This is a genomic window from Gordonia sp. IITR100 (assembly GCF_002009645.1).
GTDB classification, from domain to species: Bacteria; Actinomycetota; Actinomycetes; order Mycobacteriales; family Mycobacteriaceae; genus Gordonia; species Gordonia hongkongensis.
This window is the reverse complement of the sequence record NZ_MVKV01000010.1, coordinates 57,672-173,014: the sequence shown is the minus strand read 5'-3', so window position 1 is coordinate 173,014 and position 115,343 is coordinate 57,672. Positions and strand designations below refer to the sequence as shown.

Annotated in this window: 100 protein-coding genes, 1 tRNA gene and 2 pseudogenes (2 of these 103 cut by a window edge); 60 read left to right on the top strand and 43 right to left on the bottom strand. The window is 67.1% G+C overall.

Annotated features, from left to right (window positions below):
• The 3 genes from eutC to B1818_RS15380 all read right to left on the bottom strand — a co-directional run.
• Positions 1-12 carry the 5' portion of an ethanolamine ammonia-lyase subunit EutC gene (gene eutC / locus B1818_RS15390; RefSeq protein WP_078113216.1) on the bottom strand. The gene continues 798 nt to the left of window position 1, outside the view, so only the first 12 of its 810 coding nucleotides appear in the window; its start codon is at positions 10-12; the stop codon falls past the left edge of the window.
• On the bottom strand, positions 9-1,418 hold the full coding sequence (locus tag B1818_RS15385; RefSeq protein ID WP_058251780.1) for an ethanolamine ammonia-lyase subunit EutB: 1,410 nt from the start codon (positions 1,416-1,418) through the stop codon (positions 9-11). Before B1818_RS15385 ends, eutC begins: the two co-directional genes overlap by 4 nt.
• A 92-nt stretch (positions 1,419-1,510) precedes the next feature.
• On the bottom strand, positions 1,511-2,116 hold the full coding sequence (locus tag B1818_RS15380; RefSeq protein ID WP_058251781.1) for a TetR/AcrR family transcriptional regulator: 606 nt from the start codon (positions 2,114-2,116) through the stop codon (positions 1,511-1,513).
• A 75-nt stretch (positions 2,117-2,191) separates the two neighbouring features.
• Between B1818_RS15380 and B1818_RS15375 the strand changes: the two genes are divergently transcribed.
• Positions 2,192-3,082, top strand: coding sequence for an alpha/beta fold hydrolase (locus B1818_RS15375; RefSeq protein ID WP_078113215.1), 891 nt, complete (start codon positions 2,192-2,194; stop codon positions 3,080-3,082).
• Between the two features lie 29 nt (positions 3,083-3,111).
• On the opposite strand, the gene B1818_RS15370 is transcribed toward B1818_RS15375, so the two are convergent.
• A complete protein-coding gene (locus tag B1818_RS15370; RefSeq protein ID WP_058251782.1) occupies positions 3,112-3,336 on the bottom strand; it encodes a dodecin in 225 nt (74 codons plus the stop codon).
• 94 nt (positions 3,337-3,430) lie between these two features.
• On the opposite strand from B1818_RS15370, the gene B1818_RS15365 reads away from it, so the two are divergent.
• On the top strand, positions 3,431-3,838 hold the full coding sequence (locus B1818_RS15365; RefSeq protein WP_058251783.1) for a YchJ family protein: 408 nt from the start codon (positions 3,431-3,433) through the stop codon (positions 3,836-3,838).
• 20 nt (positions 3,839-3,858) lie between these two features.
• Here the strand turns inward: B1818_RS15365 and B1818_RS15360 are convergent, their stop codons facing one another.
• The 4 genes from B1818_RS15360 to B1818_RS15345 form a co-directional block, all read right to left on the bottom strand.
• Positions 3,859-4,791: an antibiotic biosynthesis monooxygenase gene (locus tag B1818_RS15360; RefSeq protein WP_078113214.1), complete on the bottom strand. Its 933-nt coding sequence runs from the start codon at positions 4,789-4,791 to the stop codon at positions 3,859-3,861.
• A gap of 79 nt (positions 4,792-4,870) precedes the next feature.
• A complete protein-coding gene (locus tag B1818_RS15355; protein WP_058251785.1) occupies positions 4,871-6,268 on the bottom strand; it encodes an amidohydrolase family protein in 1,398 nt (465 codons plus the stop codon).
• Positions 6,269-6,461: 193 nt separating this feature from the next.
• On the bottom strand, positions 6,462-7,097 hold the full coding sequence (locus tag B1818_RS15350; RefSeq protein WP_078113213.1) for a DUF2461 domain-containing protein: 636 nt from the start codon (positions 7,095-7,097) through the stop codon (positions 6,462-6,464).
• A 2-nt stretch (positions 7,098-7,099) separates the two neighbouring features.
• The gene (locus B1818_RS15345) at positions 7,100-7,693 is read right to left on the bottom strand and encodes a CHAP domain-containing protein (protein WP_058251867.1); all 594 of its coding nucleotides are present in this window, start codon (positions 7,691-7,693) and stop codon (positions 7,100-7,102) included.
• 194 nt (positions 7,694-7,887) lie between these two features.
• Between B1818_RS15345 and B1818_RS15340 the strand changes: the two genes are divergently transcribed.
• The gene (locus tag B1818_RS15340; RefSeq protein WP_058251787.1) at positions 7,888-9,372 is read left to right on the top strand and encodes a phospholipase D-like domain-containing protein; all 1,485 of its coding nucleotides are present in this window, start codon (positions 7,888-7,890) and stop codon (positions 9,370-9,372) included.
• Between the two features lie 2 nt (positions 9,373-9,374).
• Here the strand turns inward: B1818_RS15340 and B1818_RS15335 are convergent, their stop codons facing one another.
• From B1818_RS15335 to B1818_RS15305, 7 genes and pseudogenes are all read right to left on the bottom strand, one after another.
• Positions 9,375-9,977, bottom strand: a complete 603-nt coding sequence (locus B1818_RS15335; protein ID WP_058251788.1) for a TetR family transcriptional regulator — start codon at positions 9,975-9,977, stop codon at positions 9,375-9,377.
• Positions 9,974-11,179, bottom strand: a complete 1,206-nt coding sequence (locus B1818_RS15330; protein WP_058251789.1) for an NAD(P)/FAD-dependent oxidoreductase — start codon at positions 11,177-11,179, stop codon at positions 9,974-9,976. The genes B1818_RS15335 and B1818_RS15330 overlap by 4 nt, the downstream gene beginning before the upstream one ends.
• Positions 11,176-11,355, bottom strand: a complete 180-nt coding sequence (locus tag B1818_RS15325; protein ID WP_058251790.1) for a rubredoxin — start codon at positions 11,353-11,355, stop codon at positions 11,176-11,178. The genes B1818_RS15330 and B1818_RS15325 overlap by 4 nt, the downstream gene beginning before the upstream one ends.
• Before the next feature lie 95 nt (positions 11,356-11,450).
• Positions 11,451-11,600 (bottom strand): annotated as a pseudogene (locus B1818_RS24750) (rubredoxin); the annotation flags it as partial.
• Entirely contained in the window at positions 11,597-12,832 is a 1,236-nt protein-coding gene (locus B1818_RS15315; RefSeq protein ID WP_068971948.1) for an alkane 1-monooxygenase, read from the bottom strand. The gene B1818_RS15315 and the pseudogene B1818_RS24750, both read right to left, overlap by 4 nt.
• A gap of 647 nt (positions 12,833-13,479) precedes the next feature.
• Positions 13,480-14,739 carry an HNH endonuclease signature motif containing protein gene (locus B1818_RS15310; RefSeq protein ID WP_078113212.1) on the bottom strand — a complete coding sequence of 420 codons (1,260 nt, stop codon included), beginning with the start codon at positions 14,737-14,739 and terminating at the stop codon, positions 13,480-13,482.
• A 1,291-nt stretch (positions 14,740-16,030) separates the two neighbouring features.
• Entirely contained in the window at positions 16,031-16,630 is a 600-nt protein-coding gene (locus B1818_RS15305) for a hypothetical protein (RefSeq protein ID WP_078113211.1), read from the bottom strand.
• A 414-nt stretch (positions 16,631-17,044) separates the two neighbouring features.
• On the opposite strand from B1818_RS15305, the gene B1818_RS15300 reads away from it, so the two are divergent.
• The 4 genes from B1818_RS15300 to B1818_RS15285 all read left to right on the top strand — a co-directional run bounded on the left by B1818_RS15300 (position 17,045) and on the right by B1818_RS15285 (position 21,938).
• A complete protein-coding gene (locus B1818_RS15300) occupies positions 17,045-18,655 on the top strand; it encodes an aldehyde dehydrogenase (NADP(+)) (RefSeq protein WP_058251796.1) in 1,611 nt (536 codons plus the stop codon).
• A gap of 24 nt (positions 18,656-18,679) precedes the next feature.
• On the top strand, positions 18,680-19,612 hold the full coding sequence (locus B1818_RS15295; RefSeq protein ID WP_058251797.1) for a 5-dehydro-4-deoxyglucarate dehydratase: 933 nt from the start codon (positions 18,680-18,682) through the stop codon (positions 19,610-19,612).
• 18 nt (positions 19,613-19,630) lie between these two features.
• Positions 19,631-20,956, top strand: a complete 1,326-nt coding sequence (locus tag B1818_RS15290; RefSeq protein WP_058251868.1) for a glucarate dehydratase family protein — start codon at positions 19,631-19,633, stop codon at positions 20,954-20,956.
• 88 nt (positions 20,957-21,044) lie between these two features.
• Positions 21,045-21,938 (top strand): LysR substrate-binding domain-containing protein, encoded by an 894-nt coding sequence (locus tag B1818_RS15285; RefSeq protein ID WP_058251798.1) that lies wholly within the window; start codon positions 21,045-21,047, stop codon positions 21,936-21,938.
• 139 nt (positions 21,939-22,077) lie between these two features.
• Here B1818_RS15285 and B1818_RS15280 read toward each other — a convergent pair whose 3' ends face one another.
• Together B1818_RS15280 and B1818_RS15275 are read right to left on the bottom strand one after the other, a co-directional pair.
• Positions 22,078-22,473 carry a universal stress protein gene (locus B1818_RS15280; RefSeq protein WP_058251799.1) on the bottom strand — a complete coding sequence of 132 codons (396 nt, stop codon included), beginning with the start codon at positions 22,471-22,473 and terminating at the stop codon, positions 22,078-22,080.
• Positions 22,473-23,513 carry a 2-hydroxyacid dehydrogenase gene (locus tag B1818_RS15275; protein WP_058251800.1) on the bottom strand — a complete coding sequence of 347 codons (1,041 nt, stop codon included), beginning with the start codon at positions 23,511-23,513 and terminating at the stop codon, positions 22,473-22,475. The genes B1818_RS15280 and B1818_RS15275 overlap by 1 nt, the downstream gene beginning before the upstream one ends.
• Before the next feature lie 370 nt (positions 23,514-23,883).
• Here B1818_RS15275 and B1818_RS15270 point away from each other — a divergent pair, with 370 nt between their 5' ends.
• The 8 genes from B1818_RS15270 to B1818_RS15235 are packed head-to-tail and all read left to right on the top strand — an operon-like array spanning position 23,884 to position 32,645.
• A complete protein-coding gene (locus B1818_RS15270; RefSeq protein ID WP_058251801.1) occupies positions 23,884-25,458 on the top strand; it encodes an ABC transporter substrate-binding protein in 1,575 nt (524 codons plus the stop codon).
• 17 nt (positions 25,459-25,475) lie between these two features.
• Entirely contained in the window at positions 25,476-26,402 is a 927-nt protein-coding gene (locus tag B1818_RS15265; RefSeq protein ID WP_058251802.1) for an ABC transporter permease, read from the top strand.
• Between the two features lie 29 nt (positions 26,403-26,431).
• The gene (locus tag B1818_RS15260; protein WP_058251803.1) at positions 26,432-27,430 is read left to right on the top strand and encodes an ABC transporter permease; all 999 of its coding nucleotides are present in this window, start codon (positions 26,432-26,434) and stop codon (positions 27,428-27,430) included.
• Positions 27,427-28,446 carry an ABC transporter ATP-binding protein gene (locus B1818_RS15255; protein WP_058251804.1) on the top strand — a complete coding sequence of 340 codons (1,020 nt, stop codon included), beginning with the start codon at positions 27,427-27,429 and terminating at the stop codon, positions 28,444-28,446. Before B1818_RS15260 ends, B1818_RS15255 begins: the two co-directional genes overlap by 4 nt.
• Entirely contained in the window at positions 28,439-29,515 is a 1,077-nt protein-coding gene (locus B1818_RS15250; protein WP_078113210.1) for an ABC transporter ATP-binding protein, read from the top strand. Before B1818_RS15255 ends, B1818_RS15250 begins: the two co-directional genes overlap by 8 nt.
• Positions 29,516-29,546: 31 nt before the next feature.
• Positions 29,547-30,266 (top strand): sulfite exporter TauE/SafE family protein, encoded by a 720-nt coding sequence (locus B1818_RS15245; RefSeq protein ID WP_078113209.1) that lies wholly within the window; start codon positions 29,547-29,549, stop codon positions 30,264-30,266.
• A 20-nt stretch (positions 30,267-30,286) separates the two neighbouring features.
• On the top strand, positions 30,287-31,639 hold the full coding sequence (locus tag B1818_RS15240; protein WP_078113208.1) for an enolase C-terminal domain-like protein: 1,353 nt from the start codon (positions 30,287-30,289) through the stop codon (positions 31,637-31,639).
• Between the two features lie 4 nt (positions 31,640-31,643).
• On the top strand, positions 31,644-32,645 hold the full coding sequence (locus B1818_RS15235) for a 2-hydroxyacid dehydrogenase (RefSeq protein ID WP_078113207.1): 1,002 nt from the start codon (positions 31,644-31,646) through the stop codon (positions 32,643-32,645).
• A gap of 330 nt (positions 32,646-32,975) precedes the next feature.
• Here B1818_RS15235 and aqpZ read toward each other — a convergent pair whose 3' ends face one another.
• Both aqpZ and B1818_RS15225 read right to left on the bottom strand, forming a co-directional pair.
• Positions 32,976-33,755, bottom strand: coding sequence for an aquaporin Z (aqpZ, locus tag B1818_RS15230; protein ID WP_078113206.1), 780 nt, complete (start codon positions 33,753-33,755; stop codon positions 32,976-32,978).
• Between the two features lie 148 nt (positions 33,756-33,903).
• The gene (locus B1818_RS15225; protein WP_078113205.1) at positions 33,904-34,770 is read right to left on the bottom strand and encodes an alpha/beta fold hydrolase; all 867 of its coding nucleotides are present in this window, start codon (positions 34,768-34,770) and stop codon (positions 33,904-33,906) included.
• A gap of 84 nt (positions 34,771-34,854) precedes the next feature.
• On the opposite strand from B1818_RS15225, the gene B1818_RS15220 reads away from it, so the two are divergent.
• A complete protein-coding gene (locus B1818_RS15220) occupies positions 34,855-35,454 on the top strand; it encodes a TetR/AcrR family transcriptional regulator (RefSeq protein ID WP_078113204.1) in 600 nt (199 codons plus the stop codon).
• 81 nt (positions 35,455-35,535) lie between these two features.
• On the opposite strand, the gene B1818_RS15215 is transcribed toward B1818_RS15220, so the two are convergent.
• Both B1818_RS15215 and B1818_RS15210 read right to left on the bottom strand, forming a co-directional pair.
• Entirely contained in the window at positions 35,536-36,303 is a 768-nt protein-coding gene (locus B1818_RS15215) for a pirin family protein (RefSeq protein WP_078113203.1), read from the bottom strand.
• An 86-nt stretch (positions 36,304-36,389) separates the two neighbouring features.
• The gene (locus tag B1818_RS15210; protein WP_078113202.1) at positions 36,390-37,064 is read right to left on the bottom strand and encodes a DUF1345 domain-containing protein; all 675 of its coding nucleotides are present in this window, start codon (positions 37,062-37,064) and stop codon (positions 36,390-36,392) included.
• Positions 37,065-37,170: 106 nt separating this feature from the next.
• Between B1818_RS15210 and B1818_RS15205 the strand changes: the two genes are divergently transcribed.
• Genes B1818_RS15205 through B1818_RS15190 form a run of 4 tightly spaced genes read left to right on the top strand, consistent with a single transcriptional unit; the run spans position 37,171 to position 41,038 of the window.
• Positions 37,171-37,464, top strand: coding sequence for a hypothetical protein (locus B1818_RS15205; protein WP_078113201.1), 294 nt, complete (start codon positions 37,171-37,173; stop codon positions 37,462-37,464).
• Complete coding sequence (locus B1818_RS15200; protein WP_078113200.1) at positions 37,461-38,285, top strand: hypothetical protein; 825 nt, start codon at positions 37,461-37,463, stop codon at positions 38,283-38,285. Before B1818_RS15205 ends, B1818_RS15200 begins: the two co-directional genes overlap by 4 nt.
• A gap of 58 nt (positions 38,286-38,343) precedes the next feature.
• Positions 38,344-40,290 (top strand): fumarate reductase/succinate dehydrogenase flavoprotein subunit, encoded by a 1,947-nt coding sequence (locus tag B1818_RS15195; protein ID WP_078113199.1) that lies wholly within the window; start codon positions 38,344-38,346, stop codon positions 40,288-40,290.
• Between the two features lies 1 nt (position 40,291).
• The gene (locus B1818_RS15190; protein ID WP_065632377.1) at positions 40,292-41,038 is read left to right on the top strand and encodes a succinate dehydrogenase/fumarate reductase iron-sulfur subunit; all 747 of its coding nucleotides are present in this window, start codon (positions 40,292-40,294) and stop codon (positions 41,036-41,038) included.
• 15 nt (positions 41,039-41,053) lie between these two features.
• Here the strand turns inward: B1818_RS15190 and B1818_RS15185 are convergent, their stop codons facing one another.
• Entirely contained in the window at positions 41,054-41,848 is a 795-nt protein-coding gene (locus tag B1818_RS15185; protein ID WP_078113198.1) for an IclR family transcriptional regulator, read from the bottom strand.
• A 248-nt stretch (positions 41,849-42,096) separates the two neighbouring features.
• Here B1818_RS15185 and B1818_RS15180 point away from each other — a divergent pair, with 248 nt between their 5' ends.
• The 15 genes from B1818_RS15180 (at position 42,097) to B1818_RS15110 (ending at position 58,911) form a co-directional block, all read left to right on the top strand.
• The gene (locus tag B1818_RS15180) at positions 42,097-42,609 is read left to right on the top strand and encodes a hypothetical protein (RefSeq protein WP_078113197.1); all 513 of its coding nucleotides are present in this window, start codon (positions 42,097-42,099) and stop codon (positions 42,607-42,609) included.
• Positions 42,606-44,153: an FGGY-family carbohydrate kinase gene (locus tag B1818_RS15175; protein ID WP_078113196.1), complete on the top strand. Its 1,548-nt coding sequence runs from the start codon at positions 42,606-42,608 to the stop codon at positions 44,151-44,153. Before B1818_RS15180 ends, B1818_RS15175 begins: the two co-directional genes overlap by 4 nt.
• Before the next feature lie 38 nt (positions 44,154-44,191).
• Positions 44,192-45,115, top strand: coding sequence for a phosphotriesterase (locus B1818_RS15170; RefSeq protein ID WP_078113195.1), 924 nt, complete (start codon positions 44,192-44,194; stop codon positions 45,113-45,115).
• Positions 45,112-45,813, top strand: a complete 702-nt coding sequence (locus tag B1818_RS15165; RefSeq protein ID WP_078113194.1) for an HAD family hydrolase — start codon at positions 45,112-45,114, stop codon at positions 45,811-45,813. The genes B1818_RS15170 and B1818_RS15165 overlap by 4 nt, the downstream gene beginning before the upstream one ends.
• 132 nt (positions 45,814-45,945) lie before the next feature.
• On the top strand, positions 45,946-47,382 hold the full coding sequence (locus B1818_RS15160; protein WP_058251871.1) for an MFS transporter: 1,437 nt from the start codon (positions 45,946-45,948) through the stop codon (positions 47,380-47,382).
• Positions 47,379-48,176, top strand: a complete 798-nt coding sequence (locus tag B1818_RS15155) for an SDR family NAD(P)-dependent oxidoreductase (RefSeq protein WP_058251820.1) — start codon at positions 47,379-47,381, stop codon at positions 48,174-48,176. Before B1818_RS15160 ends, B1818_RS15155 begins: the two co-directional genes overlap by 4 nt.
• A 3-nt stretch (positions 48,177-48,179) precedes the next feature.
• Positions 48,180-49,022, top strand: coding sequence for a transketolase (locus tag B1818_RS15150; RefSeq protein WP_078113193.1), 843 nt, complete (start codon positions 48,180-48,182; stop codon positions 49,020-49,022).
• A complete protein-coding gene (locus tag B1818_RS15145) occupies positions 49,015-50,004 on the top strand; it encodes a transketolase family protein (protein WP_058251822.1) in 990 nt (329 codons plus the stop codon). The genes B1818_RS15150 and B1818_RS15145 overlap by 8 nt, the downstream gene beginning before the upstream one ends.
• Complete coding sequence (locus B1818_RS15140) at positions 50,001-51,128, top strand: glycerol dehydrogenase (RefSeq protein ID WP_058251823.1); 1,128 nt, start codon at positions 50,001-50,003, stop codon at positions 51,126-51,128. The genes B1818_RS15145 and B1818_RS15140 overlap by 4 nt, the downstream gene beginning before the upstream one ends.
• Positions 51,118-52,728, top strand: a complete 1,611-nt coding sequence (locus tag B1818_RS15135; protein ID WP_139363027.1) for an AMP-binding protein — start codon at positions 51,118-51,120, stop codon at positions 52,726-52,728. Before B1818_RS15140 ends, B1818_RS15135 begins: the two co-directional genes overlap by 11 nt.
• A gap of 93 nt (positions 52,729-52,821) precedes the next feature.
• Complete coding sequence (locus tag B1818_RS15130; protein WP_078113192.1) at positions 52,822-53,964, top strand: acyl-CoA dehydrogenase family protein; 1,143 nt, start codon at positions 52,822-52,824, stop codon at positions 53,962-53,964.
• A gap of 216 nt (positions 53,965-54,180) precedes the next feature.
• Positions 54,181-55,125 carry a WcbI family polysaccharide biosynthesis putative acetyltransferase gene (locus tag B1818_RS15125; protein ID WP_078113191.1) on the top strand — a complete coding sequence of 315 codons (945 nt, stop codon included), beginning with the start codon at positions 54,181-54,183 and terminating at the stop codon, positions 55,123-55,125.
• A complete protein-coding gene (locus B1818_RS15120; RefSeq protein ID WP_078113190.1) occupies positions 55,122-56,132 on the top strand; it encodes a hypothetical protein in 1,011 nt (336 codons plus the stop codon). Before B1818_RS15125 ends, B1818_RS15120 begins: the two co-directional genes overlap by 4 nt.
• The gene (locus B1818_RS15115; RefSeq protein WP_058251873.1) at positions 56,129-57,520 is read left to right on the top strand and encodes a glycosyltransferase family 2 protein; all 1,392 of its coding nucleotides are present in this window, start codon (positions 56,129-56,131) and stop codon (positions 57,518-57,520) included. The genes B1818_RS15120 and B1818_RS15115 overlap by 4 nt, the downstream gene beginning before the upstream one ends.
• Positions 57,521-58,023: 503 nt before the next feature.
• Complete coding sequence (locus B1818_RS15110; protein ID WP_078113189.1) at positions 58,024-58,911, top strand: universal stress protein; 888 nt, start codon at positions 58,024-58,026, stop codon at positions 58,909-58,911.
• A 14-nt stretch (positions 58,912-58,925) separates the two neighbouring features.
• Here the strand turns inward: B1818_RS15110 and B1818_RS15105 are convergent, their stop codons facing one another.
• Positions 58,926-59,942 carry a zinc-binding alcohol dehydrogenase family protein gene (locus B1818_RS15105; RefSeq protein WP_078113222.1) on the bottom strand — a complete coding sequence of 339 codons (1,017 nt, stop codon included), beginning with the start codon at positions 59,940-59,942 and terminating at the stop codon, positions 58,926-58,928.
• Positions 59,943-60,199: 257 nt separating this feature from the next.
• Between B1818_RS15105 and B1818_RS15100 the strand changes: the two genes are divergently transcribed.
• The gene (locus B1818_RS15100) at positions 60,200-61,078 is read left to right on the top strand and encodes a universal stress protein (protein WP_176455930.1); all 879 of its coding nucleotides are present in this window, start codon (positions 60,200-60,202) and stop codon (positions 61,076-61,078) included.
• A gap of 29 nt (positions 61,079-61,107) precedes the next feature.
• Here B1818_RS15100 and B1818_RS15095 read toward each other — a convergent pair whose 3' ends face one another.
• Together B1818_RS15095 and B1818_RS15090 are read right to left on the bottom strand one after the other, a co-directional pair.
• Complete coding sequence (locus tag B1818_RS15095) at positions 61,108-63,417, bottom strand: heavy metal translocating P-type ATPase (protein WP_254859699.1); 2,310 nt, start codon at positions 63,415-63,417, stop codon at positions 61,108-61,110.
• 26 nt (positions 63,418-63,443) lie between these two features.
• Complete coding sequence (locus B1818_RS15090; protein ID WP_078113221.1) at positions 63,444-63,866, bottom strand: Hsp20/alpha crystallin family protein; 423 nt, start codon at positions 63,864-63,866, stop codon at positions 63,444-63,446.
• Between the two features lie 164 nt (positions 63,867-64,030).
• On the opposite strand from B1818_RS15090, the gene B1818_RS15085 reads away from it, so the two are divergent.
• Positions 64,031-64,918: a slipin family protein gene (locus tag B1818_RS15085; RefSeq protein WP_078113186.1), complete on the top strand. Its 888-nt coding sequence runs from the start codon at positions 64,031-64,033 to the stop codon at positions 64,916-64,918.
• Complete coding sequence (locus tag B1818_RS15080) at positions 64,915-65,448, top strand: flavodoxin domain-containing protein (RefSeq protein WP_231742374.1); 534 nt, start codon at positions 64,915-64,917, stop codon at positions 65,446-65,448. Before B1818_RS15085 ends, B1818_RS15080 begins: the two co-directional genes overlap by 4 nt.
• Positions 65,449-65,488: 40 nt before the next feature.
• Here B1818_RS15080 and B1818_RS24680 read toward each other — a convergent pair whose 3' ends face one another.
• From B1818_RS24680 to B1818_RS15055, 6 genes and pseudogenes are all read right to left on the bottom strand, one after another.
• On the bottom strand, positions 65,489-65,611 hold the full coding sequence (locus B1818_RS24680) for a hypothetical protein (RefSeq protein ID WP_265966745.1): 123 nt from the start codon (positions 65,609-65,611) through the stop codon (positions 65,489-65,491).
• 20 nt (positions 65,612-65,631) lie between these two features.
• Positions 65,632-67,000 (bottom strand): annotated as a pseudogene (locus tag B1818_RS15075) (erythromycin esterase family protein); the annotation flags it as partial.
• Positions 67,001-67,022: 22 nt separating this feature from the next.
• Positions 67,023-67,268, bottom strand: a complete 246-nt coding sequence (locus tag B1818_RS15070; RefSeq protein WP_058251833.1) for an acyl carrier protein — start codon at positions 67,266-67,268, stop codon at positions 67,023-67,025.
• 9 nt (positions 67,269-67,277) lie between these two features.
• Positions 67,278-68,180 (bottom strand): dihydrolipoamide acetyltransferase family protein, encoded by a 903-nt coding sequence (locus tag B1818_RS15065; RefSeq protein ID WP_254859704.1) that lies wholly within the window; start codon positions 68,178-68,180, stop codon positions 67,278-67,280.
• A gap of 170 nt (positions 68,181-68,350) precedes the next feature.
• On the bottom strand, positions 68,351-68,566 hold the full coding sequence (locus B1818_RS15060; RefSeq protein ID WP_078113184.1) for a hypothetical protein: 216 nt from the start codon (positions 68,564-68,566) through the stop codon (positions 68,351-68,353).
• Positions 68,567-68,729: 163 nt separating this feature from the next.
• Positions 68,730-69,164 carry a hypothetical protein gene (locus B1818_RS15055; RefSeq protein ID WP_139363026.1) on the bottom strand — a complete coding sequence of 145 codons (435 nt, stop codon included), beginning with the start codon at positions 69,162-69,164 and terminating at the stop codon, positions 68,730-68,732.
• 329 nt (positions 69,165-69,493) lie between these two features.
• Between B1818_RS15055 and B1818_RS15050 the strand changes: the two genes are divergently transcribed.
• Together B1818_RS15050 and B1818_RS15045 are read left to right on the top strand one after the other, a co-directional pair.
• Positions 69,494-69,967: a hypothetical protein gene (locus B1818_RS15050; protein WP_058251837.1), complete on the top strand. Its 474-nt coding sequence runs from the start codon at positions 69,494-69,496 to the stop codon at positions 69,965-69,967.
• Between the two features lie 9 nt (positions 69,968-69,976).
• Complete coding sequence (locus tag B1818_RS15045) at positions 69,977-70,486, top strand: crosslink repair DNA glycosylase YcaQ family protein (protein WP_176455929.1); 510 nt, start codon at positions 69,977-69,979, stop codon at positions 70,484-70,486.
• Positions 70,487-70,688: 202 nt separating this feature from the next.
• Here B1818_RS15045 and B1818_RS15040 read toward each other — a convergent pair.
• A tRNA-Leu gene (locus tag B1818_RS15040) sits at positions 70,689-70,762 on the bottom strand.
• A 111-nt stretch (positions 70,763-70,873) separates the two neighbouring features.
• Here B1818_RS15040 and B1818_RS15035 point away from each other — a divergent pair.
• Both B1818_RS15035 and B1818_RS15030 read left to right on the top strand, forming a co-directional pair.
• Positions 70,874-71,497, top strand: a complete 624-nt coding sequence (locus tag B1818_RS15035; protein ID WP_065632411.1) for an ANTAR domain-containing response regulator — start codon at positions 70,874-70,876, stop codon at positions 71,495-71,497.
• 194 nt (positions 71,498-71,691) lie between these two features.
• Positions 71,692-73,056 carry an ABC transporter substrate-binding protein gene (locus B1818_RS15030; RefSeq protein ID WP_078113181.1) on the top strand — a complete coding sequence of 455 codons (1,365 nt, stop codon included), beginning with the start codon at positions 71,692-71,694 and terminating at the stop codon, positions 73,054-73,056.
• 93 nt (positions 73,057-73,149) lie between these two features.
• Here the strand turns inward: B1818_RS15030 and B1818_RS15025 are convergent, their stop codons facing one another.
• The 4 genes from B1818_RS15025 to B1818_RS15010 are packed head-to-tail and all read right to left on the bottom strand — an operon-like array spanning position 73,150 to position 77,274.
• Positions 73,150-73,962 (bottom strand): ABC transporter ATP-binding protein, encoded by an 813-nt coding sequence (locus tag B1818_RS15025; RefSeq protein WP_078113180.1) that lies wholly within the window; start codon positions 73,960-73,962, stop codon positions 73,150-73,152.
• A complete protein-coding gene (locus tag B1818_RS15020) occupies positions 73,959-75,014 on the bottom strand; it encodes an ABC transporter ATP-binding protein (protein WP_078113179.1) in 1,056 nt (351 codons plus the stop codon). Before B1818_RS15020 ends, B1818_RS15025 begins: the two co-directional genes overlap by 4 nt.
• Positions 75,007-75,996, bottom strand: a complete 990-nt coding sequence (locus tag B1818_RS15015; RefSeq protein WP_078113178.1) for a branched-chain amino acid ABC transporter permease — start codon at positions 75,994-75,996, stop codon at positions 75,007-75,009. Before B1818_RS15015 ends, B1818_RS15020 begins: the two co-directional genes overlap by 8 nt.
• 3 nt (positions 75,997-75,999) lie before the next feature.
• Positions 76,000-77,274, bottom strand: a complete 1,275-nt coding sequence (locus B1818_RS15010; RefSeq protein WP_254859703.1) for a branched-chain amino acid ABC transporter permease — start codon at positions 77,272-77,274, stop codon at positions 76,000-76,002.
• A 239-nt stretch (positions 77,275-77,513) separates the two neighbouring features.
• On the opposite strand from B1818_RS15010, the gene B1818_RS15005 reads away from it, so the two are divergent.
• From B1818_RS15005 to B1818_RS14980, 6 genes are all read left to right on the top strand, one after another.
• Positions 77,514-78,086: a GNAT family N-acetyltransferase gene (locus tag B1818_RS15005; protein ID WP_078113177.1), complete on the top strand. Its 573-nt coding sequence runs from the start codon at positions 77,514-77,516 to the stop codon at positions 78,084-78,086.
• Between the two features lie 60 nt (positions 78,087-78,146).
• Positions 78,147-80,927, top strand: a complete 2,781-nt coding sequence (polA, locus tag B1818_RS15000; RefSeq protein ID WP_078113176.1) for a DNA polymerase I — start codon at positions 78,147-78,149, stop codon at positions 80,925-80,927.
• Positions 80,927-82,012 carry an isocitrate/isopropylmalate dehydrogenase family protein gene (locus B1818_RS14995; RefSeq protein WP_078113175.1) on the top strand — a complete coding sequence of 362 codons (1,086 nt, stop codon included), beginning with the start codon at positions 80,927-80,929 and terminating at the stop codon, positions 82,010-82,012. The genes polA and B1818_RS14995 overlap by 1 nt, the downstream gene beginning before the upstream one ends.
• 355 nt (positions 82,013-82,367) lie before the next feature.
• Entirely contained in the window at positions 82,368-83,267 is a 900-nt protein-coding gene (locus B1818_RS14990; protein WP_078113174.1) for an ABC transporter substrate-binding protein, read from the top strand.
• A gap of 1 nt (position 83,268) precedes the next feature.
• Entirely contained in the window at positions 83,269-84,231 is a 963-nt protein-coding gene (locus tag B1818_RS14985; protein WP_078113173.1) for an amino acid ABC transporter permease, read from the top strand.
• On the top strand, positions 84,228-85,034 hold the full coding sequence (locus tag B1818_RS14980) for an amino acid ABC transporter ATP-binding protein (RefSeq protein WP_303048502.1): 807 nt from the start codon (positions 84,228-84,230) through the stop codon (positions 85,032-85,034). The genes B1818_RS14985 and B1818_RS14980 overlap by 4 nt, the downstream gene beginning before the upstream one ends.
• Before the next feature lie 6 nt (positions 85,035-85,040).
• Here the strand turns inward: B1818_RS14980 and B1818_RS14975 are convergent, their stop codons facing one another.
• A complete protein-coding gene (locus B1818_RS14975; RefSeq protein WP_078113172.1) occupies positions 85,041-85,904 on the bottom strand; it encodes a class I SAM-dependent methyltransferase in 864 nt (287 codons plus the stop codon).
• A 44-nt stretch (positions 85,905-85,948) separates the two neighbouring features.
• On the opposite strand from B1818_RS14975, the gene B1818_RS14970 reads away from it, so the two are divergent.
• Positions 85,949-88,936 carry a BTAD domain-containing putative transcriptional regulator gene (locus tag B1818_RS14970; protein WP_254859697.1) on the top strand — a complete coding sequence of 996 codons (2,988 nt, stop codon included), beginning with the start codon at positions 85,949-85,951 and terminating at the stop codon, positions 88,934-88,936.
• On the opposite strand, the gene B1818_RS14965 is transcribed toward B1818_RS14970, so the two are convergent.
• Positions 88,886-89,983: a trans-aconitate 2-methyltransferase gene (locus B1818_RS14965; protein WP_078113171.1), complete on the bottom strand. Its 1,098-nt coding sequence runs from the start codon at positions 89,981-89,983 to the stop codon at positions 88,886-88,888. The genes B1818_RS14970 and B1818_RS14965 overlap by 51 nt on opposite strands.
• Before the next feature lie 17 nt (positions 89,984-90,000).
• Here B1818_RS14965 and B1818_RS24200 point away from each other — a divergent pair, with 17 nt between their 5' ends.
• Entirely contained in the window at positions 90,001-90,138 is a 138-nt protein-coding gene (locus tag B1818_RS24200; RefSeq protein WP_176455928.1) for a hypothetical protein, read from the top strand.
• 197 nt (positions 90,139-90,335) lie between these two features.
• On the opposite strand, the gene B1818_RS14960 is transcribed toward B1818_RS24200, so the two are convergent.
• Positions 90,336-90,914 carry a 2'-5' RNA ligase family protein gene (locus B1818_RS14960; protein ID WP_078113170.1) on the bottom strand — a complete coding sequence of 193 codons (579 nt, stop codon included), beginning with the start codon at positions 90,912-90,914 and terminating at the stop codon, positions 90,336-90,338.
• Between the two features lie 225 nt (positions 90,915-91,139).
• Here B1818_RS14960 and rpsA point away from each other — a divergent pair, with 225 nt between their 5' ends.
• Positions 91,140-92,618, top strand: coding sequence for a 30S ribosomal protein S1 (gene rpsA / locus B1818_RS14955; RefSeq protein ID WP_058251851.1), 1,479 nt, complete (start codon positions 91,140-91,142; stop codon positions 92,616-92,618).
• Positions 92,619-92,694: 76 nt separating this feature from the next.
• On the opposite strand, the gene B1818_RS14950 is transcribed toward rpsA, so the two are convergent.
• Entirely contained in the window at positions 92,695-93,294 is a 600-nt protein-coding gene (locus tag B1818_RS14950; protein WP_078113169.1) for an SWIM zinc finger family protein, read from the bottom strand.
• Positions 93,291-94,751, bottom strand: coding sequence for a DEAD/DEAH box helicase (locus tag B1818_RS14945; RefSeq protein ID WP_323055847.1), 1,461 nt, complete (start codon positions 94,749-94,751; stop codon positions 93,291-93,293). The genes B1818_RS14950 and B1818_RS14945 overlap by 4 nt, the downstream gene beginning before the upstream one ends.
• A gap of 369 nt (positions 94,752-95,120) precedes the next feature.
• On the opposite strand from B1818_RS14945, the gene B1818_RS14935 reads away from it, so the two are divergent.
• The 4 genes from B1818_RS14935 to B1818_RS14920 all read left to right on the top strand — a co-directional run bounded on the left by B1818_RS14935 (position 95,121) and on the right by B1818_RS14920 (position 98,824).
• Entirely contained in the window at positions 95,121-95,867 is a 747-nt protein-coding gene (locus tag B1818_RS14935) for a TetR/AcrR family transcriptional regulator (RefSeq protein ID WP_058251855.1), read from the top strand.
• Positions 95,868-95,958: 91 nt separating this feature from the next.
• Positions 95,959-97,191, top strand: a complete 1,233-nt coding sequence (gene aztD / locus B1818_RS14930; RefSeq protein WP_078113218.1) for a zinc metallochaperone AztD — start codon at positions 95,959-95,961, stop codon at positions 97,189-97,191.
• Positions 97,192-97,319: 128 nt separating this feature from the next.
• Complete coding sequence (coaE, locus tag B1818_RS14925; RefSeq protein ID WP_058251879.1) at positions 97,320-98,216, top strand: dephospho-CoA kinase; 897 nt, start codon at positions 97,320-97,322, stop codon at positions 98,214-98,216.
• Positions 98,217-98,353: 137 nt separating this feature from the next.
• Positions 98,354-98,824: a hypothetical protein gene (locus B1818_RS14920; RefSeq protein WP_058251880.1), complete on the top strand. Its 471-nt coding sequence runs from the start codon at positions 98,354-98,356 to the stop codon at positions 98,822-98,824.
• 1 nt (position 98,825) lies between these two features.
• On the opposite strand, the gene B1818_RS14915 is transcribed toward B1818_RS14920, so the two are convergent.
• A complete protein-coding gene (locus B1818_RS14915; protein WP_058251856.1) occupies positions 98,826-99,425 on the bottom strand; it encodes a DUF402 domain-containing protein in 600 nt (199 codons plus the stop codon).
• A gap of 94 nt (positions 99,426-99,519) precedes the next feature.
• Here B1818_RS14915 and B1818_RS14910 point away from each other — a divergent pair, with 94 nt between their 5' ends.
• The 3 genes from B1818_RS14910 (at position 99,520) to B1818_RS14900 (ending at position 102,973) form a co-directional block, all read left to right on the top strand.
• Entirely contained in the window at positions 99,520-100,185 is a 666-nt protein-coding gene (locus B1818_RS14910; protein ID WP_058251881.1) for a hypothetical protein, read from the top strand.
• A 20-nt stretch (positions 100,186-100,205) separates the two neighbouring features.
• A complete protein-coding gene (uvrB, locus tag B1818_RS14905; protein WP_058251857.1) occupies positions 100,206-102,362 on the top strand; it encodes an excinuclease ABC subunit UvrB in 2,157 nt (718 codons plus the stop codon).
• A 167-nt stretch (positions 102,363-102,529) separates the two neighbouring features.
• A complete protein-coding gene (locus B1818_RS14900) occupies positions 102,530-102,973 on the top strand; it encodes a universal stress protein (protein ID WP_058251858.1) in 444 nt (147 codons plus the stop codon).
• 47 nt (positions 102,974-103,020) lie between these two features.
• Here the strand turns inward: B1818_RS14900 and B1818_RS14895 are convergent, their stop codons facing one another.
• A complete protein-coding gene (locus B1818_RS14895) occupies positions 103,021-103,938 on the bottom strand; it encodes a hydroxymethylglutaryl-CoA lyase (protein ID WP_058251859.1) in 918 nt (305 codons plus the stop codon).
• Between the two features lie 493 nt (positions 103,939-104,431).
• Between B1818_RS14895 and B1818_RS14890 the strand changes: the two genes are divergently transcribed.
• Positions 104,432-112,738 carry an amino acid adenylation domain-containing protein gene (locus tag B1818_RS14890; protein WP_078113167.1) on the top strand — a complete coding sequence of 2,769 codons (8,307 nt, stop codon included), beginning with the start codon at positions 104,432-104,434 and terminating at the stop codon, positions 112,736-112,738.
• Positions 112,735-115,343, top strand: partial view of a non-ribosomal peptide synthetase gene (locus B1818_RS14885; protein WP_078113166.1) — the 5' end (the start) only. Its footprint extends 23,746 nt past the window's final position; 2,609 of the gene's 26,355 nt are visible here — the first part of the coding sequence; its start codon is at positions 112,735-112,737; its stop codon lies beyond the right edge, outside the window. Before B1818_RS14890 ends, B1818_RS14885 begins: the two co-directional genes overlap by 4 nt.

Here is a 115,343-nt window from a genome sequence, read left to right as displayed (position 1 = left end):
GGCCTCCGTCATCGGCCGGCCGTCAATGACAGGAGCGGAGACTCGCCCGGATCCACCGGCAGGATGCGCCCGGCGCCGTCGGTCATGCCTAGTCGCACCAGCCAGGACTCGAACTCGGGGGCCGGTCGGAGTCCGAGTGCTTCCCGGACGTAGAGCGCGTCGTGGAACGACAGGCTCTGGTACCCGAGCATCACATCATCCGCTCCGGGAACGGCGATGACGAACGCGGCACCGGCGACGCCGAGCAGGGTGAGGAGCGTGTCCATGTCGTCCTGGTCGGCCTCGGCGTGATTGGTGTAGCAGACGTCGACGCCCATCGGGAGCCCGAGCAGCTTGCCGCAGAAGTGATCCTCGAGACCGGCGCGAATGATCTGCTTGCCGTCGTAGAGGTACTCGGGCCCGATGAAACCGACGACGGTGTTGATCAGCAGGGGATTCAGTTCTCGCGCGACCGCGTAGGCACGCGCCTCCAGGGTCTGCTGATCGACGGGCTTGCCGCCGGTTCCCAGATGCGCGCCGGCCGAAAGTGCCGATCCCTGACCGGTTTCGAGGTACATCACGTTGTCGCCGACGGTCCCTCGGTGCAGCGACCGACCCGCCTCGTCGGCCTCGCGCAGGATGTCCAGCGTCACCCCGAATCCCTTGTTGGCTCCCTCGGTGCCTGCGATCGACTGGAACACGAGGTCGACCGGCACACCCTGCTCGATGAGGTCGACGGTGGTCGTCACATGCGACAGAACACACGACTGCATGGGGATCTCGTAACGCTGCCGGATGTCGTCGAGCATGTGCAGGAGATCCGCGGTCGCCCGTGGTGAGTCCGACGCCGGGTTGATGCCGATGACCGCGTCGCCACACCCCATGAGCAGGCCGTCGAGGGTCGCCGCGGCGATGCCTCGCGGGTCGTCGGTGGGATGGTTCGGCTGTAGCCGTGTCGCGATCCGGCCGGGCAGGCCGATGGTCGTACGGAACGCCGACGTGACCCGCGCCGCCGCGGCCACCAGGATCAGGTCCTGGTTTCGCATGATCTTCGACGCGGCCGCCACCATCTCGGGAGTGAGGCCGGGGCCGACGCGGGCGAGTCGCTCTCCTGCGTCGGAACGAATGGCGATCTCCAGCAGCCAGTCCCGGAACCCGCCGACCGTCAGGTGGGCGATCTCGGCGAACGCGGTTCGGTCATGGGTGTCGACGATCAGCCGGGTCACTTCGTCGGACTCGTACGGCACCAACGGTTCATCGACGAACCTGCTCAACGGCACGTCGGCGAGTTGCCAAGCGGCAGCGGCTCGTTCGGCATCGGAACCCGCGGCGCAACCGGCGAGCTCGTCACCGGACCGGCGTGGGGTGGCCTTCGCCATGAGTTCGACGAGGCCGTCGAACTCGTGTGTGGTGCCGGCGATCGTCTGGGTGTACCTCATCGGGAACCCGGGCCGGGATGGGAATGGTTGCGCGTCATGGTCCTCCGAAGTCTAGGTTCGGTGTCGGGGAGGCGCATGCCGAACGAGCAGCGTCAGGTGGGGGCGCCGGTGGTGGACTCCGTGTCGGCTGTCAGCGATCGCGCGTACGCGCCCATCGCCCGGCCGGCAGCGACGATCGGGGCCGTGGACCGCTGTGTGCGGGCGAGGATGAAGGCCCCTTCGAGGGAGGCCACCACGGCGAGGATCAGGGCTCGCGCGTCCGGTTCGGCGAGTCCACGGGTTCGATACAGTGCCGTGCCCTTCTCGACCCACGCGTCGATCACCTCCGCAGCCGCCGTCCGGAGTGCCGGCTCGGTGTCCGCGATCTCGCCTGCGACGGTGGCGACGGGACACATGTTGAGCCATTCGTTCTCGGCGATGGTCTCAGCGGCCGAGCCGAAGGCCGCCTCGATACCCGCCGCGATGTCGTCGTAGGGGGCGAGCAGCATCCCGACGAGTTCCCCGTACGCGGCGCCGGACTGACGCAGCGCGGCCTCGGCGACGTCTCGCTTGCCGCCGCTGAAGTGGTGGTAAATGGACCCGATGGGCGCGTCGGCGGCGTCTACGACCTGCTTGATCCCGGTCGCGGCGTATCCCTGCCTACGGAGCAGCTCGGTCATCGCGACCACGATGCGTTCGTCCGTCTTCACCCTGGTCATTCTAGAGCATCTGTTCTAGAGTGATCGTTCTAAAGACCGGCGTCTGTTCGAACAGTTCCTCTGGAGGAGATCGGTATGAGTCAGGACGGCTACGCGACGAGTGAGTATCGGCCGACGGCGATGAAACGCCTCGACACTCCGGCCGGTGTCGTCGAGTACGCCGATGACGGTGCCGGCCCGCCGGTTGTGTTCCTCCACGGTCTGCTGATGGACCATGAGGTGTGGAATGCGGTGATCCCGTTGTTGCCCAGTGGTTTTCGATATATCCGGCCGGTTCTGCCACTGGGATCGCACCGAATTCCCCTCGATGTGACTGCCGACCTGTCGATGGACGGCATGGTCAGACTCGTCGCCGACGTCCTCGACGCACTCGACCTCGACGATGTGACGCTTGTCCACTCCGATTGGGGCGGTTCGCTTTTCCTGACCGCACTCGGCCTCGACCGGCGAGTCGGCCGGATGGTCATCCTCCCGTGTGAGGCGTTCGACAACTTCCCACCGGGTCTACCGGGCAAGATGGCCACCCTTGCTGTGCGCCTGCCGGGTGGAATCACCCTGGCGGCGCGGCAATTGCGGATCGGATGGCTTCGTCGCCTGCCCATGCTGTGGGGCTGGATGGTCAACGGTCCGGTCGACCCCGCGCAAATGCGGCGGTGGACCGATCCGGTCTTGACCGATCCCCGGATTCGCCGCGACGTCACCAAGTATGCGACGACCGATTTCGACGCCGGCGAACTCATCCGTCGTACCGAGGCGCTCGCCGACTTCGACGGAAACGTGCTCGTGCTGTGGTCGCCAGACAACCGCGTGATGCCGCCGGCCCACGGACCGCGACTCGCCGAACTCCTACCCCGTGGCCGCTACGTGCCGATTCCGGGCGCCGCGGTCCTGCCCATGCTCGACGATCCGGAGACCGTCGCCGCACGGATCGGCGCGTTCCTCACGGCCTCGAGATCCGAGGCATGAGGAACGCGCCGAGACAATCGCAGGTCCGACTACGTGGTGTCGCCGGATCCCTCGATCTTGAAACCGACCTTCAATGTGACCTGGAAGTGCGCGATCTGGCCGTCTTCGATGTGGCCACGGGTCTCGGTGACCTCGAACCAGTCGAGGTGATTGACGGTCGACGAGGCGCGAGCGATCGCGTTGCGGATGGCGTCGTCGGTGCCGGAGGTCGAGGACCCGACCACTTCGATTACTCGATACACGTTGTCCGACAAGGGAATCGCTCCAATCGTGAGAACCTTCGGGTATGGCTGCGGCGGCTCCGGTGCTCGGCCGCCCGCTCTTCCTGTGTACCCCTAAGATCGAAAGGTGACCAGTGAATCGGTAAACCGAGACGTCTCCGAGAGATGCCCGTGTCTGTCGGGTCTCGTCCTCGGCGACTGCTGCGGGCCGGTACTTGCCGGTGAGCGCGCCGCCCCGACGGCGGAGGCGTTGATGCGTTCGCGTTTCACCGCTTTCGCGCTGGGGGATCGGAATCATCTGCTCGCCAGTTGGCACCCCGACACCCGCCCGGCCACCCTCGAGCTGGACGAGTCGATGCGCTGGTACCGCCTCGACATCGAGTCGAGGAGGGGAGGTTCACCGTTCGATACCGAGGGCGAGGTCACCTTCACCGCCCACTACCGAGCCGGCGCGGAGCGGGGCTCACTGCATGAGCGCAGCCGGTTCATCCGGTCGAAGGGCCACTGGTTGTATGTCGACGGGATCGTCGGGTGACCCCGGCAGGGGAGCCGACGTCATGCGTCGGCGTAATCCCACCACTGCAGCCACGTCACGTTGGCGAACACGGTCAGGCACAGCAGGTAGACGAGCAGAACTGCTACCGCCCCCGCGACATTGCTGCGCCAGTTGCTCCCCTCGACCGGGTCGAGCCATCGCCGGAACGGGCGTGATGCCCACGGCATCAGCCACCACTGCATCAGGGTGACGCTGACGACCTGGCTGAGCCACAACGCGAGCCATGGCTGCGCGCCGAGCCGATCGAGCGTAGGGCCGAGAAACCGCGACAGGGTCATCACCGTCGGATAGAGCACGAGCAGCACGATCATCGCCGACTTCCAGTTCGGCGTCTTCAGGATTCGGCCGCGGTCGGTGCGCACGGTGGTACCGAACGCGGTGGTGCTCGCCATCGTCTCGAAGTCGTGGGTGAGACTCGAGCGCAACCCGGCGAGCGCTTCGCTGCGCCGGCTCGACGACACCCAGGCCGCGAGCTGCCGGTCGGTGCGGAACCGCAACACGGACAGCGATGTCTCGCGCTGCTCGTCGACGAACAGGGCGGTTCCCTCGTACCCGCCGAATTCGCTTGCCGCCTGGACCAAAACGTGCTGCGCGGCGACGAAGTCGCCGACCGCGCCCGCGACGATGTCGTGACGGAAGGCGCCGACTCCCGGCGGTGGCGACCGGCCGTCGACGAGTTCGAGCACGGGCGTCGCCGGTAGCCAACCGTGCGCTCGTCCGGCATCGAGCGCCGCGCGGTGACCCGAGCTGTCGAGCCAACGGTCCAGGGCGTCCTCGTCGACGAAGGTGGTGGCGACCGCCGGATCGAAATGTCCGTCGGTCACCGCCGAGATCGCTACACCCAGACAGCCGTCGGAGTCGGTGGCCGATGCGGCGAGCGTCGCGGCCCACTCCGCGAAATCGCCGGTTTCGGGGGCGTGGAAGACCGACACCGCGATGATCGCGGTGCTTGTGGCGTCGTGGGTGGTGACGATCGTCGTATCCTGCCGGTCGTCGGCGTCGGGCCGTCGGTCAGACGGTGACCCGACGCCCCTGGACGTAGACCTCGGCGATGGACGATTCGCGGAGGCCCATCAGCAGGCCGAACAGGGTCTGGTCGCGGGCGAGATCGGCATCGTCGGACCGGACGGCGTTCTCCAGCGTGGACTTCAAGGCGTCCATGGGTTCGATGACCAGGAAGTCGGCTTCCTTGCCCTCATCGAAGTTGCCGAAACGGTTCTCCATGTCGAGTGCCCGGGCCCCGCCGACGGTCCCGATGAACAGCATTTCGGCCGGGTGCATCGACACCCCGGCGTCTCCGGGCTCGGTGATGTGCTGTTTGAAGGCATCTCCGAGTACGCGCGGGACGAGCCATTCGTCGCCGCCGCCGAAATCGGTTCCGGCGGAGATGTTTACACCCGCCGCCACGGTGCGCTTCCACGGCATCGTGCCGGATCCGAGGAACAACTGCGACACCGGACAATGCGAGATCGAGGTACCGGTCTCGGCCATGCGCGCGAGTTCGGCGTCCTGGCAGTGCACGCAGTGCGCGAGGATGGTCCGCGGACCGAGCAGGCTCTTGCCGCCGACCTGCGATCCGGGCAGGAACTTCCCGTCATAGGTGTCGAGGTAGGAGTCGACCTGGTAGACCTCCTTGGTGGTGTCCACCTCTCCGGTGCCGGGACGGTTGTTCTCGTTGAGGTGGCTGTGGACGTAGACGCCCTGCTCGCGGTATTCGTCGTACAGGTCGCCGAGGTTCTTCAGCGTCTCGGTGGTCACCGACAGCGAGAACCGCGGCACGATCGCGACGTGCAGCAACGCGGTCCGGTAGTCGCCGGTGTCGGCGGCATGCCACTTGTCGATCTCGGCCCGGGTGAGGCGGATGGCCTCCTCCTCCGAGGTCAGCAGCGGCTTGGCGGTGTCACCGCCGACGGTCTGGATGCCGCGGCCGGCCACGATACGCAGCCCGGCCTTCTGGGTCTCGGTGAACAGGGAATCCTGGGCGTGGGGGAAGGCGGAACCGAACACCATCATCGCCGTCGTACCCGCGGCGACCCGTCGCCGGGTGAACTCGACCGCAGCGGCCTGGGCGAATTCGGGGTCGGCGAACTTGGATTCGGACGGGAAGATGCACAGATTGAGCCATTCGAGCAGTTGCCCGCCGCCGTAGGAGTCGCCGGCGTAGGTCTGCGGGAAGTGGATGTGGGTGTCGACGAAGCCCGGGATGAGATACCCGCTCGGGTGCTCGTGCGCCTCCGCGCTCGCGAATTCGGAAGGGAGCTCGGATCTCTCGCCGGCGAACTTGATCGTGCCGTCGTCGCCTACCACCAGAGCTCCGTCGGGTATCGATACCAGCGCGTCCACCGCCTCGGTGATCGCGGGACTGCCGGCGAGATGGAAGATGTGCCCGTAGTGGACGGTGTCGGTCATCGGTGCTCCTCGGGCATCGGGGTCACAAACTCGGATCGTCATCGGAGGTCCACCCGGGTGCCTGTGATCGTCCTCGGATCTCGGACGCGGTCGGCGACCAGTATCACCCGCCTCCCGTCGCACGCGCGCGCCAACCGTCGAAGTCGCCGTCTGATCGTTTCCATGTGTCGCGCGGACCGGTCGGTGCGGGCTCTCAGCTACCGGTGTGGACCGCGATCCATTCGACGAGCGGGACCGTCGCCCGCCAGTCCCGCCGCACCCGATCGACGAGTTCCGCGGAATGGATGATCTGGTCGAATCCGTAGTCCCGCCCCACCGACAGCGATCGGTGGCGAAGTAGTTCGATCCGCGGGTGAGCGACGTCGTACCCGCGAGGTGCGGTCTTCAGCCGGTCCCCGGCGATCTCCCAGCCGTCCCCCGTGAGCCGCCGGAGCAGGCTCTCGAGCTCGGGTCCGCTGCGGTCGTGGTCGATGGACTTCCGAATCTCGGCGAGCCGGGCCGGGGTGGCCTCGTAGAAGCCCGCGCCGACGCGAACACCCGGTGCGCCGATCTGCACGTAGTACCCGGTGGCCGGGGCCACGGCGACGAATGCGCCCTGGTGGGTCTTGTACGGCGTCTTGTCCTTCGAGAATCGGACGTCGCGATACGGCCGGAAGATCTTGGCCGGGCCGAACTCGTCGGCCAGCGCGTCGGTGAGGGCTCGCATGGGCTCGGCGACCGCGGAACGATAGACGTCCTTGTGGTCTTCCCAGAACGCCTTGGAGTTGTCGATCTCCAGGTCGTCGTAGAAGTCGAGTGCGGCTTCGGTGAATCCCGTGAAGTCTGTCATCGTCACTCCGGCAGGACGCGTCCGAAGCCGAGGACACCGCCGTCGGATTGCCAGTCCAGCGAGTGGATGCGGATGCGGCCCATCTCGTTGCCGCCCACCGTGACCGCGGTGTCGCCGTCGACTGCGACGACAATGTTGGTGTGCTGGCCGAATCGGGAGGACCGGTCGTAGAGCACGACGTCGCCCACCCGGGGCGTGTAGTCACCGACGGCCTCGAAACGGTTGTCTGCCTCGTAGTACTCCTGCAGTGTGTACACGCCGGGAATGCGCCAGTGGCCGGAGTTGGGGTTGACCAGCGGGCGACCCGCCGAACGCATGATCCAGCTCACGAAGTTCGCGCACCACGGCTCGTCGACACCCTCGGAGTAGAACGTCCCCGGGCGCTGAACGGCGTGTTCGTGGCGAACCGCTTCGACGATCCGCAGCTGATCCGGAGTCAGCTCGGACGCGTCGACCTGCGGGAACTCGGCGGTGTCCCAGGGCAACCACCGTTCGGGTACGGCCCGCCACGCGACGAGACCGACGCCCGCGACGACGATCACGACCAGCGCCGCGGCGATCACCGTCCGCCGACCACGTCGACGCACCGGGCGCATGCCCGCACCGTCTGCGGGTCGGTCGGCAGTCGTGTCGGCGCTCACCTCGACGAGTGTAGGCATCGGCGCCGTGGCCGCGCCTCGTTCCTCGTCCCCGCCGGCGTTCGCCCGGCGCCTCGCCCGCGCGGGCGACATGCGCGCTTGGCACAATGGGCGCCGGTCGGGGGGCCAAGGCGATTCAAGGAGCGAACGCGGTGGACGAGTCAGATCACGAGCCGATCCTGCGTGCCGGGGACACGTGCCGGGAGATCGCGACCGCCGACCGCGTCGCATGCATCGTCGACGCGGCGGACTACTTCCTGCACGCCAAGTCGGCGTTGCTGCAGGCCCGGCGCCGCATCGTCCTCATCGGTTGGGACGTGGACACCCGGATCCGGCTCGATCCGCGGACCGCCGACGACGAGGTCCCCGACGTGCTCGGGAACTTCCTGCGGTGGCTCATCGACAACCGTCCGGAACTGGAGATCTACGTCCTGCGCTGGAGCACCGGCGCGTTCACCGGCATCCTGCGCGGAGTCGCGCCGCCCTTCGTCCAGGATCTGCTCACCGGCCGTCGTCTGCACTACCGGATCGACGCCGCCCACCCGGTCTCCGCCGCGCATCATCAGAAGATCGCGGTGATCGACGACCAGTTCGCGTTCTGTGGCGGCATCGACATGACGGTGAACCGGTGGGACACTTCGGAACATCTGTCGCACAACGAGTTCCGCCGGGACCCCGATGGCCGACCGCATGGGCCCTGGCATGACGCCACGGTCGCCCTCGACGGCGACGCCGCGCGCGTGGTCGCGTCCGTCGCTCTCGACCGGTGGGAGGCCGCCACCGGCGAGAGCCTCAAACCCCTCGTCGACACCGACGGCCCCGACATCTGGCCGACGGATCTCGACGTCACGTTCACCGACTGCGACGTCGCGGTGGCCCGGACGATTCCGCAGTACGACGACCGGCCCCAGGTCGAGGAGATCCGGCGCCTGTACCGTGCGGCCTTCGCCGCGGCCCGCCGCACGATCTACATAGAGAGCCAGTACCTGGCGGCGCGCGAGGTCGCGGACGCGCTGGCGGAACGGCTCGCCGAGCCCGACGGGCCCGAGATCGTCCTGGTGCTGCCGAGGCATGCGGACAGTCCAATGGAACGGCTCGCCATGGACGGTGCGCGGCACAGGCTCCTGCAACTCCTGTGGCGCGCTGACAAGTACGACAGATTCCGTGCCTTCTACCCGGTGACCGCCGAGGGGGACCCGATCTACGTGCACGCCAAGGTGCTCATCGTCGACGACGTCCTCCTGCGCATCGGGTCCTCGAACCTCAACAACCGGTCGCTCGGATTCGACAGCGAGTGTGACGTCGCCATCGAGGCCGATCCGAACGACCCTGCCGACGGCGACCTGCGCGAGACGATCCTGTCCATGCGCACGCGGTTGTTGTCCGAGCATCTGGGCGTCGACCACGAGGTGTTCGACGATGCCGTGGCACAGGAGAATTCGCTCGTCGGGGCGGTCGATCGGCTGACCGGCCCGGGCCGGACAGTCGAGGCATTCGATCACGAGACGATCGACGGCGAGGAGTCTGTCATCGCGGAGAACGAACTCGTGGACCCGGAGGACGCGCGGATCGGCACGATCGACCGCATCTACCGCGCGGTGATCCGTCGAGGCACGCGGAACCTGCTGCGGCGCTGACGTCACATCCGCGTGCGGGCCGCCTCGATGGCGGGGGCGATGACCTCGGCGAGGTCGGATGCGACGTCGCGATCGCCCTCCGGGGGCATCGCGATGTAACTCAGCGCCATCCTGGTGATCGCGCGCGAGATCCGCACGACGTCGGACTCCGGCATCGACAGCCACTCGGACTCGCGGAAGGCCTCGGCCAGCCGGTCGGCGGCCGTGGTGATGATCGGTGCCGCATCAGTGGTGATCAGCTTCATCAGATCGGGTTTGGCCTCGCCGGACAGCAGCGAGGCGATCAGCGGGTCGGTGGCGACCCCGGCGAAGAATTCACCGAAACCCTTGTGCAGGGCCTCGGTGACGTCGCCGACCGAATTCGCCAGTGAGTCTGCGACATGGCCGGCGAAACGGCCCGCCAACCGCACCGCGTAGCCCTGCGCGAGGCCGTAACGGGAGCCGAACTCGTTGTAGACGGTCTGGCGGCTGACCCCCGTCGCGGCGGCGACATCGGACATGCGCACCGCCGCCCAGTCCCGGTCCAGCAGCAGGTCGTGCAGTCCGTCGAGCAGCGACTTGTGCAGCAGGGCTTTGCTGTCCTGCGCATAGTTGCGAGTCGTCATCCGTGCGCACCGACCGGCTGGAGAGATGACTCGATCTCGGCGCGCAGGGATCGTCCCGAGCCGCCCCTGCCCAGGCAGACCGCGCCAACGAGACGACTTCCGGCGAAAGCCCGCACGACAGAGCAGGAGTCGTCCAGGTCGACCTCCACACGATCTCCCGATGTCGGCCACCCGACGATCTGGATGTTGGTCGTGTACTGCATCGTCCAGGCCAGTGGCACACGCGGTACCGCAGTGCTGATGCCGGTGTCCAGCCCGAGGTCGGCGGCGATCGTCATGGCGACCAGTCTGCCGTGCTCGGTCGCGGTGAGCCACTGCTCGGCACGCATCGGTGCGCCCGTCAACGGATGGGGCCGCGCTGCGACGTCGCCAGCCGCGTAGACGCCGGGGACTCGGGTTCGCAGCAAATCGTCGACGACGATCCCGGCCGCATCGACGGGAATCCCTGCGCTGTGCGGTAATTCGAGATCGGGCTCCATTCCGATCGCGCTGATCACCGTTCCGGTCAACGTCCGCCCGTCCGCCAACGTCACGGACTCGGCGGTGATCGTGGTGGGCACCACGCCGGTGAGGATCTGCACCCCGCGTTCCCGGTGCAGGGTCGCCACCGCCTCGGCCACCGTTGCCGGAACGATCCGCGACAACAGCGACGTCTCGCGCTCGATGACGGTGACGCGCGAACCGTCTCCGGTCGACGCCACGGCTGCGGCGATCTCCAGTCCGATCAGTCCGCCGCCGAGAACGATCACCGGCCCGTCCTGGATCGCGTGCCGGAGCTCCGCCGCGTCGTGCCGGGTGCGCAGGGCGAGCGGGGACGACGTCGTGCCGGGGAGTCGCCGGGCACGCCCTCCGGTGGCCAGGACCAGCGCGTCGTAATCCACTTGGGAGGAGTCGGCGAGGCAGACCCGCCGCGACGAGGCGTCGACGTCGGCGACGCGCGTCGAGGTCACGATCTCGATGCCCCGATCCGACCAGTACCCGGGCGGACGGAGCGTGATCTTGGCGTCCGTCAGGTCGCCGTCGACGAGGTTCTTGCTCAGCGCCGTTCGACGGTAGGGGAGTTGTGGCTCGTCCCCGAACACGGTGATTGTTCCGTCGAAACCGTTGGAACGCAGCGACTCCGCAGCCGTGATGCCAGCTACGCCGGTGCCGACGATCACCACCGAACCGCCCCGGGTGGTGCCGGTGCGAACGGCGCTCACGGACGGGCTACCTCGACCATCTCGAAATCGGCCTTGGCCGCACCGCAGTCCGGGCAGCTCCAGTCGTCGGGGATGTCGGCCCAGCGGGTGCCCGGCTCGATGCCGTCCTCCGGCCAACCTAGTTCTTCGTCGTACTCGAAACCGCAGACCTCACAACGGAAGAGCTTGAAGTTCATCGCACAGAGTTCCCTTCGCTGATTTCATCCGGCCCGCTCGCTTCGCTCCCGGCGCCGAGATCATCCGGCCCGCTCGCTTCGCTCCCGGCGCCGAGGAAGTCGATCTTCTCCCGCACGCCGCAGTCGGGGCACGGCCAGTCGTCGGGAATGGTGGCCCAGGGGGTGCCGGGCGGGAAGCCCTCCCGGGGAGCGCCGACGGTCTCGTCGTAGACGTAATCGCAGACCGGACAACGGAAGGTGCTCATCGCGGCGACACCCCGTGCTCGGCCAGGACGCGTTCGCGGCGGTGCGGTGCGATGTTGATCCGTTCGACGTCTCCGTCGTAGTGGTCGAGCACCCGGTTGTCCATCACCCGACGCCAGATGGGCGGGAAATAGGCGAGGGTGATCATGCTCGCGTACCCGCTCGGCAGGTTCGGTGCGCCGTCGAAGCTGCGCAGGGTCTGGTATCGGCGGGTGGGATTCGCGTGATGGTCGCTGTGTCGCTGCAGGTGGTACAGGAAGATGTTCGTGCAGATGTGATCGGAGTTCCAGCTGTGTTCGGGCGTGCACCGTTCGTATCGCCCGGTCTTCGTCTTCTGGCGGAGCAGGCCGTAGTGCTCGAGGTAGTTCACCGTTTCCAGCAGCGAGAAGCCGTAGACGGCCTGGATCACGAGGAAAGGCAGGATCTCCCAGCCGAAGATCGCGGTGAGCGCCCCCCACAGCACGATCGACATCGCCCATGCGTTGAGGACGTCGTTGCTCGGATGCCAGAAGGGCTTGCCCGCCCGCTCGAGGCGTTTGCGCTCGAGTTCGACGGAGGACGTGAGGCTTCCCCAGACGCTACGGGGGAGGAAGCGCCAGAACGACTCTCCGAAACGGGAGCTGGCCGGATCTTCGGGCGTCGCGACCCGCACGTGGTGCCCACGGTTGTGCTCGATGTAAAAGTGACCGTAAAACGTCTGGGCGAGAGTGATCTTCGACAACCAGCGTTCCAGATCGTCCTTCTTGTGCCCCAGTTCGTGAGCGGTGTTGATTCCGATCCCGCCCATCGCGCCGATCGACAGCGCCAGCCCGATCTTCGACGCGAGCCCGAGCCCGCCGTCGATGCCGAGCCAACTGAGGTCGTCGGCCGTCCACAGGTAGCAGGCCATCACGAGACTCGCGAGCTGGAACGGGATGTACACGTACGTGCAGTAGCGGTAGTACTTGTCGTTCTCCAGCTGCTCCATCAGCTCTTCGGGCGGATTCGATCCGTCGGGCCCGAAGAACACGTCGAGGATCGGGAGCAGAACGTAGACGAGTAGCGGTCCGATCCACCACCACACCGGCGACACGACGTCGAAACCGTGGCCGATCGCATTGAAGCCGGCGACGAGACCCATTGCGAGAAAGATCGACGTCGGCGGGATCAGGCCGAGCAGCCAGAGATGGCGTTTGCGGTCCTTCCACTCGGCGGCGGAGTCGTCCGCGGTGAACGGGGTCGGTGCGGTACTCATACGCGCTCCTGTCTGCACGGGCTGTGATGTACAGCACTGGACATTAACCGAGACAATGTCCGTTGTCTAGACATTTACGTCGATTTGTAAAAAAGCATCGGTGTGGCGCGTCCGATGAGGACTGTGCGGCAGGAAGGTCGCTCGCCGACGCGTGCGGCAGTTCTTGCGTTCTGGAGTTCGGCGCGGTTTCGCGCAGGCCCGCCGTGGTCAACGAACCGCGCGGCGAGGCTCTTGCAGGTGCGACTGCGTCGGAGGGTGAAGCGACTGTTCACCCCACCGAGACTTGGCGCGGACGGCCGGGGCTGTCGAGACCACCCTGTCCTTCATCTCGGTCGTCGAGTCGACCCCCGTCGGGTTCGCACCTTGGTGAACACGAGCACTTTGAGCTGGTTTATGACGACGGTCGGGGTCTTGCCCATCACGGCTCCGCACCGGCGGTGCGCTGCTCGCCGTCGTGGTGCTGATCCGAGGCCTGTTCCTGCCTGCGTTCGCCGCCGAGTTCGGGTTCGGCTCCCGGAACCCGATCCCGCTCGAAAGGTCGAGTGGGATCGGGTCGGTCGTGTTCCGCTGTGGAGTTGTCAAAGTACAGATGCGGTCCCGGGTTTGGCCCGGGTGCGGCGCGTGAGGTGTGTGTCGGAAGGGTGGAGTCAGGCGGCGTCGTCGAGGCGCATGGTGCGTCGGTTGTAGGCGGGTAACGGTCGGCGGTGTGGGTCAATACTGGGGGGTGGGACGAGCCAAGGGTGTCGGTCGAAACCCATCACGATGTCCCAGCCGTGGTGGTGGACCTGCGTATGGCAGCGTTGGCAGAGCAGGCAGCCGTTGTCGAGGTCGGTGGGTCCGCCGTCGGCCCACGGCTTGATGTGGTGGACCTGGGTATGTGACGGTGGCGCACCGCATTTGATGCAGCAGGCGTCGCGGACGATCATTGCTTTGCGCAGGTGCGCCGGGAACAAGCGGTGGGTGTGGCCCATCTGCAGCGGCACGCCTTCGCCATTGAGGATGATCTCGGTCAAGGATCCGTCACATGAGACCTGTCGGGCTGTAGCTTGGCTGACGGTTCCGGTCCACGGCAGTGTTGCGAGGTCTCCGGTCGCGGGGATCGTCAGCATCAATTGGGTGCGTGGGCTTCCGACGGTGTCGATGCTCGCGCCGATCGCTGCTTGGTCGAGGATCAACTCGAAAGCGTCGGCGCGACGCTGCTCTGCGGTGCGTCGATCCTCAGCGCCGTCGGGTTCGGGCCGCGGACAGGACCGTTCGTCGATCATGGCTAAGAACTTCTCGCCCACGACCTGGGTGAGGTCGGCACGAACTTCGACGCGGCCGTCGTCGGTGGTGTGGGCGTTCACCGAGTTCAAGCGTGCATCGTCCGACGCTGGGGTTCCGGCGTCAGAAGCATCGGCGAGGGCGTTGCCGATGGCGTGAGCATGCTTGCGCACTTCAGTCGGTGTTGCACCGGATAGTGCTTGGGCGATGAGTTCGACCTCATACCGGGAGCGTTCCCCCTCGGGAAGGGCGCCACCACACCGTTTTTCGATCTCGTTCATGCCGCGGACGATGGCATAGACGACCTCGCCGGACAGCCGTCCATCGGCGGCATGACGAGACAGCGCGGGCAGGTTGGGCAGGGCGTCGACACTGCGCATGGTGCGGAGGGCGGCGGCCGGCGCATGTCCTGACTCGATCAGCAGCTTCTTGGTGGTGCTTCCGGCCTTCTGTGCGACACCGAGGGCGTCGAGTTGCGCTGCGTGCGTGGCGATCTGATGGTCAGCAAGGTTGCGGATCAGACGCCACGTGTCGAGGGAGTCGAATGTTGCTCTGCCGGTTGGGTCGTCGGCGGGCGGGGTGGTCTCGATGAGCTGATCGAGGAGAGTGGCGAGCTCTGGCATGACTCCACAGTACAGGAACATCCGTTCGATTTCGAGGAAATTCCACAAGCCGAGAACCGTGAATTCATCTACTGTGCAGCATATTTCGTTCACTGTGCGTCTGATGGCGTTGACTGTGCGCTTCTCGTGGTCAGTGGCCGGTTCAAGTCACTCCAGTTTTCGAGTACGCCCGGACGGGCGCGCATTTCTTGCTGGTGGAGCAGTCTCGACGTCCCAGGAGGCGACCGGACTGGCGTGGCCGGCGTGCGGAAGGTAACGGCGATATGTGTTGGGGGCCGAAGGGTATCGTCCGGCTCAGCGCTCAGCGATTTCAGATGCCGCTGAGTATGCGGGAATGGCTGTCGCCGAGACACTGACTGGGTCGTCGAAACGGTCGCCTCGATGGTGCAGGCATACGTAGGACCGGGGGAGCCGTCGTGCCGCCTACCCGGGCCGAAAGTCGGCAGGGTTCGAGGTGGAACAGCTGTGTCACCGTGACGTCGCCTACCGCAACTGTTGCGTCGGTGACGCCCTTTTCAGGTACCGATGTGGGCGCGTTGGCTGTTGAGGGCGTGTCCCTCGGGTGTGGCCGGCCGGCGGGTCTCGGCCTGCTCCGGTGAGGCTCTCTTGTGGCGCCCCACGGGTAAGTGCGCGGCGGGGCTACGACCCGGTGTTCTCCGGTCGCGGTGACCCGCCGGGTCCTGGGTGGTGAGGTCGTGGTCGGACAGGTATCCGGCGGTCTCCGTCCGATCCGATGCCGGAGGTCGTCGACGGGTTCGGGTCGGTTGAAGTCGATAGACGTCGGGTCAATGTCCAGTCGTCCGGGCAAACCCCGTCTCGCGGTGCGCCGAACTCGGTTCGCGGAAAGTTCTTTTCGGCGACGAATTGTCGGCGGGAGCACGTGGGTCGAGAGAGCCCGCACCGACCTCCACCAGTGTGCGCGGCGGTGAACTCGTTGACGGAACGAGCCGTGACGTACATCGACCAACCCATCATCGGGCCCGGGCCGGTCAGGTTCGGCGGGTCATCGAGGGGCTCGGCGACGTGAGAACTCATTGGTTTGCTGCATCTCAGCGGCCAGGTAGCGACGTCGCCACCGGACTGGACACGCGCTCCGCATTGTCGAGAAGCGCGCTTGACCGGGTCGGGCGTTCGGCGCCGATTGCCGACACGGTCACTGGCGGCCGCCGACTTCTACGGCACGGTGCATGCCGGGCCCACCGCTGAACGCGCGTCCGCAAGCCGGAAGAAGCAGAAAATCCCCAACCCCGCACGCGGAGTTGGGGATTCTGCAGCATCTGGGACCCGAGTAGCGAGGCCCTGCTCGCTGGTCTTACGGAGTGTTGATCCAGTTCAGGATCGACTGCCCGGCGCGGGGGTCGCCGTTGTTGATGCCGATGACCGCTCCGATGGCCGCGCCGACGCCCGCACCCCAGACACAGCCGACGATGATGATGCAGCCGATGATGAGGCCGGCGAGAGCGCCGATGGCGGTGGTGACGTTGCCGCCGCGGTTCCACCCGTTGGTGATGTGCCAGATCATCTGCTGGTAGGCGCGGTCCTTCTTGGCCGAGGCCGGGCGGACGCCGGCGGCGATCGCCGCGCGGGCTTCGGGGGTGAGGATCGGGGTGAACGTCGCCTGGGTGCGGTCGGCGGAGACCTTCGCCCGCATCGGGACAGCGGCGCCGTCGAACGGCAGCACCAGTCCGATCCGCTCGATGGTCCGTCCGTGTGAGTCGACGACCCGGAGTTCCTGCTCGCCTGCGACGAACGTCGCGTTGCGGAGCTGGGAGGTGATGGAGGTCCCGTCGGCGGATGCGCTGGAGAGGTGGGACGGCGCGGCGGGCGCGGGAGCGCCGTGTGCGGTGCCGTAGGAGACGGTGAGTGCCGTGATGGCCAGGGCCATGACGGCGAGGAGGCGAATGCGCTTCATCGGTTCTGGATTCCGCTTTCGTCGAATGGGTGGTGTGCCCGCTCCGGCAGCCGGCGCTCGCCGTGGCTTGGCGCTGTGCGGTATGTCGGATTCGGCGCAGTGATTGTCCCACTGTCGACTGCTGTTGGTCTGGTACGCGGTCCGGCGTGGGCCGGCCGGATGGCGTATCGGCTGACGAGCGAGCGCGTCCCGACTGAACCGGTCACCTGGCTCGATTCACTCCGAGCATTAAAGACGTCCATATTTGACTTGGACATGTATGGATCGTGGGTTCTACGGTCGGGACAAGGCCGAGCTCACCGCACAGCCGCGCCGACGGCGACCCGCCATCGAGAGCAGATGACACCTCTCACGTGGCGCCGCCGCTGCCGGGCCACCTCGGCGGAATGCCAACGCACAACGGATGGGATCACGATGACCATTGCGCAGCAGCCCGCACCGTCGACGACGCAAGACCTCACCGGACAGCTGATCATCGCGGGTGAACGGGTGACGGGCTCAGGAGGCGCCGTATACGGCATCGACCCCACGACGGACGCGCGGCTGTTGCCCGCCTACGCACACGGCACCGTGGCCGATGTGGTCCGAGCCACCGCGGCTGCAGCGGCCGCCTTCGGACCGTACCGAGCCACCTCCTCCGAAGGCCGGGCGCACTTCCTCTCGACGATCGCCGACAACCTCGACGCCGCGACCGAGGTCCTCGTGGAGCGCGCCGTCGCAGAGACCGGACTCCCGGCCGCACGTATCACCGGCGAGGTCGGTCGCACATCCGGTCAACTCCGTCTGTTCGCGTCTGTACTCCGCGAAGGCAGCTGGCACGGGGCGCGCATTGACCCCGCGCGCCCGGACCGCACTCCGCTGCCGCGCGCCGACATCCGGCAACGCAAAGTTCCTCTCGGCCCCGTGGCCGTGTTCGGCGCCAGCAACTTCCCGCTCGCGTTCTCCGTCGCCGGCGGAGACACCGCGTCGGCGCTCGCCGCCGGGTGTCCGGTGGTGGTCAAGGCGCACGACGCACACCCTGGTACCTCGGAACTGGTCGGCCAGCTGATCACTGACGCGATCGTCGCCACCGGTATGCCCGCGGGTACGTTCTCGTTGCTGTACGGCACCGGTCGTGAGATCGGCATCGCACTTGTCACCGACCCACGCATCAAGGCGGTCGGCTTCACCGGATCTCGTTCGGGTGGAACAGCTCTCGTTGCCGCAGCCGCATCGCGACCCGAGCCCATCCCGGTGTATGCGGAGATGAGTTCGATCAACCCGGTCTTCCCGCTCGAAGGTGCGCTGCGAGACGACGCGGCAGCCCTTGGCCGTGCGTTCGTGGGCTCGCTGACGATGGGGTCGGGCCAGTTCTGCACCAACCCCGGCCTCGTCATCGCCGTCGACGGCCCAGGCCTCGACGCCTTTGTCGCCGCAGCTTCCGAAGCGATCTCCGCGTCGAACCCCACGCCGATGCTGACCCCGGGGATCGCCGCGAGCTACGCGACGGGGGTGGACGAATTCGTGTCCGCCGCCGATGTTCTGGCTCGGTCCACGGATGCGGCCGGGCCGAATGAATGCCGGGCCGCGCTCTTCGGTACGGACGCCGAGACCTTCCTCGCGTCGAAGACGTTGCAGCAGGAGATCTTCGGGTCGTCGAGCCTTGTCGTGCGCTGCCGGGACCTGAAGCAGGTGCGCGAGGTTGCTGCCGAGCTCGAAGGTCAGCTGACAGCGACCATCCATGCCGCGACCTCCGACCACGACGACGCCCGCGACCTGCTCGAGGAGCTCGAGCTCAAGGCCGGTCGGATTCTGTTCAACGGGTGGCCCACCGGTGTCGAGGTCGGCCACGCAATGGTCCACGGCGGCCCGTATCCGTCCACCTCCGACAGCCGTTCCACCAGCGTCGGGTCGCTCGCCATCGAGCGGTTCCTGCGACCGGTGGCGTACCAGGACGTCCCAGCGGCACTGCTGCCACAGCCGATTGCCGACGGAAACCCCGAACACATCTGGCGCCGCGTCGACGGCGAACTCATCCGCGACTGAACCACACCCATCCAAGGAGTCCCAATGCTCAACGGCGTCTTGTTCTTCCCCGTCACACCTTTCGACAGCACCGGAGAGGTCGACTACCGGCGCCTCGCCGAACACATCGACCGCGGGGTGGCAGCCGGCCCCGGCGGCGTGTTCATCGCCTGCGGCACCGGCGAGTTCCACGCACTCGGACTCGAGGAGTTCGGCCGGATCGTCCGCTGCGCGGTCGAGACCGTCGCGGGCCGTGTCCCGGTGTTCGCCGGCGCCGGTGGTTCCCTGGTCCAGGCCAAGGAGTTCGCGGTGAGCGCGAAAGCCAATGGTGCCGACGGTGTCCTGCTGCTGCCCCCGTATCTGGTGACGATGCCGCCCGCCGGCCTCGCCGAGTACACACGATCCGTCGCGGCGGCCACCGATCTGCCGCTCATCGTCTACAACCGCGGCAATGCGGTGTTCGACGAGGTGTCGGCGGTCGAGGTCGCCGAGCTGCCGACCGTCATCGGGTTCAAGGACGGCACGGGTGACCTCGACAACGTGTCGCGCATCGTCATCGCGGTGAAGGAGGCGCTCGGTGACACGAAGGAGTTCCTGTTCTTCAACGGTCTGCCCACCGCCGAGATCACACAGCAGGCCTACCGCGCCATCGGCGTCACCCTGTATTCGTCGGCGACGTTCGCCTTCGCTCCCGAGCTGGCCCTCGCCTTCTACAACTCGCTGGAGAACGGCGACGTCGAGCTGACCGAGGCGCTGCTGCGGGACTTCTTCCATCCGTTGGTCCGTCTGCGCAACAAGGTGCCGGGATATGCCGTCGCCCTCGTGAAGCACGGCGTGACGATGGAGGGCATCGAGGCTGGCCCCGTACGGGCGCCCCTGGTCCAGCCGACTCCCGAGCACAAGGCCGAACTCGAGCGGATCACCGCCGCGGGCCGGGCAGTCCTGGCGAGCACGCTCGCCGTTCAAGCAGCGGTCTGAGAAGCCATGACGACCAACATGATCGACACGCCCCGGGTCGGACACCCCTCGGTCGCCGGCCACCGGACCGACACCACGATCACGAAGGTGACCGTCACTCCGGTCGCCTTCGTCGACCCGCCGCTCCTCAACACCGTTGGCGTTCATCAGCCCTACGCGCTTCGGGCGATCATCGTGATCGACACCGCCGACGGTGTGCGCGGGCTCGGTGAAACTTACGCGGACACCGCCCATCTCGCGCGTATGGAGGCGGCTGCCAAGGCGATCATCGGCCTCGACGTCTTCGCCCTACACCGCCTCCGGGAGGCCATCGACGCCCGGATCTCGACACTGGCCGTCACCGGTGGTGACGGGGTGGCCGGGATGATCACCACCGCCAGCACCACCGACCGCGTCTTCTCACCATTCGAGGTGGCCTGCCTGGACATCCAGGGGAAGACTCTCGGCCGGCCGGTCAGCGACCTGCTGGGCGGAAGCGTGCGCGACCGGGTTCCGTTCAGCGCTTATCTGTTCTACAAATGGGCGGCCCACCCCGGTGCCGTCGGAGCCAACGGTCTGCCGGACGAATGGGGTGAGGCGATCGACCCGAGCGGGTTGATCCGGCAGGCACACCGCATGATCGACCGCTACGGGTTCACCGCGATCAAGCTCAAGGGCGGGGTGTTCGACCCCGACGAGGAGATCGCCGCGATCAAGGCGCTGCACGCCGAATTCCCCGGTGTGCCCTTGCGCCTCGACCCCAATGCCGCCTGGACCGTCGAGACCTCGGTGCGAGTCGCAGCAGAACTCGAGGGGATCGTCGAGTATCTGGAGGACCCGACCCCGGGCCTCGACGGTATGGCACGGGTTGCCGAGCAGGCGAGGATGCCGCTCGCGACCAACATGTGCGTCGTGGCCTTCGATCACCTCGAACCCGCGGTGCGACAGAGGTCGGTCTCGGTCGTGTTGTCCGACCATCACTACTGGGGTGGCCTGCAACGCTCACGGCTGCTCGGTGGCATCTGCGAGACCTTCGGGCTGGCGCTGTCGATGCACTCCAACTCGCACCTGGGTATCAGCCTCGCCGCGATGGTGCATCTGGCGTCTGCGACGCCCAACCTCACGTATGCCTGCGACACACACTGGCCCTGGAAGACCGAGGACGTGGTGAAGCCCGGTGTGCTGGACATCGTCGACGGTGCGGTGACGGTCCCGACCGGCCCGGGTCTGGGCGTCGAACTCGACGACGAGGCGCTGGAGGCCCTGCACCAGCAATACCTCGACTGCGGCATCCGGGATCGCGACGACACCGGCTACATGCAGTCCATCGATCCGGGCTTCCGGAACACCAGCCCGCGGTGGTGAACGAACCCTCGACCGACAGCCGAGAAGTGGTCTAGCGTCATCCACACCACCCCGCAGATTGCCGGGTTACGATGCCGAAAGTGGATCGATGTTCTCTCTGTCGCGCCTGTCCTGCTTCATCGCGGTCGCCGAGGAGCTGCATTTCGGCCGAGCGGCCGAGCGGTTGCACATGACCCAGCCGCCGTTGAGTCGCCAGATCCAGCAGCTCGAACACGAACTCGGAGTTCAGCTCATCGAGCGCAGCAGTCGTGCGGTGTCGCTGACGGCGGCCGGGGCGGCCTTCCTGCCTGACGCGCGGCGGATCGTCGCGCTCGCCGAGGGGGCGGCCCTGACCGTGCGTCGGGTGCCTGCGGGCGACCTGGGCACCGTGAACATCGGTTTCACGGGTGCCTCGGCGCGGGCGGTGTTGCCCCGGCTCATGCAGACCGCCCGTGAGAGACTGCCGGACGTGCGCCTCGTGCTGCGGGAGATGGTGACCGTCGCCCAGGTCGAGGCCTTGGTCCGCGGCGACCTCGACCTCGGTATCGTGCGGCCGCCGATCTCGCGGCCGGGCGTGAATTCCCGTCCGCTGCATCATGAGCGGCTCGTCGCGGCACTGCCTGCCGATCACGAGTTCGCCGGCGTCGAGCACCTGGCGATCGAGGACTTCGACGGCCAGGCGGTCATCATGTACTCGCCCACGGACGCGCGCTACTTCAACGAACTGCTGATCAGCACATTCACTGCGGTGGGGGCCTCGCCACGCTACGTCCAGTACGTGACGCAGGTGCACACGATGCTGGTCCTCGTGCATTCCGGGCTGGGGATGGCGCTGGTGCCGGAATCGGCGATGACGATGCATCCCGACGGGGTGGTGTTCAAAGAGGTGACCGCGATCCGCGATCGTCCGGTGCAGATGAACGTCGCCTGGCGCGCGGACAACACCAACCCGGCACTCGCGCGGTTGATGAGAGATGTTCTACCCGAACGTGAATGGATCTGACGGCGACCTCGATCGAGTTCGTCGGCTGTGCACCTGAACTCGTCGACGACCTCACCTCGGTGGCCTCGACGGGCGCGGCGGACTCGCTTCGCTCGTTCGACGCTGCTCGACCAGCAGTGGTTGCGGTGGAAAAGCCCGATCAGACCGCGGCGCGCACGGGCGGTTTGACCGCGACCACCGGGCACTGTGCGTCGAGCAGCACACGCTGGACGACGCTGCCGGTCAGCAGTTTTCCGACCGGTGAACGCCTGCGCTGGCCGATCACCAGGAGCTCCGCTGCGTCGTCGTACGATGCGTCGATGAGTTGGTCGGCGTGCGAGAGGCCCGGATCGTTCTCGGCGACACGGTAGTCGACGTCACCGGCCTGAGCCACCTCGCGCGCGTTCTCCAGGTCGACCAGGAACTCCGGCGACGAGGCGTTGTCACCATCGGCGACGATCACGACGCCGGTGCCGCGCATGCGGGCCTCGGCGAAGCCGAACGGGAGTGCGCCGCGCCCCTCGGGTGTCGGTAGGTAGCTGAGGACGACAGACATCAGATGTCCTTTCGCAGAGCGTGATTCGGTGCGACGACCGGTGTCGACAGGTCACCGGTACGCAGGAAGGTCTCGAGGTTGGCGAGGGTGAGTTCCTCCATGGCGGCACGTGTCTCGACCGTTCCGCTCGCGAGGTGGGGGAGAAGTACGACGTTGTCCATGGCCAGCAGCGCCTCGGGCACCTCCGGCTCGTGCGCGAACACGTCGAGCCCGGCGCCGGCCAGTCGGCCGCGCCGCAGCACGTCGACGAGGGCGTCCTCGTCGACGACGCTGCCGCGCGCCACATTGATGAGGAAGCCGTCGGCGCCCAGCGACTCGAGGACGTCCCGGTTGACGAGATGGCGCGTGTCGGCACCGCCGGCGGCGGCCACGATCAGTACGTCGACGCGGGTGGCGAGCTCGGCCGGCGACGCCGCGTAGCGATACGGTGAGCCGTCGATGGGACGGCGGTTGTGGTAGGCGATCCGGCACCCGAAGGCGGTCAGGCGGTGGGCGATCGCCGAGCCGATACGGCCCAGCCCGAGGATGCCGACGTCGGTGCCGGAGACCTTCCGGGTGAGCGGAACGTTGCCTTCCACGGGCCAGCGGCCGGCCCGGACGAACCGATCGGCCGCGGCGAGTCCGCGCATCGTGTCGAGGAGTAGTCCGACTGCGGTGTCGGCGACGCAGTCGGTGAGGACGTCCGGGGTGTTGCTGACGCCGATGCCGAGCTCGGCGGCACGGGTGACGTCGGTGGTGTCGTAACCGACGCCGAAATGGACGATGGCGCCGAGGTTCGGGAGCTCGGCCATCAAGCCGGCGTCCACCCCGGTTCGTCCCGAGGTCACGACCGCGGTCACTGCGTCGGCGTTGCGCGCGAGGAAGGCCTTCCGCGCCTCTCGGTCATCGGGCAGTCGCGGGGCGCCGTAGGTACCTTCGAGACGCTCCTCGAGCGAGGGCTTCAGCGGGCCGACGCGGAGAACAGAGCCGTGGAACGACGAAAGGTCCTTCAGTCCAATGGTTTCCGTTGCCGTCGCGGTGCCGGCCGTACTGCTCGTCATGCTTGACCTCCAGGAGTGCAGGACACAGACCGGTCCTTCGGTGGATGACTCCACGCTAGAAGCGCTCACGGATACCTGTCCAACACGCAAATAACATGGATCGATACTCAAACAGTATGGATGCGGCGTCGTCGATTCGGTGTCTGGCACGTCGGTCAGGAGAACCGTCAGGTCAGCGGCTGTTTCTGGTCTCGCACGCGCTCCGCCTGGCACTCCCCGGACGGAGCCAAAACCCGTCGAAACGGCCTTTTGCTGGGCTTTTGTGCTGTTGACGCCGTCATCGCGACGCTCATAGCGTGTGTCTACCGTCACAAACGCGGTCGAGCCCACCGCGAGATCACTCGCAGTCTTTCTCTCATCGGAGGTCCCCATGCAGATCGCACATCTGCGATCCCGGAAGCGCCCCGCCGGGTGTCTGCTGGTCCTGTCCGCGGTGGCCGCGCTCGCGGCCAGTGGTTGCAGCGTCGCCAACACGACAGCCGGCGAGAGCGCTTCCCCGGACACCCTGCGCATAGTCCTGCCCCAAGAGCCGCCCACGCTGGAACCCTGCGATGCCTCGCTGACGGCGACCGGCGTCGTCGTGCGGTCCAACATCACCGAGCCGCTCATCGAACGGAACCCCGACAGTGGTGCGCTCGAGCCGAGTCTCGCGACCGAATGGACCCAGGTCGAACCGAACGTATGGCGCTTCACCACGGCCACGGGTATCCGGTTCAGCAACGGGCAGCCGTTCGACGCCGAGGATGCCGCGTTCTCGATTCGCCGCACGTTCAACGGCGCGATCGGCTGTGACGTCAACGGCTACGTCTTCGACGACACCACCCGCGAGGTGACTGTGGTCGACCCCGACACCATCGAGGTCCGCACGGAGACACCCGACCCGATCCTTCCGCTGCGTCTCTCCTTCATCGAGATCGTCCCGCGTACCACCGTCGCCGACGACAAGGTGCGGGTGCCGATCGGAACCGGCCCTTACATGGTGGACTTCTGGGATTCCGGACAGCGGGTCGCGCTCAAGGCGAATCCGAACTATCACGGCGATGCGCCGGAGTTCACCCGCGCCGTGTACCAGTGGCGCGCCGAGGGCAGCGTCCGTGCCGCGATGGTGACCAACGACGAGGCGGACGTCGCCACGTCACTGGGGCCGGAAGACGGCGCAGGCGAATTGGGTATCGCCTACACCAACAACGAGACGACCGCGCTGCGGATGCAGGCCACCGATGCCCCGCTGAACGACTATCGGGTGCGCGAGGCCATCGACCTCTCCGTCAATCGCGCCGGCATCGTCGACGCGCTGTTCCAGGGCCTCGGCACGCCGGCAGCGCAGTTGGTCGGCAAAGGCATCGTCGGCTACAACGATCAGCTCACCCCGACGCCGTACGACCTCGACCGTGCGAAAGGGTTGGTCGACGAAGCACGGGCGGATGGTGTCCCGGTCGACCGAACCATCCGCCTCATCGGCCGAACCGGTCAGTTCCCCAAGATCAACGAGACCATCGAGAACCTGCAGTTCACGCTCAGCAAGATCGGGCTGGACGTCAAGATCGAGATGATGGACACATCAGGTCAGATGCAGTATCAGACAAGGCCTTTCGTACCCGGGTCGGGGCCTGTGCTGCTGATGATCATGCACGGCAACCAGGCCGGTGACACCCAATTCACCCTCGACCAGTACATGCTGTCCGACGGCTACCAGAGCACTTACGGCACAGCCGCCTACGACGAACAGATCCGCGCCGCCGAGGCCCTCACCGGCCCGGCCCGTCAGAACGCACTCGCCGCGGTGCTGGCCACCGAGCCGCGCGAGATCCGCCAGTACGCGTATATCGCACACATGCAAGCAGTTCTCGCGAAAGCGAATCGTGTTGCCTACCGGCCCAATTCGGCCACCGGTGACGAGATGCGTCTCGCCGAGATGACCCACGCGCCAGCCCAGAACGACTGAAACAGAGGCGATGACCGATGCTCACCTTCCTCCGGCGCCGGATGTTCACCAGCCTGATCCCGCTGATCATCGTCTTGTTCGGCGTGTTCTTCATGGCCCGGCTCACCGGCGACCCCACCAATCTCTACCTCCCGGTCTCCGCGACCCCGGAGCAGCGCGCCGAGTTCGCCGCCGCGAACGGGCTCGACAAACCGATCTGGCAACAGATGACCGACTACCTCGCCGGCGTCTTCCACCTCGACTTCGGTGAGTCACTGAAGACCGGTCAGCAGGCGGCGAGCATGGCGCTCGCAGCGTTCCCGGCGACTCTGCAGCTCGCCTTCGTCACGCTCGTGCTGTCCGTCCTCGGCTCGATCGTCATCGGTTGCTGGGCGGCCTACCGACCGAACTCGCTCGCCGACCGCTTCTCGAGCCTGCTGTCGATGACCGCGGCCAGCGTCCCCGACTTCTGGTTCGCGATCACCGGGATCTGGATCTTCGCGGTCGTCTTCGGCTGGCTGCCGACATCGGGCACCGGCGGAACCCTGGCCTGGGTACTGCCCATCGCGACCCTGATGATCCGACCGCTCGGCGTGCTCACCCAGGTGGTGCGCGGGGCCATGGTCTCCGCGCTGGCGGCCCCGTATGTCAAGGTCGCACGCAGCAAGGGCGCCGGGGATCTGCGGATCGTCACCCATCACGCCCTGCGCAACGCGGCCGCACCCGCCCTCACCGTCGCGGGCGATCTCGCGGTCGGCCTGATCAACGGTGCGGTCATCGTCGAGGCCATCTTCGGATGGCCCGGCATCGGCAAGCTGATGATCGATTCGATCCTGCAACGCGACTTCGCGGTCCTGCAGGCGGCGGTGCTCCTCACCGCCATCAGCATCTTCATCCTGAACATCGTCATCGACGCCGGTCTCGCCCTGCTTGACCCCCGCGTTCGTGACAAGGCCACGGTCTAGTCGCCGGCGACCAGAGGAGTACCGACACCATGTCCATAGTCACCGATCCCGTCGACACGACGAGTCCCGTCGCCTCGACCGACATCACCGGCGACTCCGTCGCCACCAAGAAGGTGCCCGCCGGTCAGATGCCGCTGTGGCGGTTGCTGTTCCGTGACAAGTTCGCGACCGTCGCGGCCGGTATCCTTGCGTTCATCCTGCTGACCGCGATCTTCGGTCCATGGCTCGTCGGCGACGCCGCGACCGACCAGAATCTCGACGAGTCGAATCTCCCGCCGTTCAACCTCGACACCGGGTGGATGAACGTCCTGGGCACCGACCCGCTCGGGCGCAGCATGCTTGCCCGGCTCATCGTCGCCTGTCAGACCACGCTCATGGTCTCCCTTCCTGCGGTGATCATCTCGTGCGTCGTCGGCTCGGCGATCGGCATGTGGGCGGGATATCACCGCGGCTGGCGGGAGACCACCGCGATGCGCATCGCCGACGTCATCATGAGCTTCCCGTCTCTGCTGCTCGCCGTCGTTATCCTGTACGTGTTCTCGCCGAGCGCCGCGAACATCATCGCCGTCCTGGCGATCACCCGCATCCCGATCTACCTGCGGACCGCACGCGCGGAGTCGGCCGAGCTCCAGAGCCGCGTGTTCGTCGACGCGGCACGGACATTCGGTGCGAGTAGCGGCGCCATCCTCCGCGGGCACGTGTTGCCGATCCTGCTGCCCACGCTGCTTACGGTGGCCACGCTCGACTTCTGTTACGTGATGCTCGCCGAGTCGTCCCTGTCGTTCCTCGGCATCGGAATCCAGCCGCCCGACATCAGCTGGGGACTGATGGTGTCGCAGGGCCGGACCTACCTGCAGACCGCATGGTGGCTGTCGTTCTTCCCGGGCCTGGCGATCGTCATCACAACCGTGTCGGCCACGATGCTGGCCGCGTGGGCGCGCATCGCGACCGATCCCGGCCAGCGGTGGCGGCTGACCACCCCCAACGCCCGCAAGCGGTTCTTCTCCTCACGAAAGGCGCTGCGATGAGTGCTCCTGCCCTCGACCGGCCCGACGCCGGCACCGACGACCGGGTCGCACTCGACGTCGTCGACCTGACCGTCGATCTGCGGACGCCCACCGGTACCGTGCGGGCGGTCGACCACGTCTCCTTCCGGGCCCGCCGCGGCGAAACCCTGGCCCTGCTCGGCGAATCCGGGTGTGGCAAGTCGATGACCGCACAGGCGCTCGTCGGGTTGCTCGACCCGATCGCCTCGGTCTCGGACGGATCGATCGTCCTCGACTCCGTCGACCTCGTCTCCGCTCCCGCGTCGAAGCGGCGCGAGATGGCCGGCACCGAACTCGCGATCGTGTTCCAGGACGCGCTGACCGCCCTCAACCCGGTGTACCCGGTCGGGACCCAGCTCGCCGAACCGTTCCGCATCCATCGCGGGATGTCGAAGAAGAAGGCCCGCCTCGAGGCGATCGAACTGATGCGGCACGTGGGCATCCCGGAACCGGAGTCGCGCGTCGACTCCTACCCGCACCAGTTCTCCGGTGGGATGCGGCAACGTCTGCTCATCGCGATGGCGGTGGCGTTGAGCCCCAAGGTGCTGCTCGCCGACGAACCCACCACCGCTCTCGACGTGACAGTGCAGGCCCAGATCATGGCTCTGCTGGGGCGCCTCCGGGCCGAACACGACATGGCGGTCGTCCTGATCACCCACGACCTCGCGCTCGTCGCCGAGCAGGCCGACCGCGTCGCGATCATGTACGCGGGCAACGTCGTCGAGACCGGACCGGTGGCCGAGGTGTTCGGCAGTCCGAAGCATCCGTACACCAAGGGACTGCTCGATTCCGTTCCCGTCAGCGCCGAACGGGGGGCCGATCTCAAGTCGATCGGCGGTACGCCGCCCGACCTGCACTCGATCCCGACTGGCTGTGTGTACCAGGCGCGGTGTCCGCTGGCCCGCGCGCAGTGCGTGCAGCAACGGCCGACGCTGACGACCACCGGCACCAACCGGGCCGCTGCCTGCCACTTCTCGGAGGAGATCGACAATGCCTGAGACGACCAGCCTCGACAAGACGCCCGGCCTCGACAAGGCGCGCGGTGCCGCGGCCCCGCTCGACTCGAGCCGGGTCCTCGAAGTACGCGACGTCGGAAAGACCTTCGCGGTGTCCGGCAAGGGCGGCCGCAAACAACTCCGGGCGCTCGACGGGATCGATCTCGATCTCCGCCGCGGCGAGACACTCGGTCTGGTCGGCGAATCCGGCTGCGGCAAGTCCACTCTCGCCCGAACGCTGATGATGCTCGAGCGGCCCGACACCGGCACCGTTCGCTGGGACGGCACCGACCCCTACCGGCTCAAGGGCAAGGACCTGCTCGCCCTGCGCCGCAAGGTGCAGATGGTCTTTCAGGATCCGTATGCCTCGCTGAACAATCGGATGACCGCGGCCGAGATCATCGGCGAGCCGTGGCGTACCCACAAGGACCTGTACCCGCGCAAGCGTGACCGGGCCGCCCGCGTCCGTGAACTGCTGCATCTCGTCGGGTTGCGGCCGAGCGACGAACACCGCAGCCCGCAGGAGTTCTCGGGCGGTCAGCGCCAGCGCCTGGGAATCGCCCGTGCGCTCGCGCTCGATCCCGAGGTGATCATCTGCGACGAGCCGGTGTCGGCGCTGGACCTCTCGGTACAGGCGCAGGTGCTGAACCTGCTGAACGAACTCCAGCAGGAGCTCGACATCTCCTACATCTTCATCTCGCACGATCTGTCGGTGGTGCGTCATGTGGCCGACCGGGTCGCGGTGATGTACCTGGGCCGGATCGTCGAAACAGGCAGTACCGAAGCCGTGTTCGACCATCCTGCGCACCCGTACACCGAGGCGCTGATGTCCGCGGCACCGACGCTCGACGCCGACAACCGCCGCGAGCGATTCCTGTTGAGCGGCGAGGTGCCCTCGCCTCTCAACCCACCGTCGGGCTGCCGGTTCCGGACGCGCTGCGCACACGCCACCGACGTCTGCGCGGCCGCGCTGCCGCCGGCCGTCACCGATCGGCAGGAGGCCGGACACATCGCCGAGTGCTATCACCCCCGCGGACGGGTCGGCCTGGGCATGCCCGCGTCGGCGGCGTGAACACGCCCGGCGGTACGAAGGCCGTACTGGCGTGAGCGTCGTGGCATGCGTGACCATCGCGGTGGCCGTGTTCCTCGCGTCCTGCATGCAGGCATCCATCGGTTTCGGGATGGGCATGCTCGCCGCGCCGGTGGTCGCCCTGGTGGCGCCGACACTGCTTCCCGGCATGCTGATCGCTTCAGCGACGACAGTCACGCTGCTGGTGGTGATCCGCGAGCGGGGAAGCCTGGACTTCCGCGGTACCGGGTGGGCTCTGGCCGGTCGGGTCCCCGGGACCGTCGCCGGCGCCCTGCTGCTGGTCTGGTTGCCCACCCGCGGTCTGTCACTGCTGTTGGCGGCGGTCGTGCTCGGCGGCGTCGTGATCGCCTCCGTCGGCTGGCGGCCGGCACCGGTACGCCGCAACCTGGCCACCGCGGGCGCGGCCTCCGGATTGCTCGGCACGGCCACGTCGATCGGCGGCCCCCCGATGGCGCTGGTGTACTCCGGCGAGGAGAACGCGCACGTGCGTAGCAACATGAGTGCGTTCTTCCTCGTCGGCAGCCTGATGTCGATGGCAGCGCTCGCCGCGACCGGCAGCGTGAGCGCCGAGATCCTCTGGGCGTTCCTCGCCCTGACACCGGTCGTCGTCCTCGGCTTCATCGCCTCCCGCGCCGTCAACCGGGTACTCGACCGAGATCGGCTCCGCACCGTGTCGATCACGGTGTCGGCCGTCGGCGCGGCACTGCTCATCGGCCAGCAGATCTTCTTCTGACACTTCTGAAAGGAATCACCATGACGACAGCCACATCGACGTCCACGACGACCCCGGTGGTCACCGAGATGCGGGTGATCCCCGTCGCGGGACGAGACAGCATGCTGCTCAACCTGTCCGGCGCACACGCCCCGTTCTTCACGCGGAACCTGGTCGTGCTGACCGACTCCGAAGGCAACCAGGGGGTCGGTGAGGTCCCGGGCGGCGAACCGATCCGCACCACGCTCGACGATGCGCGACCGATCGTCGAAGGTCGCGGTATCGGCGAGTACAACGCGGTCCTGCAAGACATCCGGCGTACGTTCGCCGATCGTGACCGTGGTGGCCGAGGCGACCAGACCTTTGATCAGCGCATCACGATCCACGCGGTCACCGCCGTCGAATCGGCACTGTTGGATCTCCTCGGCCAGCACCTCCGTGTGCCGGTGGCGGCGCTGCTCGGCGAGGGACAGCAACGCGATCGGGTTGCCGCGCTCGGCTACCTCTTCTTCGTGGGGGATCGCACCAGGACAACGCTGGACTACGCCGACGGTGCCGGTGAGACCGACGACTGGATGCGCTTACGCCATCAGGAGGCCCTCGATGCCGACGGCGTGGTCGCGCTCGCCGAGGCGGCCCAGAAGCGGTACGGCTTCGCCGATTTCAAGCTGAAGGGCGGAGTGTTGTCGCCCGACGAGGAGGCCGACGTCGTCACCGCGCTGGCCGAACGCTTCCCGACGGCCCGGGTGACGCTCGATCCCAACGGCGGCTGGTTGCTCGAGGAGGCGATCCGGATCGGCGGACGCTTGCGCGATGTGGTCGCCTACGCCGAGGACCCGGTGGGACCGGAGGGTCGGTTCTCGGGCCGTGAGGTGATGGCCGAATTCAAGCGTGCGACCGGACTGCCGACCGCGACCAACATGATCGCGACCGACTGGCGCGAGTTGGGGCACACGATCCGCACGAATGCGGTCGACATCCCGCTGGCCGATCCGCACTTCTGGACCATGGCCGGCTCGGTGCGCGTCGCGCAGCTGTGTGATGCCTGGGGGCTCACCTGGGGATCGCACTCCAACAACCACTTCGACGTGTCACTGGCCATGTTCACGCACGTCGCGGCCGCCGCGCCGGGCGAGATCACCGCGATCGACACCCACTGGATCTGGCAGGACGGACAACGCCTCACCACCGAGCCGTACGAGATCGTCGACGGTCACCTCACGGTTCCCGACCGGCCGGGTCTCGGCGTCGAACTCGACATGGAGCAGGTGGAAGCCGCTCATCAGCTGTACCGCTCCGAAGGGCTCGGGGCGCGGGACGACGCGATCGGAATGCAGTTCCTCATCCCGGACTGGACCTTCGACAGCAAACGACCCGCGCTCGTGCGGAGCTGAGGTCGTGGCGGAAACGCGCGGCGACGACCTGAAAGTCGTGGTGGGTGAACGGAACTTCGTGCCGCACCGCGAGTTGTTCGAGAGCCTGTTGCCCGCGGGTGTGGACACGTCCTGGCACGCGGCCTTCGACGAGGCCGCGCTCGTGGCCGATCTGGCCGACGCCGACGTCTACGTCGGCGGTAGGGTGACCCCGGCGATGGCTCGCGCGGGATCCGGTCTGCGGCTGGTGCTGACCGGTGGCGCCGGCACCGACAAGGTCAGTTTCGGTGACCTCGCGGCGAACACCGAGGTGGCCAACACCTTTCACCACGAGGATTCGATCGCCGAGTACATCGCCGCCGCGGTGGTCACGGTGCGCCGAGGTCTCCTCGGCCAGGACGCCGCGCTACGCCAAGGGTTGTGGGCCTCGGCGGTGTACCGCGACGGGGTGGAACAGCCGCGGACTCTGCGTGGCGCGATGATCGGCTACGTGGGTTTCGGCCACATCGGTCGACGAACCGCGGACCTGATGGGTGCCTTCGGCGCACGGGCCTGTGCGGTGACCGGGTCCGGCCGGGTCGCCGACGATACCGGGCTCGAATGGTACGGCGACACCATTGATCTCGATCGTCTAATGGACGAATCCGATGTCGTGGTGGTCTCCGCGCCGCTGACAGCGAGTACCACCGGGATGATCGACGCCGGCCACCTGCGGCGGCTCGGGCCCGGGGGTGTGCTGGTCAATGTGGGCCGCGGCCCGCTCGTCGTCGAGGAGGATCTGTACGAGTCCCTCCGGGACGGGTTGGTCGGCGGAGCAGCGCTCGACGTCTGGTATCGCTATCCGACGGGCAGCGATCGAGCGGACCCGTCGGGCCTGCCGTTCGGCGAACTGCCCAACGTGCTGATGACCCCGCACATCTCGGGCGTCACCCGTGACACGTTCGTCGGGCGGGTGCGCGACATCACCGACAACATCTCCCGGCTGCACTCGGGGCGAGAGGCCCTGCGGGTGGTCGCGCCGTCCTGAATCGAGGGCCTACTGGGCCTCCCTTCGCTCCCTGAGGTGTGCGGAGCGCAAGCCGCCGGGCCGAGCGAGCGACGAAGGAGCGCGTCGAGGTCGACGACCGGCCCCTGCTCCCTGATCTGAAAGGACGCCCTGCCCCCTGCTCCCTGAGGAGCGCCCGGAGCTTGCAGGAGGCGCGTCACGAAGGGTCTTCGCAACCCGACTCACCAGCCCCCTTCGTGACGGCCTCCGCAAGCTCCGGCCTCCTCAGGGAGCAGTAGTTGGGCCCGCTCCGAGCATTCGGGTTCATCAGTCGCACGGCAGGGGCGTCCTCGAACCGGCCCATCGCCACGATCAGGCGTCGGCGGTCTCGGTCCGTGTTGGTTCGGCTGCCGCGCGCTTCCCGTTCTGGAACAGCAGCGGGTAGAGGAGACCGCCGATCAGTCCGCCGATCAGCGGCGCCAGCCAGAAGGCCCACAACTGACCGGGTGCGCCGTTGCCGTTGAAGAAGGCGACCGCCGTCGAACGCGCCGGGTTGACCGACGTGTTGCTGATCGGGATCGAGATCAGGTGGATGAGCGTGAGGCACAGGCCGATGGCCAGCGGGCCGAAGCCCGCGGGAGCGCGTCGGTCGGTCGCGCCGAGGACCACGATGAGGAAGAACGCCGTCAGCAGGATCTCCGCGATGAGGACCGCGGTGAGCGAGTAGTTGCTGGGGGAGTGTTCGCCGAACCCGTTGGCGGCCATGTTGCCCTCGGCCTCGAACCCGGGTTGGCCCTTGGCGATGAGGAACAGCATGAGGCCGGCCAACAGGCCACCCACGACCTGCGCCACCCAATAGGTGGGCAGCTCTTTCCAGGAGAGCCGGCCGCTGACGGCGGCGCCCAGCGTAATCGCGGGATTGAAGTGTGCGCCGGAGACGTGCCCCACCGCGTAGGCCATCGTCACGACGGTGAGACCGAAAGCCAGAGAGACACCGAGGAACCCGATTCCGACCTGGAAGGTGTCCTGGCCGTCCTCGGACTGGGCGATCTGCTTGGCGGCGTAGATCGCGCTGCCGCATCCGCCGAAGACCAACCAGAATGTTCCGAAGAACTCAGCCGCGAGTCGTGCTGCGGGCGACGGGGAAGGCATGAACGTCCTTTCGCTCGGTGACCTGGCCGGCGAGGCGCGCACAGTACCTCGCCCTTCGAGTGGCTCACACAGTAGCCGTGCCGCCGGAAACCGGCAGCGTTATGGCAAATCCTGTGCAGTTCAACGAAGAAACGGTCGCCGAAGCTCGTCACCGATCGCGGAATCGCGCGGCGATTGCCGCGCTCATCGTCTCGGGAGCGTCTTCGGACACGAAGTGCTTGGCGTCCGGGAGCTCGACGACCTCCAGGTCGGAGAAGGCCGCGCGAATCTTCGGGAGGCAGTGTCGCGGCCGGAAAACGATGTCCCCCATCCCCCATACGGCGAGTGCCGGCCTATCGCCCAGACGGAGTGGGACATCCGCGGCCAACTGCTCGAGGAGTGGTCTCGCCGAGCGGATCTCGCCGGGCATGACCGAGAGTCCATACCGGGCGTCGGGACTCGGTTGCACCCGGCGATAGTGCTCGCCCTCCGCGTTGGTCAAGGTCGGCCCGAACCTGCCGAGCAGTACGCCTTCGACGAGCAGATTCTGTTCGAGGATGCACTGTCGCAACGGACGACTGCTCATGACCGCGCTGAACAATCGATTCGGTAGCGGATCGATCGGCCAGAATGCAGTGTTCGCGAGAACGATCCCGCCCACGCGTTCGGCGCGGGGGACTGCCGCACCGAGTCCGATGGGTCCACCCCAGTCGTGACCCACCAGGACGAAGTCGTCCAAGGCGAGGTGGTCGATCAGCTCGCCGAGGACAACTGTCAGCTCGGCGATGGTGTAGCCGAACCCGTCGGGGCGAGTGGACAGCCCGAAGCCGGGGAGGTCCAGGGCGACGCAGCGAAAACGATCGCGCAGCCCGGTCACGATGTGCCGATAGAGAAAGCTCCAGGTGGGGGACCCGTGACACATCAGGACAGCTCGCCCGACGCCTTCGTCGATGTAATGAAGCCGTCCGACCGACGATTCGAACCATCGTGACTCGAAGGGATACAGCGTTGGGTCGGGTACGAAATCGATTTCCACTGGCGTCTCCGTCCACCGCGATGCATCGGGCTCTACACATGTAGAGACTACGGGACGATCCGCTACATCTGTAGTATCTCGCGCATGTCTGCGGATTCGACCAGTGGAGGCGGGCGTCGGGATGTCATCGCCGATGCCGGCATCCGAATCATCGCCCGCGACGGTGTCCGCGCACTCACCCATCGGGCTGTCGATCGGGAGGCGCGGTTGCCGCTGGGGTCGACCTCCTACCATGCGAGGACCCGGATCGCGCTGATCGAGCTCATCGTCGACGCACTGGCGGCCCGTACCCGGATCGACACCGAGGCATTGGTGATGACGGGTGAAGGGGTTGACCACGACGGACGGGTTCCGGTCGACGAACTGGCCGGATCGCTGTCGGAACTGGTCGACACCCTCGCTGCCAGACACGACGACATGCGCGCCCGTTACGCGCTCATCCTCGAGCTCGACGATCTGCCGGCCATTCGCCGAAGGTTGACCGGTCGGTCCGACGTCGAGGACGTGGCACGACTGGTGGCGATGCGTTCGCTCGCCGGTGCCGGCCTGCCGAATACGGGCGTCGAGGTCGAAGATCTGCTCGCGATCACGGATTCACTGGTGTTCTACCGCACCGCCATCAACCCGGCAGTCGACATCCGGCGCATTCTGGACCAGTACCTTCGGGGCGCCATCGTCCGGTGATTGCGCATTCGCAGTCGCCGTGTCATCTCAGGGAACGAACATCGCGTTCCCTTTCCGCGTCCAGTTCGGCCCGACGGGTGGTCAGAGGTCACGGTTGAACGTCGTGTGCATCTCCCAGAACAGGATCTCGGCCTCGGACGTCGCGGTGACACTGACCGCGCCCTCATCGATGGTGCGCAGCGCATCACCCTCGACGAGTCGCATGCCGTCGTCCAACTCGACACCGCCTCGCGCCACGTAGAGATGTCCATACGGTGCCGGGGGAAGAGTGACCGACTGCCCGAAACCGATCCGGGCCACGTGCAGTGCCGCGAACGGGTTGCCGATCGAGATCGCATCTGTGCCCGCGTGTTCGGGCCTGCCGGAGACCACCGTGACCAGCCCGCCGGTCGCGAGATCGGCGCTGAAGTCGCGTTCGGCGTAGCCGGGTTCACCTCCGCCGTGCTCGGGCGCCACCCACATCTGCACGACGCGCAGGTCCCGGTTCTCGCTGCGCCGTGAAGCATTCGCCTCAGTGTGGGTGATCCCGCGGCCCGCGCTCATCCGCTGCGCGACGCCCGGCGTGATCACGCCGGTGTTGCCGAACGAATCACGATGAGTGACAGCACCTTCGAGTACCCACGTGACGATTTCGGCGTCCCGGTGGAAGTGGGCGTCGAAACCTTCACCGGCGTCGACGCGATCGTCGTTGTGCACCAGCAGGACTCCGTGGGCGTTCGCCGCGAGATCGAAGTTGCCCGTGGCGGGGAAGGACTGGCGGGAATCGAGCCACTCGCTTCGGAAGATGTGCCGCTCGGTACCCGGGATGACCTGCCGCGACGGCACGGTTCCGATAGATGGCTCGCTCATCGTGACTCCGATCTGGTCCTCCGGACCCCGCCGGCACAACCGTCATGTCGCCGACCCTATTCCGGTGTGCGAGCGTGCCGCGGTCGTCAATCGAGGAGGTTGACCGCGTTGGCCACCACCAGGCTGAGGATGACGATCGACAACAGCGACTGTGACGCCATCGCCAGCTTCGCACGACGCGACAGCGGCATCACGTCGGTGGGGCTGAAGGCAGTCGCGTTGGTCAGGGCCAGATAGAGGTAGTCGAAGAACACCGGCCGCCATCCCGATGGTGCCAGCCGTGGCTCGAGGTGTTGCGGAAAGGCGAGGTCCGGGTATGCGGCCGGACGCAGGTGCCGGTTCACCGGACCGCCGCCGTCGAGCTCCCAGTAGAGGAATGAGAACGCGATGACGGTCTGCAGCCAGACGAGAGCCCCGGCGACCAGCAACTGGTTCGCCGCCGCGGTCTGCGGATCTCCGTGCAGCAGGTCCCACACGAGTCGTCCCGCTCCCCACGCCGCACCTGCGGCGATGGCGACGACCAGCCCCACGGAGAGGCTGCGGACCCACCGGCCGGGCCGGTCGATGCGACCGGGGTCGACCACGATCAGTGTCAGCAGGACCAGCCCCTCGATCGCGGGTAGCAGCCAAGCGGTACCGGCGGCGTAACGCGCGGGCAAGAGGAACGGGATCGCCATCGCGACCAGTACGAACGCCGATGCGGTCCAACGCTGCTCAGCTCGGGGCAGGTTCTGCGCGGGAACGTGGTCGTCGTCGTTCATTTGGCGGCCTCCGGTCGGGGGAGCCGACACGTTCCGCCAACATCGTTGACTCAGCGGGCCCGGCCGGTACTGTGTTCTTCATCACATAGGCAGGAAGGGATGTGCCATGATACCGACCGAGATGAAGGAGCTGCATCGGAGTATAGGTGCGCTACGGCATCACATGACCACGCTGCAGACGCAGTACGGCGATGTAGACGCGGTTCGGCGAATGTCCAACGATCTGGATCGGCTGGAGATCGACCTTCACGACTTCGAGCACGCACCGCCACCGCTGCTGCAGACGAAAGTCGGGCGAGACCAGGTTATCTATGTGCCTGACTGCAAGTCGGACGAGTCGGCCTGGCTGGGTGCGCAAGACGAAGGGCTGGGCTTTCATTCGCGTGAGCGCACGAAGTGAGCGCCCCCGCGACTGAGCGGGACACAGTCGGGGTCTTCTCTCCGGGCCGCGCGCGAATCCTGGCCCGAACTCTCCGCCAGGACAGGTGGTGGCTGTCGCCGCTGCTGACAGTCGTGGGTCTCGCGGCCTTCGTCATCTACGCGACGATCCGGTCTTTCGTGCGCACCGCCTATTACGCCGCGGACTATCACTACCTCTCGCCGTTCTATTCGCCGTGCCTCAGCGAGTCGTGCGTGCCCGGGGCGAGTCATTTCGGTACCCCCTTCCCCGAACTCCCGATGTGGATTCCGCTGGCTTTCCTCTCCCTGCCGTTCCTGCTCGGGTTCCGACTGACCTGCTACTACTACCGCAAGGCCTATTACCGGTCGGTCTGGCTGTCGCCGCCTGCCTGCGCCGTCGCCGAACCCCACAGTCGTTACACCGGCGAGACGCGACTGCCGCTCATCATCCAGAATTCGCACCGGTACTTCTTCTACGTGGCCGTGATCATCTCGGTGATCAACACCTACGACGCGATTGTCGCCTTCCACGGTGAAGGCGGCGGTTTCGGCTTCGGGCTGGGCAACGTCATCCTCGTCGTGAACGTGCTCCTGCTGTGGACCTACACGGTGTCGTGCCACTCGTGTCGCCACGTGACCGGCGGTCGGCTCAAGCACTTCTCGAAACATCCGGTGCGGTACTGGGTCTGGAGTCAGGTGTCCAAGCTCAACACCCGGCATATGCAATTCGCCTGGATCACGCTCGGGACTTTGGTGCTCACCGACTTCTACATCATGCTGGTCGCCAGCAACACCATCTCGGACCTGAGGTTCGTGGGTTGACCGAGTGACAACACAACGCCTGTGGTGCAGCCGTTCTCAACGTTGGGAGTCCCGATAGATGACCGAGCCGGAACGCTACGAGTACGACGTCGTTGTCATCGGTGCGGGCGGTGCCGGGTTGCGGGCGGTCATCGAGGCCCGCGAGCGCGGCTACTCGGTGGCCGTGGTGTGCAAGTCGCTGTTCGGCAAGGCCCACACGGTCATGGCCGAAGGCGGATGTGCCGCCTCGATGGGCAACGCCAACTCGAAAGACAACTGGCAGACGCACTTCCAGGACACGATGCGGGGCGGCAAGTTCCTGAACAACTGGCGCATGGCCGAGTTGCACGCCAAGGAGGCCCCGGATCGCGTCTGGGAACTCGAAACCTATGGCGCCCTGTTCGATCGAACCGCGGACGGGCGGATTTCGCAGCGCAACTTCGGCGGCCACACCTATCCTCGACTCGCTCATGTCGGCGACCGCACCGGGCTGGAGCTCATCCGGACGATGCAACAGAAGATCGTCTCGCTGCAGCAGGAGGACTACGCCGCCACCGGTGACTACGAGTCGCGCATCAAGGTGTTCGCCGAATGCACGATCACCGAACTGCTGAAGGACGGCGACGCGATCGCCGGTGCGTTCGGGTATTGGCGCGAGTCCGGCCGCTTCATCGTGTTCGAGGCGCCCGCGGTGGTCGTCGCCACCGGCGGGATCGGCAAGTCGTTCAAGGTGACGTCGAATTCGTGGGAATACACCGGCGACGGGCACGCTTTGGCACTGCGAGCCGGCGCGAGCCTGATCAACATGGAGTTCGTCCAGTTCCATCCGACCGGGATGGTGTGGCCGCCCAGCGTCAAGGGCATCCTCGTGACCGAGGGCGTTCGCGGCGACGGTGGAGTTCTCAAGAACACCGAGGGCAAGCGCTTCATGTTCGATTACATCCCACCGGTCTTCAAAGGTCAGTACGCCGAGACCGAAGAGGAAGCCGACAAATGGCTGGCGGACAACGACAGCGCCCGGCGAACACCGGACCTGCTGCCGCGGGATGAGGTCGCGCGGGCGATCAACGAGGAGGTCAAGGCCGGACGCGGCACCGAGCACGGCGGCGTCTACCTCGACATCGCGTCCCGCATGCCCGCCGAGGAGATCATGCGCAGGCTGCCGTCGATGCACCACCAGTTCAAGGAACTCGCCGACGTCGACATCACCGCCGAACCGATGGAGGTGGGGCCGACCTGTCACTACGTGATGGGCGGGATCGAGGTGGATCCGGACACGGCCGCGTCACGGGTTCCGGGCCTGTTCGCGGCCGGCGAGTGTTCCGGCGGGATGCACGGTTCGAACCGGTTGGGCGGCAACTCGTTGTCGGACCTGCTGGTCTTCGGGCGTCGTGCCGGCCTCGGGGCGGCGGCGTACGTCGAATCGCTGGCGACCCGTCCCGCGGTCTCCGCCGAGGACATCGACCGGGCGGCGGCGTCCGTGCTGGCGCCCTTCGATTCGCCGGCCGAGGGCAAACCGGAGAACCCCTACACCCTGCACACCGACCTCCAGCAGGCCATGAACGATCTGGTCGGGATCATCCGGAAAGAGGACGAGATGCAGGAGGCGATCGGCGTGCTCGCGGACCTGCGAAAGCGCCTGGGCGGCATGCAGGTCGAGGGACATCGTCAGTTCAATCCGGGCTGGCATCTCGCAGTCGACCTACGCAACATGCTGCTGGTCTGCGAGTGCGTCGCGAAGGCCGCACTCATGCGCACCGAGAGCCGCGGTGGTCACACCCGCGACGACCATCCGTCCATGGACTCGAACTGGCGCAATGCGCTGCTGGTGTGCACCGCGGACCTCGACGGGGACGACGCCGCGGTGCCGGAGGTCAGCGTCGTGCGTACGGAACAGACGCCGATGCGGCCGGACCTCCTGGAGCTGTTCGAGTTCCCCGAGATCGAGAAGTACTACACGGCGGCCGAGATAGCCGGTCATCCCGGCGCCGGTGGCGAGCGAGCCGAGGGGCATTCGGAGGACTGACATGGGATACGACGCGAAGTTCCGGATCTGGCGCGGCGACACCGACGCCGGCGGTCTCGAGGACTACACGGTGACCGTCAACGAGGGCGAGGTGGTGCTGGACATCATCCACCGCCTACAGGCGACGCAGGCCCCGGATCTCGCGGTGCGCTGGAACTGCAAGGCGGGTAAGTGCGGATCGTGTTCGGCGGAGGTGAACGGGCGTCCCAAACTGCTGTGCATGACCAGGATGTCGACGTTCACCGAGGACGAGGTCGTGACGGTGACCCCGATGCGCACGTTCCCGGTGATCCGCGACCTGGTCACCGATGTCTCGTTCAACTACGCCAAAGCCCGTGAAGTGCAATCGTTCACACCGCCGCCTGGCCTGGCGCCGGGGGAGTACCGGATGAAGCAGGTCGACGTGCAGCGTTCGCAGGAGTTCCGCAAGTGCATCGAGTGCTTCCTGTGCCAGGACACCTGCCATGTCGTGCGCGATCACGAGGACAACAAACAGAACTTCTCCGGGCCGCGTTTCCTGATGCGCGTCGCCGAACTCGACATGCACCCCCTGGACGTGGCCGAACGCCGCGACTCGGCGCGCACCGAGCACGGACTGGGCCTCTGCAACATCACCAAGTGCTGTACCGACGTCTGTCCCGAGCAGATCAAGATCACCGACAACGCGTTGATCCCCATGAAGGAGCGAGTCGTCGACCGCACCTACGACCCGCTGGTGTGGTTGGGCAACAAGCTCTTCCGACGGTGACGGACACTGTCACGATCAGCCGGCGTACCCCAGGCGGCGCGAAACGGTGAGCGCACCCTCCATGAGGGCGGCGGCCATCTCGTCCTGACGCTCGTCCGACATGTCCGCGGAAAGTCCGCCGATACTCAACGCCGCGACCACATTTCCTTTTCGGTCGCGGATGCAGGCACCCAGGGCGGCGACACCGGGCGTCACGTCCCCGACGCTGATCGAGTAGCCCCGCCGGCGGGTCTCGTCGAGCCGGTCGCGCAGTTCCTCCTCGGTGATCTCGTCACCGGCCGGCGTGAACATCGGACCTGAGTCCAGCACCTGGGGTAGGGCGGTGTCCTCGAGTTCGGCCAGCATCGCGACGGGTGCCCCGCCCAGGTACAGCGGCAGCGACCGGCCGACGGTCAGGACCATCACCCGGATCGGCTGGCTGCTCTCGATCATGTCGAGGCACACGGCACGGGCACCATCCGGGACGAGGAGGTACACGTGCTCGTCGAACCGCGCCGCCAGTTCCGACATCACATGGCTGGCCTCGGTTCGTAGGTCGAAGCTGCCCAGGACCGCCGATGCGAGTTCGAAGACGCGGAGGGTGAGTCGGTAATCCGCGGATCGGGTTCGTTCGATCCAGCCAGCGACTTCCAGGGTGCTGAGGATTCGATACATCGTCGTTCGGCTGTACCCGCACTTCTTCATCAGATCCGCCAGCGACAGCTCGGCACGGTCACCTTTGAAGGCCTCGAGGACATCGACCGCCTTGATGATGGATGCGATGTGATTCTTCGGGTCGATCTCGGCCGACCGGTCGCGCTGTGTTGTCATGCTGATCTCCTCGCGAATGATTATGTGGGACTGATCAATTCGGTTCTAGTGGTGGCGGGTATCGCATCTGGGTTCCTGGTCGGAACGACTCTTCCGAGCCATGAGACACATGTGGACCATGATGTGATGGTTGACACAAATACTTAGCCGTGCAATCGTTCCGTATGGCGCACACGCTATCCGGATTCCGGACACCGAGTCAAGGCTCGGAGGTCCTTGTAAATGACACGAATTCTCCCGACGCTCTGGTGACCTTGGCCGCCGGCCAGCCGGCTCGTGTGGTGGTGCGGGGTTCAAACGGATCGGTCGAGACCCTAGCGAGTCCCGGCTGGGACCTGCTGGACTCCTTCGTGGAGCGGTTCGCGCCCGACGTGGCCGCCGACCTGACGACCCGGTTCGCCGAGACGGTGGCCGAGTGGGAGGCGACCCCGACCCGCGTCACCTACGCGGCTGTCGACGGCCGCGACGTCCTGGTCGGCCTGTCGTATCAGACCTCGCCCGAGGAGGTGCTCGGTGCAGTCTGGCGCGGCCTGTGTACATCGTTGGTTCGTATCCTGGCCGGTGCTGGTCGCGAACTGCAGATTCGGATCGAGTCGGACCATCCCGGGGCGCAGGTACTGGCCCACCGCCTACAAGCCTCCGGGGTGCGAGTGATCGAAGCTGCGGGGGAACAGGTTCGACACACGGCAACTGATCAGCTGCTCGAAGTTGACCGCCTCGCGCTCCGCGTGGCGGCTGTCGCCGCAGGGGTGTCCCGATGAGTCGCTCAGTCGTGATCGGTGTCGACAAGGGGACGAGTTCGCTGAAGTCGATTGCCGTCGACCTGGCCACGGGCGAGCTCGTCGCCGAATGCGGTGCGCGCACGCCCAGTTTCTACCCGACCGCCGGGCGTCACGAGGAGGACCCGGAGAAGACCTGGGCGACAGTGGCTTCCACGATCAGGGCCGTGGTCGGAGAACTCGAACCGTCGACCTCGATCGTGGCGATCGGCGTCACCGGGCACATGGGCGGTCTCTGGGCCCTGGGTGCCGACGGCGAACCCGTGGGCCGTGCGATCTGCTGGCCCGATGCCCGCGCCGCGGGCATCCTCGACGAAGCCGGTGACCGAGGGCATCTCGACGCGCTCTTCGCGATCAGCGGGAACGCGTTGATCCCGGGAACCCCATACCCGCTGCTGGCCTGGATGAAGCGCGCCGAACCGGACCGTTACCACGCCATCCGCCACTTCTTCATGGCCAAGGACTACGTGAACTATCGGCTCACCGGCGTGGTGGCCACCGAAGAGTCCGATCTCTCGTTCGCGCCCTGCGACTTCCGTGGCCGGCGCAAGTCCGAGGAGTTCTTCACCGCCTTCGGCATCGAAGAGATGTCGACCCGCTTGCCGACGGTCGGGGTCAGCGACGGGCTTCTCGGCACCGTGTCCCCCGAAGCGTCCGCCGAGACCGGTCTCCCGGTCGGGACACCGGTGTGTGCCGGCACCGGCGACGCGACGGCGAACATGATCGGAATCGGTGCGGCGCACGACGGTCAGGCCGTCACGACCATCGGCACAAGCCTGATGAACGGCACGTCCACCGATCACCCGCTGCTCGAACCGGCAGGAGTCGGGTTTGGCTTCCTCATGCCCGAGAACCGCTGGCAGCGCCAGATCACCAATTCCGGGGGCGGGACGCTGTGCCTGGACTGGGTGATCAACACGTTCTGTCCGGCCGAGGTCGATCGCATCACCCGCGGTGCGACGACCCTCGGGGACGTGGTGCGGGACTTCGCCCGTACCGCCGAACCGGGGTGCCGTGGACTGGTGTTCCACCCATACCTCAACACAGCCGGCGCCACGGCCCCGTTCCTGGATGTGAATGCGCGCGGCAGCTTCGTCGATCTGCGCGGCGACACCACACCCGCCGAACTGGTGCGGGCGGTCATGGAGGGCACCGCGTTGTCGGTGCGCGACTGTTATGCGGCGATGCCGGTGCAGATCAACGAAATCCGGCTGACCGGCGGCGGAGCTCGCAGCGTCGAGTGGAGCCAGATCATTGCCGACGTCCTGCAGAAAACGATCGTGGCTCCCGATGTCCCGGAGTCCGGCGCGCTCGGAGCGGCCATGCTCGCGGCCGTGGCCACCGGGCAGTACCCCGACCTCGACAGCGTGACCACCTGTCTGGTCCGGCCCGGACGAGTGCATGAGCCCGATCCGTCGACCGCTGCCCTGTACGACGACGCGTTCGCGGTCTATCGCGCCGTTCTCGAGCCGTTGCGCGAGGTGTGGGCCGCCACCGCCGACATCGACCAACTGTCCCCGGCCTGACCGGCCTTCACCCTTCTCGACCCCGAAACGGAGAACTCGTGCCCGTCATCAGAACCGTGCTCGGCGACATCGCCCCGGAGAATCTCGGAGTGACCCTGTGCCATGAGCACCTCTTCACGAACCCGCCCAAGTGGGCGCAGGACCAAGACCCCGACATGGTCCTCGATCGCGTCGACGCGGCCATCGCCGAGGTCGCGGACTTCGATGGGCTGGGCGGCGGCGCGCTCATCGAGATGACAACCGCCGATTACGGGCGCAATGCAACCGGACTGCTGGCGGTCGCCCAAGCCTCGAACGTGCACATCGTCAGCGCGAGTGGCTATCAGAAGGGGATCTACTATCCGGACTCGGTTGCCACGGAATCGATCGACGAGATCGCCGCGCGGTTCGTTGCCGATGTCACCGCCGGGATCGACAACACCTCGGCACCGGCCGGCGTGATCAAGTTCGGCACCTGCCGGACGGACGAGATCCGTGACGACGAGCGCAAGGTCCAGCAGGCAGTCGCCAGAGCGCATCTCATGACCGGTGCACCGATCTCCACGCACTGTCAGGCCGGCACGCTCGGCGACCTACAGGCGAACGGCTTCGCCGATCTGGGCGTGGATCCGGACCACGTCCTCATCGGGCACCTGGATCGAAACCTCGACTTCGGCTACCTACGCGAGGTCGCGCGGACCGGGGTCTGGCTGGGTTTCGATCACTGGACCAAGCCGAAATACCCATCGGACGAGCTACGGGTCGACTATGTGCGACGCCTTTTCGACGAGGGTTACACCAAGATCATGGTCTCCGGTGATCTCGGCCGACCCTCCTATCAGCCCCACCACGGAGGTGGGCCGGGAATCGCCGGTCTGCTCAAGCAGATTCGCGATCGCCTGCCCGCCGATATCGCGGAGCGGGTGTTCGTGGACAATCCGCGCGAGTTCTTCGCCTTCACCCCCCGGGAGGGGCAGGCATGAGTTCCCCGACGAGCACCGCAGAGACCGATTCCGCCCGCGCGGACACCGGTGTTCCCACTTCAACGAACGGGGTGCTGTTCGATCTCGACGGCACCCTCATCGACTCCAGGTTCGCGATCGTCGAGGCCTATCGGGCGACGTTCGAGAACGAGCTCGACCGGCCGCTGCCCGGGGAACTCGAGGACCCGAGCATACTGATGGCGCCACGACCGCCCGAGATCTTCGCCCGGTGGTCGGACGGGGATCCGGTCGATCTGGAACGTGCCTATGGGGCGCACTACATCTCGAGTGCGTATCAACGGGTGGCGGCCTACCCGGGACTGCGCGAGACACTGACCGCGCTCGCCGACCGCGACATCACCGTCGGCATCGTCACGAACAAGCGAATGAGTCGGGTGCAGAAGGATTTCGAGTACCTCGACATCGATATCGACCTCTTCGCAACCATCGTCACCGCCGACGACACCCGAGAACGCAAGCCACATCCAGCCCCCGTCCTGCTCGGACTGGAGCGGGCCGGGCTGGACCCGGCCCATACCTGGTACATCGGTGACGGCCCTCAGGACATACGTTCCGGGGCCGCCGCGGGCACCCGCACGATGGGTGCCGCCTACGGATATTACGGACACGACACACTCGCCGATCACGAACCCGACCATCTCCTCGACAGACTGGGCGACCTGCTGAAGCACCTCTAGTTCACCGCTCACGGTTCCGGCGCCATGAGGCGCTGAACCGTCCCTGAAACGCTGGATCGCAACACTTCTCGATTCAGTGACCTGTTGACACGCCCGCCGTCGGAACTGCGGGCGCTCCTGAACGGATTCCTCATGACCCAACTACTCCCTGCCCGGAATCGGGCATTCACCTCGGTCGCCGAGGTCGACGACCTGGTCGACACGGAGGACATCAAGACCCGCAGACACAAGTTGATGCTGGTGCTCGGACTCGCCGGCATTGCTTTCGAGGCCTATTTCCTCGCGGTACTCAGCTCCGGTACTGCGCCGATGAGTGAGCAGCTCAACCTCGACGCCAACGGCGTGGGGCTGGTCAGTGCGTACGGATACGTCGCGACCCTCATCGCAGCCGCGACCTGTGGTCTGCTCGCCGACCGCTACGGACGAGTGCGAATCATGGTGGTGGCCAAGATCGTCGCGGTCGTCGCTGCGCTGATGATGGCCGCGGCGCCGAGTTTCGCGATGCTGGTCCTCGCGCGCTGCATCGCCGGCGCCGCCTACGGCGTGGACCTGGGCGTCGCGATGGCCTACCTGTCGGAGAACCTGCCCAAGAAGCGGCAGTACCTGCTCAACTTCTGGCAGGCCCAGTGGTACATCTCGACCGTCGTCGCGTTGGCCATCGTCCTGGGCCTGTACCACCTCGAAGTCGGACTGAGCATCTGGCGCTGGGGACTCGTCACCGCCGCCGTGTTCGCCTTCGTCGTCGCCATCGCGCAGTTCGCGCTGATGCCGGACAGTCCGCGCTGGCTCGCCAAGAAGGGCAGACTCCCGGAGCTGACCAAGTCGTTGAAGGCGATGTACGGGATCGAGGCCACCTATCCCACCGGTCATCTCGACGCGGCCATCGAGGAGCCGAAGAAGGAGCGACGTTTCACCGAACTGTTCAGCACGCGATTCCGCGCACGAACGATCCTGGCGAACGTGGTCACCATGATGCAGGCGTTGCAGTACTACGCCGTCGCCTACTACCTGCCGGTCATCGCGCTCAGCCTGTTCGGTGAGAATTTCGGCGAGGCGACCTTCGGTTCCATCGTCTTCAACGTGTTCGGCATCGTCGGCGGAATCGCGTCGATCTGGGTGGCCTCCAAACTCGGTGCGAACGGCGCCGCGAAATACGGCTTCCTGGCAGTCGCCGCGATGATCCTGATCCTCGGCGTCTTCTTCGACTCGCTCCCCGTGCTCCTGGCGTTCATCGTCCCGGCGATGTTCATCTTCTTCCACTCGGCGGGCCCCGGTGTGTCAGGTCTGACCATGGCGGCGATGGCCTACCCGTCTGATCTGCGTGGTCGCGGCGGACAGCTGGCCACCATTTCGCAGAGCATCGGCGGAATCGTCGGCCTGTACGCGTTCCCGCGGATGTCGGAGTCGCTGGGGCTGTCGACCACCATCACCATCTTCGTCGCGGTGCCGCTGATCGGCGCGGCCATCTGCATGCTGATCCGCTGGGAGCCGTTCGACACCACGCACGACGCCAACGAGATCGCCGCGGCCGAGGGCGACATGACGGTACGGGAGGTGTACGGACGATGACCGGGGCACGTGTGACGATCCCCGGCTCGGTGGCGCTGATCACCGGTGGCGGACAGGGTCTGGGCCTCGCCATGGCGCGACGGTTGCGGGCCGACGGACACCAGGTGGTGATCGCCGACATCGACGCCGGACGTGCTGATCAGGCGGCCGCCGACGTCAGCGGGTCCGCGCTGGTCGTCGACGTCACCGACGACGAGTCCGTCCGCCGCGCGGTCGAGGCCGTGCGACAGCGGTTCGGACGGCTCGACGTCCTGATCAACAATGCGGGTATCATTTCGCGGACCCAGGCCGAGGCAATCGATTCCGGCCGGTGGCAGGCCGAACTCGACGTCCACCTCGGCGGCACCATGCGGTGCAGCCGGGAGGCCTTCGTCCTCCTCCGCGAGGCGCCCAACGCGTCGATCATCAATCTCGCCTCGGTGGGTTCGACATTCGGTCTACCCGGACGATTGGCGTACACCGCCGCGAAGTCCGGCGTCCTGGGTGTCACACGCACACTCGCGGCCGAATGGGGACCGCACGGGATCCGGGTCAACGCGGTGGCCCCCGGATACATCGACACCGGGATGATGCGGACGGGTCTCGACACCGGAACACTCGATGAGAAGCGACTGATAGATCGAACACCGATGCGCCGGTTCGGTTCTCCCGACGAGGTGGCTGCAGCCACCTCCTTCCTCGCGTCGACGGACGCGTCGTTCGTCACCGGCACCGTGCTCCGGGTCGACGGCGGGATCACCATCGACGGCACATTCCACTCGGCCGACGCCGAGATGACCAGAGAGGGCACCTGACACATGCTCGTAGACAACGACATCGATCGCCCGTCGACCGCGCAACTGGCCGACACCGCGTTCCGGCTGAGGTCGGCGATGATGCGAATGGCAGCGGACAAAGGCGAGGGATACATCGCTCAGGGGCTCGGGATCGCCGACCTGCTCGCGGTCATCTACTTCCGGCAGTTGCGTTTCGACGCCACTGATCCGGACTCGCCCTCCCGGGACCGGTTCCTGATGTCCACCGGGCACTACTCGATCGCGCTCTATGCGGTGCTCGCCGAACTGGGCATCCTGACCGAGGAGCAGATCGCGGACTACGGACTCAACGGCAGCGAACTGCCGATGAGTACTTTCGACGAGACGCCCGGAGTCGAGATCGCCGGTGGCTCACTGGGACACGGTCTCGGGCAGGGTGTCGGGATGGCGCTCGGGCTCCGCCTCGACGGTGGGGATCAGAAGATCATCGTGGAACTCTCCGATGGTGAGCTGCAGGAGGGGTCGACCTGGGAGTCGGCGATGTCGGCCGCCAGTTTCGGTCTCGGCTCCCTCACCGCCGTGGTGGACTGCAACGGAATCCAGGCCGACGGTCCGATCGTGCTCGACATGGAACCGATCGCGGCCAAATGGGCCGCCTTCGGGTGGGCGGTCGAGGAGGTCGACGGCAACGACATCGAGGCTCTCGTCCGGGCGTTCGATGCGCTGGCAGCCGCGCCGGCAGACGTCCCGCGCGTGCTGATCGCCCGGACGACTCCCGGGACCGGCGTGCCCACGCTGGTCGCCCGGGAACGGGCACATTTCGTCCGCGTCCACGACACCGAGTGGACCGGACTCATCGCCGAACTGGAGGAGAATCGTGGCTGAGCTCAAAAACCGTGCCGGCGGCATGGGCGAGATCGCCGACGTCGAGGGACCCTACGAGCGGGCGCCTTTCGGTACCGAACTCGCCGAACTCGGTGCCCGCGACGAGCGGATCGTCGGACTGAGTGCCGACATGTCGAAGTATTCCGACATCATCCCGTTCCGGGATCGCTTCCCGGAGCGCTACTTCAACGCCGGCATGGCCGAGCAGAACGCGGTGATGATGGCCGCGGGATTGGCGAAGGTCGGCAAGATCGCTTTCTGCGCGACCTACGCAGCATTCCTCACCCGCCGGGCCCTCGACTTCATCGCCGTGTCATGCGCACACAGCAAGGCCGACGTGAAGATCGTCGCCGGTTCGCCGGGGCTCGTAAATCCCTATGGCGCAACACACCAGTCCCTCGAGGACCTGGTCGTGATGCGGTCCATCCCTGATCTGACGGTCATCGATCCGTGCGATGCGGTGGAACTCCGTCACGTCATCCGCGCTGCCGCGGCCACGCCGGGTACCTTCTACATCCGCAACCTGCGCGGCAAGGTGCCCGTCGTGTTCGACGAGGACGACTTCGAGTTCGAGATCGGCCGCGCACGGATGCTGCGTCCGGGTCGAGACGTCGCCGTCATCGGGACGGGGTTCATGACGGCTCGCGCGCTGAGAGCGGCCGAGTCCGCGGAGGCGGCCGGGGTATCGGCGGCAGTGCTGCACGTTCCGACGATCAAGCCACTGGACACCGAGGCCATCGCCGCAGTCGCCGCAGACGTCGGTCGGGTGATCGTGGTCGAGAACGGCTTGCGCTCGGGCGGTCTGGGCAGCGCGGTCGTCGAGACACTGGCCGACCGGGGGATCTCGGTGCCGGTGACCAGGATCGGGCTGGGAGATCGCTTCCACCCCTGCGGTTCCCAGGGTTACAACGAGGCCCTGTTCGGTCTCGACGAGACGGCGATCACGCACGCGGTGATCACCGGGAACTGGCCGCACGCATGAGCGCTCTGCTGGACGGGATCGGTGTCGCCCGCACCGCCCGTCGGTTCGCGGCACCGCAACAGTATCTGCAGGGCCCAGGGGTTCTCGACGACGTCGGTGGGGTGGTGGCCGAGATCGGGGGAGCGCCGATCGTCGTCATCGACGCCGACATCTCGGGACTGTTCGGTGCGCGTATCGAGGCGTCGCTCGCCGCTGCCGAACTACGGGCCCAGGTGATCCCGGTGGCCGGACCGGTGACGCGCGGCGTCATCGCCGACACCCTGACGCGTGTGTCAGCCGGGCAGGGCGACGTGGTGGTCGGCATCGGGGGAGGCAAGGCGCTCGACATCGCCAAGGGCGTGGCCGAGACCGTCGGACGGCCGATGGTCTCGGTCCCCACGGTCGCGTCGAATGACGGCCCCACCGCCAGTGTGTTCGCGCTCTACGACGAGTTCGGACGGCTGTCGGAACTCGGTCGTCTGCCCGCGAATCCGGCTGCGGTCGTCGTTGACACCGAGGTGATCGCGAAGGCACCGATCCGATTTCTGGTATCGGGCATCGGGGACGCGCTCGCGAAGAAGTACGAGGCCCGCTCGTGTGCGCGAGGGCGCGGTGTCACCACGCAGGGCACCCGTCCGCTGATCATCGGCGAGGTGGTCGCCGATGGATGTTCTCAAATCCTGTTGCGCGACGGGGAGGCTGCAGTGCGCGATGCGCTCGCGCACCAGGTCACCCCCGAGCTCGAGGCGGTCGTCGAGGCGGTGATCCTGTTGTCGGGCATCGGTTACGAGAACGGCGGCCTGTCGATCGCGCACTGTATGACGCGAGGATTGCAGGTCGGTCGTGGGTCGTCGGCGCACCTGCACGGCTACCACGTCGCCTACGGGTTGCTCGTCCATCTGGCGCTCGAGGACGATCCCGAGGTCGACCACGACGAGATCCGCAGCTTCCTCCGTGCCCTCGGTCTCCCGACCTCGCTGGCCGATCTGGACATGGGCGAACCGTCGAACGCCGAGATCGAGGCTCTGGCTGTCGCCGCGGCGTCGGCGCCGCACGTCGCGAACACCTGGGTCGACGCATCGGTCCCCAGTATCATCGCGGCCATCGAACAGGTGGAGAAAGAGGCGGCGATCGATGGTGACTGACCACGGCCCGGACCCGGACATCGACAGCGCCCGGAGTCCGGTGCCGCCCGCGGCCGAGTTCGCCTTCTCCGCACTCAGTCCGGCCACGTTCCTGGATCGAGCCGCTGCGGCATTCGCCGGACGAATCGCGGTGATCGACGGGTCACGTTCCTTCACCTACACCGAGTTCCACGATCGGGTGCAGCGGTTGACCGCGGTGATCGAACAGCTCGGTGTCGGTCCCGGTGACCGTGTTGCCGCGTTGTGTGCGAACTCGCACGTGATGCTCGAACTGCACAGTGCTGCGCCCGCTCACGGATCCGTACTGGTGCCGTTGAACGTCCGGCTCTCCGAACCGGAGCTGATCTACATCCTGGAACACAGTGGCGCGTCGGTTCTCGTCTCGACGGTCGAGTTCGCTGATCGCGCACGAGCGGTCGGCGAAGCAGTCGGAATTCGGGTGGTGATCGGTGGTTCGGCCGACGGCTCGGACGAGTACGAGCGTCTGCTCGCAGACGCGGGCGCCCCGATTCGTCGGGACACCGACGAACGGGGTCTGCTCGCGATCAACTACACCTCCGGGACGACGGGACGCCCGAAAGGCGTGATGTACCACCATCGGGGGGCGTATCTGCAGTCGGTGGCGATGGCCTACCACTCCGGGCTAGGTCCGGGGTCGAAGTATCTCTGGACACTCCCCATGTTCCACTGCGACGGTTGGTGTTTCACGTGGGCGGTCATCGCCGCGGGCGGCACGAGCGTCTGCCTGCGCAGCATCGACACCGGACTCATCTGGCGTCACCTCGTCGACGACGACGTGACTCATTTCAGCGCGGCACCCACGGTCCTCACCATGATCGCCGAAGACCCGTCGGCGGCTCGGCTCGATCGAGTCGTCCAGGCCGCGACGGGAGGTGCACCACCATCGCCTGCTCTCCTCGCCCGGATGGCCGGGTTGGGCATCGAGATCACCCACCTCTACGGGATGACCGAGACGTTCGGCCCGATCGTCGTGAACCAGTGGCAGCCGGAGTGGGATGACGCCACGGACGAGGTGCGCGCCGTACGCAAGGCGCGACAGGGAATCGGAAACATCGTGGCAGGGCGTGTCCGAGTCGTGTCCGACGAAGGAGGCGATGTCGCGGCCGATGGCGAGACCATCGGCGAGTTGGTGGTGCGCGGCAACAACGTCATGCTCGGCTACTACCGCGATCCCGAGGCCACTGCCGCGGCAACCCTGGACGGTTGGCTGCGGACCGGTGATCTCGCGGTGATGCATCCGGACGGGTACGTCGAGATCCGGGACCGCAGCAAGGACGTCATCATCTCCGGTGGCGAGAACATCGCGTCAGTCGAGGTGGAGCGGGTGCTCGACAGCCATCCCGACGTCGTCGAATCGGCGGTCGTCGGCCGTCCGGATGAACGATGGGGCGAGGTGCCGATCGCCTATGTCAGCGTGCGCGCCGGAGCGAGCCTGACCGCTGAGGGTCTCGTCGAGTTCGCGCGCAAGACGCTCGCCCGGTTCAAGGTGCCGAAAGAAATCGTGTTCGCGGAACTGCCGAAGACGTCGACGGGCAAGATCCAGAAGAACGTGCTCCGCGGTGGTGGGGCGTCCAGCTGACACAAAGCGTTCCGGTCATCCCAACGTAACGTTGCCAACAAGCACTGTTACGCTCGCCATTGATACTGTCAATCGTGGATAGGTACTCGCACCATGGCCGAACGGTCCTCTTGGGAAAACGACGATCTCAGCGCCCTGCGCGATCTGGCTCGCAGCTTCTGCGAGAAGGAGATCAAGCCGAACGCCGATAAGTTCATCGAGCAGCACCACGTCGACCGCGACCTGTGGAACAAGGCCGGCGAGCTGGGTCTTCTCTGCATGTCGATCCCGGAGGAGTACGGGGGCGGGGGCGGCAACTTTGCGCACGAGGCCGTCTTGATCGAGGAGCAGGCGCGCATCGCCGACAGCTCGTGGGGCGTCAGCCTGCACAACGGCATCGTTGCGCATTACATCCTGGAGTACGGCTCCGAGGAGCAGAAGACCACGTGGCTGCCCAAGATGGCCAGCGGCGAGGCCGTCGGCGCCATCGCGATGACCGAGCCCGGTACGGGATCGGACCTGCAGAGCGTCAAGACCAAGGCGATCAAGCAGGGTGACGAGTACGTCATCGACGGCTCGAAGACGTTCATCACCAACGGAAGTCAGGCCGACATCATCATCGTCGTCGCCAAGACCGACGTGTCCGAGGGCGCCAAGGGCATCTCGCTCATCCTCGTCGAGGCGGACCGCGAGGGCTTCCGTCGTGGCCGGGTGCTCGACAAGGTCGGCCAGCGCGGGCAGGACACCTCGGAGCTGTCCTTCGACGGTGTGCGCGTTCCCACCTCGAATCTGCTCGGCACCGAGGAGGGGCAGGGCTTCATCCAGCTGATGCAGCAGCTCCCGCAGGAACGTCTGATCATCGCCGTGGCGTCGGTGGCGGGAATGGAGAAGGCAGTTTCGGAGACCATCGCCTACACCAAGGACCGCACGGCCTTCGGCCGGCCGATCTTCAGCTTCCAGAACACCAAGTTCAAACTCGCGGAGGCGGCCACCGAGACCCGGATCGGCCGGGTCTTCATCGACGACTGCATCACCAAGCACATCAAGGGCGAACTCGACATCCCCACCGTGGCGATGGCCAAGTGGTGGACCAGCGACCGCGCCATGGTGGTCGCCGACGAATGCCTCCAGCTGTTCGGCGGCTACGGCTACATGAACGAATACCCGATCGCTCGCCTGTGGGCCGACAATCGTGTGCAGAAGATCTACGCCGGCACCAACGAGATCATGAAGGAGATCATCGCGCGGACACTGTGACGATGTGACGACTCCCGTCTGGGCGACGGCCCCGGTGACCCGCTCACCGGGGCCGTCGCCGTCCCGGTGGTCCCCGGAGTGATCAAGTCGATGATTCATTAGCGGGCTGAACGGCTATACGGGGAGCCGGGGGTACGGCCGAAGCGTTTCCAGAGGGGAGCCAGAACTGACGATGTCACAGCGACCATCGCGTCTCTCGACCACTTCAGAGCAACCGTGACTCCGCATGACGACGTGCCGGTCGACGGTCGAACCAGGCACTACGGCGACTTCTACGGCGTCACCGAACCCCCGCTGGCCGACGACAGGCAGCTACTGCTGGTCTGGGGAAACTGCCAGGCCGAAGCGTTGCGGATCGTGCTGGCGAGTTCCCCGGGCCTTCGGTTTCGTACCGTCCGCGTCCCACCGGTCCACGAACTCGAGTCCTCCGACGTCGACCACGTCGAACGCCTCGTCCGTCGAGCCGCGGTGATCGTCTCCCAGCCGGTGCGCGCCGGTTACCGGGGACTCCCGATCGGTGGACCGGACCTGGTCGACCTGGCACCGTCCGCGAGGTTCATCGTGTGGCCGGTCATCCGATATGGCGGGTTGTATCCGTTCCAGGTCATCGCGCGACATCCCGCGCAGCCGTCCGCGGTACCCGCTGCTGTGCCGTATCACGATCTGCGAACGGTCCTGGCCGTGCGGGACGGACATAGATCTTTCGACGAATGGGATGTCCACGTCACGGGCGAACACCTCCGAGAAGCGGAGCGCTGGAGTGTGGAACAGCTCGCGATGCGCGAACGCCGCCAGTGCGACATCGCGATCTCCGACATCCTGCTCGACGCCGGGGCGGACGCCGCCCACACGATCAACCATCCCGGCAACCGGGTGCTGCTGACGCTCGGTCGTCGAATCCTCGATGCACTCGGGGCGTCGGCGCCGATCCCACCGACGCGGGAGTTGCTCGGCAACATTCGCGCGCCCCTGGAACAACGCGTGATCGATGCGCTCGGTATCGACGCATCCGCGCGGATCGCCTGGGACGTCGACGGTGCGGTGATGACCGAGGAGGTCGTCCACCGCAGTCAGATGCAGTGGTACGCAGACCATCCCGAGTTCATCGATGCCGTGCTGGACCGCTACGTCGAGCTCATCGACATCCTGGGGTTGGCATGACGAGGCCCCTGGGACACCTCCTCGTCGGGCCCCGGTCGCACGGTGTGGTGCGGTATGCGCAGTCGGTGTACGACGCGGTGACCGCCGAGGGCGGCCATCATCGGTTGGCGCACATGCGCACACCCTGCGCCGGCCTGCCGGCGGGACTGGCCGACTGCGCGCTCGTGCACCTGCATGTGACAGATCGTCTGTTCGGGCGCACGCCCCTGCAGGCGCGCGACAATCTGCTCGCGATGATCGCGGGTCTGCGCCGACCGGTCTCGGTGACGCTGCACGACCTGCCCCAGCCATCGGACGGGCGGTCGATGCAGGCACGCATCGAGTTCTTCCGGTCGGTAGCCCGATCGGCGACCGGCGTGATCGTGTCGAGCCGTCACGAGGCGTCGTTGTTCTCCGAATTCGTCGACCCGACGATCGATGTCGAGGTCGTTCCGCTGATGATCGACTCCCGACGGGTCGACAAGCCCTTGGCGACAGCGGAATCGACGGTCGGCGTGCTCGGCTACCTGTATCCCGGGAAGGGACATCTCGAGACCCTCCGGGCGATGTCCGGTCTCGATCCGTCAATCGGCTTCGTCGCACTCGGCACCCCGTCTCCCGGACACGAGGATCTGGCCGACGACCTGGCCAAGCTGGCGGCGGACATGGGTAGGCGGTGTGAGATCACCGGCTACCTGACCGACGACGAACTCCGGCGGGCGTCGGCCGAGGTCACGGTCCCCGTCGCCTATCACCGGCACATGTCGGCATCCGGCTCGATCAACTCCTGGATCTCCGCCGGGCGCAGGCCACTGGTCCCGCGCACCACCTACACCGAGGAACTCGCCGCGCGGTCCCCGGGCGTGCTGACGATGCACGCGAACGATGACGATGCGCTGCAGGCCGCCATCGAGCATGCGTTCGCGCATCCTGCGGGCACCTGGATCGATCCGTCCGTGGTTCCGTCGCCCACGGCCGTCGATGTCGGGCTGGAGCACGAGCGGCTGCTGCGGCGGTGGAGTGCGTGACGGTCGTCGGGCTCGGTGATGGTCGGACCGTCGTGCCCGACAACCGGTGGGACCTGATCGGCGATGCCGCGCCGACGCCGCTGGTGAGTGTCGTCATCCCGTACTACAACCAACCTCGTCAACTGGCGCTGGTCCTGGAGGCGTTGACGGCCCAGACCTACCCGGCTGATCGCCTGGAGGTGGTCGTGGCCGACGACGGTTCGTCCTGTTCGCCGGACGTCACCGCGTGGACGTCCCGGTTGACGATCACGGTGGTGTCGCAGGAGGACAAGGGCTTTCGGGCGGCGGCCGCCCGCAACCTGGGGGTCGCCGCATCCAACGGCGCGATCCTGTGTTTCCTCGACGCGGACACGATTCCGACAGCCGGGTACATCCGCCACGCGGTCCGGTTGCCGGCCGCGGCACCCGACGCGCTCGTCGTCGGTCGGCGCAAACATGCTGATCTCGGCGAGGTCAGCCCGGATGGGATGCACGAATGGTTGTGCGCACAGGGGCATCTCGAACGTTCGCATGAGTGCGAACCCGGGTGGCTGGTCGACGCGTACGATCGCACGGCCGATCTCCTGGCCCCTGGCTGGGATGGTTACAAGTACATGATCAGCGCGGTGATGACCTGCAGCCGTGAGCTGTTCGACGACATCGGTGGGTTCGATCCGTCGTTCGTCCGGTACGGGGGAGAGGACTGGGAGTTCGCGAACCGGGCGTTCATGATGGGAGCGGTGTTCGCGCATCAACCCGAAGCGGTCGCGTGGCACGACGGTCCCGACTGGGCCGAGCGTCCGGTTTCAGAACGAATCTCGGAGAAGAACGCCGAAGCCCTGGCGCTCGCGCCGCTCGTCACCGATCCGGCGGCCCGGACAGTCGGACTCCTGTATTCGATCCCCGACGTCGTCGTGGTGATGTCGGCCGAGGGACACACCGCGGCGTCGCTGATGCGAACGGTCGGCAGCGTACTGCGTGGGGCGGACGGTCGCAGCGTGGATGCGGCCATCTGGCTCGTCGGCGCACGTGCCGACACTCTGCTCGCCGAGCTGGGCGTGCATGATTCGCGAATCCGGACCGGTAGCCCGGACGCGTCGACGCTGTCGCGGTGCAGATTCGTCCTCGAGATCACCGGGTCCGTGGTCTTCTCGGGCGACTCGCTCGCACGGCTCACCGTCGAGGTCGCGCCGGGGGAGTGTGGCCAGGTGACGGTGGATTTCGGCGGAACGCCGTCGGCGTCGGTGACGATCGCGTCGTCGCGCGCACGCCACCGCGTCCGGCGCTGGGAGGCGCACACCGACCTGGCGGCCGACGAGCTTCTCGACCGGCTGTTCGGGGTTCGGACGGTGGACCACGGCGATGTCGGGATCGTCGTCGGCGACACTGAACCAGTGTTGTCCTGGTGAGTGGCGAGTAGGACCTGGTCCGTGAGCGCGACATGCTCTGGTGTGACTGGGGCCCCGGTCAGACTCGAACTGACACTGGACGGGTTGTGAACCCGTTCCGCTGGTTTCGCCACCGCGTGGATTCTGCGCTGGCCACAATGCCGACTTCCACTGGTAAGGGCGTGAGGACACGTAGGTCTCGCGGGCACGGGCGGAGACGGCTGAGCCGCTTCCGGTCACGCCTGGTCGGTCAGGCACGTCTGTAGTGTGCGCAATCCGTCCGGGAGCAAAGCAAGACACGCTTCTCGTACTTCGTTGTAGTCGGCTTTGCGCGTTCTGCGCGGAGCCCAACCGTGAATAGGGGTCCAGCGTCAGCCCATTGGTGACTTTCGCCTCCGGAAAACGCTCCGGAAGCGGGCCACCATGAGAAGTGCCCGACGGGTATCACCTGTGCCGCTCGTGGATTCTGTCGAGCTCACCAATGCTCGACACGTGATGTTGAGCATCGACGGACGGAGATACGGATGGCTGAACTGGTGGACCCCCCGACCGCGCCGATTGTTGTCGGCGTCGATGGTTCGGACTGCGCGCTAATGGCGGTGCGCTGGGCAGTGGGTGCTGCCGCTCGCGAGAATTGTTCGGTGCGCGTGTTATCCGCAGTTGGAATCGTGCCCGGCGCGTACGCACCCACGGCCATGATGACGTCACCGGCCGTCGTCGAGGCCATGCATGCCGATGCGTCGCGCGCGGTGGATGCGGCGACGACGCTCGCGAAGAGTGTGAACCCCGATGTGCCGGTCGACGGAAAGATCGTCGACGGGTCGGCGATACTCGCACTCCGGCAGGCTTCCACCGACGCACACACGGTGGTTATTGGTAGACGAGGACTCGGTGGGGTCCGTGGATTGCTACTGGGCTCGGTAAGCGCCGATGCCGCAACGCATGCGCACTGCCCAGTAGTGATCGTGGGTGGGACTCCGCCTTCGAGTGGACCCGTCGTCGTCGGAGTTGATGCGTCACCGACGTCGAGAGCCGCGATCGCCGAGGCTTTTCGCCAAGCAGACCTGTTGAGAGTCCCCTTGGTGGCAGTCCACGCGTTCGGGGAGTTCTCGCCGGCCGCGTTCTACGGTGACGCGCGACTGGCCGAGCGCAACATGCGAGACGAGGCAGAGGAAGTGCTGGGCGAGCAACTCGCGGGCTATGTGGAGGACTTTCCGGATGTCACGATCCACAAGCATGTCGGAATCGCCTCTCCCGCAGAGGAGGTTGTTCAGGCAGCGCAGTCGGCGCAACTGATCGTGGTGGGTACGCGTGGTCGGGGCGGGTTCCGGGGACTTCTTCTGGGTTCGACCAGTCGCGCTGTGGTGCAGGTTGCCCCGTGCCCGGTGATGGTGACGCACAACGAATCGTGACGGCTGTCGGCGACTCAGTTCGCGCTCCGTTCGGGACGTAGAACGGCGGCGCCGGCGAAGCGGCCTGCCTTGAGATCGCGGAGAGCGATGAGTGCGTCGTCGAGCGGGTATGAGGTTGTCGTCACCTGCAGTCGATGCTCTCCGGCGAATCGGAGGAACTCCGTCGCGTCTTCTCGTGTGTTCGCTTCGACGCTGCGGATTTCGCGTTCGTGGAAGAGGTGTTGCTGGTAGTTCAGCGGTGGGGTGTCGCTCATGTGGATCCCGGCGAGTGTGACGACACCGCCCCGATCAAGGGCTGACAGGGCCACCGGCACAAGCTCACCGACGGGGGCGAAAATGATTGCGGCGTCCAGGAGTTCGGACGGATGGGAATGGACTTCGCCCACCGATGTCGCTCCGAGTTCACGTGCCAGGCGGCGAGCGTGGGGTTCGCGGGTCATGACGTGTACGGAGGCGCCGCGCTGGAGGGCCACCTGGGCGACCAGGTGGGCGCTGCCTCCGAAGCCGTACAAGCCCAGACGTCCCCCTTCGGGCAGGCTGGTCCGCCGCAGGGCGCGGTAGCCGATGATTCCCGCGCACAACAGCGGCGCGAGCTCGTCGACGGTGTAGCCCTCGGGAAGGGCCAGGGCGTAGTCCGCGGGGGCGAGGACGTACTCTGCGTATCCGCCGTCCGCATCCCATCCGGTGTACGTCGATGACATGCAGAGGTTTTCGGCCCCGCGCCGGCAGTAGGCACACATCCCGCAGGTGCTGCGCAGCCATGGCACCCCGACCCGGTGGCCGATCTGGAACGCGGTGTCGGTGTCGATGCCGATCTCGACGACTGTGCCGACCACCTCGTGCCCAGGGGTGACATGCGGGCGATGTTCGGGTAGGTCACCCTCGCAGACGTGGAGATCGGTTCGGCACACTCCGCATGCCTCGACCGCGATCAGTAGTTCGCCTGTCGACGGAATCGGGCGGGGGACCTCCTCCAATCGCAGAGGGTTCCGAGACACCGGACCGGGTGCCCTGACGGACCATGCCCGCATCGTCGGAACCGCCACCGCCGACGATCCCGATTCCGATGTCTGCGCGTCCGTCGGCAACCCCCAGTCCATTATCTGCACCTCTCCCGCGTTTGCCTCCCAGTGGCTTAAGCATGCGCGCAGACAATGGGATGCAACAGAGTCGATCGACCCCACGATGTGGGGCATCGGCCAGCTCGTCCGAAGGTCGCCCCCGTCCGCGCGTTATGTATTGCCTTGGTCCCTGGTCGGAATTCGTCGGCGCCGCCGATACTGGTTGCATGGCTCGTGAGTCGCATCCGGACCGCGCTTCTTCTGACCGCATCGCCGACGACCTGCCGGTGGTGGTGGGGGTGAAGGATGCGTCGGGGCCGTCCCTGGGGGCGCTCCTGTGGGCGGTGGACGATGCGGTCCTCAGAGGTGTGTCGCTGACGATCGTCACCGTCCAACACGAGCATCGTCCGACGTTTGCCGATGCGGTGAACCTCCGAACGGATTGCTCCGCTCAGTGCACTCGTCGCTCGCAGCGTGTGCTGGCCGACGCCCGCTCATCGGCCCGCCGGACCGCCGCCCACAGTGCGGTACCGATCACCACGCACATATCGGAAGGGCGACCCGTCGACGCTCTCGTCGCAGCAGGGCGAGCGGCCCGTGAACTCGTCGTAGGATCGCGCGGACTCGGCGACCTCGCCGGTGGACTACTCGGCGCGATCAGCACCACGGTCGCGATGCGTTCGTCGTGCCCGGTCGTCGTTGTCCGCGACCGTTCTGACGAGGCATCGGACGGTCCGGTGATTGCCGGACTGGACGGCGGGACAGGCGACACCGCCGTCCTGATGCATGCGGCGGAGGAAGCAGCGCTCCGGCACACTGAAGTTGTTGCCGTCCACGCAATGTCGGGCGCCGATCGCGCCGGCCTCGACCACGGCATCGAGCACGCCCGTATTGCCTCGTCGCGGGGCAGCAGGACGTCTGTCCGCTGGGAGTTCGTGCACGATCGTCCAGTGGACGCGATAGCCGAACATGCTTCGGGAGCGTCCATGGTGGTGGTGGGCAGTCGAGGCTTGACCGGACCTTCGGCCCACGTGATCGGGTCCACCAGTCGCGCGGTCCTGCATTCGATCGAGGTACCGATCATGGTTGTCCCGACGCATTGGTGACGACCCCATTCGAGTCCTCAGCGACAGGATCACGGAAGGGCCGTTCCTGTACCAGGAGTAGCTACCAGAGTGAAATAGTTCTGCTCCTCTTCGGAGAAGTGAAGTCGCAGGAGAGCATGGAGCCCGTAGAGGGTCGCCATCACGTCGAGTCTTTGATCGGCGGTGATCTGCCCGTTTCGATCCGCGTGCATACGATGGGCATGCACCCTCCTCGCCAGCCTGTCGATCTCGGCGTGCATCCGACTCATGGTCACGGTGGCCTCGGTGGTGCCCAGGGGTTTGGCAAGTGCAGGATAGAGCAAGGATTCTTCAGCATGCTCGTGAGGCAGAACAACCGCCGCGAGTAGATCATCCGCTCGCCGTAATCCTTGCACTCCGTCGCCGCTCGATGCCTCGATGCCCTGTCCCGCCAAGTCATTCGCGACATCGACCAGTACTCGAAGTTTCGTCCGAAGCATCTCGTGCTCGGTCGAGAACCTGCGGAGCAACGCCCCGGTGGGATCATCGACGTGTACGACCGACCGCGGACCGGTCAATGCGCGTAGGGCATTCAGGATGACTGCGACGTCGATCGCTTCCTGGAGCAAAGCGCCGGCGGTCGGCGGGAGCCAGCCCAAGGCAGCAACAAGCATGGCACCGATTGAGAGCGCCATGCCGATACCCGCGCTCTGAACGGCGATCCGACGCGAACGGCGCGCGATCTCCATCGCTGAAGCGAGCGGCCCGATCCCGTCGGTGGTGAGGACAACGTCTGCTGTGGCCGTACTCGCCGTCGTGCCGTGGGCGCCCAAGGCCGCACCGACACTTGCGCTCGCCAAAGCCGGCGCGTCATTCACGCCGTCGCCCACCATCACGGTGACTGCCGAGCGGCATTCCTCCTCGACGCAGGCGACTTTGTCGGCGGGAGTCTGCCCGGCGTACACCTCGTCGACGCCGAGCACGGTACCAACCTCGCGGGCGGTTGATTCTCGGTCGCCCGTGAGGAGAACGACTTTGGTCACCCCCGCAGCACGGAGTCGACGGAGTGTGCGCGGTGCATCTGCTCGTACGGGGTCGCTCATGGTGATGGCGCCCGCATCGCGATGGTCCACCCTGATCCAGGCGATGGCGGTCCCGTCCAGCTCACTGCCGCGTACCACCGCGCGCGCCCAGACCGAAACCGGGGCGTCTGGCGCACCGACCTCGACGAAACGGTTCGCGACCACGCCGGAGACGCCCGTACCCGCGTTCTCGTGGACACCTGTCGGCACGGTCAGTGGCTGCTCACGTCGAGCGGCCTCACTCACGATGGCGGTCGCGAACACGTGCGGCGACATCTGTTCGACCGAAGCCGAGAGTCGCAGCAGATCGTCGGCATCCTCTCCGGGGGCCGCGGTGACTTCCACTTGTTCCGGGCGGCCGGTGGTCAGGGTGCCGGTCTTGTCGATCAGCAGGGTGCGGGCGCGTCCCAGAGTCTCGAGGGCACCACCGTCGCGAATGATCACTCCTGACCGAGAAGCCCGTGACAGGCCGGCGACAATGGCGATCGGCGCGGCCAAGAGCAGCGGGCACGGTGTAGCGACGACGAGAACGGCGACTGCGCGGGTCGGTGAGGCGCTGATCAACCAGCTGACCGTGGCCACAGTCAGCGTCACGGGGATGAACCAGATGGCCAGGCGGTCCGCGAGTCGGACCACAGGCGCGCGTTCGGCGGCGGCTTCTCCGGCCAGTCGAACGATGCCTGCGTAGGTGCTGTCTGCCGCGGGGGCGCGGGCGACCATGTCAAAGGTCGCGCCGGCGTTGACCGCACCGGACCGGATGGTGTCACCGCGCCGGACGTGTCGTGGCAACGGCTCACCGGTGAGTGCCGATTCGTCGAGTACAGCGTCGTCGCGCAGTCGACCGTCCGCCGGGACGATCTCCCCCTCGGCCACGGCCAGGATGTCCCCGGGTTCGACGGCGTCGACGTCGATGAGGGTGATTTCGGCACCGCGCCGTCGTCGTGCGGTCGTCGGGGACCGATTCACGAGCGCACTGAGGTCCTTGCGTGCACGTCGCGACGCCGACGCGTCCAGAAGCCGGCCGGTCGCGAGCATCAACCCGATCAACGAACCCGCTGCATACTCGCCGACCAGGAGAGTCCCGACGAGCGCCAGCGATGCGATGAGATCGACCCCGAGCTTGCGCTGACGAAGCCCCGACAGGATCCACCACAGCGACGGTGCGAGGGCGACAGCGATCCCCGCTGTCCAGCAGGCGTTGGCAAGCCGGCCCGACCCCGCGGACCACAGGAGTGCGCCCGCTGCGAAAGCGGTAGCGGTCGCCGTCAGAAGGACGGCTCCGGGGGAGGGCTTACCCAAGTGAGGGTGTGGCGGTGGTCGCGGCGTCAAGCGGTCTCGATCTGCACCTGCGTGCCGGGGCTGGTCGGCGCACTCAGCGGCACGGTGACGGTCAGGATGCCCTCGGAGTACGTCGCTTTCACGCCGTCTTCCACATATCCCTTGGGCAACGACACGGCCCGGGAGAACTCACCGTAGGCGAATTCGGAGTGACCGTTGTGGGAGGACCGCTCGGTGCGTTGCGCGGCGATCGTGAGGACCCCATCGAGGATGGTCACCGTGACGTCCTTGTCCGGATCGACTCCGGGTAGCTCAGCACGGACAACGTACTGCTCGGCGGACGATTCTTCCTCCACCCGGATCAGATGCCCGTTGGGACGGAGCATTCCGACAGCGGGGAACGTGGAGAACAGCTCTGCGATGTCCGGCAGAAACGAGTGTGACGCATGATGAGTGGTGGGTGTGGACATGGTGGCCCTCCGGTTGGCGAGACGAATCTGACACGACAATCGCACCGCCTCGCCGACGCTGTGAGGAGGGTCGAAAGCCACCCGGTTCCAAGCCGGTCGGCCCTATCGACGCCTCTCGTCATCGCTTCTACTGGTGGTCGAACCTCCGAGAGGGGAGCGGGACCATGACGACAACCTCGTGGGTCGTGATCGCCTGCGTGACAGTGGTGATCGTGATCGTCGCGATCACCGCGGTCCGGATCGTGTTGGAGTATCAACGCGGAGTCGTGCTGCGCTTCGGCAAACTGGCGGGCACCCGTGATCCGGGTCTACGTGTGATCATCCCCCTTGCCGACCGAATGATCAGGGTGTCGATGCGTGTCGTCACCATGCCGATCCAATCGCAGGGAATCATCACCCGCGACAACGTGAGTGTGGACATCTCGGCGGTGGCCTACTACCGAGTGGTCGACCCGGTGAAGGCGGTGGTGGAGGTCGAGGACGTCCATGCGGCGATCAACCAGATCGCCCAGACCACCCTGCGCAAGGTGGTCGGCCGACATTCGCTCGACGATGCACTGGCGCATACCGACACCATCAATGACGACATCCGGCGAATCCTCGAGATGACCGTGCAGGAATGGGGCGTCGAGGTCCGTCTGGTCGAGCTCAAGGACATCCAGCTACCCGGGGGGATGCAACGCGCGATGGCACGCGAGGCGGAGGCAGAGCGCGAGAAGCGCGCGAAGATCATCGCAGCGGAAGGTGAAGCCGTCGCTGCGCATCAACTCTCCACCGCAGCGAAGACCATGGCCGACCACCCGATCGCATTACAGCTTCGCAGCCTGCAGACCCTGATCGAGATCGGGGTCGAGAAGAACACGACAGTGGTGTTTCCGGCACCGTTGATGTCCTCGCTCGCCGATCTCGACGCGTTTCTATCCCGTGAGATGCGCGCGCATTCACACCCGAGCATCGGCGGAGACGGTGCGGACGTGACTGGCGCGGTTGACGGCGCGGCTGTCCCCGCGGCACGCACCCGTGGGTCGGAGTCAGCACCGTGCACACTGTGATCGCGTTCGACAGTGCCCACGGTGCCACCGAGGGTGTGGCGCAACGAATTGCCGGAGGTTTGCGCGCCGGCGGGGACTCGGTGGAGCTCTGGCCGCTTCGCGGTGACCATACGCCTGACCGGGCAGAGCGCCTGGTCGTCGGCAGCGCGATTCACAATGGCCAATGGCTGCCCGCCGCCGAGCATCTCGCCGATTCGCTGGCCGAGGCCGCGCCCGCGCCGGTGTGGGCGTTCTCGGTCTCGTCCATCGGTGCGACATCGACATTCCTGTCACCTCTGGTCGCACGGTGGTTGCGTCCTCGGACACCGGTTCCACGTGCGGTTGCGGCCATGGAGCACACGGGCGCGTTGCGTGGCCACCGCGCCTTCGCCGGCGCCATATCCCCGGGTGACTGGCCCGGTCTGGGACGAGTTGTCTTCCGCCTCATGGGTGGCCGATACGGCGATGCCCGGGACTGGGACGACATCGACCGATGGACCGAACAAATCCTCGCCGACCGAAGGTCTGCCCAGTCAGATGACGGCCACTGAGTGAGTGTGCGCTTGCGACCTCTCAGAAGACCGGACCTTGTCATACCGTCGGCCGCCACCACTCGCGCCCGCCCGCTTCGGTGTGCACACCCGACAAGAGGCTGCCTCGGGTGCTGTCGTCGATGACGTGGTAGCGGATCGAATCCCGTTCACTGACCGCCATGAGTGGCCACCACAGGACGTTGCACCTCGCACCGCGAAGGCGTTTCGTCGAGCGCAGAACAGTTCGTCCTGAGCCGCCATGCCGTCGCTGCGAATTCGATCCAAGGTCGCGGCGTACATGTCGACCAGCTGGGTGACGACCTGGCGCTCGCACGATTGGCCCGCGCCGAACGCGGCGGCGTAACCGTAGGCCTGCCCATCTGCGGCCGTGGAGTGGTCGAAACATGCGTACCGAGCCCGAGCGCGCCGTGCTGCCTCGCGATCGACAGTGTGCAGGTATGCGATCACGTCCTGCATGGAGCGGTGCAGACTGTAGAGGTCGAGCCCGTAGAAGCCGACGCGTTCGTCACCCTCGGGCCGGCCGGCGTTGTATCGGTGCAGCCAGTCGAGGAAATCTCGCACGACGGTGTTTCGCCACATCCAGGCCGGGAACCGATCAAACCCTGAAAGTGCCTCGTCGAGAGCCATCCGATCCCTCGCCGTGAAGCCATCGGTTCACCCGGTAGGCGTCCGGCCAGTCCGCCTCCGCAGCCACGGCCTTGAAGCCCTTGTTCTCGATGAGCCACTGAGTGATGCGGGCGCGGGACTCGTAGAACTCTTCGGTGCCGTGGGAGCTCTCACCTATCAGCACGAATCGGGCGTCCCCCACGAAGTCGTCGAGTACGGCATCCGGCGGGACGCCGTCGGTGCACTCGACTGCCGATCGAGTGACGACGACCGCAAGAGTCTGTTCATCCGGAAGTTGCGTCGGCGGCGAGGTGGTGGATGTGGACAGCAGAGTTCGGACCTCGTCGTCGGTGACCTGAGGGAAGGCTCGGTACGACTGGCCTACCGCCGCGAACGGGGTCGGCATGGATGCGCACACGACTTCGTCAACCGACTCGGCGAGCTCACGACAGGTCGATTCGGGGGCGACCGGAACCGCGATGACCACCGCGGAAGGCTCTCGTTCCCGGAGGGCACTGACCGCCGCCCGCATACTGGCCCCGGTCGCGAGCCCGTCGTCGACGAGGATGACCGTCGTGCCGGCGATCTCCACCGGCGCGCGAACACCCCGGTACCGGCTCTCTCGATCTTCGAGGGTGCGGGTCTCCCGTTCGATCACCCGTCGCAACTGTTCGTGAGTGACTCGACCTGCCCTCACCACGTCGTCGTTGAGGACGATGCGCCCGCCGGAAGCGATTGCGCCGAAGGCGAACTCCTCGTGGCCTGGCAGTCCGAGCTTGCGAACCACGAACACATCCAACGGTAGTCGCAGAGCCGATGCCACCTCGAACGCGACCGGAACCCCGCCACGCGCCAATCCGAGGACGACGACGTCGTCGTGATCGTGGAATCCGGACAAGAGTTCGGCGAGGACCCGTCCGGCCTCGCGACGGTCGCGAACAACTGGGGTATCGTCATCGGCGAGTTCATCGCGGGATTCCCTTCACGTACCGAACGACGTCGGTGACGGTTTGCAAAGTGGCATAGTCGTTCTCGGGCACTTCGATCTCGAGCCGCTTCTTGATGCCCGTCAAGAAGCTCAGCCAGTCGACTGAGTCCAGTTCGGCGATTTCGCGTATCGGCTCATCGACCGAGATGCTCTCCCTGGACAGTTCTGGTGCTACCGCGAGCAGAGCGTCCACGACCGCCGTGGTGATCGTCTCGTCGTCCATGAGTGCTCCTCAAAGCTCGTTTGGTTGTTGCAGCAGTTCTCGGACGGCGCAGAGAAATCGTGCGCCCTGGCGCCCGTCGCTGGCTCGATGGTCGGCCGACAGTGACGTGTTGACGAGCGGCACAGGGCGCATCTCGCCGTCGATCACCCAGGGTCGATAGGTCATCGTTCCGGTGCCGACCAGCGCGACCTGCGGCGGATAGATCGCGCCGAACACGGTCTCGACGCCGTTGTCGCCGAGATTGGTCACGGTTATCGTCGAGTCCGTGAATTCCGAGCTGCGAAGTCGGCCGCTACGGGCACGGGCCACCAGATCGATCAGGTCGGCCTGCAGGGCGTCGAGTGATTTGTCCGTCACGTCGTGAATGGCAGGGGCGATCAATCCGCCTCGCCGCAAGGCGATCGCCACACCCACGTGAACGCGTGCTTGCGGTGTGAAATCGTCGTCGCGCCAGAATCCGTTCATCTCCGGGTACCTCTGCGCGGCCAGTGCCACCGCCTTGAGGAAGAGAACCGCGGAGAGGATCCGTTCCTCCACGGGACGTCGGGCATTGCGTTCGGACAACCATCTCGTCGCCGCTTCCATCGGGATCGTCTCGGCGAGGTAGTAGTGCGGGATCTCTCGTTTGGAACGACTCATCGCGGCCGCGATCGTCCGGCGCATGTCACTCGCGCGTCTGTCGGGCTCATCTGGGCGACAATGCTCGACGTCGTCGAGAGTGATCGCGCCATCAGGTCCGGTTCCCCGGACACGACCGGGATCGACGGCGAGGTCTCGCGCGCGACGGGCGGCTGCGGGGGAGATGCGCACTCGGCTCCGCACGCCCGGGCCGGTGTAGGGGCCTACCGGCTTCGTGGACGCCGCCGGAGCCCGGGGCGCGGCCCGACCGGTCGACGGAGATGCCCGAGCCATCTCCGGGGCGGGCTCTGGCTGGGCGGGCTCTAGCTGGGCGGGCTCTGGTTGGGCATGGATGGCCGCCTCCGGCGACGTCGCTTCGCCGGGACGGGGTTGCGCCGCGTCGCATGCCGCCTCACCCGGTTCATAGAAGGTTGCCATCACCGTGCCGACCGGGATGGTCTCGCCTAGGTGGCGCTGCGCAGTACCTCTCCGGTCGCTTCGCCTTCGGCGTCCCTGACCCGGGCGAGGAATCGCATGAGCGTGCCGCCCATCGGCATCGAGAGGGTCACCGCCAGACTGGCCGGGGCCGAGGCGCCACCGGCGTCCTCGATGTCGATCGACGCCGTCTCGCGATGCGGATCGTCTGCTCGTTGACTCGCGTCATCATTCGGTGCCGCCAAGACGCGTCCTCAACAACGGGACGCGACCCGCATCGGCATACTGCCCGCAAGGACGTCGGTGACGACGGGTCCTGGAACCGGGAGGTAATGCAGGATCGTCAACGACGTACCGAAGGCAGTACCGACAGTGTCCTTCATCGAATCGTCCCTCCTAGTTGCGAGATCACGGTCGTGGGCGGGTGCGGGAGCCGAGCTCGTGACGCACGGACATGCCGAGTCCGATCAGGACGGCTCCAACGCCGACGCAGGCGGCCTGCAACGGATTGAGCGTACGGATCACGGCGAGTTGCACGGCGATCCATCCGATCAACCATCCTCCGGCAAAGATCGAGATCATCGCCGTGTCGGAGCGTTGATTGTTAGGTAAAAGCCAGGCTGCGACCGTCATCGGGAGTCCGACCAGTAGCGCCAACCCGATCCCGGCCAGCACCGGACTGTGCCAGGGAAGGCGCGCATTGACCGTCGGCCCGAAGTCGGTGCCACCCCCGGCCAGTCCCACCGCCCCCGCGTAGGCCAGCAGCGCGGTGAGTGCGGTGAAAAAGACAGCGAGCGATCGTTTCCAGCCGATGCGACGATCCATCGAAGAGGTCGTGGCCATCGGCATGTCCGTTCGTGGTGCGTGGTCTGCTCCAATGTCCATCATCGATGTCGACAGACACGGCGAGGAGGGGCGAAGGTCACCCTTGTCTGAAGTCGTGACCGTGCCGCCGTCCGGGGCACACGGTGCGACCCTCGAGGGTCGTAATTAGGGACTTTGGACTCGGGCGTCTCAACTGCGCATGGGTTCAACTGGACTTGGTGACGTGGGCGCGCCAATCCTCGTCGCACTCTGTCACGGTTCCGGACCGAGTCACACCGGCTCTTCGCCGACGACAAGCAGGCTCGACGTCATCTCCGTGCGACGCTCCAGCACAGAAGGAGACCCACATGGCTCTCAGTTCGACAGTCTCACCGGCATCCGGCCGCCGCCGGTTCGGCTATCTGGCCACTCTGGTCGTCGACGGCGCCCTCCTCGGGTTGCTGGTGCGATGGCCGGGCTGGGATACGGTCCCGTTCCTCACCGAGGAAACAGGCGATGTGCTCGGCTGGCTTATTGCGGCACTGGTAGCGGGAATCGTCGTCAACGCGGTGTACCTCATCGCCGACCCGCCGCCGCTGAAAGCCATCGGCGAAGTGGTCTCCGATGCGATCACCCTCGTGGCCCTGATCCGTCTCTGGCAGGTCTTCCCGTTCGACTTCGCCGATGAGTCCACCGTGCCGTGGACGACGCTCACGCGCACGGTGCTCATCGTGGCCATCGCGGGCACCGTGCTCGCCCTGGTGGTGACAGTCGTCCGCTTCGTTCGTCACGCACTCGTCGATCGCTCGACAACAGAACCTACGAGTGCGTCCGATCGGTGAGTGTGCGGCGTGGCTGACAGTGTCTCGGCGGAGCAGGTGATCGCGTATCGGTTGTCCGCGCACGGGTTGGCAAATCGTCTGGGAGACAACGGTATTGTCGCGGGCAGTGCACGATGCGGCATCCAGAACAGCCCACCAGGATCTGCGCTTCTGTCGCTGCACGCGAGGGTGCACGGCGTGACGGCAAACATGGTCGCAGCGGCTGTGGAGGACCGAATACTGCTGCAAACCTGGGCGATGCGAGGCGCACCGTACTTCATCCCCACCCGGGACGTGACGGTGTTCACCACTGGTGTGCTACCCGCCAGCGACGACGCACTGCGCCACTTCGTCAGCGGCGCCCAACAGTTGCTCGATGAGCTCGGCATGACAATTACCGACGCCGTCGAGCTGTGTGGTGTCGAAATCTGCGACGTCCTCGGGCGGGGGTGTCAGATGGTCTGTGTAAGTCCAGTGCTCATCAGTGAGAGGACAATCTATGAGCATGGCATTAGACGACATGAATCGCCCCGGGTTTGAATCGGGAATCGGGTCCATAAGGGTGTTTTCCAGTCGGCGTTTACACCGACGGAGACGAAGCGAAACAGGGAAGGGTGATTACCTGTCGGTCGGAGAGGCAAAAGACTGAGGCGGGGAGATCGGGTGTCATGCGTCTGCCATGCGTCATCTGTGCATGGCAAGGACGAGAACCCGGAAACCACCTTTGAACATGTGAGCTTCGTGCCCCCGGTCAGACTCGAACTGACACTGGACGGGTTTTGAATCCGTTGCCTCTGCCAATTGGGCTACGGGGGCCAGTGCGCGGGTTGCCCGCGCCGGGAACCAACTCTAGATGATCGGCCGAGCGGCCTGCCAACCGGTACTCTGCGTGCACACAGACGTGGCGTCAGCGACGTGGAGGAGGGGATGGTGACGGTGACCGACAGTGCGACGACCGCAGCCGGTGAGACCACGACAACACACCGCGTGCTGGTGGCCGAGGACGATTCGCTGATCCGGATGGATCTGATCGAGATGCTGCGTGAAGAGGGCTACGACGTCGTCGGCGAGGCGCCGAACGGGCAGGTCGCCGTGGAATTGACCGAGTCGCTGGCCCCCGACCTCGTCATCATGGACATCAAGATGCCGGTGCGCGACGGTATCGATGCCGCGACCGAGATCGCCGAGAAGCGACTCGCCCCGGTCGTCATGCTGACCGCGTTCAGCCAACGCGACTTCATCGACAAGGCGCGCGACGCCGGTGCCATGGCCTATCTCGTCAAGCCGTTCACGAAGGCCGATCTGGTGCCGGCCATCGAGGTGGCGGTGAGTCGCTACCAGGAGCTCAAACAGCTCGAGCGCGAGGTCGCGACCATGAACGAGCGGCTGGAGACCCGCAAGCTCGTGGAGCGGGCCAAGGGCCTGCTGATGGAGAAGCAGGCTCTGTCCGAACCAGAGGCCTTCAAATGGATACAGCGCGCGGCCATGGACCGCCGGACCACCATGAAAGCCGTTGCGCAGGTTGTCGTCGAGACGCTCGGCAGCGACTGATTCAGAACCCCTGGACGACGCAATGCCTCTGCGCGCAAACCAGTTTCACTGTCTTTACGCAGCCGCAACAAGATCGCGCTAGCTTTTCTCCTGCGAGGCGCGGTTCGCCCTACGGCGATGCGCCGCCTTCGTGACAAACGCCGAACGCACCGGCCGACCGCCGAACGCAGAGGCCAGACGCAAGGAGAGCATCGATGTCCGTACGCTTTTTGAGGAGCGGGGCAGTGGTCGTGACCGCGGCGGCGACGCTGGTGGTCGCGGGCTGTAGCAGCTCAGATTCGGGTTCCGACGGCGGTTCCGAGGCGTCGTCGAGTGCCGCCGTCGAGTCCACCCCCGCACCTCCGGGCCTCGGCCTCGCACAGAAGCTGGCGTGCAACCCGCCCAAGGCCGTCCCCGGCCCGGCGAGCACGGCTGCACTCAAGGTCGGCACCCTGCTTCCGGCGACCGGTTCGCTGGCCTTCCTCGGACCGCCCATGGAGGCGGGCGTGGAGCTCGCGATCAAGGACATCAATGCCGCCGGCGGGGTTCTCGACCAACCCGTCGAGCTCGTCACCGGTGACTCCGGAGACACCACGACAGACACGGCCAACGCCACCGTCGACCGCGAACTCAGCGCCGGAACGCAGGTGATCATCGGTGCCGCGTCGTCCTCGGTGTCGTTGAAGGTGATCGACAAGGTCGCCAACGCGGGTGCGGTCATGTTCTCGCCCGCCAACACCTCCGACGAATTCACCTGCTACGAGGACAAGGGGCAGTACTTCCGCACCGCACCGGCGGATACCCTCCAGGCGCAGGCGCTCTCGCAGACGATGGCCGAAGACGGCGTGCAGCGCGTGTCGATCCTGGCGCTCAACGACCCGTACGGAACCGGACTGGCCGACAACACCGTTCGCGATCTCGAGGCCGCGGGTGTCCCGGCCGACCAGATCCAGAAGATCATCTACGACCCGAACGCCCAGTCGTTCAACGCCGAGGTCGATCAGGTGAAGAACTTCAACCCGGACGGCATCGCGGTCATCGGTTTCGAGGAGAGCGCCAAGATCATCACCCGTATGCACGAGGTGGGCATCGGCCCGAGCGACGGCAAGCTCGTCTACGGTGTCGACGGCAACATGGGTAACGCCCTCGGTGAGGCCGTCGGTCCGGGCCTGCTCGCGGGTATGAAGGGCACGACGCCACTCACCCAGACCAGCGGCGACTTCCAGGCGGCCCTGAAGGAGGTCGACGGCGATCTCATCGACTTCAACTACTCGGGTGAGAGCTATGACGCCACGGTGCTGAGTGCACTCGCCGCCACCGCGGCCAAGTCGACCGACGGACGGGCTATCGCGGCCAACATCATCGGTGTGACCAACGGCGAGGAGAACTGCGACTCCTACCAGGCCTGCCTGGACCTGTTGAACGGTGGCAAGACGATCGCCTACGTCGGCAAGACCGGCAACCTGGCGTTCAACGCAGCCGGTGAGCCGAGTGTCGGCTCGTATGGTGTGTTGGAGTTCGACGACGCCAACAAGCTGCTCACCCCCACGCGCAAGTACGTCTCGGTCGCGGCGCAGTAAGACCCCGGATACGACGAGACCCCCGGCTTCGGCCGGGGGTCTCGTCGTCGGTGCGGTCAGCGGGGGAAGTGCCGCCGGAACGGCCCTATGACCTCAGTTCTTCTCGGAGCTGCCCGCGAGCGTGCCGAGGTAGAGCTCGATGATCTTGGGGTCCTTGGCCAGGTTGCGGCCGGTGTCCGTGTAGGCGTTGCGGCCCTGGTCGAGGACGTACCCGCGGTCGCAGATCTGCAGGCACCGCCGGGCGTTCTGCTCGACCATGATGATCGAGACGCCGGTCGCGTTGATCGCCTTGCAGCGGATGAACACCTCGTCCTGGAACATCGGGGACAAACCGGCCGACGGCTCGTCGAGCAGCAGTACCGCCGGGTCCATCATGAGCGCACGGCCCATCGCGACCATCTGCCGTTCGCCGCCGGAGAGCGCACCCGCCTTGATCTTTCGCCGTTCCGAGAGCAGCGGGAAGAGTTCGGACACGAACTCGAACCGCTTGGCGAAGGTCTTGGGCCGCAGATAGACGCCCATCTCGAGATTCTCCTCGATCGTCAACGCGGGGAACACGTTCTGCGTCTGGGGGACGTAACCGACACCCTTGTCGACGAGGACGTGGGCCTTGGCCGAGGTGATGTCGGCGCCGCGGAGGGTCACCGAACCCTTGCGCACCGGGATCAGTCCGAACAGGGTCTTCAACAGCGTCGACTTCCCGGCACCGTTGGGGCCGATGATCCCGACGATCTCCCCGTCACCGAGGTAGAAGTTGCATTCCTCGAGGATGTTGATGCCGGGCAGGTAGCCGGCGGTGATGTCGTCGGCCCGCATCAGGGCGTCGCCGGCCAGCTTGCGGTGCTCCTCGGCGGTGGCCGCGAGTTGCGCGGGCGTCAGCTGTCCGGGACCGGGGTCGGTGCTCATCGTCCGTCCTTCTTCGTGTCCGAGGTCGTGGGGGGCAGTTCGGTGACCTCGGAGAGATCGCCGCCCTCCTCCAGTGTCGCCTCGATGGCCGCCTCGACCTTCTCGGCGAGTACGGCGGTGGCGCCGACGGGCCGGCCCTGATCGTCGAACTCCAGGGCCTGGTCGTGATGCCCGCCGAGGTACGCGTCCACGACGGCGTCGTTGTCGCCCAACCGATCCGGGAGCGACTCGGCGATGATCTGACCCTGGGCCATCACGACGACCCAGTCGCTGATGTCGCGGATGACGTCCATGTCGTGTTCGACGAAGACGACCGTGACGCCTTCGTCCCGCAGCGACTTGATGTGTTCGAGCAGACTCTGGGTGAGGGCCGGGTTGACGCCCGCCATGGGCTCGTCGAGCATCACGATCTCGGGGTCGGTCATCAGGGCGCGCGCCATCTCCAGCAGCTTGCGCTGCCCGCCCGACAGGGAGCCGGCGAAGTCGTCGGCCTTGGCGTCGAGTTTGAAGCGCCGGAGCAACTCGTGTGCACGTTCGGTGACCTCGGCTTCCTGCCTGCGCCACACCCAGGGCGCGAGTGCGGCGAGGAAGTGTTCGCCCCGCTGCCCGGTCGCGCCGAGCCGGACGTTGTCCAGCACAGTCAGTTTCGCGAGCGCTTTGGTGAGCTGGAACGTGCGCACCATGCCGCGGCGGGCCACCTGATGCGGGACCATCCGGCCCAGGGAGTCGCCGTTGAGCGACCACGTGCCCGAGTCGGGCTTGTCGAAGCCGGTGATCAGGTTGAAGAAGGTGGTCTTGCCCGCGCCGTTGGGGCCGATGAGGCCGGTGATGGCGCCGCGCTGCACCTCGAGATGATCGACCTGCACCGCCTTGATGCCGCCGAAAGTACGGGAGATGTTGTCCACCACGATGATCGGATCGGGTTTGGGCGAACCCGACTCGGCGGCCACACCGGCGAACAGCTGCGACCGTTCCGCGGCCGAGAGCGCGGTGAGGTCCCGGCGCGTCGCCCGGATGGCCGCGGCACCCGTGTAGGTGGAGTCGTCAGGCATCGAGTTGCACCTCCCTCTTGTTCCCGAGCAGGCCCTGCGGTCTGAACACCATCATCAGGATGATCGCCAGACCGAGCAGAACGTAGCGGAATGCGCCGACCTGCTGTGCGGACAGATTCAACAGCGGGTCGTCGCCGGACGTGGCCTGCCGCAGCAGTGCGTCGGGGACGGCGAGGAGGAACCAGAACAACATGGCGCCGAGCACCGGGCCGAACACCGTCGCCGCCCCGCCGAGGATCAGCGCGCCGTAGGCGAAGAACGTCTGTGCGGTCGAGTAGAAGTCGGGATTGATCGACTGCGTCGCAAAGGCATTGAAGACACCCGCGAGGCCGCCGATGCAACCGCCGAGCACCAGCGCCTGCATCTTGTAGAAGTAGGCGTTCTTGCCCAGTGAGCGTGCGGCGTCCTCGTCCTCGCGTACCGCCTTGAGGACGCGGCCCCACGGACTGCGGACGAGCAGATACACCATCAGGCACAGCAGGCCGACGACGATCCAGCCGACCACCATCGACCACAGGTCGCCGCCGAGGAACTTGACCCCGAGGAACGAATACTGCTTGCCGTTGTCGAACGGGCTGATGGAGAAGAAGCTGCCCGCGTATCCGTAGATGCCGTTGGTCGATCGGGTGAAATCGTCGGTCGACGTCGAACGGAAGACCAGACGCAGGATCTCCGATGCCGCGATTGTGACGATCGCCAGATAGTCGGCGCGCAGGCGCAGGGTCGGCAGGCCGAGCACCACGGCCAGCATCCCGGCCGCGGCGATGCCGATGATGGCGCCGAGCCACAACGGCTGGTCGTAGTTCACCGCCATGATGCCGACGCCGTATCCCCCGAGCAGTGCGAAGGCGATCTGGCCGAAGTTGAGCAGTCCGGCGTAGCCGAAGTGCAGGTTCAGGCCGATGGCCAGCAGGGCGTAGAAGATCGCCGACGGGCCGATCAGCTGGGCGATCGCTATCTGGAGCGCTGAGATGATGTCCATGGGTCAGCCGATCCTCGCTCGAGATCCGAGAATGCCCTGAGGCCGGATGGTCAGGATGATGATCAGGATCAACAGCCCGCCGATGTACTTCAGGTCCGGACTGAGGATGTAGGTCGACAACTGGACCAGCAGACCGACGATGACACATCCGAGCAGTGCGCCGTAGGCCGTGCCGAGTCCGCCCAACGTGATGCCGGCGAACATCAGCAGGAGCAGTTTGAAGCCCATCTCCCACTGCACCCGGCCGCCGAGTTCGGACAGCGCGAACATCACGCCGCCGAGTGTCGCCAGACCACCGGCCAGGGCCCACACGAACAAGATGACCCGGTCGACGTCGATACCCGACGACTCGGCGAGATCCTTGTTGTCGGCGACGGCCCGCATGGCCTTGCCGATCCTGGTGCGCTGCAACAGCAGTGCGACGCCGAGCAGGACCACGACGCTGATGATGATGCAGGCCAGGTTGACCGGAGTGATCGCGAACGGACCCGAACCGATCTGGGTCTGCGCCTGATAGTCGTCGAACGGTTCGGCGCGATCGGAGAAGAAGATCAGGATCAGGTAGCGCAGCACCAGTGACAGGCCGATCGACACGACGAGCATGGCGATCAGCCCGGTTCGTCGTCTTCGCAGCGGTCTCCACAGGCCGAGCTCGTTGAGGATGCCGATACCGATCCCGACGATCACCGCCAGTATCGTCGCCGGGATCAGCTGGACGCCGAGCTTGACGTTGATGACCCACGCGATCACCGCGCCGAGGGTCACCAACTCGCCGTGGGCGAAGTTCGTCAGCCCGGTGGTACCGAAGATGAGGCTGAGTCCCACCCCGGTGATCGCGATGATCAGGCCGAACCGTATGCCGTCGATGGCCAGCCGCGTCAATTCGGAGATCGCCGACACCTCGGTGCCGGTCCGGACGTCGCCGAAGGAGAAGATGACCGGTCGCGCGGTCCCCCCGCTGACGTCGACGGGCAACTCCGCCTTCTGGACCTCGACGCCGTCGGGGAGCGAGTCGGTGTTGACGACGATCGTGTACTGACCGGGCGGCACGTTGATGGACCACGCGCCCGTGGCCGACGAGGTCGCCGTGCCGACAACGGTCCCGGAGGCGTCCTTGGCCTCGAGTTCGACGCCGGCCACCTTGTCCGTACCGTTGCGCAGCACGCCGAAGACGCGGACCGAGTCGCCCGGCGCGGCCGCGGCGGGGGAGGCGCCGAACAATCCGAACAGCATCGACGCGGCGAGGAACACCAGCATCGCGATCGCCGATCGGCGCATCGGTGGAAGGGGGCCAGACGGATGGCTCTCTCGATCGGGACGGTCGTCGAGAGCGCATCGTGGCGGCGTCTGCGGCGAGATGCCGGCGCGTTGCGATGTCACCCTGCGGGACATTAGCGCCAGCGTCGTCACCACGTGGCGACAACGACGTTTCCCGGAGGTAACTTCTCGCGGACAGAGCCACGTCGGGAAGTCGCGATGTGCTGTCGGAGACCCGATCCGGGTCGTACGCTGGTCCGATGGTCCCGGTCAGCGTGTCCACAACCTCAGACGTCGAACTCGCCGCATCGCTCCTGGCGCAGGCCTTCGCCGACGACCCGGTGACGGTCTGGATGCAGCCCGACACGGCGCGGCACCTCATCATGTTCCGCACCCTGCTCAAGTACAGCCACGGCCCGAATTCGACGCTCGATCTCGCGATGCGTGACGGACAACCGGTCGGTGCCGCCGCCTGGGATCCCCCGGGCCACAAGGTCTCGGCCCGGTCGCAGATGGTGTCGATGGTCGGCTTCTTCCGGGCGATGGGGTCGCGGATGAGCCGCGGGATGAAGCTGGAGGAGGAGTTCGGCAAACGACGTCCCAAGGAGCCGCACTGGTACCTCGGTCAGATCGGGGCGCCGGTGCACGGGGTCGGGGTGGGCACGTCTCTCCTGGGGCATCGACTCGAGCAGATCGACGGGCCCGCCTACCTCGAGTGCTCGAACGTCCGCAACGTGCCTCTCTACGAGCGTTTCGGGTTCAGCGTGACCGAGGAGTTCGAACTGCCGCTCGACGGCCCCAAGGTGTGGTCCATGTACCGGCCCCTCCCGTGAGAGGCCGAGTGTGAGGAGTCGGCCCGGCCGTGTCGGGGGCGGTCACTAGACTCGGCGATTGTGAGTCCAGCGCAGAGTTCCCCGGCAACGACCCCAGCCAAGGCCACCGGATCGACGGGCAAGGCGGCACCCGGCGCCAAGGGCAAGACCAAGCAGCCGGTCTTGATGCTGCTCGACGGGCACTCTCTGGCGTACCGAGCGTTCTTCGCGCTCCCGGCGGAGAACTTCAAGACCCATTCGGGTCAGACGACCAACGCCGTCTACGGCTTCACCTCGATGCTGATCAACCTGCTGCGCGACGAGGAGCCGACGCACATCGCCGCGGCCTTCGACGTCTCACGCAAGACGTTCCGGTCAGAGATGTATCCGGAGTACAAGGCGCAGCGGTCCAAGTCCCCGGACGAGTTCAACGGCCAGGTCGATCTCACCAAAGAGGTCCTGGACGCGCTGGGTGTCTCGGTGTTGGCCATCGAGGGTTACGAGGCCGACGACATCATCGCGACCCTGGCGACCCGGGCCCGGGAGGACGGATACAAGGTCCTGATCGTCACCGGCGACCGCGACTCGCTACAGCTCGTCGACGCCTCCACCACGGTGCTCTATCCGCGCAAGGGTGTCTCGGACCTCACACGGTTCACGCCCGAGGAGGTCGAGAAGAAGTACGGTCTCACCCCCACCCAGTACCCCGACTACGCCGCGCTGCGCGGTGACCCCAGCGACAACCTGCCGGGTATCCCCGGGGTCGGGGAGAAGACCGCCTCGAAGTGGATCCGCGAGTACGGGTCGCTCGCGGCCCTCGTCGATCACGTCGACGAGGTCAAGGGCAAGGTCGGCGACGCGTTACGCGCGCATCTGGCGTCGGTGCAGACCAACCGGCAGCTCACCGAGCTCGTCCGGGACATGCAGCTGCCGACGTCCCCCGACGACCTGGCCATGGTCGGGTGGGACCGGGACCGTATCCACCAGCTGTTCGACGACCTGGAATTCCGGGTGTTGCGGGATCGTCTCTTCTCGACGTTGAGTTCTGTCGAACCCGAGGCGGAAGCAGGTTTCGATCTCGACGGTGCGGTCCTGGGTGCCGGTGAGGTCGCCGGATGGCTGACCGAACATGCGCGCACCGGTCGCGTCGGTCTCGCCGTCACCGCCCCGCATGTCGTGGTCGGCGCGGACCCGACCGGGGTGGCGATCGCGGCCGCCGACGGGACGTCGGCGTATGTCGACGTGACCGCGCTGAATCCCGAAGACGAGGCGGCACTGGGGGATTGGTTCGCCGACCCGACCGCGCCGAAGGCGGTTCACGAGGCGAAGTGGGCCGTACACGCACTGCGCTCACGCGGCTGGAAACTCGACGGTGTCACCAGCGACACCTCGCTCGCCGCCTACCTGGTCCGACCGGGACAGCGGACGTTCAACCTCGACGACCTCGCGCTGCGCTACCTGCGTCGTGAACTGCGCGCCGACGGCGGTCCGGGCGACGGCCAGATGTCGCTGCTCGACGACGATTCCGACGGTCGGGTGGCCGAACAGCACATGCTCGAGGCGCGCGCGGTCCAGGAACTCGCCGACACGCTCGACACGGAATTGGACCGGATCGACTCCAAACCGCTGCTCACCGAGATGGAACTGCCGCTGTCGTTCGTGCTGGCCGATGCCGAGGCCGCGGGCATCGCGGTCGACGTCGACCATTTCGGTGCCCTCGAGCGGATGTTCGCCGATCGGATCCGCGCGGCGGCCGAGGCGGCCTACGAGGTCATCGGAGAACAGATCAACCTCGGTTCGCCGAAGCAGTTGCAGACCATTCTCTTCGACAAGCTGGACATGCCGAAGACGAAGAAGACCAAGACCGGTTACACCACCGACGCCGACGCGTTGCAGTCGTTGTACGAGAAGACAGAGCATCCCTTTCTCGCGCACCTCCTCGAGCACCGCGACGCGACGCGGCTGAAGGTCACCGTCGACGGGCTCCTGAAGTCGGTCGCGGACGACGGACGTATTCACACGACGTTCAATCAGACGATCGCCGCGACGGGACGCCTCTCGTCCACCGAACCGAATCTGCAGAACATCCCGGTGCGTACCGAGGCGGGCCGCGAGATCAGGCGCGGCTTCATCGTCGGCGCCGACACCGCGACCGGGGTGCCCTACGACTGCCTCATGACCGCCGACTACAGCCAGATCGAAATGCGGATCATGGCCCACCTGTCGGAGGATGCCGGCCTCATCGAGGCCTTCAACACCGGGGAAGACCTCCACAACTTCGTCGGGTCGCGCGCCTTCGGGGTGCCGATCGACGAGGTCACCACCGAGATGCGCCACCGGGTGAAGGCCATGTCGTACGGACTCGCGTACGGCCTCAGCGCATTCGGGCTCGCCGCCCAGCTCAAGATCAGCCGCGACGAGGCCAAGGAGCAGATGGAGGCGTACTTCGCGCGGTTCGGCGGGGTGCGCGATTATCTGCACGACGTGGTCGCCGAGGCCCGCCGAAACGAGTACACCGCAACACTGTTCGGTCGCCGGCGGTATCTGCCCGATCTGAACAGCGACAACTGGCAGCGCCGGCAGTCCGCGGAACGGATGGCGCTCAACGCTCCCATCCAGGGCACCGCCGCCGACATCATCAAGGTCGCGATGATCAACGTCCACAAGCGCCTCGCAGCTGAAGGGCTCACGTCGCGAACACTTCTCCAGGTCCACGACGAACTCGTGATCGAGGTCGCCTCGGGTGAGCGGGAGGCCGTCGAGGTCGTTGTCCGGGAAGAGATGGGTAGTGCCATCACCTTGTCCGTCCCGCTGGAGGTGTCGGTCGGGTTCGGACGCTCCTGGGACGACGCAGCTCACTGATGGGTGACCGGGACAGAGAGTTCGGAGTCCTCGTCGGGGACGGGATCGGACCCGAGATCGTGCCGGCGGCGGTGACGATCGCCGAGGCAGCCGCTCGTGCGGAGTCGATCGAGATCAGTTGGCAGCACCTACCTTTCGGGCTGTCTGCGATCACCTCGCACGGCGATCCGGTGCCCGCGGAGACGCTGACGGCCCTCGACGAGCTCGGCTTCTGGATCGTCGGTCCCCACGACTCGGCGGCGTACCCGCCGGATCATGGGGACCGCACGCCGGGAGCGGTCCTGCGAACCCGGTACGACCTGTTCGCCAATCTCCGTCCCGCCCGGGCATTTCCGGGTGTTCCGGCGCTCCGGTCGGACATGGATGTCCTGATCGTGCGGGAAAATTCCGAGGGCTTCTACGCCGATCGCAACATGGCGGTCGGCAGCGGCGAATTCATGCCGACACCCGACGTGGCACTGGCGGTCGGGCTCGTCACACGCGCGGCGTCGGAGCGAATCGCGCGAGTCGCATGCGCCGCCGCGATCGAGCGCGCGGGTTCCGACCGGCAGCCGCGGTTGACCATCGTGCACAAGGCGAACGTCCTGCGCATGACCACCGGCCTGTTCCGGGATGCGTGCCGCGACATCGCCGCCGGGTTCCCCGAGATCGAGGTGTCCGAGCAACACGTCGATGCCATGGCGGCGCTGCTGGTTCGGCGTCCCGCGGACTTCGACGTCCTCGTCACCGAGAACCTCTTCGGCGACGTGCTGTCCGACCTCGCCGGCGAGCTTGCCGGTTCGCTGGGCATCGCCGGTTCGGTCAACAGCTCGGAGTCCCGCGTGATGGCGCAGGCGACCCATGGCGCGGCGCCCGATATCGCCGGGCGCGGCATCGCGAACCCGGTCGCGATGATCGCCTCGGTGGCAATGGGTTTTCAGAGGTACGGGCAGATGACCGACGACGCGGCCCTCGTCGCGGCCGGTGCCCGGATCGACTCGGCGGTTGCCGAGACGCTCGCGCACACCGCGACCCGCGACCTGGGCGGCGAGGCGAGCACCGCCGAGTTCGCCGACGCGGTGGTCCGGCGGATCGTCGAGCGATGAGCTCTGCGAGCGGACTACGAAAAAATTCGTTGTGCTCGGAGCGGGTCCGATTACTGCTCCCTGAGGAGGCCGGAGCTTGCGGAGGCCGTCACGAAGGGTCTTGGTGAGATGCGTCGCCAACCCTTCGTGGCTCGTCGCTAGCGCTCCTCGCACCTCAGGGAGCAGAGGGGGCATCGCTTGCACAACATAGACCAGCGGTTTGTTGTTCTTTCGGTCTCGGGAGCAATGGTTTGCGGGACTCTCGGATTGAGGACCGAAAACGGGCGCGCACACGCGTGAACGGTGGGTGGCGAGCCGGGGTGCGGCGGGCGAACTACAGTGAGTTGGTGCGATCGGCCGGACGAAGGGTAGTGGTGTGACGCGGGTGGCTCGTTGGCTCGGCGTCCTGCTCGCCGTCCTGGTCGTCGTGACCGGGTGCGTGGACAACGAGGCGCGGGAGCGCGCCGGTCAGGTCGTCCCGATCGACGTCGACGTCGCGACGGTGCCGGAGATCGCCGCGCTGGTCCCACCGGAGATCGCGCGCACCGGACGCCTGATCGTCGGGGTCAACATCCCGTACCAGCCGAATGAGTTCAAGGACGCGTCGGGAAAGATCATCGGCTATGACGTCGACCTGATGAACGCCGTCGGCAAGGTGCTCGGACTCGTACCCGATTACAAGGAGTCCCAGTTCGACACCATCATCCCCTCGGTGCAGGCCGGGACCTACCAGCTGGGGATGTCGTCGTTCACCGACACCCTCGAGCGCGAGAAGCAGGTCGACTTCGTGACCTACTACAGCGCGGGCGTGCAGTGGGCGCAGGCGAGCGACAACGACGACGAGATCGACCCCGACAACGCCTGCGGCCTCCGAGTCGCGGTGCAGACCACCACCTACGAGGACACCGACGAGGTTCCCGCCAAGAGCGCGGCGTGCGTCGCTGCGGGCAAACCGGCGATCGACAAGGTCCGGTTCGACAGCCAGGACGAGGCCGTCAACGCACTGATCCTGGGCCGGGTGGACGCGATGTCGGCCGACTCACCGGTCACGGCCTATGCGATCAAACGCACCGACGACCGTCTGAAGCCCGCCGGTGGGGTCTTCGACTCCGCGCCGTACGGGTGGCCGGTGCGGAAGGGTTCACCGCTCGCGCCCGCACTGCAGCGGGCTGTGCAGTACCTGATGGACAACGGACAGTACGAAGAGATCGCGGCCAACTGGGGCCTCGAGGAGGGCATGATCGATGTCTCCGTCATCAACGGCGCGGTGAACTGACATGACGTCACCGCACAGCACCGCCCCGTCACCGCCGGGCGAACCCGAACCGATCCAGGCGGTTCCGCTCCGTCGTCCCGGACAGTGGGTCGCGGCGGTGATCATCGTCGTGTTGGGCGCGCTGTTCGTCTACGGTGCCGCCACCAACGAGGCCTATAGCTGGGGCACGTACGGCAACTATCTCTTCGACTCGCGCATCTTGTCGGGAGTCGGTTACACGCTCGCTTTGACCCTGCTGTCGATGACCATCGCCATCGTGCTCGGCGTCGTCCTCGCGATCATGCGGCTGAGCCCGAACCCGGTGTTGCGCGGCACATCGTGGGTGTACCTGTGGATCTTCCGCGGCACCCCCGTGTATGTGCAGCTGGTCTTCTGGGGCCTGTTCCCGGCGATCTACAAGCAGATCGACCTCGGCATCCCGTTCGTGCACCAGTTCGTGTCGCTCGACATCCAGACGCTCAACGCCGCGTTCCTGTTCGCGGTCATCGGACTCGGCCTGAACGAGGCCGCGTACATGGCCGAGATCGTCCGCGCCGGTGTGTCCTCGGTCGGTGAGGGACAGACCGAGGCGTCGGTGGCACTGGGTATGTCGTGGGCGCAGACCATGCGACGAACGGTGCTGCCCCAGGCCATGCGGGTGATCATCCCGCCCACCGGCAACGAGCTGATCAGCATGCTCAAGACCACGAGCCTGGTGGCGGCGGTGCCGCTCACCCTCGACCTCTACGGACGACAGCGGGACATCTCGGGCGTGATCTTCGAGCCGATCCCGCTGCTCCTCGTCGCGTCCACGTGGTACCTCGTCATCACCAGCGTCCTGATGGTGGGCCAGTACTACGTGGAGCGCTACTACGCGAAGGGCGCGACCCGACAGCTCACGGCGCGGCAACTCAAGACGATGGCCGACGGCGCGGCCACTGCGCCCGGCGGCGCCGCCGGGCCGGCAGGGGGAGAGAAGGCATGAGTCCCGCAGAAGACACGGCCGCACCGGCCGCCGGCGGATCGCCGCCGCCGATGGTGGTGGCCGACCGGGTCTGCAAGAGCTTCGGTTCGGTCCAGGTCCTCAAGGGGATCTCGCTGGAGGTGGCGCGCGGCGAGGTGCTGTGTCTCATCGGTCCGTCGGGATCGGGGAAGTCCACGTTCCTCCGCTGTGTGAACCACCTCGAAGTCGTCAACGCCGGCCGGCTCTACGTCGACGGTGATCTGATCGGCTACCGGGAACGCAACGGCAAGCTCCACGAGATGAGTGCCAAGGACGCGGCGACCCAGCGACGCGACATCGGCATGGTGTTCCAGCATTTCAATCTGTTCCCGCACCGCACGGCCCTCGAGAACGTGATCGAGGCGCCGATGCAGGTGAAGCGTCAGTCGCGTTCGGAGGCGGTCGACAAAGCCCGCTACCTGCTGGAGCGGGTCGGCCTGTCCGACCGGGCCGACGCCTATCCGGCCCAGCTGTCGGGTGGCCAGCAGCAGCGTGTCGCCATCGCGCGTGCGCTCGCGATGGACCCCAAACTCATGTTGTTCGACGAACCCACCTCGGCGCTCGACCCCGAACTCGTCGGCGATGTCCTGAAGGTGATGCGTGAGCTGGCTGCGTCGGGCATGACCATGCTGGTCGTCACGCACGAGATGGGTTTTGCCCGGGAAGTCGCCGACCAGCTCGTGTTCATGGACGGCGGCGTCGTCGTGGAGAAGGGGAACCCTCGTCAGGTCCTCGCCGATCCGAGAGAACAGCGCACTCGGGAGTTCTTGTCGAAGCTGCTGTGAGCGCCGCTAGTCGGCCTTGTGGCTGCAGAATATGGCTGTTCCCGGAAAGTAGCTGCCGCGCAACGGGCTCCATTGCCCCCAGGTGCGGTCGAAACCGTCCGGCCACTCGGGTTCGATGATGTCGTCGAGAATGAACCCGGCGGCCCGGAGTTCGCGAACACGGTCACCGATGGTGCGGTGGTGCTCGACGTAGGTCAACGTTCCGTCGGCATCGGTCTCGGTGTACGGCGTGCGGTTGAAATAGGGGATCCGTACGGTCAGGCCCTCCGGCCCGGGATCGTCGAGGAACATCCAGCGCATCGGATGATTGACGGCGAAAACCCAACGCCCACCGGGCTTCAGCACCCGTGCGACCTCGTTCATCACCCCGGCCGAGTCGGCGACGAACGGTACCGCGCCGAAGGCCGAACAGGCGGCGTCGAACGACGCGGCCGCGAAGGGCAGGGTCTCGGCGGTCGCCTGGACGAGCGGGACCCGCACGCCTTCCGCCGCCATCGCGTCGAGTCCGATGCCCAGCATCCGCCGCGACAGGTCGACGCCGACTGCGCGCGCGCCGTGCGCGGCCAGCCACCGGGCACAGGGCGCCGAACCGCAGCCGATTTCGAGGATGTCCTGGTCCTCGATGTCCCCCAGGAGCCCGACATCGGCCTCGCGTAAACCCTCCGGACACCATACGAAATCCCCGCCTGCGGCATGGGCACCGAGAAAGTCGCCGTGCTCGACGTGATAGTTCTCCGCGTCGTGATCCCACCACCACCGGCTGGCACGGTCGCTGGTCGCGGAGTCCACGTCGCCGAGGATCCTCGGGGGACGGCTCGACCCCGGGCCGTTCGATGTCGTTTGTTCGGATTCCGCCTGGTTGGGGGACATCCTGCGATGATAAGGCCATGGTCTGTCTCACTCTGCTGGGTCCGGTGGACACACCGGATGACGCGGGTGTGTCCCGACCGCAGTTCGGCACGCCTCGCCTCCGCTGTCTGCTCGCCGCCCTGGCATCGCGCGCGAATGCGGTTGCCGATGTGGACTGGCTGACCGACATCCTGTGGCCCGACGCGCCGCCGGCCACCCCGGAGTCGGCCCTGCACAACCTCGTCTTCCGACTACGAACCACCTTGCGGCGACGTCAGGTCGACGGCCGTCTGCGAGTCGTCACGACCGCGCCCGGGTACACGCTCATCGTCGATCGGACCGATGTCGACGCACTGCTCTTCGACGACACCGTGGCACGGGCCGTCGCCGTCGTCGATGCCGAGCCCCAGCTGGCTGTCGATCTGCTCGACCAGGCCGAGAGTCTGTGGCATGGAACGCCATACGGCGAGTTCGCCGACTGTGCCTGGGCGCAGCCGGAGGTCGGGGCGCTCCTCGAACGGCGTGTCCTGGCCGCGGAGACAGCTGCCGATGCCCTGGTCACCCTCGGCCGTCCGGAAGACGCCTATGTCCGGTTGCTGCCCTTCGTCGATGATCATCCCTATCGCGAGGGGCTCCACCTCCGGGTCATGGCGGCGCTGTGGCGGACGGATCGTGCGGCCGAGGCGCTCGATGCCTACCAACGGTTGCGTCGACGCCTCGCGGAGGATCTCGGCACGGACCCGGCCCCGTCGGTCCGCGAGCTGCATGCCCGCATCCTCGACGGGGACCCGCCGCCGCGCCGCGTCCGCGGGGATCGGCGGCCGGCCGGAACAGTCGCGGTACCACATACCGAAATCGGCGCGGCGAACCATGATTCGGGCCAGCTGATAGGCCGGGATGCCGACCTGACGGGCCTGACGGCAACCGTGCGGGGACGCGGGGTCGTCACGGTCCTCGGCCCCGGTGGTGTCGGCAAGACGGCGCTTGTCCGGCACCATGTCCGGTCGGCGAGTGACCGTCCCGTCTGGTTCGCCGAACTGGCAGCGGTCGCGAGCCGCGACGCGGTGGTGCACCTGGTGGCTTCGGCGACGGGCCTGTCGATGCGTCGCGATGTCGCGGCCCTGGACGCACTCACCGGCGCGCTGACCGGTCGACGCGGACTGCTCGTGCTCGACAATTGTGAGCACGTCCTCGAGGCAGCGGTCGAACTCGTTGTCGCGCTGCAGGATCGGTGCCCCGATATCACGGTGCTCGCGACCTCACGGGTGCCGCTGGGAATTGCCGCCGAACAGATCATCTCCCTCGATCCACTTCCGGTGCCGGACGTGGACGCGGCGCCCGCCGCCATCGAGTCGTCGGATGCCGTCCGGCTGTTCTGTGTCCGTGCCCGGGCACGCGATCCGCGCTTCGAGCTGAACGAAGCAACTGCGCCGGCGATCGCGGAGATCTGCCGACGGCTCGACGGCCTGCCGCTCGGTGTCGAGCTCGCGGCGACGAAGGCGCGGGCGATACCCCCGGCAGTGCTCGTCGACCGACTGCACTGGCGTTTCCGGGTCCTGCGCGGTCCGCGCGGGATCGCGCCCCGGCACCGGAGCCTGCACGCTCTCGTCGACTGGTCCTATGGACTGCTGAGCGACCCGGCGCGTGGTCTGTTCGACGTCCTCAGCATCTTCCCCTCCCGGTTCGGCCTCGACGATGCGGAGTTCCTGGCCGCGGCGACGGGAGTGCTGGACCGCGAAGACGTGGCCGATGCGATGGCCGAACTGGTCGACGCGTGCATGGTGTCGGTCGATCCGGGGGGTTACCTCCTCTTGGAGACGTTGCGTGCCTTCGGTATTGATGCACTGGCAAGTCGGGACGCCCTCGACGGTGCGCGGTGCGCGCACACCGCGTGGGTCGCGGACTGGCTGGGTCCGTTGGGGTGCGAGGTCTACGGTCGCGGACACCTCGACGCCGCGCGCCTGGTCGATGCACGGCTCGACGATGTGCGGCAGGCGATCGATCATGCGAGTGCTCACGACCCCGCTCTCGCCGACACGATCCTGCAGGGGTCGATTCCTTTCCTCGAACTGACCATGAGTCCGGAGGTCACCGCATGGGCGCGGATGCTCATCGACCGTCACGACGACTCGTCGCTCGGGTCCGCGGTGTGGGCGGTGTCGGCCGGCGGCGCCCGCTTCGACGGCGACCTGCCGACCGCGCGGCGGTGCACGCGCCGGGGCCTCGACGCCGGCCCCGACCCGTCGGTCCGCGTCTACCTCCACATGATGCTCGTGGACATCGGGCTGTTCCAGGGGGATCTCGACGCTGCGCTCGACGACGCGCGGACGTTCCGCGAACTCGCACTGGCGGCCGGCATGCCGGGGGCGGCGCACATGGCCGACATCAGTGCACTGCTCATCCGCGCCTACCGCGGCGAGGACGCGTACCCGGCCGCGCGGTCCCTCGAGATCGCCTGTGCCACAGCGGGTGAAGACGTTGTCGCGGCCTGGTGTCGCTATGTGTCCGGCGAGTGTCTGCTCGACGCCGATCCCGGGCGGGCGCGGCAACTCCTCGAGGGTGCCATCGAGTCCGCGCGCCGACACGGTGACCGGTACCTACTGGGGGTGGCGATGGCGTCGCGGGCGTCGATCGAGGCCCGTTCCGGCGCAACCGACGCCGCCGCCCGGTCGTACGTTGAGGTGCTCGAGCATTTTCGGCAAGCGGGAAACTGGACGAATCAGTGGGTGACCCTGCGCTCGGTGATCGACGTCCTGGTCGATCTCGGGCGGTGCGAACAGGCGGCTCTGATCCTCGGTGCCACCCGGCGAGCACACGAGGCGGCCGGGTCCGATCCGTTCGGGAACGACGTCGAGCGACTCGGTTCCGTCGAGAATCGAATCCGAGCAGCGTTGGGCGAGGCGGTGACGGACGATCTCGTCGCGACCGGTGCCGCCACGGCTCCGTCCGACGTCGTCGACATCGCCGTCACCTCGTTGCGCGCCGGGCGCGCACCGACGGGGTCAGGTCGTCAGCTCGTAGAAGCGGAAGAAGCTGAAATCCTCGATGGGTAGGACCGTCACGTCGGCGTAACCCGCGTCGTGCGCGTACCGACGCAGCGTCGACGGTCGGAACACCGTGCCGGTGGCCGCGGACGGTGGTGAACTCATCGAGTCCGGCAGACACACCAGCAACGAGAACCCGTACATGATCTTGTCGAGATCGTCTGCGGGACCGTCGAACTCGTCGGATACGGCTTCATCCATGACGATCAGGGAAGCTCCGGGCGCCAGTGCGCGCCGGACCGCGGCGAGGACCTCGACCGGCCGCGGCATGTCGTGTAGGCACTCGAACGCGAAGGCGGCGTCGAACGGGCCGTGCGCCGCCGCCTCGTCGCCGTCGGCGACGAGGAACGTCACGCGGTCGATGACACCCGCCGACTCGGCATGCGCACGGGCCATCCGTACCGACGCCTCGTCGACGTCGAGCCCGATGAAGGTGGCCTCCGGGTAGGCCCGTGCGAGTGCGATGGTCGAGTGGCCCGCTCCGAACCCGACGTCGGCGATCCGCGCCCCGGGCCGGGACAACCGCTCGTGCAGGGCTTCGACGCCGGCCAGCGCCGGTGCGAGACGCGCGTCGAACCAGGGCCGGTTGAGATCGGCCTGGCACTCCCGTGCGTCGGCGCCCAGGGTCTCCCAGCTGACGCCCCCACCGTTCCGGTAGGCATCGAGCAGCGCAGGGAGATGGCGTGCCGACGCCGCGAACATGCGGGGGAGGGCGCCGAGGTACGACAGGCTCGTGGTGTCGGTGAGTACCTCGGCGACGCCCGGCGAGATCGCGAAGGTGTGCGGGCGGGTGGTCAGGTTCGCGTCGAGAATGCCGAAGGCGCTCTGCATCTCCAGCCATTCCCGGGCATAGCGTGCGTTGGTGTCGGTTCGTTCGGCCAACCCGTCGGCGGTGAGGGGTCCCGATTCGGCCAGGCATCGGTACCACCCGAGGCGCTCGCCGAGGTACACGCTCATGGTCTCGGCGGTGGCGAGCGTCGAACCGAAGAGTCGTTCGGCGAACTCGTCGGCGCTCGGTGCTGGTCGGTCGGCGGAGGATCTCAGTGTTTCGGTCATGCCCAGATCATCGGGCCGTGGGCTCTCAAGTCACTCTCATCGTGATCTCGGAGTTCTTCACCCCGTGGCGGTGGGACGCGCTCGTCGCCGTGGCGACGACGTGGGTCACAACGTTCGACGACCCCGGGTCCGAAGACCCTGCTTGGGTAACCTGAGCGCCGTGGGCGACCAGACTTGCCGATGCGGCCACGACCGATCGGCTCACGAGCACTACCGGACGGGTACGGATTGCGCGCTCTGCGGCGAGCGGTCCTGCCCGCGGTTCCGTCCGGACTCCCGGCTTCGTCGGCTACTCGGCGCGTTGCCGGGCCGACGGGGAAACGGCGGCTCCGCCGTCTGACCCGCAGTGCGATCAGCAGGCCCGCCCCGCGAGCACGACGTCGGTTCCCGCATCTGGGTCCCAGCGTCGCAGTGCGGTGAACTCGCCGACGATCTCGGCGCGGATGTCGAGGATGTCGAAGGCGCGGACGAGCTGTTCGGCGTCCATCCGCCGCGCGAGGGTGACGTGCGGGGTCCACTGCCCGGGAACGGTGTGCGCGAACGGCATTCGGCGACCATCGGTCGAGGCTGTCGCCGTGTCGGCCGGCTCGGGGTCGACGAACTCGGCGGATAGCCGCGAGACCTGGGCGTGGACCGACAGTAGTTCGCTCGACGGCACCACGAGCCGCGCGAGCGTGGATCGTCGACCGCCGCCGAAGACGATCGGAGCGCCGAGCCGCATCCCCACCGGCAGGCGCATGGCGACCGCGGCCAGTGCCGCATCGGCGTTCCCGTCGATCCGGGACGCGGCCACCAGCGTCACGTGGGGCCGATTCGTCGGCGACGCGACGCGACCCTGATGGGGGAGTCCGGCTGCGGCGAGGGCGTCCCATTCGGCCCGAACCTGCTGGTCGGACGAGTCGTCGAGGAGGAGTTCGAGTGAGTGCGCCACGTGGGGATCGTCTCATCTCCCGTCGGGCCGCACGTCCTGGCGGCCTCGTGAGACGAGCCATTTGCCCAGCACAATGCCGCTGGAGTAGGCTTCTACACGCGCGTGTGCCCGATGACGCGCGGTTCGCACCTGCCCTGACCGGTGACAGGCCGGTCCAGGTGGTGTCGATCAACAGAGCTTTGCAGAATCGTACCTACTACACACCTGTCCGGAGCAACTCAACATATGTCGTCCCCCACGATCACCTCGCCGCAAGTAGCCGTCAATGACATCGGCACTGCCGAGGACTTTCTCGCCGCCATCGACTCCACGATCAAGTACTTCAACGATGGCGACATCGTGGAAGGCACCATCGTCAAGGTCGACCGGGACGAGGTTCTGCTCGACATCGGTTACAAGACCGAAGGCGTCATCCCTTCTCGCGAACTGTCGATCAAGCACGACGTCGACCCCAATGAGGTCGTCAACGTCGGTGACGAGGTCGAAGCCCTGGTCCTCACCAAGGAGGACAAAGAAGGCCGTCTGATCCTCTCCAAGAAGCGTGCGCAGTACGAGCGGGCTTGGGGCACCATCGAGGAGCTCAAGGAGAAGGACGAGGCCGTCAAGGGCACCGTCATCGAGGTCGTCAAGGGCGGCCTGATCCTGGACATCGGCCTGCGCGGCTTCCTCCCGGCATCGCTCGTGGAGATGCGCCGCGTCCGCGATCTGCAGCCGTACATCGGCAAGGAGATCGAGGCCAAGATCATCGAACTCGACAAGAACCGCAACAACGTGGTCCTGTCGCGCCGCGCATGGCTCGAGCAGACCCAGTCCGAGGTCCGCAGCGAGTTCCTGCACCAGCTGCAGAAGGGCCAGGTCCGCAAGGGCGTCGTGTCCTCGATCGTCAACTTCGGTGCGTTCGTCGATCTCGGCGGCGTCGACGGTCTGGTCCACGTCTCCGAGCTGTCCTGGAAGCACATCGATCACCCGTCCGAGGTCGTCGCCGTCGGCGACGAGGTCACCGTCGAGGTCCTCGACGTCGATCTGGACCGCGAGCGTGTGTCGCTGTCGCTCAAGGCAACTCAGGAAGATCCCTGGCGCCAGTTCGCCCGCACCCACGCCATCGGCCAGATCGTGCCGGGCAAGGTCACCAAGCTGGTGCCGTTCGGTGCGTTCGTCCGGGTCGACGAGGGCATCGAGGGTCTGGTCCACATCTCCGAGCTGGCCGAGCGCCACGTCGAGGTGCCGGATCAGGTCGTCGCCGTCGGTGACGACGCGATGGTCAAGGTCATCGACATCGACCTGGAGCGTCGTCGGATCTCGCTGAGCCTGAAGCAGGCCAACGAGGACTACACCGAGGAGTTCGACCCCTCGAAGTACGGCATGGCCGACAGCTACGACGAGCAGGGCAACTACATCTTCCCCGAGGGCTTCGACGCCGAGACCAACGAATGGCTCGAAGGCTTCGAGAAGCAGCGTGAGGCATGGGAGGCCCGGTACGCCGAGGCCGAGCGTCGCCACAAGATGCACACCGCCCAGATGGAGAAGTTCGCCGCTGCTGCCGCAGAGGCCGCCAACGCCCCGACCGACTACTCGTCGGCGTCGGAGAGCCGCGGCGGATCGTCGTCGAGCAGCAGCTCGACCGGCGGATCGTCGGCCGGCGGTTCGCTGGCCAGCGACGAGCAGCTCGCCGCACTGCGTGAGAAGCTGTCGGGCAACGCCTGACACGCCTCGCTCACCGAGCACGATGAAGAAGCCCTCCCGGGAGACCGGGAGGGCTTCTCTCGTCTGGTGCCGACGGTCAGTCGGGCGCCCCGGTGCGACGCCGAGCACTCCAGTAGTCCCGGGCGTCGAAGGTTGTTAGTGCCGCCCACCGCAGCGGCATCCGGCGCGGTGGTCCATCCGGGTGGTCCGCGTCACCGGTGACTCCGCTGAGCCGTGCTTCGAAGTCGCGTAGGCGGAGGGCCAGCGAGGGCACTCGATCGACGGCCGCGGCGAGGGCATAGAGCGTGGCGAGGATGTGCAGGCACCGGTCGCCGCGGGCGCGGCAGGAGCAGTCGGCGACGTCGAGAACCGGTGACGACCACGACGCCGCTTCGATGAGGCGACGGTGCATGTCGTCGGTCGGTTCGGTGGACTCGTCCAGCACCTCCCGCAGCGTCGTCGCGTTCGCCGGGGACATGGCATCGAACTCGAGATGTGCCATCGACGCCTCGCCGCCACGCTGCACCAGGCCGCTGACCGAACGTCCGTCGACGGTGAGCGTGACGCCGCCGTTGCGGGCGACACTGCGGGCTCGTGGTGCCGAGGCGTTGGGACCACGCGCCGAGATCGGCTCGGCGAGCCGGACGATCTCGGCGCCCCAGCGGGTGAACCCGAATTCGGCAGGTGAGCTGGTCATCGCGCCTCCCGGTGACGCCGCAGGATGTCCATCAACCGCTCGTCGTCGAGGCCGGTCAGCTCGGTGAGGGCGGACGTGTCGTCCGCGTGCGCGCCGAGCGCGGACTTGCGCCGGTGCAGGCGATCGATGTGCTCTTCGAGGGAGGTGGCCGAGGTGAGGGTGGTGATCGTGACGGGACGTTTCTGGCCGATTCGGTGCACCCGGTCGGACGCCTGGGCCTCGACCGCCGGGTTCCACCAGCGGTCGAAGTGGATGACGTCGCAGGCGCGCGTGAGGGTGAGCCCGACGCCGCCGGCTTTGGGGCTCATGACCATCAGCCCGGGGCCTTCGCCCGCCTGGAAGGCGGCGACGAGTTCGTCGCGACGGCTCGCCGAGAGACCGCCGTGGAAGAACGGTGCCTCGACCGCCAGTTGTTCGGCGAAGTGCCGGACGAGGAGTTCACCGGTTTCCCGGTACTGGGTGAAGACGAGCGTGGGGGAGCCGGTACGCAGGTTGTCACCGAGGATCTCTGTGCACACGTCGAGCTTGCCCGAGCGTCCCGCGAGCACCCGGGTGTCGCCGGTGACGAGGCCGGGATGGTTGCAGATCTGCTTGAGCCGGGTGAGTGTGGCGAGAATCCGTCCGTGTCGTTCGAATCCGTCGCCGAAGCCGGTGTCTTCCACGCGCGCGAGGTGAGCGTCGTAGAGCTGCGCCTGTTCGTCGGTGAGATCGACGAGCACCGGATTGCCGATCTTCGGCGGCAGCGCCGAGGCCACACGGGATTTGGTGCGCGCCAACATCACCGGCGCGACCGCCACCCGAAGTCGTCGCAGCGCGCCGGCGTCGCCGTCGTCCACGGCTTTGGTGAAGCGCCGCCGGAACACCGCCCGGTGAGGAAACAGTGCGGGCGCGACGACCCGGAGAATCGCCCAGAGGTCGTCGAGACTGTTCTCGATGGGAGTGCCGGTCAACGCGACGTGAGCCCGGGCGCCGACGGTGCGCGCCGCGCGTGACACCTGGGTGCGCGGGTTCTTCAGGGCCTGCGCCTCGTCGAACACGGCTGTGGCCCAGTCGAATCGACGGACGTCGGCGATGCTCAGTCGCAGTCTCGCGTAGGAGATCACGGTGATCGAACCGGGCCCGTCCGGCGCATGGTCGAGGGGGCCGGTGTACACGTTCAGATCAGGCGCGAAGCGGGCCACCTCGTGACTCCAATTGGTCACGAGGCTGGTCGGGCAGACGACCAGCTGTGGTCCCTCGTGCGCCCGAAGCGTCAGCAGTCCGATCGCCTGGACGGTCTTGCCCAGTCCCATCTCGTCGGCCAGCACGGCACCGCCGGTGACCTCCACGGTGCGGGCCAGCCAGGCGATACCGCGAATCTGATACGGCCGCAGGTGGGCTCGCAGAGTGTCTCGCAGTATGTCCTCGGCGGCGAGAGACTCCTGCAGCGCTGTACGGGCGAAGTCCGCAGTCGTCACCGCCGTCCCGGTGGGATCGATCTCGGCGTGTGCGGCGAGCGGCAGCGGTGTCGCGGAGTCGCCGGCGAGTGTGCGTCGCCACGCTTCGACCGACTCCGCGACTCGGCTCGGATCACCCTGGTCGCACGCGGCCAGGAGTGCCGGGGGATCGACGAGTTCGCAGCGGACGTCGCGAACGACGAGGTCGCGGCCGTCCGGGACCGCGAGACGGCAGGTGTCCGACAGGTTTCCGGCATCGGACTGGTGGGAAGACCAGAGCGCGAACTGGTGCAGGTCCGGCAGATAGGTGGCCTGAGTGGGCAGTGGACGCTCCTCTTGGTACGGTGTACGGGGTTATGACTCAGTACACCGTACGGGAAAGGCGTCGCCGTGTCGACCGCAGATGATGCACGCACGCTGGTCCGACTGCTCTGGCGGGCCGAGGCCGGAGATGGCGGTCCGCGGCGGGGGCCGCGGCAGCGGGTGTCGGTCGACGACATCGTGACGGCGGCGATCGACCTCGCGGACGAGCGCGGGCTCGGTGCCGTCTCGATGCGCGCCCTGGCCGCCGAACTCGGCGTCGGGCCGATGAGTCTGTACACCTACGTGCCGACGCGTGACGTGCTGGTGGCGCTCATGATCGATCACGTGACAGCACGGACTCCGATGCCCGGGCCGGCACCGACCGTCGTCGAGTCCCTGGCGGGAGTCGCGCGCGCACTGCGTGCCGAGTGTCTCGACCACCCATGGCTGCTGGCGGCCTCGCCGTGGCGCCAGGTGCTGGGCCCGCACCGCCTGGCCCGGTACGAGCGGCAGCTCGAACTGCTCGAGGCGACCGACATCTCGGATGTCCAGCGAGACCACATCATCGCACTGCTCGGTGCCTTCGTGGCCGGCAACGCCCGCGAGGCGGTCGGGGAGCGGACGGCCGCCGAGGAATCCGGGATGAGCGACGCGCGATGGTGGGAGATCGTCGGTCCTGAACTCGCGGCGGTCATCCCCGATGGTGCGTACCCCCTGTCGGATCGGGTCGGCAGTGCGGTCGGAGAGATCCATCAGGCGCCCGGCGCCCCCGATGACGCCTTCGAATTCGGACTCGCCCGCGTGCTCGACGGGTTGCGGCCGTTGCTGGCCTGATGCCGGGGTGTTCGCGAGGAGCGGCCGTTGCGGGCCACCATCATCCCATGCGTTGTTGACAATGATTTTCATATCCATGTTCACTGTTCGGGTGTTTGCACAACGGACAAAACTGACCCGCTCTCTCGCGTTTCTCACCGCCGCGTCGTTCGCGCTCGTCGCCTGCGGGAGCGAGGATTCGAGCGAATCCGCGCCCGCCTCCAGCTCGGCCGCGGCCGTCGAGCAGCAGAGCGCCACGCCGCGCCTCGCGCTCAGCTACGACGGCGGCATCCTGGTCCTCGACGCGGAGTCGTTGGAGCAGGTCGCCGACCTCCCGATCGACGGCTTCATCCGACTCAACAGCGCCGACAACGGCCGTAATGTGTTCGTCTCGGAGTCGGACGGGTTCCGGGTTCTCGACATGGGTACCTGGACGCGTCAACACGGCGACCATGGTCACTACTACACGACGACACCGGCCCTCACCGACATGACGTTCGGCGGTGAAGAGCCGGGACACGTTGTGCCACACGACTCCCGGATCGCCCTCTTCACCGACGGCACGGGCCAGGTCGACATCGTCGAGCCCGCCGAGCTCCTGCGCGGGAACCCGGCGTCGACCTCGTTCACACTTCCCGAGCCGCACCACGGGGTCGCGGTGTTCCGTGAGGACGGCACGGTCGTCGTCACCGCCGGAAACGAGGAGTCGCGCAGCGGCATCGCGATCCTCGACCCGGAGCGCAAGGAGATCGTGCGCAACGACCAGTGCCCGGGTGTGCATGGCGAGGCCGCCGGCGCCGGCGGAGTGCTCGCTTTCGGTTGCGAGGACGGACTGCTCATCGTGAACGGGAACGACATCCGCAAGGTCGAGAGCCCCGACGAGTACGGCCGCATCGGCAACCAGGCCGGCAGCGAGGAGTCCCCGATCATCCTCGGCGACTACAAGTCCGATCCGGACGCCGAACTCGAACGGCCGACCCGGTTCTCGCTCACCGACACCCGCACCGGCCAGCTCCGGCTCGTCGACCTCGGCACCTCCTACAGCTTCCGGTCCATCGAGCGCGGTCCCGGCGGGTCCGCCGTGATCCTGGGAACCGACGGTGCCCTACACGTCTTCGACGCCGACACGGCGGCCAAGACCGCCACGATCCCCGCCATCGGCGCGTGGACCGAACCCGACGAGTGGCAGTCCCCGATGCCGAACGTCGTGGTGCAGGAGGGCATCGCCTACGTCAGCGACCCGGCTGCCAAGAAGATCGTCGCCGTCGATCTGAACAAGAACGAGAAGGTCGGCGAGGCGGACCTGCCGCACGAGACCATCGAACTGGCGGCCGTCACCGGCTGATACCACAACCCGAGGAGACCTCGTCTCGACGTCGTGACCAGCTGAGGGTCATCGCGCGAGACGGGGTCTCTGGTTCTCGGCGGGGCCCTTCCAACGTGTCGCAGACGGAATTTGTCACACTGGTGGGCGTGATCAGGCTTGGGCTGACCGGTGGCATCGGGGCCGGCAAATCGACTGTGGCAAAGACGTTCGTCGAGCGGGGCGCGTACATCATCGACGCGGACAAGGTCGCCCGGGAGGTGGTCGAGCCGGGATCCGAGGGTCTGGCTGCGCTCGTCGAGGCGTTCGGTCCGGACATCCTGGCCGCCGACGGGAGTCTCGATCGTCCGGCTCTCGCGGCGAAGGCCTTCGTCGACGACGAGTCGCGGCTGACGCTCAACGGCATCACCCACCCGCTCATCGGTGCGCGGACCCAGGCCATGCTCGACGACGCACCGGCCGACGCAATTGTGGTGCAAGACATCCCGCTGCTGGTCGAGAACCACACGGCGCCGTTCTTCCATCTGGTCGTGATCGTGTTCGCCGAGGCCGACGTGCGGTTGCACCGGCTGACCACCATGCGGGGTGTCGCCGAGGCCGATGCCCGTGCCCGCATCGCCGCGCAGGCGACCGACGAGCAGCGTCGTGCCGTGGCCGACGTATGGCTGGACAACTCGGGCGCCCCCGAGGAACTGGCGGCATCGGCCGCCCGGGTCTGGGACGAGCGCCTCGTGCCGCTCGAGCTGAACGTCCGCGAGCGTCGCGTCGCCGAGTCGGTGCCCGGGCTCGTGGCAGCAGAACCGAATCCCGATGGTCCGTCCGCGCGTCTGGTGAACCGATTGTGGGCGCTCGCCGGCGAACTGGCCACCGCGGTCGACATCGTCAACCCGGCGACGGTCGAGTTGCGGGTGACCGCACGTGACGCCGGCGCCGCGGAGGGCTTGGCGGATCGTCTCGCCGACGGTGGATTCGCACCGGCCGGACCGGATCAGTACGGGTCCTGTGACCCGGGGCGGCCGGCCGCGGTGCGGGTCGTGACACGCTGACCGGCGGTTGGCACAAAAACTGACTACAAACGTTGCCAAAATTGGCACATGCTGCCCCGTCCGCTGCTAACTTGTGAGTCGCACGCCCCCGCGGTGGGGGTGGTCGCTGAGGACGAAGCCCAGGAGTGGAGTACAGCATGGTCGGTCGGGGAAGTCGGAGTCGCGCGCGGATTGCCAGTGGCGCAATAGCTTTCGGTGCAGTTGCGTGCGCAAGCGTGGCGCTGGCCGCGCCGGCGGAGGCGGCGCTGCAGGGCATCGCGGTGGACACTCTTCCGGGTTACGGCTCGTCGGCCAACGGCTCGTTCAACTACGGGGTGTACGGCGCGGGATGTTCCTACACACTGTCGGTTCTCGTCAGCGATCCGCGTTCGGCGAAGTCGAATCTGAAGGTCACCCTGGTGGGCGCCGGGCGCTCGGTCACGATCTACGACCAGAAGCCCACGAGTGTCGAGATCCGGCCCAAGTGGCGGCCGTCGACCCCGGGCCGCTACCTGCTGAAGGCGACCCTCGACGGAGTCGAGAAGTCGAGGGCGGTCACGGTGGGCACCGGCGTCCAGCTCCCCGACTTCATCCGTAACGGATCCTGTTTCGTGCTGCCGACGTACTGATCTACCGGGCCTCGCCCTGGCGACGGTGGTCGTGGTCGCGAAAGGCCACCGCGCCACCCGCCGCGGCGTCGAGCCAGGCCTGTATGTCGTTGCCGTGTTCCGCCGCACCGACGAGTGCACGCGTGGCGATCCCGACGGCTTCGACGCACTGCGCGGTGTCGAGCAGTCCCTCACGGTGGGCCTCGAGCAGCTCGTCGGTGTCGAGCAGCAGGGGAGGGGTGCCCGGCACGTCGACGAGATCGAGGTACCAGTCCTCGGCATGCCACCGGCCGTCGTCGTCGGGGCCGGCGAACCGGCCGACATCCAGGTACAGGCGCTGCCCTTCACGGTAGCCGCCCTGGTAGTGGAAGATGTTGGCGCGCAACCCCAAGGCGGGTAGCAGCCATGACTCCAGGTGGTCGAATCTGGGGTGCCCGGGAGCGTGGCGCGACATGTACAGCCCGAAGTCGGTGACGCGATACTCCTCGACCTCCCGAACGAATCCCTTGTTGTCGGTGTTCGTCATCGCCGGGACGTCGAAAGTCTCGCGTTTGGGCGGGTGCAGCGGGTGCGGTGCTGACCCTGACCCGGGGTCGGCGGTGCGCCCGCCATCGCTCGTCATGCTCTGAATCTAGACAGCCTCACCGACGATCTCAGGGTGAAAGCCCGAGTTCTCACCGATGCGTCCGACCGCCAATTCGCGGGATGGTCGGAACATGAGGACTTTCGTCGCCGAACGGGGCCGTGGAGTGGCCCGCGAACGAATCACAGCGCGGCCGACCGTCAAGTGCGCACGGCACCTGCTGCTGTGGATACATGTGCTCTCGTCGGTCTGTTGGATGAGCCAGGCGCTCGCGATGGCGGTTCTTATGCTGAGTCCCGGGGACGGGGGCGCGGTCGCCGCACACGTCCTCGACACCACGGTCCTGGTGGTCTCTGCCAATGTGTCCGCGATGTCGGGATTCCTGCTGTCCGCGACGACGCCGTGGGGCTTCTTCCTCCACTGGTGGGTCCTCGTGAAGTTCGCGATCACGGTCATCCAGCTCGTCGTCGGGATCGCGGTGCTCTCACCAGCTCTCGACTCGGCGGCGCGCGCCCGCGAAGTCGCGTCGGCCGGCCTGCTCGCGTCGACGGTCCTGATGGCCACGTTGATCGCGTTCCAGGGCTGGCTGTCGATCGCGAAACCGTGGTCGCGCGTGCCGCGCCGGTCCCGCGGCAAGGCGCCGGTTCCGGGCCCGGCGGTCCGGGTCGCGGCGCCCGTCGCGGTCCTCGCCGACGTCGGGGTGTTCGTCGTCGTCGGCCAGCCGATCCCGCTGTGCTCGGCGCTCGTGCTCGTCGCCGCGCTCGTCGGACGCCGGTCCGCGGGAACATCGATGTCATAGGTCGCGTTTACCCTGGCACTATGGCTTTTGCAGCAGAACGCCCCGTCATCGCGCACTCGGAGTTCCGGCCGGTCGGCGAGATCGAGCGGACCGATGCCCGCCTGCAGGTCGTCAGCGAGTACGAACCGGCCGGCGACCAGCCCGCCGCCATCGAAGACCTCACCCGCCGGATCAAGGCCGGGGAGAAGGACATCGTCCTCCTCGGCGCGACCGGCACCGGAAAGTCGGCGACCACGGCCTGGCTCATCGAGCAGGTGCAGCGCCCGACGCTCGTGATGGCGCCGAACAAGACGCTCGCGGCGCAGCTCGCGAACGAACTGCGCGAGATGCTGCCCAACAACGCGGTCGAGTACTTCGTCTCGTACTACGACTACTACCAACCAGAGGCGTACATCGCGCAGACCGACACCTACATCGAGAAGGACTCGTCGATCAACGACGACGTCGAGCGTCTACGTCACTCGGCGACGTCGAGCCTGCTGTCGCGACGCGACGTGGTCGTCGTCGCCTCGGTGTCCTGCATCTACGGCCTCGGTACGCCGCAGTCCTATCTCGACCGGTCCGTCGAGATCGAGGTCGGTCAGGAGATCGATCGCGACGCCCTGCTGCGTCTGCTCGTCGACGTCCAGTACACGCGCAACGACATGTCGTTCACCCGCGGCAGCTTCCGGGTGCGCGGAGACACGGTCGAGATCATCCCGTCCTATGAGGAACTGGCTGTGCGCATCGAGTTCTTCGGCGACGAGGTCGAGTCGCTGTACTTCCTGCATCCGCTGACCGGTGACGTCGTGCGCCAGGTCGACTCGCTGCGCATCTTCCCGGCCACCCATTATGTTGCCGGGCCCGAGCGTATGGAGAAGGCGATGGCGAGCATCGAGCGCGAGCTCGAGGAACGACTCGCCGAGCTGGAGGGCAAGGGCAAGCTGCTGGAGGCCCAGCGTCTGCGCATGCGCACCACCTACGACCTGGAGATGATGCGTCAGGTCGGGTTCTGCTCGGGCATCGAGAACTACTCGCGCCACATCGACGGCCGAGCCGCGGGGAGCGCGCCGGCCACGCTCATCGACTACTTCCCGGACGACTTCCTCCTCGTCATCGACGAGTCGCACGTGACGGTGCCCCAGATCGGCGGCATGTACGAAGGCGACATGTCGCGCAAGCGCAACCTCGTCGAGTACGGATTCCGGTTGCCTTCGGCGGTCGACAACCGACCGCTCACATGGGATGAGTTCGTCGACCGCATCGGACAGACCGTCTATCTGTCCGCGACTCCCGGGCCGTACGAACTGGGCCAGTCCAACGGCGAGTTCGTCGAACAGGTGATCCGTCCGACGGGGCTCGTGGACCCGCAGGTCGTGGTGAAACCCACCAAGGGCCAGATCGACGATCTGGTCCATGAGATCCGTGAGCGAACCGATCGCGACGAGCGCGTCCTGGTGACCACCCTGACCAAGAAGATGGCCGAGGATCTCACCGATTACCTGCTCGAACTCGGTATCCGCGTCCGGTACCTGCACTCGGAGGTCGACACCCTGCGTCGTGTCGAACTGCTCCGCCAGCTGCGGTCCGGTGATTACGACGTCCTGGTGGGCATCAACCTGCTCCGCGAGGGTCTCGACCTGCCCGAGGTCTCGCTCGTCGCGATTCTCGACGCCGACAAAGAGGGCTTCCTGCGGAGCACCACGTCGCTCATCCAGACGATCGGTCGCGCGGCCCGCAACGTGTCCGGCGAGGTCCACATGTATGCGGACAAGATCACCGATTCGATGCGCAACGCCATCGACGAGACCGAGCGGCGTCGCGAGAAGCAGATCGCGTACAACAAGGCGAACGGCATCGATCCGAAGCCGCTGCGCAAGAAGATCGCCGACATCCTGGACCAGGTCTACAAGGAAGCCGAAGACGAGGCCGTGGCGGTCGGCGGTTCCGGACGCAACTCCAGCCGCGGACGCCGCGCACAGGGTGAGGTGTCGAAAGCCGGAAGTTCGGGGGTCATCGAGAAGCGTGACGTGTCGATGATGCCCCGCGCCGAGCTCGCCGACCTCGTGTCCCAACTCACCGACCAGATGATGAGTGCCGCTCGGGATCTGCAGTTCGAACTCGCCGGACGACTCCGCGACGAGATCGCCGATCTGAAGAAGGAGATGCGAGGGATGGACGCGGCCGGGATCAAGTGACGGCTTCGGGGTGGCAGCGTCGGGTTCACGATGTGCCGATCACCACGAACGGGGGACAGACGTGCCCGTGGCACACTAATGTCCCCGTGCAGGACCCCTGCATTGTGGGTATACGCGATGACGCCTCGCTGATGGGCAGCGAGGCGAATTCATGTCGAGAGGTTGGGATGAGCTCTTACGAAACCGTCGTCGTCGGAACGGACGGCTCCGAGTCGTCGATGAAGGCTGTGGAGCGTGCGGGTGCACTCGCGGGCGACGCTCAGTTGGTGATCGCGTGCGCGTACTTCCCGAACGAGCGCGGAGCCGGAGACGCCGCGGATGTCCTGAAAGACGAGGCGTACCAGGTCACCGGATCGACGCCGACCGAGGAGATCCTGCGAACCGCGAAGGAACGGGCCACCAAGGCCGGTGCGTCGAACGTGGTGCAGCGCCCGGTCAAGGGTGCTCCGGTCGACGCGCTCCTGCAGTTGGTGAGCGACGTCAAGGCCGATCTTCTCGTCGTGGGCAATCGCGGCCTGAATTCGATCGCCGGCCGGCTCCTCGGATCGGTCCCCGCCGATGTGGCCCGCAAGTCGGCGTGCGACGTGCTGATCGTCCACACCACCGGATAGTCGACGAAGGGTGTCCCACCGGTGCGTTCGCACCGATGGGGTCCCGCTCAGATGTCCCCGTCTGCGCGGACGCCCGGAAATGCTCCGGCACGTCCGAGGAGTGCGGGGACATTCTTGTCGAGGGCCCGGCCCAGCCACGCGGCGGTGTCGATCAGCCCCTGCATGTCGACACCCGTGATGACCTCGGACCGATCGAGTGCGTAGACGAGATCCTCAGACGCGATGTTGCCGGTCGCCGCGGGCGCGAACGGACACCCACCGAATCCGCCGACACTGGCGTCGATGGCGCCGGCACCCGAATCGAGCGCGGTGAGAGCATTCGCGTAGCCGGTGTTCCGCGTGTTGTGGAAGTGCCAGCGCTGTGGAATACCGGGCGCACTATCCGTCGTGCGGGCGGCGAGATCGCGGACCTGCGCCGGGACCCCGACGCCGATCGTGTCGGCGAGAGCGATCTCGTCCGGGGCGGCCTGATCGGTCAACCGCGCCACGATGTCGGAGATCCGGCGCGGGTCGACCTCGCCCGTGAACGGGCAGCCGAACGCGACCGCGATGGTCACCGTCGTCGCGAGGCCGGCCGCACGCGCGTCGCGCACCACGTCGACGGCCGCGGAAACGGTGTCCTCGACGCTGCAGCCCTGATTACGGCGGCTGAACGCCTCGGTGGCCACGACGACCGCGTTCACCTCGTCGACCGCGGAGGCGAGAGCGCGGTCGAGACCACGACGATTCAGGACGAGCCCGATATAGGAGACACCGTCCACGCGGGGCACCCCGGCCATGACCTCCTCGGCGCCGGCCATCTGCGGTACGCGTTTGGGGTTCACGAAACTCACCGCCTCGATCCGGCGCAAGCCGGCGTCGACCGCCCGGGCGATGAGCTCGACCTTCTCCTCGACGGAGAGCAGGGTCTGCTCGTTCTGCAACCCGTCCCGCGGGCCCACCTCGATCAACTGCACGTCTGACACCAGTCCGATCTTGCCTTGTCCGGCGCAGCGACTCCATCGATCGAGGCCCCCTCGCTTCGCTCCCGGCGCCGGTGTCCGTTCGGCCCGCTCGCTTCGCTCCCGGCGCCGGTGTCCATTCGGCCCGCTCGCTTCGCTACCGGCGCCGGTGTTCATTCGGCCCGCTCGCTTCGCTCCCGGCGCCGGGCGACGCCATGTCCGAGATGCCGTTCTGTCCCGGTGTCGGTCGAACGACCGAATCCTACGGTCCCGGAACCACGCCAGACGGTACGAAAGTGACCAGTGTGGCTTTATCGCACTCGGGTGATCCCATCTGTCACACCAGTTTTCGAAGTCGTCTGATCGTCGGGAACGGCCGATCGTGCGGGATGTATCACTTTCCGAAGCGGATGCGATGTACCGCGTATGATTCGTTGCTGTTCGACGATCGCTGCGGGGGGACGCGGGGGCGTCATCGTCGAGCGACCCAACCGCCGAAACCGACGTCGGACGACGCATGGATGACACTGTGTCCCACCGAGATGGGACTGGGGGAGACTGGCGCCCGGGGGCACTCCGCGCGCCTCGAGGGGCGGATCTACTGGATCTGACCGCGGCCCAACGCGCCATGTGGTTTGCCGAGAACTTGGTCGACGACCACTCGGTCACCGTCGCGCACTACCTCGACATCGTCGACGACGGACGCCCGTTCGATCGGGAGTTGTTCCGTCGGGGAGTATTGGAGGCGGCACGCGACCTGCAGACGGCGTACACGCGCGTGGTCGAGGTCGACGGCACGCCTCGGCAATACATCGACTTCTCCGTTCCGTTCGACGTGATCGACGTCGATCTGCGGACGCACCCGGATCCCGAAGCGGCAGCCGCCGACTGGATGCGCGCCGACCACCAGCGGTCCGTGGACCTGCTGGCCGATCCGGTCGCCGTCGCGGCCTTCATCCGGATCGCCGACGACCGGACGTACTGGTACATGCGCGGTCATCACATCGCGTTCGACGGATACGGCGCGCTGATGTGCCTGCACGAAGCGGTGGCGCGCTACAACGAGCACCGCGCGCCGAATCCTGCGGCGGAGGTCGCTGCCACGGTGCCGCCGCGAATCGGGCGCCGACCGGTCCGACGCGCCAGCATCGCCGAGGTGGTCGCCGACGACGCCGCCTACCGGCAGAGCACGCGGTTCGAGAAAGACCGCGAGTTCTGGCAGGAACGTGCCGCCGGGCTCTCCGAGCGGGTCAGCCTCGCTGCACACCCGGCCACCGCCGGCGTCCGCAACGAGACCGTCGTCTGCGCCGGGCTGCTAGGTCCGGAACTGGATGAGGCGCTGCGTCGGTGCGCCCGGGATCTCGACGCCTCGGTTGCCGCCATCCTCACCGCCGCGTTCGCCGCGTTCCTCGCGCGCATGTCCGGCAGCGACGACATCGTCCTCAGTCTGCCGGTCACCGCAAGGACGACGGCGCGCGTCCGGCACTCGGCCGGGATGGTCTCCAACATGTTGCCGCTGCGCGTGGACGGAATCTCCTCCGCGACGTGCGCCGACGTCGTCGCGGCGGTCAGCGCGGAGATCACCGCGGGTCTGCGCCATCAACGGTATCGATCCGAGGACATCAGGGCGGCAGCCGGTTTCGGTGATGCCCGCGGTACGTCGTTCGGACCGCTGGTCAACCTGTTGCTGTTCGACAAGCCGATCGTCATCGACGGCGCCCGCGTGCGCTATCACATGCTGTCCGCCGGTCTGGTCGAAGACCTGGTGATGAACGTCTTCGCGGCCGGCCCGGAGGCCCCGCTGGAAGTGGGTTTGCACGCGAACCCCACGCTGTACGGGTCGGCGGAACTCGAGGCACATCGCGGTCGCCTGCTCAACGTGCTCACACAGTTCGTCGCGCACCCGAACCGGCCTGTCACCGACCTCGACCTGCTGATGGCCGGGGAGTCGGCAACCCTGGATCACCTCGGTTCCGGCGGGCCGGCCCTCGGCGTGGGCGGTGAGCACGTGCTGGCCGCCTTCGATCGCCAGGTCGAGTCGACGCCGGACGCGCCCGCGGTGACGTTCGGCGACACCACCCTCACCTACCGCGAATTCGCGCGTGCGTGCGACACATTCGCGGACCGGTTCACGAGTCTGGGCGTCCGGCGCGGCGATCGCATCGTCGTGGCACTGGACCGCTCGATCGAGCAGGTGTGCGCCGTGTATGCCGCGATCGGGCTGGGTGCGGCCTACGTGCCGGTCGATCCGGCCGAACCGGAAGAGAGGCGGCAGGCGATCATCGCCGCGGTCGAACCCGCCCTGGTCGTCGACGCACACTTCGTCGCCGGTCTCGCCTCCCCGCGTCGAGGTCCGACGGCACGGCCGCATCGGGAGACCCGAGTTCCGGCTGATCTGGCCGCCTACGTCATCTTCACGTCAGGATCGACCGGGACCCCCAAAGGTGTCGAGATCGGTCATCGGGCGATCGAGCAACGCCTCGGGTGGATGCAGCACGATCACCCGATCGCCGCGGGGGACGTCGTGCTGTACAAGACGCCGGCGACCTTCGACGTGTCGGTCTGGGAGTTGCTGTGGCCGTTGCGCGTCGGGGCGCGGATGGTGATCGCGATGCCCGGCGGACACCGCGATCCCGCGTACCTCCGCGACCTCATCGCGCGCTCCGGCGTCACCGTCCTGCATTTCGTGCCGTCGATGCTCGATGCCTATCTCGACGTGGTGCTCGGACCGGACCCCGGTGGTTCGACAACTCAGTCCGTCGACGACTTCGGCGGAACCGACACGATGGCGCACGAACGGCTCTCCCTACCCGACCACGTGCGCTGGGTGTTCACGTCGGGCGAGGCGCTGCCGGCCCGGCTCGCCCGGCGCGTACGGTCGACCACCCGTGCCGGACTGGTGAATCTGTACGGGCCGACCGAGGCGGCGATCGACGTGACCGCCCAGCGGGTCACGACGGATGGTCCCGCCGTTCCGATCGGACACCCGGTACCGGGGACCGAGGTGCGGGTCCTCGACGGCCGACTCCGTCCGGTTCCGGTCGGGGTCGCCGGCGAGTTGTATCTGGTGGGGCCGCAGCTGGCATCGTGCTACGTCGGTGCGCCGGGACTGACATCGGGCAGGTTCACGGCCGATCCGCGGGGGGACATGGGTGCCCGGATGTACCGCACCGGGGATCTGGTCCGATGGACTGCGGACGGTGAACTGGAGTATCTGGGACGAACCGATCAGCAGATCAAGATCCGGGGTCAGCGCGTGGAACCCGGCGAGGTCGAGGCGGTGATCGCCGCGATCCCGGGCGTCGACGCGGTAGCGGTCGTCGCCCGCCGCGATCTCGGGCCCGCACCCGTTCTCGTCGCCTACCTCCGTGCTCGCCGGGATGGGTCCGTGCCCGACTCCCGCGCCGATCGTGATGCCGGTGACACCCGGCAACTGCTCGACGCCGACGCTGTGCGCGCGCACTGCCGACGGCGCCTCCCCGGACACATGGTTCCGCCTGGGATCGTCTTCCTCGACGCGTTTCCCACCACCCGGTCGGGCAAGCTGGACACACGCGCGCTGCCGGTTCCCGTACTCGGCTCCGCCGCAACGAGTTTCCGGACGCCGCAGACCCCGGTCGAGCGGGCGATCGTGTCGCTGGTGGAGGAGGCGTTGGACCGTGAGGGGGTCAGCGTCTCGGACAATCTCTTCGCTTTGGGGGCGGATTCGTTGCTCGCCGCCCGGATGGTGGCCCGCGCGCGTGTCGACCACGGCCTGGGGATTGCCCTGACCGACGTCTTCGACGCGGTCGACCTCGCCGATCTCGCGTCACGCGCCGTGGTCGTCCCGCAGTCCGACCGGTCCGCAGCGAGCCGGTCGCAACCACCGCGTCCGGCGCGAATCCCGCTGTCGCAGGCGCAGACCCGGTTGTGGTTCATCAACCGGATGTCGCCGGCCGAGTCGACCTATAACATGTCGGGCGCGCTGCGCCTGGCGCACGCGCTGGACACCGATGCCATGCACCGGGCGGTCCTGGACGTCGTCGACCGGCACGAGATCCTGCGCACGGTGTTCCCGGTCGTCGACGGCGAACCCGAGCAGCGAATCCTGGACACGCGCACGGCTGCCGATCTTCTGGGCGGGACACACGTCCAGCTCGTCGCCGGGAGCGCAGCGAGCGGGACACATGTGACCGACGCCGGAGACGATGTGAACGTGGCGATCTCCGCCATCACCGACGTGGGCTTCGATCTGGCCGAGGAGATCCCGTTCCGGTACCGCCTGGTGACCGGACATCCGGATGGCGACATCGTCGTGCTGGTCCTTCATCACATCGCGGCCGACGGGCACTCGCTCCGGCCGCTGCTGCGAGATCTGATGACCGCGTACGACAGTCGACGCGCGGGTGCGGAACCGGATCTCTCACCGTTGCCGATGCAGTACGCCGATGTCGCCGTCGAGCGCGCCGAGACGCTCGGAACGCCGGATGCGCCGTCGTCGGTTCTGGTCGAGGGCCTGGAGTTCTGGCGGGCGGAGTTGCGCGGCGCGCCGGATCTGCTGCAGTTGCCCACCGATCGGCCGCGTCCGCGGGTGATGTCGAGTAGCGGAGCGCATGTGGACACCGTGCTCGGGACGGGCCTGACCGCGGGGATCCGGCAGCTCGCGAGATCGTTGGCGGTCACCCCGTTCGCGGTGTTCCAGTCCGCCCTGGCGATCACCGTGGGTCGGCTGGCCGCCACCGACGACGTGAGTATCGGGACCGCGGTCGCCGGCCGCGACGATCCGGCGCTCGCCGACCTCGTCGGCATGTTCGTCAACACCGTCGTGCTGCGAACGACCCTGCAACCCGGGGACACCGTCGCCGACTTCGTCACCGCCGCGCATCGCCGCTGCGCGCACGCGATGAGCCGCGTCGACGTCCCGTTCGAACGGGTCGTGGACGCTGTCGCGCCACACCGGTCGCCGTCGCACTCGCCGCTGTTCCAGGTCGCGCTGACGGTTCAACCCGATCAGTTGGCCGAGCTCGCCCGATGGGCCGGGTCCGCGGAGGTCCTCGATGCCCGGGTACCGTCCGCGAAGTACGACGTGACCGTGTCGGTCACTGACCGCACCGACCGTTACGACGTCGAATTCGCCTATGCAACTGACCTTTTCGACGAAGCTACGGTGCGTGACATGGCGCGGCGGCTGGAGTTCGTCCTGGAGCAGATGGTGCACGAGTCGTCGCGGAGCATCGGTGCGATCGACCTGCTCCGCCCGGACGAGATGCGTACCCTGGCGGCGCCGGCCCGGGGATCGCGTTCGGAGCAGACCCTCGCGACACTGCTGACGCGCGGTCTCGCGAGCGCCGACCCCGGCGCCCCTGCCCTGCTCGGGGAGAGCGCGGTCCGCTGGTCCGAGGTGACGACCACGACCAATCAGATCGCCCGCGTCCTGATCGAACGCGGCATCGGCCCAGGCGACGTCGTAGCGGTGAGCATCCCGCGCTCGCCCCGGTCGGTCCTGGCCGTACTGGGCGTGGCCATGAGCGGCGCCGCCTTCGTGATGATCGACTCCCGTCTGCCCGCCGCCCGCCGTTCGGCGATGCTCGCCGACAGCGGTGCGGTTCTGGTCATCACGGCGGATCCCGTCACCACGGACGGCGCCGGGTCCTCGGCGACCCGATCCACGGTCGCGCAGCTGGTTCTCGATGACCTCGAGGTGGATCTGGGAATCGCCGGACGGCCGACGCACCGGGTGGCCGACGCCGAGCGGGTACGGCCGATCGCCCTCGACGACGCGGCCTACCTCCAATTCACCTCCGGGTCCACCGGCCGGCCCAAGGCCGTCACGGTGACCAACGCCGGGTTCGCCGAACTGGTCGGTGAGCAGCAGCATCGCCTGGGCGCGGGCCCGGACTCGCGGATACTCCATGTCGCCGCACCGGGATTCGATGTCGCGGTCTGGGAGATCGTGTTCGCGGTGTGTTCGGGCGCCCAGCTGGCGATCAGCCCACCCGAGGTGTTCGCCGGTCCCGAGCTGGCGACCATCATCGCCCGTGACCGGGTCACCCACACGATCATGACGCCCACCGCGCTCGCCACTCTCGATCCTGCCGCGGTGCCCGAACTCTCGGTCGTGATGGTGGCGGGCGAGGCCTGCCCTCCGGAGTTGGTCGCGAGGTGGCATGCGGCCGGCCGCCCGCTGCTCAATCTCTACGGTCCCAGCGAGACCACGATCTGGGCCACCGCCTCCGCGCCCCTCCGGCCCGCGGAACCGGTCACGATCGGTGGGCCGATCGCCGGAGTCGGCGTCCGGGTCCTCGACGCCTGCCTGCGTCCGGTGCCGGACGGTGTCCTGGGTGAGCTGTACCTGTCGGGACGGGCACTCGGGCGCGGCTACCACGGTCGTCCCGGACTGACGGCGGGCCGGTTCGTCGCCGATCCGTTCGAGACCGGGGGGCGGATGTACCGCACCGGGGACCTCGTCACGCGCACGCCGTCCGGCGACATCGTCTACCACGGGCGCAACGACTTCCAGATCAAGATCCGCGGCATGCGGGTCGAACCCGGCGAGGTCGACGGCGTGCTGGCAAGTCATCCCGACGTGGACATCGCGGTTACCGTCGGGACGTCGACCCCCGCTGGGGACACGGTGCTGGTGTCGTATGTGACCGCCCCTGCCGACCGGGTCCCCGCACCCGAGCACATCCTCGACCACGCCGCCGCCCGCCTGCCGTCGCACCTCGTACCGCACACCGTGGTGGTGCTCGACGAGTTGCCGATGACCCGGACCGGCAAGGTCGACCGCCGCGCCCTGCCCGGGGTGGAGATCTCGCCCGCACGTGAATATGTCGGCCCCCGCAGCCGGCTCGAGGGCGTCGTGGCCCAGATCTTCGCCGACGTGCTCGGTCTGCGGGAGGTCAGTGTGTACGACGGGTTCTTCGAACTCGGCGGGAGCTCGCTGTCGGCGACCAAGGTCGCCTATCGCGTCGAACAGCATGTCGGACGCCGCGTGCCGATGTCGCTGCTCTTCGAGAACCCGACCGTCGCGGACTTCGTGGCGGCGGTGGCGACGGCAGACCGGGCGGTCTCGGGACGCATGCTGACGCCGCGCGAACGCACTCATGTCGTCGACCTCACGGGAGTGCAACGCGGCCTGTGGTCGATCAACCAGACCGATCCGGCCTCGCCTGCCTACAACGTCGGCCTGACCCTGGAGCTCGACGGCCGGCTCGACGTCCCGGCCCTCACGGGCGCGGTGGGTGACCTCGTCGCGCGGCACGAGTCGCTGCGCACGCGTTACCCGCTGCACGACGGCACACCGGTGCAACTCATCATCCCCGCTGCGGATGCGGTGCACGCGTTGCGGATTCCGCTCGTCGATCTCGCCGCCGGTGACCGGCCCGACATGCCCGCCGAGGACCGGTTGGGCGCCGAGGTCGCCGCTGTCGTCGGAGCGGGTTTCGACCTGACCGGCCCCCCGGCGGTCCGCGCGACGATCCTGCGGGTGAGCCCGGACCGGCACCTGCTGGTGTTCGTCGTCCACCACATCAACGCCGACGGTGGGTCGCTCGGCCCGCTGTCCCGCGACCTCGCCGAGTTCTACTCCGCCCGCATCTCGGGGCGAGCCGGATCGAGAAGTGCGGTGGGGCAGCGCGTGCAGTTCGCCGACTATGCGATCTGGCACGCCGAGCGCCTGCAGACCACGCGGCCCGACGGGGAGACGGAACGTCAGCGTCAACTGCGGTACTGGGGGCGACGTCTGGATCGGGCGGGGGAGCCGGCGACGATCCCGACCGACCGGCCCCGGCCCGTGGAGCCCCGCCATGTGGGCGGAGTCGTCGATCTCGACATCCCGTCGCCCACCGCGACGATGCTCCGCCAGATGGCGCGGGTGGGCAACACGACGCGGTTCGCCGTCCTGCACGCGGCGCTCGCGGTCCTGCTCGGGCGGTTGTCGGGAAGCGACGACATCGTCATCGGCACACCGTTCGCCGGTCGTGATGATCCCGCCCTGACCGACATGGTGGGGATGCTCGCGACCACGGTGCCCCTGCGTACGCGGCTTCGTCTCGACGAGCCGTTCGCGGACCTCTTGCGACGGGTGCACACCGATGATTTCGCCGACCTGGGTCACACCGACGTGTCCTTCGACGAGATCGTCGATCATCTCGCCCGGACCGACCGTGCGTCGGTCCGCCGCGGACGCCGAAACCCGTTGTTCTCGGTGATGCTTTCGTACCAGAATCTCGAGTTCCCGGACGTCGAACTCGACGGGCTGCACGTCCGGCCGCGTCTGCCCGAGTCCTTTCCCGCCAAGGTGGACCTCGAGGTCATGCTCTACCCGGGCGACCCCGACGGCGTCGACCGGAACGGCGCGTTGGGCGGGCAGATCGCCTTCGACACCGATCTCTTCGACCCCGGCACGGTGGCCCTGTTCGCCGAGAGATTCCGAAATCTGTTGGCCGACATCGTGTCACGGCCGGATACTGCGATCGGGGATCTCGCCGTCTGGGCGGAGCAAAACGCGCCGCAAGCGCGCGGGAACGATGCCGTCCGGCCGCTGCACGAGCTGGTGTCGGAGGTCGCGGCAGTCGCGCCCGACACGGTCATCGGCGTCGCGGGGGCGCCACAGGTGACCTTCGCCGATCTCGAGGCAACCGCGGTCGCGATGTCGATGTCGATTCCCGACGAAGACCCGGCGGAGGCGTTGACGATCGCCGTGGCGACGCTCCTCGCCGACGCCGACCGATCCATCGACGAGGTCTTCGACAGCGTGCGAACCGCCGCCGATGCCGTCGTGCACGGCCACACGGGCGCCGGATCGGGCGCGGTCCAGCGAAATCGAGTGGAACCCGCGTGACGTCGGACACCTCGATTCCCCGCACTTCGACGGGGCATGCCCAGCCGTCGCTGCGCCGCCTGTCCGCGCTGCGGCTGCTGGCGCTCGCCGCCGCCCACGCGGGCGACGACGAGGCGATGTCCGGGGCGGCCGGTCCGGTGACCTTCCGTGCTCTGCACCGCCGGGTCTCGGCCTCGGCGATCACCCTGGCGGAGCGGGGCGTCGCGCCCGACGCCGCCCTCCGCGCGACGGTGACGGCGCTGATGCCGCGCGCGGGGCTGAGCGGATCGCAACTGGCTACCGCCGCGGCCGGAATCGTCGATGAACTCGACCGGCGGATCACCGAGATCCTGGGCCTCGGTGACCGCGAGTCGCTGCCGGGGCTTTTCCGGATCGCCGCACGACGACGTGCCGACGCCGTCGCTCTCGCCGACCTCGACGGGGCGTCGCTCACCTACCGGGAACTCGACGAGCGCTCCGAACGGATGGCGCACGCCCTCGTCGATCGTGGTGCGGGTCCCGAAACACTCGTGGGGGTCGCGCTTCCGCGCTCGGTGGACCTCATCGTGGCGTTGCTCGCGGTTCTCAAGACCGGTGCCGCCTATCTACCCCTCGACCGGACACACCCGGTTGCGCGCCTGCGCGGGATCGTCGAGGACGCGTCGCCGGTCGCCGTCGTGGCCGACGCCGAGACGGTCGGGGCCTGGGCTGCGATGCCCGCGCCGCTGTGCACGCCGCAGGACCTGTTGGCGCAGTACGACATCGATGCCCGGTCGGTCTCGACCCCACCGCTGCCGGAGCACGTGACCGCCCAGTCGAGCGCCTACGTGATGTACACCTCCGGATCCACCGGGCGCCCCAAAGGCGTTGTGGTCACCCACGACAACGTGGTGTCGCTGCTCGATGCGCTCGACGCCGTAGTGGAGAGTTCGCCCGACGACGTGTGGTCGATGTTCCACTCCTACGCGTTCGACGTCTCGGTCGGCGAGATCTGGGCCGCACTGCGCGCCGGCGGTCGTCTCCTCGTGCTCGACCACGCGACGACCCGCGCCCCGGACGACGTGGTCGAGGCGTTCGACCGACACGGGGTCACGATCGTCAACTTCACCCCGTCGTCGTTCTATCAGTTCGCGGCGGTCGTCCGCCCACCCCTCGGCCGTCGATTGCCCGACTCCGTTCGGCGCCTGCACTTCTCGGGCGAACTCCTCGACTACGAGCATGTCCGGACATGGCAGACGGACCGGGCGGCCGACGGGTCGGCGACCCGTCCCGGCGCCGATGTCGCGGGCCCGCAACTGAACAACATGTACGGTCCCACCGAGACCACCGTCTACATGACCCGTCGGGATCTGACGCGCGCATTCGTCGACCGGGCAACCGCCTCCGACATCGGGACCCCGCTGCTCGGTTCGCGGGTGTACGTCCTCGACGGTCGGCTCGCCCCCGTGCCCGACGGCGTGCCCGGTGAACTGTACGTCGCGGGCGCCCAGGTCACCCGCGGGTTCCTGAACCGGCACGGTCAGACGTCCACACGGTACGTCGCCGACCCGTTCGGACCGCCGGGCGGTCGGATGTACCGGACCGGCGACGTCGGGATGTCCCGCAACGGGTCCATCGAATTCGTGGGACGACGCGATGGCCAGGTGAAACTCCGCGGCTTCCGGATCGAGCTGGGAGAGGTCGAGTCGGCGATGTCGGCGCTCGACGGCGTCGACGCGGCGGGGGCGGACATCCGTACGCTCGGCGACACCGAGCATCTGGTCGGCTACCTCGTCGCCGCGGGCGGCGCCGCTTCGGCGGCGGATGACGCAGTCGGGCTGTCGGATAGCGAGATCCGCACGCGCCTGGCGACCGCGGTGCCCGAGTACATGGTGACCACCCGGTTCGTCCGGCTACCCCGACTTCCGCTCACCGTGAACGGCAAGCTCGATCGCGGCGCCCTGCCCGATCCGGGGTCCGGCGATGGCCCGGAGGTTGCCGAGCCGCCCGCCGGCGCGACCGAGGCGGCCCTGGCCGCACTGGTCGCCGAGATCTTGGGCGTGAGCGACGTCGGGGTCACCACGTCGTTGTTCGATCTCGGTGGCAACTCGCTCACCGCTACCCGGGTGGCCGCCCGGGCAGCCGAGCATTTCGGCACGACGGTTTCCGCGCGAGATGTGTTCGCCGATCCGACGGTCCGGGGTCTGGCAGCGGTCATCGACGGACGCGACCCCGGAGACCACGACGGACGCGGGGGAGCTGATCGCCGGGTGTCCCTGCGCCGAGTGGGCCGCGACGGGGTGCTCCCGTTGTCGCCCGCACAGCGTCGAATCTGGTTTCTGGAGACGCTGGATCCGGGCGGGGCCGGGTATCTCATCCCGGCCGTGCTCCGCCTCGATGCCGCATCGGGTTCGGTCCAGGAGGCGGCGGATGACCGGTCCCCGGACCCTGCGGTCGTCGCCGCGGCTCTCGCGGATCTGCTTGCGCGACACGAGGTGTTGCGCACTCGATTCGTATCGGTGGACGGCGTTCCCGAGCAGGTCATCGCGCCCGCGGGAGACCCTCGACACGACGTCCGGGTGACACCCCCGATCGACATGCGCGGCGCCGGCGAGGGCGACGTCACGGCCACCATCGCCGAGATCAC

Excerpts from the sequence above, each read along its gene's own strand:
- B1818_RS15385 (WP_058251780.1), bottom strand. The coding sequence starts at position 1,418 with ATGAGGTACACCCAGACGATCGCCGGCACCACACACGAGTTCGACGGC.
- B1818_RS15380 (WP_058251781.1), bottom strand. The coding sequence starts at position 2,116 with ATGACCAGGGTGAAGACGGACGAACGCATCGTGGTCGCGATGACCGAG.
- B1818_RS15375 (WP_078113215.1), top strand. The coding sequence starts at position 2,192 with ATGAGTCAGGACGGCTACGCGACGAGTGAGTATCGGCCGACGGCGATG.
- B1818_RS15355 (WP_058251785.1), bottom strand. The coding sequence starts at position 6,268 with ATGACCGACACCGTCCACTACGGGCACATCTTCCATCTCGCCGGCAGT.
- B1818_RS15350 (WP_078113213.1), bottom strand. The coding sequence starts at position 7,097 with ATGACAGACTTCACGGGATTCACCGAAGCCGCACTCGACTTCTACGAC.
- B1818_RS15345 (WP_058251867.1), bottom strand. The coding sequence starts at position 7,693 with ATGCGCCCGGTGCGTCGACGTGGTCGGCGGACGGTGATCGCCGCGGCG.
- B1818_RS15335 (WP_058251788.1), bottom strand. The coding sequence starts at position 9,977 with ATGACGACTCGCAACTATGCGCAGGACAGCAAAGCCCTGCTGCACAAG.
- B1818_RS15325 (WP_058251790.1), bottom strand. The coding sequence starts at position 11,355 with ATGAACTTCAAGCTCTTCCGTTGTGAGGTCTGCGGTTTCGAGTACGAC.
- B1818_RS15315 (WP_068971948.1), bottom strand. The coding sequence starts at position 12,832 with ATGAGTACCGCACCGACCCCGTTCACCGCGGACGACTCCGCCGCCGAG.
- B1818_RS15310 (WP_078113212.1), bottom strand. The coding sequence starts at position 14,739 with ATGTTCCTGTACTGTGGAGTCATGCCAGAGCTCGCCACTCTCCTCGAT.
- B1818_RS15305 (WP_078113211.1), bottom strand. The coding sequence starts at position 16,630 with ATGAAGCGCATTCGCCTCCTCGCCGTCATGGCCCTGGCCATCACGGCA.
- B1818_RS15300 (WP_058251796.1), top strand. The coding sequence starts at position 17,045 with ATGACCATTGCGCAGCAGCCCGCACCGTCGACGACGCAAGACCTCACC.
- B1818_RS15295 (WP_058251797.1), top strand. The coding sequence starts at position 18,680 with ATGCTCAACGGCGTCTTGTTCTTCCCCGTCACACCTTTCGACAGCACC.
- B1818_RS15290 (WP_058251868.1), top strand. The coding sequence starts at position 19,631 with ATGATCGACACGCCCCGGGTCGGACACCCCTCGGTCGCCGGCCACCGG.
- B1818_RS15285 (WP_058251798.1), top strand. The coding sequence starts at position 21,045 with ATGTTCTCTCTGTCGCGCCTGTCCTGCTTCATCGCGGTCGCCGAGGAG.
- B1818_RS15280 (WP_058251799.1), bottom strand. The coding sequence starts at position 22,473 with ATGTCTGTCGTCCTCAGCTACCTACCGACACCCGAGGGGCGCGGCGCA.
- B1818_RS15275 (WP_058251800.1), bottom strand. The coding sequence starts at position 23,513 with ATGACGAGCAGTACGGCCGGCACCGCGACGGCAACGGAAACCATTGGA.
- B1818_RS15270 (WP_058251801.1), top strand. The coding sequence starts at position 23,884 with ATGCAGATCGCACATCTGCGATCCCGGAAGCGCCCCGCCGGGTGTCTG.
- B1818_RS15265 (WP_058251802.1), top strand. The coding sequence starts at position 25,476 with ATGCTCACCTTCCTCCGGCGCCGGATGTTCACCAGCCTGATCCCGCTG.
- B1818_RS15260 (WP_058251803.1), top strand. The coding sequence starts at position 26,432 with ATGTCCATAGTCACCGATCCCGTCGACACGACGAGTCCCGTCGCCTCG.
- B1818_RS15255 (WP_058251804.1), top strand. The coding sequence starts at position 27,427 with ATGAGTGCTCCTGCCCTCGACCGGCCCGACGCCGGCACCGACGACCGG.
- B1818_RS15250 (WP_078113210.1), top strand. The coding sequence starts at position 28,439 with ATGCCTGAGACGACCAGCCTCGACAAGACGCCCGGCCTCGACAAGGCG.
- B1818_RS15240 (WP_078113208.1), top strand. The coding sequence starts at position 30,287 with ATGACGACAGCCACATCGACGTCCACGACGACCCCGGTGGTCACCGAG.
- aqpZ (WP_078113206.1), bottom strand. The coding sequence starts at position 33,755 with ATGCCTTCCCCGTCGCCCGCAGCACGACTCGCGGCTGAGTTCTTCGGA.
- B1818_RS15220 (WP_078113204.1), top strand. The coding sequence starts at position 34,855 with ATGTCTGCGGATTCGACCAGTGGAGGCGGGCGTCGGGATGTCATCGCC.
- B1818_RS15215 (WP_078113203.1), bottom strand. The coding sequence starts at position 36,303 with ATGAGCGAGCCATCTATCGGAACCGTGCCGTCGCGGCAGGTCATCCCG.
- B1818_RS15210 (WP_078113202.1), bottom strand. The coding sequence starts at position 37,064 with ATGAACGACGACGACCACGTTCCCGCGCAGAACCTGCCCCGAGCTGAG.
- B1818_RS15205 (WP_078113201.1), top strand. The coding sequence starts at position 37,171 with ATGATACCGACCGAGATGAAGGAGCTGCATCGGAGTATAGGTGCGCTA.
- B1818_RS15195 (WP_078113199.1), top strand. The coding sequence starts at position 38,344 with ATGACCGAGCCGGAACGCTACGAGTACGACGTCGTTGTCATCGGTGCG.
- B1818_RS15190 (WP_065632377.1), top strand. The coding sequence starts at position 40,292 with ATGGGATACGACGCGAAGTTCCGGATCTGGCGCGGCGACACCGACGCC.
- B1818_RS15185 (WP_078113198.1), bottom strand. The coding sequence starts at position 41,848 with ATGACAACACAGCGCGACCGGTCGGCCGAGATCGACCCGAAGAATCAC.
- B1818_RS15175 (WP_078113196.1), top strand. The coding sequence starts at position 42,606 with ATGAGTCGCTCAGTCGTGATCGGTGTCGACAAGGGGACGAGTTCGCTG.
- B1818_RS15165 (WP_078113194.1), top strand. The coding sequence starts at position 45,112 with ATGAGTTCCCCGACGAGCACCGCAGAGACCGATTCCGCCCGCGCGGAC.
- B1818_RS15160 (WP_058251871.1), top strand. The coding sequence starts at position 45,946 with ATGACCCAACTACTCCCTGCCCGGAATCGGGCATTCACCTCGGTCGCC.
- B1818_RS15155 (WP_058251820.1), top strand. The coding sequence starts at position 47,379 with ATGACCGGGGCACGTGTGACGATCCCCGGCTCGGTGGCGCTGATCACC.
- B1818_RS15150 (WP_078113193.1), top strand. The coding sequence starts at position 48,180 with ATGCTCGTAGACAACGACATCGATCGCCCGTCGACCGCGCAACTGGCC.
- B1818_RS15140 (WP_058251823.1), top strand. The coding sequence starts at position 50,001 with ATGAGCGCTCTGCTGGACGGGATCGGTGTCGCCCGCACCGCCCGTCGG.
- B1818_RS15135 (WP_139363027.1), top strand. The coding sequence starts at position 51,118 with ATGGTGACTGACCACGGCCCGGACCCGGACATCGACAGCGCCCGGAGT.
- B1818_RS15130 (WP_078113192.1), top strand. The coding sequence starts at position 52,822 with ATGGCCGAACGGTCCTCTTGGGAAAACGACGATCTCAGCGCCCTGCGC.
- B1818_RS15120 (WP_078113190.1), top strand. The coding sequence starts at position 55,122 with ATGACGAGGCCCCTGGGACACCTCCTCGTCGGGCCCCGGTCGCACGGT.
- B1818_RS15110 (WP_078113189.1), top strand. The coding sequence starts at position 58,024 with ATGGCTGAACTGGTGGACCCCCCGACCGCGCCGATTGTTGTCGGCGTC.
- B1818_RS15105 (WP_078113222.1), bottom strand. The coding sequence starts at position 59,942 with ATGCGGGCATGGTCCGTCAGGGCACCCGGTCCGGTGTCTCGGAACCCT.
- B1818_RS15100 (WP_176455930.1), top strand. The coding sequence starts at position 60,200 with ATGGCTCGTGAGTCGCATCCGGACCGCGCTTCTTCTGACCGCATCGCC.
- B1818_RS15090 (WP_078113221.1), bottom strand. The coding sequence starts at position 63,866 with ATGTCCACACCCACCACTCATCATGCGTCACACTCGTTTCTGCCGGAC.
- B1818_RS15085 (WP_078113186.1), top strand. The coding sequence starts at position 64,031 with ATGACGACAACCTCGTGGGTCGTGATCGCCTGCGTGACAGTGGTGATC.
- B1818_RS24680 (WP_265966745.1), bottom strand. The coding sequence starts at position 65,611 with ATGGCGGTCAGTGAACGGGATTCGATCCGCTACCACGTCATCGACGAC.
- B1818_RS15070 (WP_058251833.1), bottom strand. The coding sequence starts at position 67,268 with ATGGACGACGAGACGATCACCACGGCGGTCGTGGACGCTCTGCTCGCG.
- B1818_RS15065 (WP_254859704.1), bottom strand. The coding sequence starts at position 68,180 with ATGGCTCGGGCATCTCCGTCGACCGGTCGGGCCGCGCCCCGGGCTCCG.
- B1818_RS15055 (WP_139363026.1), bottom strand. The coding sequence starts at position 69,164 with ATGGCCACGACCTCTTCGATGGATCGTCGCATCGGCTGGAAACGATCG.
- B1818_RS15050 (WP_058251837.1), top strand. The coding sequence starts at position 69,494 with ATGGCTCTCAGTTCGACAGTCTCACCGGCATCCGGCCGCCGCCGGTTC.
- B1818_RS15035 (WP_065632411.1), top strand. The coding sequence starts at position 70,874 with ATGGTGACGGTGACCGACAGTGCGACGACCGCAGCCGGTGAGACCACG.
- B1818_RS15030 (WP_078113181.1), top strand. The coding sequence starts at position 71,692 with ATGTCCGTACGCTTTTTGAGGAGCGGGGCAGTGGTCGTGACCGCGGCG.
- B1818_RS15025 (WP_078113180.1), bottom strand. The coding sequence starts at position 73,962 with ATGAGCACCGACCCCGGTCCCGGACAGCTGACGCCCGCGCAACTCGCG.
- B1818_RS15020 (WP_078113179.1), bottom strand. The coding sequence starts at position 75,014 with ATGCCTGACGACTCCACCTACACGGGTGCCGCGGCCATCCGGGCGACG.
- B1818_RS15015 (WP_078113178.1), bottom strand. The coding sequence starts at position 75,996 with ATGGACATCATCTCAGCGCTCCAGATAGCGATCGCCCAGCTGATCGGC.
- B1818_RS15010 (WP_254859703.1), bottom strand. The coding sequence starts at position 77,274 with ATGCGCCGATCGGCGATCGCGATGCTGGTGTTCCTCGCCGCGTCGATG.
- B1818_RS15005 (WP_078113177.1), top strand. The coding sequence starts at position 77,514 with ATGGTCCCGGTCAGCGTGTCCACAACCTCAGACGTCGAACTCGCCGCA.
- B1818_RS14995 (WP_078113175.1), top strand. The coding sequence starts at position 80,927 with ATGGGTGACCGGGACAGAGAGTTCGGAGTCCTCGTCGGGGACGGGATC.
- B1818_RS14985 (WP_078113173.1), top strand. The coding sequence starts at position 83,269 with ATGACGTCACCGCACAGCACCGCCCCGTCACCGCCGGGCGAACCCGAA.
- B1818_RS14980 (WP_303048502.1), top strand. The coding sequence starts at position 84,228 with ATGAGTCCCGCAGAAGACACGGCCGCACCGGCCGCCGGCGGATCGCCG.
- B1818_RS14975 (WP_078113172.1), bottom strand. The coding sequence starts at position 85,904 with ATGTCCCCCAACCAGGCGGAATCCGAACAAACGACATCGAACGGCCCG.
- B1818_RS14965 (WP_078113171.1), bottom strand. The coding sequence starts at position 89,983 with ATGACCGAAACACTGAGATCCTCCGCCGACCGACCAGCACCGAGCGCC.
- rpsA (WP_058251851.1), top strand. The coding sequence starts at position 91,140 with ATGTCGTCCCCCACGATCACCTCGCCGCAAGTAGCCGTCAATGACATC.
- B1818_RS14950 (WP_078113169.1), bottom strand. The coding sequence starts at position 93,294 with ATGACCAGCTCACCTGCCGAATTCGGGTTCACCCGCTGGGGCGCCGAG.
- B1818_RS14920 (WP_058251880.1), top strand. The coding sequence starts at position 98,354 with ATGGTCGGTCGGGGAAGTCGGAGTCGCGCGCGGATTGCCAGTGGCGCA.
- B1818_RS14915 (WP_058251856.1), bottom strand. The coding sequence starts at position 99,425 with ATGACGAGCGATGGCGGGCGCACCGCCGACCCCGGGTCAGGGTCAGCA.
- B1818_RS14910 (WP_058251881.1), top strand. The coding sequence starts at position 99,520 with ATGAGGACTTTCGTCGCCGAACGGGGCCGTGGAGTGGCCCGCGAACGA.
- uvrB (WP_058251857.1), top strand. The coding sequence starts at position 100,206 with ATGGCTTTTGCAGCAGAACGCCCCGTCATCGCGCACTCGGAGTTCCGG.
- B1818_RS14900 (WP_058251858.1), top strand. The coding sequence starts at position 102,530 with ATGAGCTCTTACGAAACCGTCGTCGTCGGAACGGACGGCTCCGAGTCG.
- B1818_RS14890 (WP_078113167.1), top strand. The coding sequence starts at position 104,432 with ATGGATGACACTGTGTCCCACCGAGATGGGACTGGGGGAGACTGGCGC.